The following is a 105,059-nucleotide window of genomic DNA, read 5'->3' as shown; positions in this document are numbered from 1 at the left end:
TGGTATTATTGGGTTTGTGGTTATTCTCATTATACCAGATTTGGTGGTTTCCTTGTTGTATTTAACCATACTTTCAAAGACTTTCAAGGTTTCAACCTACCCGACAGGGTGGGAAAGTTGAGTTAATAATTATAATTTGCTACTCTAACCTGATAACCATATAATTTTATCTTATCTATTCAACCGGTATCCCGCCCCCCATACTGTCTCTAAGATTTTTGGGTTTTTACTGTCATCCTCAATTTTTTCACGAATACGATTAATATGCACCATAACCGTCGCGCTATCCCCAACATAATCATATCCCCATATTTTTTCAAACAATTGTTCTTTCGAGAAAACAATATTAGGATTTTCAGCCATAAATTTTAATAATTCAAATTCTCGGTTAGGAAAGCGAATTTCTTGCTCACCCTTATAGACCTTCCATCCATGCAGAAGAACCCGAATATTACCTATTTGTATCTCATCGCCCTTCTCACCCGATTCTATCTGATTGGCTTCTGTTAATCGACTATACTGTCTTATATTTGCATTTACTCTTGCTACAAGCTCAGCGGGATCAAAAGGTTTAGTAATATAATCATCTGCACCAAGTCCCAGACCACGAATTTTATCAACAGATTCCGTCCTTGCCGTTACCATGAGAATTGGAATATTAATTTCACCTCTTATCTCTTTGCATATCTCATAACCATTCTTTCCGGGAAGCATAAGATCCAGCAGTAATAAGTCAAACTTTTCCACATGCAGAAGTGGAAGTACTTTATCGCCATCACTTACAATGAATGTTTCAAACCCACTAGCTTCCAGATAAGCCTGTTCTATCATACTGATATCATCATCGTCTTCGACAATCAGAATTCTATATTTGGCATTCATCTAAATCACCATATTCAGCGAAAATTGGTAGTCTTATTCGAATAGTAAGACCGTTGCTGTTTTCTGCATCTACTGAGCCTCCCATAGCATCCACTAGATATTTTACAATATAAAGACCTAGTCCATTCCCTTCTTTTATATTCCTTGACTCATCACCTTGGAAAAATTGTTCAAAAATATGGGAAATCTTATCTTCTGAAACTCCACAGCCATTATCAGATATCTCAAGTACTACATATGAATGTTCTTCAAAAATATTAATGGTAATTTCAAGCTTATCTGTTTCTGCATATTTTTTACTGTTTTCCAGTATATTGTCAAGTATTCGTTTCATTTGTTCTCGGTCAACATTTGAAAACAAACCTTTTTTTACATCTTTAATTTTAATTTTTATAGATTCATTCTCTATCAATAATTCGTATCTTTTCACATAATCTTCCAGATACTCACTCCACTCTATCTTTTCAAAAAACAGTGGCATATTACCTGTTTCAAGTTTTGAGAAATAAAATAACCTTTCCAAAAGCCGATCCATTTCTATCGTTCGTCTATAAGCTGTATCAAGAAATTTTTCTCTTAATTCAGGTGTTGTCGCAACCCCATCCTTGAGACCTTTTATTGTTCCTCTGATTGCCGTTAATGGAGTCCTTAAGTCATGAGAAATTCCCGCCACCATTTCAACTCTCACCTTTTCATAAGACTCCTTTTCCGCATTAGCTTCCGTTATATGTTCCTGCATTTCATTAAATGCGTCACAGACATATTCAAATTCAAGATCTCCCTTGTATTTAACAGGTTCAGAAAAATTTCCTTCTTTCATTCTTTTTGCTCCTTTTGACAATGCATCTAAAGGATTTGTGATATGTTCTATAAGTCTCTTAGTAAAAATCTGACTAATTATGAGTAAGGCACCTATGCAAAATATACCATCAATCAGCAATAGTATAAGTATAGTAGTCAAACTATTTTTTTGAAACAGGAATTTATGATATTCTCCTGCAATTGCAAACACTTTCATTTTCTCATTCATATTATTTTGTGTTAGCACAGTCATATAGTCTTGTACATAAATATGCACCTTTTCATCTGTTTCCAAATAATCTCCAATTTCATTTATAAGCTCACTCACAGGAAAATCAGTATTTGAGTAAATCACTTCACTATCTATTTCAACGCAAAGAGAAAATCCATACCTGTTCAGTTTTGTTGCAAGATTGTTTATCGCCTCTTCTGTTGGGGATGGATTCCAATCTGTCAGGATATTTCTTATTTGTTCGGTATTATCTGCTAACTCAGACGAACCAATCATGCTGTTTTTATAAGTGCTCTCATATAAATTTACTACAAACATATTAACGAAAAGAAATAGACTTAAAGTTACAAGTACCATTCTGGTATTAGAAATAAAAATTCTGCGTTTCACCGTCTGCTTTTCCTTATTCATCGTCCTCCTCCTCGTTTTTATTTTATCGGTTTGTTTCTGAAAATCTGTAGAGTTTTAATCTAAGGCCAATACAATTTTTTGGGGTTGGATAAAACTCCTGATTCACACGTATAGGAATTCGGTGAAGCTTGAAATACCGGCATTTGACCCCGATGTCATCTTTTTTATCTCCTCAAGGGTTATTCAAAAATGTAGCAGCTTTAAAAAGCTGAAGTCCTTTATTTATCAGGGTTCTACCCGTTCCAGTAATGAAACCGTTTCTGTATGCGGTGAGATGACATAATTGATGTCGATTGAATTTTATCATATAGGGTGAGTTGATGAAATTGCTATCAACTGAAAAAACTTAGGGGTGAGTTGACACATTAGATGTTTTTTGTATTTTCTCACTTTATCCACGTGGGTTGAGATTAGTCATCTGCTGCCCGATTTTGAGATTTTTCAAATTCACCCTTGAGTGTGTAGTTTTTTGATTTTTGCTACACTCACAAGGGTTCAGTAGGCAGGGGATATAAAAGGGTCTAAACTACCGTTTTAATGGGTATAATCCAAAATAGTAATTGAATCACCTAATTTCTTTACTATTGCCTCTTTCATTTGTTCCGCATGAGGACATTTAAATCCAATCGGATTGCCCCTTGTTATGCAAGACGCTAAAACGATTGTATCAGCACCCCTTTTAACCATTTCAGCTGCTCTTGTCACTGCTTTCTTACCGGGACAGCCGCCGCAAGTATTAAGACCAATAATTTCAATTTCACCTTCCACGCCTTCAAATGCACATTTCTTTTCTCTCATTACTTTGAAATCTGTTGTCGCAGGGCACATATCCTCTGTCTGCATACACCTTATTAATCCAACCTTCATAAAAATCCGCCTCCTAATTTTTTTCTTTGATCTCGGTATTCTGTATTATTACTTATTCCTTTTTAAAATTTCAAATTCATTTTTCACAAATTTAATCAAACCTTCATCTCGCATATTACAAAGTTCACGTGACAATGCACTCCTATCTACACAAAGATAATTTGCAAGACCTTCTCGGTTATACGGTATTGAAATTTTTTTTAAATGGGTCATTTGTATCTGAGTATTGAAAAAAGTTAATAATTTTTCCCTTGTTGTACGTTTTGATAGAATCTCAATTTTTTGACTAAGGGTAATATTCTTTTTTGAAATCAATGAAAGCATATTCTCTATTAAACTTGAATGAAAAATACAGGCTTTATGGCAAGTTTTAATTATTCGCTTACAATCAATAAAAAGTATTTCACAATCTTCAATGGCTTGCACCGTTACAGGGCATTCAAAAATATCCGCACAAGCAAATGCTTCTGCAAAAATGTCATTAACGCCCAAGTGAGCAAGAATATTAACATTACCTTCCATATCTTCTTTTATAACTTGAATACTGCCTGATAGGACTATTCCAACAAAGTTAACATGGTCACCTTGAAGTAATATAACATCCTTTTTCTTATAAGAATCCACCTTTGAAGACAGGCATTTTATAATGCTTTCCAAATCATTTTCGTCAAAATCTTTGAACAAAGCATTTTTTTGTAGTTGCTTAAGATATTTCTTCATAAATTACCTCTTTTGTTGCAAATGCAACCGCCATCTTTTTTTCATTATAATATACTAATACTATAAAAAACAAGGAGGAATTCTAAATGTTACGACAAATTATAAAAATAGATGAAGACAAATGCACTGGTTGCGGATTATGCGTTACAGCCTGTCACGAAGGTGCTATCGGCATGGTCAACGGAAAAGCAAAGCTTCTTCGTGATGATTATTGTGATGGATTAGGTAACTGCTTACCTGTTTGTCCAACCGATGCTATTAGTTTTGAAGAAAGAGAAGCAGCTGCATTTGATGAAGATGCCGTAAAGAAAATTTCGGAAAGCAATCAACCACAAAACTTAGCCTGTGGCTGTCCGGGTACTCAATCCAAAACTCTCGAACGTAATGCTCTTTGCGAAGCCAAAGCGGATGCTCATATGCCAATCCAAACTCAATTAAACCAATGGCCGGTACAAATCAAACTTGTTCCACCAAACGCACCTTATTTCAACAACTCTCACTTATTAATTGCAGCAGACTGTACCGCATATGCATACGGCAATTTTCACAGTGAATTCATGAAAAACAAAATAACCCTAATTGGCTGCCCAAAACTTGATGAAGGCGATTATAGTGAAAAGTTTACTGCAATTCTTAAACTGAATAACATAAAATCCTTAACTGTTGTTAGAATGGAAGTCCCTTGCTGTGGGGGTATTGAAAATGCAGTTAAGACAGCACTTCAATACAGTGGGAAGCTTATACCTTGGCATATTATTACAATATCAACAGATGGCAGGATTCTTGAAGTATAATTCATTTTAATAAATCACTATGCTACACCCGCAAAGTTAGATTCATCCTATCAACTTGCGGGTTTTTTTATTAATTTATGAGAAATACATCAGTTTTAGTAAGCTTAACCCCGCATTCGTTCTAAAATAATGATCTCTTATTTTACAAACTGCTTCCTGCGACATTTCATCTTCAAATATATTTATTAAGAAATCTGCTTCAACAAGAATTTGAAAATCTATATCGTCAATTGCATTATATGTATGATGATGTCCAACAAGATAGCTAACTCTTGAGATAATCAAATCACTAAAACCAAGCCTTTTAAGTAAATCTTCTGCAATTGCGGGTCCTTCAATCTGTTGGTACTTTCCTGAACTCGAATTGTATTTCTGTTCGCTGACTTTAATTCCGATATCATGGACAATAGCTGCAATTTCCAAAAATTCCTGTTTTTCACTACCTATCTGTTCCATCTCTCCAATAGTTTTTGCAAAACTATATACTTTCATAAAATGATTGATTCTTTTAACATCACCTGCATAATAATTAATCATTTCATTTATAATAGCATTTTTTTCATCCAAGCTATATCCCTCCCTTTAAACAACAACTCCTGACAACGGCTATTGATTGTCAGGAGTTGCATTCCATATTGTTATATCTTTTTTATTTTAAGCCATAAACAATTTTATATCATCATCAACGGTTCCAATACCTGCAATTCCAAAGGTTTCAACAAGAACCTTTGCTACATTTGGTGATAAGAATGCCGGTAAAGTTGGTCCTAAATGAATGTTTTTAACACCCAAATAAAGCAGAGCTAAAAGTACAATAACAGCTTTCTGTTCATACCATGCGATGTTATAAGCGATTGGAAGCTTATTTACATCATCCAGACCGAACACCTCTTTGAGTTTCAGTGCTATCACTGCAAGAGAATATGAATCATTACATTGTCCTGCATCCAGCACTCTTGGAATGCCACCAATATCACCGAGCTGTAGTTTGTTATATCTGTATTTTGCACATCCGGCAGTAAGTATAACAGCGTCTGTTGGAAGTTTCTCTGCAAAATCTGTATAGTAATCTCTCGACTTCATTCTGCCATCACAACCTGCCATGACAAAAAATTTCTTAATTGCACCAGATTTTACAGCATCAATTACTTTATCTGCCAAAGCAAGTACTTGTGCATGTGCAAAGCCTCCAACGATGTTGCCTGTTTCAATTTCTGTAGGAACTTTACATTTTTTCGCCATTTCAATAATCGCAGAAAAATCCTTTTTGCCTTCTTTATCTGCTTCAATATGAATACAACCCGGATAACCTGATGCACCTGAAGTAAATATTCTGCCTCTGACCGCTTCGCTCCTTGGAGGTACAATACAGTTGGTTGTAAAGAGAATTGGCCCATTAAAAGATTCAAATTCCTCAATCTGTTTCCACCATGCGTTGCCATAGTTTCCTACGAAGTTCTCATACTTTTTAAAGAACGGATAATAATGTGCAGGAAGCATTTCGCTATGAGTATATACATCAACACCTGTTCCCTTTGTTTGCTCTAAAAGCTGTTCAAGGTCTGTGAGATCATGCCCTGAAATCAATATACCAGGGTTTTTACCAACACCAATATTAACACTCGTAATTTCAGGATTTCCATATTTGGATGTATTTGCTTCATCAAGAAGAGCCATAGTTGTTACACCAAATTCTCCGGTTTTAAGAGTTAATGCAACCAGTTCGTCGGCTGATAATTTATCATTGATAGTTCCCGCCATTGCTTCATATATAAATGCGTAAATGTCAGGATTTTCTTTCCCAAGGTTCAAAGCGTGATGGGCATATGCAGCCATCCCCTTTAAACCATACGTTATAAGTTCTCTTAAGGATCTGACATCTTCATTCTCTGTAGCAAGTACTCCGATTTTTGAAGCCTTTTCAAGCATCGAAGCCTTATCGGACACTTCAAAATTAGCAGCATCTTCTAATTCTATACCTGAAACATTCTTTTTTAACTCATTTCTTAAACCAAGCATTTTTTGAATCTGTTTTTCAATAGCTGATTCATCAAAATTTGCATTAGTAATAGTAATAAAAAGACTCTTTATTACTTCATGATTTACCTCTTTTAGTTCCTTATCTTGAAGTTTTCCTTTCACTACAACTTCCGAAATCCCTTTTACTGAATAGATCAACAAATCCTGAAGTTTTGCCACTTCCTCATTCTTACCACAGACACCCTTGATCTGACAACCCGTACCCTTTGCCGCTTCCTGACATTGATAACAAAACATGCTCATAATAAACCTCCTCTAATTTTTTGGTGCAGGTGCTTTAACAACAATCAGTTCCAAAACCTGCTCATTGTGATTTTTTACATTCATTTTGGTGTTGAAAGGAATTTTAAGAATTGTCCCAGCTTCATATTGATGAATTTCCTGTTCATTTAAGCCAATAGACAAGACACCTTTCAAGACAGTCATGTAAACATTTGAATTCGAAAAATGTTCAGGCAACCCTTCATCTTTATTAAGAATCATATGATTAAAATGAAGATTATCATCCTGAATAACTTTTTCAATAGTTTTTTCGTTACCCGTATTCATCTTAAAAACCTGTTCAATCATTTTTTAATTTCCTTTCTTTTGTATTTTTCTATTTTATTATACGCTATAGGCAAAACTTTATCTGTTGCATTTGCAACAATTTTAAATATTATTTTCAGATAGTCAGAATTTTAAAACCCCATACTTTTAGAATTTACTTTTTCCTATACACAATTGCCGATTTCGGGCAAACTACTGCACAGTTTATACACTGATAGCAATAAGCAGTATTGATAATTGCTTTTTTGCTTACTTTAGATACTTCTATTGCTTTAGAAGGACACGCATTTTCACATAATTTACAGCCAACACATTTATCGGAAATAACCATTTTAGAAAATAGTGCATGTTTACCAAATAATTTCTGAAGTAATCCAAATGGACAAATTTTATTATGAAAAATATCCGGTTTAAATCTCAATGTCATTACTACAGAAATGATTAGTAAGATGGGCAATATTGGTATATTTATAAAAAATATTCTTTTAAATAATATCACTGATAGTATGCTGGCAATCAAAACTACAAACGAAATTTTTTCTGAATTGAGCCATTTAGGAACATTAACACTTTGTATCTTCAACTTCTTTGAAAGCCACTCAGTGGGTTCCATTAGCGTATTCATAGGACAAATATACCCACAGTATATTCTACCAAAAAACACTGAAAATACTATGCTTACAACAAATAAACCTAGCCAAACCATCATATTCCCTGTAAAAATGAGAAAAGTAAACAGTAATAAAAAAAGTACCCTTATACTAAAAACTAACAGCTTCATAGCAAACCCTCCATAATTAAACTATTGATATAAATACATTATAGCATTATAATTTAATTTAAGGTGTTACCAAGGTAACACTATTAAGAAGGAGATGTTTATTATAGTTAAATACTGGGATTCAATTAATGAGTCGACTTTATTAAGCACACTGCCAACTGAAGAAATTCAAAAATTATTAGAAAATGGACAATTCAGAATTGTTTGTTACAAAAAAGACAGTATCATACATTTTGATGGAGAGGTTTGTTCGAAGCTTGAAATTATCCTCTCTGGTAAAATTGTTATTGAACGTATAGATGAATCTGGTAACACTCTAACTATTTCAGACTTTTATTCTGATGATATTCTTGGTGGAAATTTGATTTTTTCAACCAATCCCCGTTACCCAATGACAGCTATATCAAAGCTCCCTTCCGTTATACTGGAAATTAACAAAGAATTGCTTTTTAGTCTTTTCAGTACAAATCCGCTTTTTTTAAGCACGTTTCTTGAATTTATTTCCGATCATGCTTCCATCCTTAGCGATAAGATTAAACATTATATAAATAGAACCATTAGAGAAAGCATTATCAACTATCTGAAGTATGAGCAAAAAAAACAGAAGGCTTGTAAAATAATACTTCCTACGTCCAAAAAATCATTAGCTGAAAAAATCGGAGTTCAACGAACTTCTTTATCAAGAGAACTCCAAAAAATGAAAAATGAAAAATTAATTGATTTTGACTTTAAATCCATAACTATTCTTAATTTATAATTTTGTTGCCCAAAAAGAAAAAGCCGCAAACAGCGATGTTCAACATACCATTGCCTGCGGCTCATATCCTACATATTTACTTACTGGTTTTGCCTTCACCCTTTGACCACTTTTGAATATAAACTTATATTAACTTATATCTTAACCTCTATATCCACACCCGACTTAAATGAAACCTGAATCTTATCGTCAAAAACAGTTATCTGCTCTATCAGCTGCCTTGTGAGTTTATCATCATATTCAGAGATTATTCCGCTTTGAATATCCAGAAACTCTTTCATCTCACTTATTCGCTGGCGTTTGGTTTGCCTCTGTGCATTATGCTCCTGTGTTTCTTGTTTTATTGACCTTAGTCTGTGAATTTCTGCAGCTAGGTTGTCATAGTCAGATTTTGAACTTGCCAGCCGCATGATCTCATCTTGAAGTGTACCAAGCTTTTCATCAATGGCATCTGTATCCATATCAAATTCTGTTCCCAGCACTGTTTCAATGTTCTTAGACAATATGGTAATAAAACCTTCTCGCCCAGCAATTATCTGATTTATTGCTATCGTCACTCCTGTTTGCAAAACTTCCTCTGTTATTGTCTGCGACAGGCAGTCACTGCCTTTTTCCTCAAGCCTATTAACGCATCTCCAAACAACGGATTTCTTTCCTCTGTTGTTCCAATGAACCCTGCGATATATCTCCCCGCATTCTCCGCAAAAGACAATGCTTGATAATGCATATCGTGAGCTATAAATCCGTTTACCGCCACTCTTAGAGTTGTAGATATTTACTCGTCTCTTAATTTCCTCTTGCACCTGCATATGTAAATCCCTTGGAATGATTGCTTCGTGGCTGTTTTCTACATAATACTGAGGTACAATTTCGTTATTGATAACCCGCTTCTTTTCAAGAAAATCAATGGTATAAGTCTTTTGAAGCAAGGCATCTCCGACATACTTCTCATTTTGAAGCATTTTTTTAACTGTTTCTGGTCGCCACTTTGGAAGTCCCGCTCCTGTTAAAATGCCATCAGCTTCAAGACCTTTACAAATATCAAAGAGGCTTGCACCTTCTAAATATTCTCGGTAAATGCGTTTTACAATTTCCGCTCCTTGCGGATCGATAATAAGTTGTTTCTTGTCATCCTTGGTATAGCCTAAAAAGCGATTATGGTTTATCTGCATTTCACCTTTTTGGAAGCGATATTGAAAACCCATCTTAACATTTTGACTGGTGGAGCGGCTTTCTTCTTGTGCAATTGAAGCCATAATGGTAAGCATCAGCTCACCTTTACTGTCAGTGGATATTATATTTTCTTTTTCAAAAAATACTGGAATATTCTTATCTCTTAACTGCCTTGTATAATTCAAACAGTCGAGAGTATTTCTTGCAAACCGACTCACTGACTTTGTAATGATGTAATCAATTTTACCAGCCATGCAATCGTCGATGAGCCGATGGAAATCTAGCCGCTTCTTGGTGTTAGTTGCTGATATGGCTTCATCTGCGTATATACCTGCAAACTCCCACTCATCATTTTTTTGTATAAAATCAGTGTAATGACTAACCTGAGCTGCGTAGCTTGTTAATTGTTCTTCGTCATCAGTGGAAACCCTGCAGTATGCGGCAACTCTCAGCTTGGTTACCGCTGTTCTAGTAGAATTATTACTTCCAGTTCTACGTGTTGCTGGTATTACGGATACATTTTTAACTGCCATTTGCTTTCAACTCCTCTCTCATTATTTTGCTATTTAAAAATTCAAAGGTGGCAGTGTTATCGGTTGCCACCTTAATGCATTTTATTATTCTTCTCATAAAGTTACCGTCAAAGACTGTAGGTTTATCCTTCATGGCGGTGAGCAGTTTATCTGTCATATAATCAAAATCATCAACCTTTGAAATAGAATACACGTATTCTGCTTGCTCGAATGGATCTGAAAAAAGTTGCTTTATTGCGACTGTGTCTAGCTTTGGTTTTACTGCAATTTCATCAAGATCAATCTTACCCAGCACCCGCATAAAAGCCGCTTCAATTAAATCCTCTTTTATCATTGCACTTTTGCAGGTAAGCCTGTTTTTCACAAGATATCTGCTGCACTTCCAGCGTTCATTACCCTTATCTGCGTATCTCCTAAACTCACTACCGCAATCGTCACAAAACACAATGCCCCAAAAAGGCGATATTTTAGTTTTATCCAAGGCGAAGTAATTTTTATTTCTTCCCAAATGTTCAGCCCGGCGTTTTCGCTCCGATTGAGCCTCGTCCCAAATTTCTTTATCAATTATAGCAGGGTAGAAGGTATCACCCATATATCTCTTATCCTCAATCATTCTGCCCAGTGAAACGTGCTTACGTGGTATCCCAGCAATATCCGCTATTCTTTGAAGCGATGTACCAGATAAATATTCTTGGAATAATACCTTTACATTTTCAGCTTTTTCACCATCTATTACTGCCACGCCGCTTGCTATCAAATATCCATATGGAGTATGTGCCATAACCCTCACCTCGCTATCCTTTCTCTTAAACAAAGTCCATTTTTTAGTTTAAATTCAACCTCTATGGAAGATATCACAAGAATTCCACTTACAAATCGAATGAACAACTCATCATCAAAGCCTTCAATAATGCCACCGTCTTTGTTAAGATATTTGTAAAGCTCCTCAGTTTCAGTAACCCTTGTTTTCTCGCCTTCAACACCGCCATTAAGAATTGCCTTCTTATCTTTGAGGCGTAAAAGCTCAGCTTTAAGGCTGTTTTGCTTTTCATAAAAGCGAGCAGGTTCAATAATATTCTTAGTGTAAAGTCCTACAATTGATTGTCCCTGCTCTGATATTTCATCTATTTGCCTGTTAATTTCTACTATGTCTGCATATTTGCCGCCGCTATCAATTTGTTTTAAAGCCTGCAATAATGGCTTCAATATTAGATTTCGGTTTGAATAAAGCTTGTTCATCATCACAACAAATGCTGACTGTATATTTTCATCTCGGATAAACAGCATTGAACAGTCTTGCCCATTGGTACTAATGTGGTTGTTGCAGCACCAAGCGATATATTGTCCAGCCTTATTTGGCAAATGAACTCGTCTCTTAAAAGTACTGCCACATTCATTGCAAAGTATCATTCCAGAAAAAGAGTATCGATTTTGATATTTTGTACTTTTCTTTTTTATGCCCTTTTCATGACCTCGTTGCTTTAAAATGCTTGTTGCCGCTTTGAAATCCTCTTTTGATATAATTGCCACATGATTATCCTGAAGATAAAATTTATCTTCTTCACCCTTATTAGCATGCCTAATAAAATTATCATCTGTATATGTCTTTTGGTGAAGCACGTCACCAATATATTTTTCATTTTCAAGTATTCCTCGAATGGATGTAGCAGACCATTTCTTGCCACGCTGTGGTTTAATTCCATCAGCATCAAGATGCATCGCTACGGCTCGTGTTCCAAACCCTGAAAGCACCTCGGCAAATATGCTTTTAACTATCTTTGCCTGTTCTTCATTAGGAATAATTGTTTCCCCATTGAAGTCATAGCCATAGGGTGGAACTGCCAGCTTATAAGTCCCATTTTTAAAGCGTTTCTGTATGCTCCATTTATTATTTTGCGAAATAGAGATTGATTCCTCCGCTGCAAGTGAACTTAGAATCGTTAATATCAACTCGCTGTCAGTGGTTTTAGTATTGATGTTTTCTTTTTCGAAGAGTATATATACTGAGATATCCGTTAGCCTTCTTACTATTTCCAAACAGTCAGTTGTATTTCTTGCAAAGCGGCTGATAGACTTTGTTATAATAAAATCTATCTTTTTACTTTCACAATCTGATAGCAATCGAAGAAGCTCGGTGCGATTTTCTTTTTTTGTACCACTTATTCCCTCATCTGCATAAACACCAACAAACTCCCATTCCGGATTAGAATTGATAAAGTCTGTATAATGTTCTACTTGGACATTAAAGCTTTGCATTTGCTCTGTGCTATCTGTTGAGACTCGGGCATATGCCGCAGTACGTATTTTTTTAGTTTTGTACAATGAAGTATCTAGCCCTACTGGATTGATTGTTGTTATTTTACGCATTATTTTCACCTCCATTCGTGGGTTACATGATAGCTCTAAGTGTGCTAATTAGCAAGGTATTCAAGCCATAATCCCTGCTAAGTATGGCGAAAAAGATATCCGATTTAGTGCATCAATTTTCTGAAATTCATCCGCAGTAATTAAGCCTTTATCCAGCATCTTTTGAATGAGCTTTAATGATAAACTATAGTGTCATATACTGGTGGCTGAACAATAATGCCCAAGGCATATAAAAACATTGTTTCAAAGCTTAGGTTATGAGCGACCTTTGTAATCTTGTCATTCATAAATACTGTTTGGGAAAGCCAATTCGTGATTTCTTCAATGTTCTTAGCATTATCACCTACCCTATGATTTAGAGGTACATAAACCGCAGTTCCCTCAGCTACTGAAAATGAAACACCTGCAATTACTGATTTATGTGCATCCAGTGCAGCAAATTTCTCATCTCTATATTTATCAATCGGGGCAGTTTCGAAGTCAAAAGCTATGACCTTAGCATCGCCGATATATTCCTGTAATTCATTAAGCTCTGTTACGCATCTATAATCCATGTTTCTCTCCTGTCAGCCTATTAGCAGGGGAGCAGGAACAATTCCCACTCCACCGCTTACGGCGTGTTTTTATTTAAGTGGTTCTACAATCTCACCAGTTTCCGCATCAACAAACGGCAAATCATCTGCTGCTTCAACGGCATGTTCCATTTCAAAGCCGATGTTTTTGCTGTATAACTTAACCTGTTCAGACAGCTTGTTAATCAAAGTGAATTCATCTGGTGTCAACACTCTATCCACAGAAAACTGTGCTTGTGAATATGCAATACCACCATTATTCGTAGCCTTCTTGAGACTAAACTTTGTAACCACGCTGTTTGATTTCTTGCCCTTGGAGAGCAGTCGCTTGATAAAACGTGTAAATTCTTTCAGAGAGCCTGTTGGTATTGAAATAAGTAATGGGAAAATCTCGCCTTCACGCAAGACATAAATTCTTCGTCTATTCTTGCAAGCTTTACTGCCATTTTCACCGCTTCCAAATTTATTGAAATAACAGGCACTACAACTTCCCCCGGGATTGCCTTCACCATTCAATCCATCAAAGCTTCCGCAATCAGGCGGCTGGTTTCCACCTGTATATTTACTTTGATAATATGCGTGCAATGGATGATGAAACAAAATAACTGCTGAAAATTCTTTGACTGTATCTGGCTCGTTTGGATTTTCACCGGGCACTTCATAAACCGTTGAGCCTGCACTTGGAATTTTAATGCGTTCAAATCCACCCTCAAGACCGTCTAGTTCTTCTGCCATGGCATCGTTCATATTGAAATCTGCAAGATTCATAAAACCTGTTTTTATTGTTAATGCTGTATCATTCTTTGACATGTAATTATCCTCCGCAATTTAATATTTTTTTTAATCTATATCAATGCATCTCTGCCCTTATTTCCTAGCTCATTGTTTCTTCGTATCTTTGTATCAGAGAAGCCTATTTTGCTTTTCTGACCCCGACCGTAGTTTTTTCATAGATGTTAACTAAACCATCTAACCAATCGGGTAATAAGTCTGCGTTATCTGACATTTGCTCTTTCACGAAAGCCGATAATGAATTTGCATTTACGGTTTCATACACCAACACACCAAAGCCATTATTTTTGAGTGTGTCATAAAGTACTGCTTTCTTTTCTGCATTAGCTGAAGCTCTTGTAGCATTTGTTAAATAGAACATCGTGCCACTTCTCGTAAAACTCTGTGTCTCTGTTTCTGCCATAAGTTCAGATAATGCATAGTCGGTTTCATCGATTTTTGCATTGATGTCCTTAACGTCTTGTTCTGCCTGTTTCTTAGCTTCCTTAAGCTCTTTTAGCGTGTCAGCCAATTCAAACATTTTATTACTCATCACTTTCACCTCCTCCCGCTGTAAATGGATTGGTTCCATTTTTATAATCATCAACGAGTGTCCTCGCTAAATCCGCTTTGTTTTGTAGTGCCTTCAAGACTTTTTCATCCACAGTTCCTTTTGCGGTAAGATAAATGTAAGTGCAGTTCTCCTTTTGCCCGACTCGATGTATCCTAGCCTTTGTCTGTTCAAAATTACTCATAGAGTAGTCCAGCGAATAGAAAACCATTGTACTTGCTGCTGTTAGTGTAATTCCAAGTCCTGCTGTAGCAATTTGTCCTACAAAAACTTGAACCTCTGGGTCATTTTGAAACTGTGATACCTGTACGTCTCGTTCCTTCACACCACCCATGATCAAGGAATACTTTACTTTTTTACTCTCAATCAATTTACAGATAGCTTTTATTTCTGCTATAAACCTTGCAATAACAACCAGCTTCTTATTTTCGTTTAATGCTTCATCGATGATATCTTCAAGAGCACTAAGTTTTGATGTGCTTATTCGTTGAGGTGCATTGCCCTCATCGTCACCAATAAATCCACCAGTCAGCTGGGATAACCTAAGAAGCCTTGTAAGTACATTTGTTACAGTAACTTCGCCTTTTGAAAGCTCTGCAAAACTGTCTTTGACTAAATCCTTGTAGACCTTAGCGGCATTGGTTTCCAGCTCAACATATCTAATAATGTCGGTGGTGGCTGGCAAGTCTAAGCACTCCGCTTTTGTGATTCGATATGCAATGCTGTGAAGTCTTTCTGTCAGCTCCCTCTCCATGCTTTTCTTTAAGATCGGAGTGTGGCTGCCATAACCCGTCATATCAAAGTATTTATTTCTAAATATGTAGAAGCTCTGACCAAAAACTGTAGGATTTAAAAACTTATATTGGCTGAATACGTCAATGGCTTTATTTGTAATTACCGTTCCTGTAAGAAGCATCTTGTATCTTGCCGCTGCTCCCAGTTTATGTAGTGACTTTGATTGCTTCGTGTTGTGAGTCTTGATTTTATGCCCTTCGTCTGCCACGATAATATCTGCATTGAACTTGAGTAGCTCATCTTCCAGCCTCCATGCTGATTCATAGTTTACGATCACCACTTGAAGAGGTGTTCCAGTCATATGCCTGAGCGTATCTGCTTTTTTATTTCCTGTACCAGATAGAACCGCTACTGTATAATTAAAATCAGCAAATTTTAAAAGCTCTTCCTGCCATACGCCTACAATAGAAAGTGGTGCGATGATCAATACTCGTTTTATCTTGCCAGCATTATATAGAGCACCGATGACAGATATAGTAGTGATTGTCTTGCCTGTCCCCATTTCCATCAGCAAAGCAACACCAATGGATATTAACTTCATTTGAGGTATTAACCCAAACAAACTACATACAAAGTAAAACGCTTCTATTTGGTGTTTATAGGGAACAGCTTTGATTGGCATTGCATTTTCTTTCTTCAATTTTCCTCACCTCCATTCATTATTGAAATATTATTTTATTTATTTGCCTACAGGCAACACTTGATGCAAAAAAAAGAGCTTATCTATTGGTTCATTCGGAAATACTCTGATAAGATTTCCTGCAAGTTTTGTACCTCCTTTCCTGCGACCATTAAAAAGGCGATTCACTTCCGCTCTTGACATCCCAAGTTCATTTGCAAATTCTGTCTGAGACCATCCTTGCTTGAACACTAGATCTTGAATATATTTCATGTTTGGCACCATACTTTTCACCTCCTGTCATCGTTTGCCTCTGGGTTACATTTTTATTATAGTGTTCCCCATTAGTGTTGTCAATTCGTTTTTGCAAATAATTATTATATTGTTGACAGTAGGTTACACCTATGTTATACTTTTCTCAAAAGGAGGTGTGCATAATGCCTACAAATATTGGTAGCTATATCGCACAATTGCGTGCTGAAAAGAAGATCTCTCAACGAGAGCTTTCTGATAGAAGCGGCATTAGCAATACTGAGATTTCCCGTATTGAAGCAGGGAAGAGAAATAACCCCACACCGGCTACTCTTCGTGCCTTATCAGAAGCTTTAAACATTGAATACAGTGACCTAATGAAAGTTGCAGGTTATATTGAGGAAATTCATGAAACGGACAAATTTTATGAATTAGTATTCAAAGATGAAAATGGTGAAATTGTGGATATTAAGCGTGGAGTAAAAGATATGTTCCGTAAAGACGAGGATTGGGCAAATGTTGCTTATCGTGTGTCTCGTGAATTAACAGATGAGGATAGGTCAATACTGAAGGACATGGCACTGTCGTTTCTTAAAAACAAGAAAAAACAGTAATCACCGTCCCTACTAAAGAGGAGAGTGCTACTGTCATGAAATACTTTGATGAACGATATTTGACCATAAACAAGCTATCAGAAAACAGCAAGCATCTAATACGGATTCGGCTTGCTGAATTCTTACATACTTACAATATAAAAGAATATCCAATTAACTGTGTTGAATTACTTGATACAATAATAAATAGCAACAAGCTTAATCTCGAAAAAATGGAAAATGATCAGCTTTCACATAATGTTGATGCTGCAGCCGAGTATTATGGTGAAGAATATGGTTACTGTATTGTCCTTAATACCCGCAAAAGAGGTTCATTCCGTTATTCAAGTTATCGACGTTTCAATTTTACCATTGCTCACGAAATAGCCCATATTATTTTAGGTCATTTGCTTATACCACGCCGACTCAAATCTAAAAAGCACCTTGATCATGACGATTTAGAAGCTGACGAATTTGCAGGTCGTCTACTAGTTCCAGAACGCTTATTAATAAAAAGCAATTTTATTTCTCGTGAAGCGGTCGCAGCTGAATTTTTAGTTTCAGACCAAGCCCTGTTTAAAAGAGTGAATAATCTTAAAAGGCTTGATTTATTTAGTTCTATTCCTGTTGCAACTTGTAAGCAGTGTGGCAATACAGATATTTCACCAATTGCTGAATTCTGTATAATCTGCGGCAACGAATTAACATCTTCTAACGTAAAAGGTGTTAAACAAATTGAATATACAGTTCCAATGGAGCTTGATCATAATTCAAGAATTATTATTTGCCCAATATGTAAAAACGAGGAAATGAGCACCACAGCCAGCTTTTGCCGTATTTGTGGAACTTCACTTTTCAATGAATGCAATGGAGATAAGTATCAAACTAATTGCTACCACAAGAACCCTTCCAACGCACGTTATTGCGAAATTTGTGGCAAGCAAACAATCTACTCAAAAGAGAACTTCCTTCTCTCTTGGCAAGAAGAACGGAGCGAATATATTGTGAACTCAACTCACAGATAGGATGATGAAATATGATTTATAATGATGGTTTTCAGATGAATAAAAATGACCAAGTCGTAATTTGCCCTAAGTGCAAAAACGAGGAGTTTAGCTCCAAATCAGAATTTTGCAGAATCTGCGGTACACGTGTATACAACAAATGCGAGGGAGATTGGGATGATAGAGATCAGTATTTAATTCAGCACAATTGTCCCGGGAACGCTCGCTTCTGTGAAAGTTGCGGCAAACCTACATATTTCCTTACTGAAAATTACTTGAAGCCATGGGATCAAGTGCAGTTCATAGACAACGACGAAAATTTTTATGCTACAGATGAGGTTGCCGCTACAAATAATGAATTTGAAATATCGAATTCAGCTCCTGATGATGAGGATTTACCATTTTAGGCAAAATAAAAGCAGGGGGATAGGAAGCTGCACGCTTCATAAACCCTGCTTTTATTTTAAATATATACAAATGACTGCGGTGCAAAGCTGATGCCAAAATCCATAAGTTTTAGTGGTTCTTTATATTTTTTCACTTTACCGAGCCGATAGGCGACAGCTTTTTCTTTATTCTCAAAATACACATCAAAGAAATGCTTTGTAATTCCCGAAAATTCAGCAGTAAGTTCCCAAACTTCATCGGGGGTATCTACTATTATTTCCAAAACTTCAACTTCACCAACCACACGCATTACAGGGGAGGTGGAATATATAACAATCTTATCCACATTAGATTTACACTTGATTTTTCTAAACTCAAACTGCTTATTGCCATTCAAAATATTTTCTACATGTTCTGGATTAATCGATAATAACATTTTGCACATCTACATCACCCATTTCTAATAGTTTAATGAACTGTTCTTTTGTGTAATCCAAATTATAAGGATGAACATCAAATAATCCCTGCTCTTTTAAGTTTTTGTGAATTATATTATGACCTTTACCCAAAAAGCCATTATACACTAATTCAAGCATCACGACATTATTTTGACCGTTATATGTACTAGTTAATTCCTCCGCTGTAAAAACAGTTTTGTTGCCCGCATTCTTAACAAAATCAGCAAGGCTCATAGCTGCTCTTCCATTGTTTTTTATTACATCCATTTTGGTTATTGTACAATATGATGTAACTGCCGATCTGTAGGTTTTTCCTGAGTCACCTTCGAATATCCGATAAATACCGACTGGTTCCCCAACTTCATAGTGCATAGCTGTATAAGGTGAACCTATGTAAACCTTTGTAACCCCATTGCCAGCTGTTTCCTCCTCAATCTCACGCTTTCTGATTTTTAACTCAGAATAAGGGAACAGTCTATCATGAAATCTCTCAAATATCGGCAGTAACCCTGCTTTGCTAAAGTTTGCTCGAATAAATGGGAATGCTTTATAAGGGTCACTATAATCAATTTTGCTACGACTTTTTAAATATATGCATTCTCCACGACTATTCATACCAACACATTTAAACCCAAATCGCTCAAAAAGACTGATTAATTCAGAATGTTTTTCAAAGACAGTAACATAAATGTCCTCGGCTTTATCATCACGCCATTTCCAAAGAGTAACACCCAATGCACCCTCTCCAAGTCGCATACCTCTGAACCGTTCAGCCAATCGTAATGTTCCAATTTTAACTCGAGGTATGGGAGGTAAGGTTTTGTCCATTAGCTGAATATCTTCGTTTTCTCTTTTAAGATAGACAAACGCACCCACACCTTGTTCATCGTTGAAAACGAGAGCATACTCTCCTGCATCGCTTTTTTTCTTAAACCAAACTGGAAATTCCTCATAATCCGCTTTTAGTGCATCAAAAAAAGCGTCTTCAAGGTTTACCTCTGAAAATTTTCGCCATTCAAACTTACCAGCCATTATGCTACCTCCATTCAAAATCACTTATTTTCAAGCACCGCAATAAACTGTTGCCAATCCTTCACGCTTGCCTTATTCTTGGCTTTTCTTATAGCCACCCTCACAATATCAGTTGACATTACATACCCTGCTATATCTGGAGGTACACATCCTTTGTTTTGTCCTGCCAAATCATAGTATAACGGAAGATCATCATCTGATAATTTCAAAACAGCCACCAACTTTGTTAATAGTTCTCCACCAGTAGGTGGATATCTTCGGTTTTTTTCGATATCACAAATATAGACAGTAGTAACACCCAACGCCTCCGCAACTTGTTTTTGCGTGATGCCTTGGGTTTTTCTTTTGCCATAAACATATGCACCAAATGTAATATCTTGACTACTCATTTATATAACCTCTTAACTTAATTGCTTATTAGCATATTAGCTAATATTATTATAGTGTAAATCGAAATTTTCGTCAATGACTTTCTCCGAAATATGGACATATAGGGACATATCAAATAGCCAGTCCATAGAACTGACTATTTGATATGAGCATTTATATCTTGAAGTTTTTAGAATATTTTACAATCGGAGAGACACCGCTTCTCTCTACAAATTCCCCAATAAGGTTTTCATATTCAATTCCTGCTTTTTCAACAAATGATTTAGGCTGAACGCTTGCGATAGGTAAAAGTATCTCTAAAGAATAGTCGCCGCTTTCATACCCATTGCCTTTATCAGTAAATTTTGCGGATTTAAATTTTCCATTTTCAATTTTAACTTTATCCTGAGCAAATAGCCTTTTATTCTTGTTAATAGATATCATCAACTCCGCATCATCAAACAAATTCGTACTAGCTTGGATAATAACTTTTTTATCATCATCTACAATTATGTTTAAATCAAAATCTACCTTTAATCCATTTTCATTTATCGGTATAGTAGGATTGAATTTATATATCTTTTCTTTCTTAACGTATTTTATTGTTGCCATATCAGAATCAGTAACATTTATTTTGTTTTTCCAGTTTAATTTTTGCTCTTCAATTAATTTTATACTTTTTGTCATATCAGACATTAAATATCTGAACAAGTAAAAGTCTTTATTTTCAAGGCTTTCATTACGAGTAGAAATACTAGCTATTTCATCAAATGTGCTTATTAGTGACTGAAACAACTCCAAATACTCATCAAATAAGGGGTTTCTGGATCTACCTAAATCTTGCATATGAAAATATCTTTCTCTGATTTTTTTTGTACCATTACAAATTTCTGAAACAAAAGAGCTTATATCGTTTTGCAAATAGTAATTATTGAGAATATCAAACTCCTCTTTTATAGAAAAGTAAAAATTTAAATTACATACAAATAAATATTTGTCGTCTTCAAATGCATCTGAAAGCATTTCCTGTGTAGCTTGAAAATTCTCATTAAAATCCCATGATATATTCTTACTCTCTTTTTCTTTTAACTCAATCGGCTTATGAACTGCACTATCACTTACCCAAAGAGCTCTTAAAATCCAATTAGACATCACAAGATACTCATCATTTAATGCAACATAAATCCAAATGACAGAACATGCTCTCATCTTCTTTTCAATTACATCATAAACGGCTTTCTTAATCATTTCTATTTCGTATTTCCCATCAAGTACGATAGATATAGACAATCTTTTATCAGATCTTGTAGAGATGTCTTTAACATCATGAATTTTATACATGACTTTACAATCAACCTTCCTTTCAGGACCTACTGCGAATTTTTGTTTAATATGTTCAGCATATGTAGGTAATTCAGGGTAAACTGTCCTAGATGATATCCCTAAGGAGTCCAATTCATCTCTTATACTCTTTTTGTATTCATATGGGATTAGTATGGTTTCAGTTGCTTGATTTCGGTCTATGGCATTAATAGAATTAATTATTTTTCCTCCACTCACCGTATTACCACATATCAAAAAAGTGCCTTGTTGTATAAGTAATCTATCATTGTCATTTGCAAAAATATTATTTGGTTTAATTATATAATTTCCTCTACATATATCTAAAAACTCAGATTCTTCTATTTTTGAATCAAATTTCTTATAATACTTACTACACAATTCGCTTATATTAGATTTTTCATTAAAAGCTAATAATGATAAAGCATGAATTTCTATGTCATTATAATGATATAATTTACCATCAACAAACACATAAACTATACCATCTGACTTTTCCGCATCATCCTCAACTGCAAAATACAGAGCACAAAGTTCAGAAATCGTTAGATCTACCAATCTAGTAGGTAGTCCATAGTGCTGCATTTTTGCCAAATACTCTATTGGTAGTTCATTATTAGCAAAATCGCTTTGCCTTTCTGCAATTACCTCACTAATAATTGTACTTTCATTATTTAGAAAACCCTCATCTCTTGCAAGACTACAGGAAATATCCCAATTTTTATTCTTTTGTCCTCTAAATAATATATTTTTATAACTTTTATAACGGGTTAATATTTCTTTGTATTTTGATACACTGTTTGCTTGACTCATATCGCACCTCCTTACTCCGCATCCCCATTATCAGTCCACATCTCACACTGTGAAATAACAACATCCACAGCTTCTTCTTGACCCTCTGGAGGATACTTGTATTTTTTAAGTAACCGCTTTACCATTGACCTCATATTCGCTCTTGCTTGCTCTTTTTTCTGCCAGTCAACAGTCCTGCTCTTCGAGAGCATTTGAGTTAGTTCCTTTGTTATCTGCACCAATGCTTCATTTGAAAAGAAGTCCTTGATTGCCGATGGCTTTAGAAGTGCATCGTAGAAGGCTTTTTCCTCCACAGACAGACCCATTTCATCTCCTGCTTTATGGTCTTTGGCTATATCTGCCGCCATTTTTAACAGTTCATCAATAACCTCTGCATTCGTGAGTTGACCGTTTCTATATGAGTTCATCAACCGTCCCATTTTTTCAGAAAACAGCTCTGATTTTACTAAGTTTGTCCTCTTATAAACAGATATTTGTTCTTGAATTAGTTTCTTGAGCAGCTCTGCTGCAAGGTTCTTTTGTTGCATCTTAGCGATATCTTCCAAGAACGCTGCATCAAAAAGCGAAAATTCAGTTTTAACATCGGAAAACAGATTAATAACCCCATCACTCTTGATGCTCTGCTTTAATAGCTCATTGATCCGATCGTTGATTTCTTTAAGTGACAGTTTCTTACCTGTAACAATCCTTGTAATAGCTGTTCGCACAGCTTCAAAAAATGCTGCTTCAAATCTCTGTGTTTTATCAAGTAAGCTTCGACATAGCGATGCAGATTGTTTGAGATATAGAGCTTCTTTAATAAACAAGTTTTTCTCTTGTTCATCTGCAATTATGAAGTTTATTCCTCCTACAATTGCTTTTGCTCTGTCTAAGTCGCTTCCATTTTCAAATTTTGAAATATCAAAAGAATGGAATAGATCCTTACAGACTGTAAGTTTCTCAATAAACTTTGGTAATGCCGCCTTTGATATATCAGTATCACCATAATTTTTTCTATCACGCAAAGTGAATTCTTTCATTGCCTGTTTGAGTGCAGATGCTATGCCAACATAGTCAACAACCAAGCCACCCTCTTTATCACCAAATACACGATTAACCCTTGCAATTGCCTGCATCAGATTATGTCCTGCCATCGGTTTATATATATACATTGTGGCAAGTGACGGTACATCAAATCCTGTTAGCCACATATCAACCACGATTGCAATTTTCATTTCATCATTGTCATTCTTGAACTTTCGTGCAAGCTCTGACCGATAGCCCTTTCCACCCACAATATCTTTCCATTCTTCGGGATCGTTGTTGTCGCTGGTCATAACAACTTTTATCTTTTCTGACCACTCTGGTCGAAGCCGTAAAATCTCAGCATATATCTTCATTGCAATAGGGCGAGAATATGCAACAATCATTGCTTTCCCAGTCAGCAAATCCTGCCTGTCCTCGTAGTGAGTTACGATATCATTGCAAAGTGATTTTATTGTCGCTTCTGCCCCCAAAATTGAGTCCATTGTCGAAAGCTCTTTTTTACTCTTTTCAACGACATATTCCTCTGCCTGCTCTGCAACACGCTCATACTCTGCATCAACACTTTTTAGAACCTCTTCATTAAGTCCAAGATTTATAACTCTACTTTCATAATAAACTGGACGGGTTGCTCCATCCTCCACTGATTGTGTCATATCGTAAACATCTATGTATTCACCAAAAACCTCTCTTGTTGAGCGGTCTTTAACTGATATTGGCGTACCTGTAAAACCTATGAATGTTGCCTTTGGTAAACTTTCTCTCACAAGGCGTGCAAAACCGAGACTAACCTTTCCGGTCTTTGAATCAATTTTTTCATCCAATGCATATTGACTTCTGTGTGCTTCATCTGCCATTAAGATTATATTTCTTCGGTTTGAGAGTGGTTCAGCTGATTCCTCAAACTTTTGCATTGTGGTAAATATAATTCCATTAGCTACTCTTCCAGCAAGAAGTTTTTTAAGATCAGCTCTATTTTCTGCTTGTTCGGGCACTTGCCTCAAATAATCTTTACACTTTGCAAACTGTCCATACAACTGGTCGTCTAAATCATTTCTATCGGTCAAAACTACAACCGTCGGACTATTAAGAGCTGCTTGTAAAAGCTTTGTATAAAAAACCATTGAAAGCGACTTTCCGCTACCTTGTGTATGCCAGAAAATACCACCCTTGCCATCAGTTTCTGTAGCAGTTTTGGTACGTTCTATTGCCTTTTTTACAGCAAAATATTGATGATACCCAGCTAGAATTTTATTATCATCAGAGAAAAGAATGAAATTTTTTATAATATCAAGCAAGCGTTTTTTTACAAACATCCCCTCAAACAAAACATCAAACATTGCATACTTTGTTTCTTCATAATCACCACTTGTGGTTTTCCATTCCATAAAACGATCTTCAGCAGAGGTAATAGTTCCAACCTTTGAAGTTGCAAGATCGCTCATTACACAAAAAATATTGTATGAAAAAATACATGGAATGTCCTTCATATAGTTCCGTAATTGACGATATGCCGCCGATACATCTGTTTGCTCACGAGAGCAGGATTTAAGCTCAATCACAACGAGTGGGAGCCCATTAATAAAAACCACGACGTCTGGTCGTTTTTCTTCGTTTTCCACTACCGTCCATTGGTTTATAACACAGTAACTGTTGCGGTCAGTATTGTCATAGTCGATGAGTTTCACTCTGTCATACTTTGTTTCACCGTTATAAACCGTACTAACCTCAATACCATTTTGTAAATAGTCCATGAAAACGCTATTCTTCTGCAAAAGTTGTACGCTCTCAAAGTTTTTGAGCTTATATATTGCTTCGTTAATAGCATCCTGCGAGAGCTTGGGGTTTATATCGCTTAAGGAGGATAGCAGCAATTCTTCATATAATGGCGAGCGATAATCACGTATTATATTGGGTCCATATAAATAATCATAGCCCAAATTATCACGCATTAATTCAATTATAGCATTCTCAAAGTCTTGTTCTGTGTATGGCATATCACACACCCTCCTCAACCGGCAAAAGGATTTCGCCCGAAATAAGTTTTGGTAGCAGAATATCTCGAATGTTTATAAGTATTTCTATCTCTTTTGTTAGCTCCTTTTGAGCAAAATAGGTAACTTCAAAAATCTGATTGAACTTATCTATAACACTCTTTGGTGGGTACACTGTTTTTATTAATGCAAAATCACAATAATTCATTGCTTGCCTTACAGAACCTGAAGCCCTTTTTATGACTTCACTTTTAAAATTATCTGTCTTAATAAACAATTTAAAAAACCAATGGTAATCCTCTTCAGCTTTAAAAACAACATACACTGGACTGACACAACCATCAAAATTGTATTCATTCATTCCAATTGAACCGATGTTGACCCTCGCTGGATTATAGGCAAATTCCTTATTCCTAACTATTATGTATTTTGATAAGTCTTTACTGAAAACTTGCTTCGTAAAGTATTCTTCTGAAAGCTTTAAATTGCCTGTGTTGACTGCAGATAAAACTCGAAAATCATTAGTTCTCGTTTTATCCCTCATATTAATCGTTACATTTCCAAGCTCAACAGCTTGCCAACCTAAAGGTATCAAACCAAGTTCACTATCCACCATTTTTCCGCCACTGGATTTATAGGGCTGATCATCTTCATTCTGAAATTCAAAATCAACAAACCAATGCTTAAAAATAGCCTGAGTCATTTCATCAAGTATCTTGTTTGTTCGTTTATTCTGCTCTATCAAATCGTCAATACAGGTTAAAGTTGCCGCAATAGCCCTCTGCTCATGGATAGGTGGAATAAAAAGTTTGTAATTAAACAAAACATCATTTTGAACCCTTTGCCTCCCAGAAGTACCTGTCATAGATTGAATTGCTTTGTTTTTGATCTGATTAGATATGGATAGGTAATATACAAAGTCATTTATAGTTTTTCCAACCTTTTCTCTCATAACAATAAATTCAGTTGACCCAAAACCAACTTCACCATCATCTAAAATATCTACTTGGGCAATCTTCCCATTTTCAAGGCATGGTGTTATTCTTGCCATAAGAGTATCACCATTTCTAAACTTGCTACCACCATTGAATACAGTTTCCTCGTAATCGTAAATTTTTCTAGTACATGGACTTATTTTTTCCATAGAAACTTTTTTCATCATAGTATCTTTAACTATTTTTTCTGATGGATTAAACTCAATTACATCAGAAAGCATTTCCTCTTTCCACTCACTAAAACTCATATCCAATCGCCCCCAGCCTTGACCTTATCTGTTGTTCCAACTCCAGCCTTTTTTTAAACACTTCTGATAACTCACCAGTAAGTCGTGCCATCTTTTCTTCAAATGGATCACCATCGTCTTCCAGTTCCTCGATGCCAACATATCTTCCTGGTGTCAAGATATAATCATGTTTTGCTATATAAGCTGTTTCAATTACAGAACAAAAACCTTTTACGTCTTCACAATTACCTTTTTCAAAAGCAGAAAAAGTATCAGCTATTTTTTGTATATCCTTATCGGTAAGTTCTCTGAGTGTACGTGTAGCCATTGTTCCTAAATGTCTAGCATCAATAATAAGCGTTTTCCCTTTTTGCTTTTTATTCTTGTTTAAGAACCAAAGAGAGACCGGAATTCCAGTTGTATAAAATAATTGAGGAGGTAATGCCACAACACCTTCAACTAAATCGGCTATAATAATGTTTTTTCTTATTTCTCCCTCGCCACCGTTTTGAGATGATAATGATCCATTTGCAAGCACAAGCCCAATCTTACCGTTCGGTGCCAAGTGATGTATCATGTGTTGCATCCAAGCAAAGTTGGCATTTCCAGCTGGCGGCAGACCATATTTCCAACGCACGTCATCTCGTAGCTTATCCAGTCCCCAATCCGAAAGATTAAAAGGAGGATTTGCAAGTATGTAATCAGATCTGAGAGTTGGATTGCAATCATCAAGGAACGTATCAGCATTATACCTTCCTAAGTCTGCCTCTATCCCACGAATAGCAAGGTTCATCATACACATTTTCCATGTAGTGGCATTACTATCTTGTCCATATATTGATATGTTGTTTATATTTCCTTGGTGGTTTTCTATAAACTTCGCTGACTGCACAAACATGCCGCCGCTGCCGCAGCAAGGGTCTATGTTCTTACCGTCTTTGATACAATAAGAAAGAGCCTTCCCCGACAGCAGCGTGCCGAAAAAGGCTTGAAATAAAGGGCTTCCGAGGTTCCGCACCTTTTCGATGCGAGCTTCGGGAGCCCTTTTTTATTTATTTGGTTTGTAGTGCCGGCAGCCTATTTTGTATTTACTTACCCTGCAAAATTGGCAGCCGAAGAATAATTAAAAAGTGTGGCAAAATTAAAATGTTCTTCGTTTCACTCTGACGTTCTGCTCACCGTTTATTACGTGCGACTTTATATGTATTTTCGAGATATTTTTCCGGCTCCGGCATCGGGTGACCTTTATGCTTGATGTCTGCACGTTCCTCTTTTTGATAAACAGCAATGATATGCTGCCATTCCTTTGGGTACATTTCTTTGAACTTGGTCTTAAATTCTTGAATATCATCCGGATTACTCATTGCTGCAAAAACTGAGGCGACTTTTTCTTCTTTTTTCACTATTACTGCTGGCATATGAAATCCTCCTCGTTTTATTTTAATGCTACTGTTATTTCTCCACCGAAATTGTTGATCACAAAATGATCATCTGTAATAAGCTGCTCCTTATTCACTCGGTATTCAAAAGGAAACAGAACGCCTATGTTCGTAAGGTCGGGAAGAGTATAGTAGCTATTTCCGCCCACTTTTATTGCTACTAACAGCATATAATTAACGATCTGTTCGTTACTTATCGGATACTTTTGTATGTGGTATTTTCCGGGCTTTTCGCAAGAAAGCACGCCCATGTCCTTCATGGTCATGATGATCTTGTCCGTGGAATGGAACAGCGTTGTTCTTTCACCCCACTCATCAAACAGCTTTTGTTTGAGCTGCGCTAATGTGATCTCCTCCTGAAAATCAGAAATACGGCCGATTAATTTGCATACATCCGCAAACACCGGGTATGTGATAAGAATCATACACCAGTGAATTGGTAATGCGTAATCAGGATATGCGCGGATTAAAGAAAGCCCCAGTTCTCGGATATCGTTTGTTTCATCATCCTTGTAGAACCACAAATGCATGAGAATTTCGCGGGTCTTTCTTATATTGATGGCGCTACCTATTTCAAAGCCCAAATACTCGTTCAGAGCACTTTTATATTCCGTTTCTTCCAAATTATCATAGAGTAAAGCCACAGCTTTGTTTAGCCATTGCATTTTAATATTACGTGAAAGTCCTACAGTTTTAGCCATTGTTTTCGTCCGCCTTTATCTTGATAAATGGTACGATGACCTCATCAACGGTTATACCGCCGTGGCTCATCACTTCTTCACCCTTTGCATCAAATGAGCGGCCTACGTCACAAATCAGATAGTCAAATTCTTTGCTCAAATAATACTTCGGATATTCAATTAGTTCGTATTGGTCGGCAAGTGTTTGTTTATCCGCAAAATCACGCAGCACGATCATTCGTCTGCTTTTTGTCTCAACTTCCACACCTGTCTTCATCAATTTTCCCATGCCGGTACACGGAGTGTTTCCATGATCCGCAGAAATATAAACATCAAAGCCTTTACTCAGAAGACGCTTCGTCAAATTCAAAAGCTGGGCTTGCTTTGAAAGAACGGAGATGTCATTGAGCATGCCTATGCGTCCTTGCTTTTGCCCATGCACCATATCATCTACGTCATTTATGATGACCGCTGCACACTTTACCGATGCAGCAAAGTCCGCTTCATAACCGCGCTCATATCCGATTTGTGCCTCAGTAAATCCGAGCTTTTGAGCGCAATCAAGAAATTCTGTTTTCTCCTTGCTTTGCTTCCACGGCGCCAACAGCTGTACCGGATATTTGCCAGAGAGAAGACATTGACGTGAAATAGATGTCGTAGTAGGGATCATTGCAAAGGCGTCTGACTTTTCGTAGTGTATGCCTGTGAATCCTTCCGCAATAATGTGCCAGTCGAATTCCGACATACCATCCATAACAATTATTGCAAACTTGTCGCTATTCCCGTGCATGTATTCCATCGCCCGACTTACGAGTACCGGTCCATCTTTGTTGATTGCCGTGGAAAGCTTTCCGAAACTGGCAAGTACAAACTGCTTGAATGCTTCCTGTGCCTGTCCGGATGAGATTGGTATGTCGTACTTAACCGACATTACATCCATTGCTGATTTTAGATTAGCCACTCGGAACCAGTCCTGATAGGTCTTTGCAGAGCAGACTGATTCAGCAAGTTGATTCTGACATTCCTGAAGATATGCAGCTATATTATCGTGGCTGTATACTTTGTTCTTTAAAAACTGCTGCGTCATTGGATACATTTTCAAATCAGCATAGTTGCGCTGATAGGCCATGCACAACAAATCGAGATTGATATTCCCGGCGTCCCGAATAGCTGATGAATTCAAGTCGGGAAATAGGTTAGAGATCGAAACTTCAAAGCACCGAAAGCGCCTGTGAATATCATACGGGATATAGACGTCTGGTTTTACAATCAGCGCGCACTTTTCGTCACTGCTGTTAATCGCATCATCATGTTCTATGCGGAAGGCCAGATCGTCAGCGAAATGGATTATTTGAAAACCGTGTGCTGAAAAATTGGCGCAGTAATCCGTGACGCTTTGAAGATCATCAGCGTCGATCAATAGAATTTTATTCGAATAAGCTGCAGATGATTTTTCATACACATAGTCCGCGAACATTGCTAAGCCTCCAGTTTCACAAGCACGACCAGACGGAAATCAGGATACACCTGTTGGCCATTTTTGTAGTTTTCTTCAATTGTGTCTCTTTCCCGCTGCAGTCTTGCGATGCGGGATTTCCTTATGTTCTCAATGCCGATTTGCTGCGCCGCTTCTGTACGCAGTTTGAGAGCGTACATGTATTTCTCATAGCTCTCCTTGTTTTTCAGGAGTTGTTTGTCTTTCAAATCGATGAAAGCGTCAAAGGCAAAGTCCATGCTCATTTTTTCGAGCTTTGCGTATTCCTCCGAAGTAATATTTGGCACATTTCTTACCGACAAACGAGTTGCTTCGTCGAGAAATACGTCCATGATCTTTTTGCCGGCCATCGGGCGCAGTACAAAGTTCTCATTCACAAATATCGGAATGATTCGCTGATCGCTATCCTTGTCAGTCAGTGAAAGTTCCCACAGCATGAAAAAGCCGACTTCGTTTGGGAAATTCTTAATACCTACGGACAGGAGCGGGGAAAGCCGGTCCTGCACAATATCTGTGCTCAGATGCTGAGTCACCCTCGTATCATTAATGCCCACCCGGTCGATCAATGTCATTTCTTTGCCTTGCCAGATATCATAATAGGCAAGTAGCTTCTTCAATGCAGACTCGACATCAAAATCCGATTCCTGCCCGACAAGCTTCGTCAGGTCTTTCTCTTCGCGGATCACGTTTTTATATTTTTGGGCATTGGCGACCTGCTGCTTCATTTCCGACTCAACCGGATAAAGCGCTTCAGTAATCTTCGACGGATGGCTGATCGAACGCATGTAGACATCTGTGAAATCGCACTCGGCCACTTCGCTGTCCAGTACATCGGAATACTTGTCTACACCCATTTCCTTCAAAATGACCGATAGTTTTTCTTCAAGGACCTGCCTTACTCTGTTTTCGACGGTGTCCTCGATAATGAAATTGTAGATATGTACGTCGCGCTTCTGCCCGATACGATCAGCACGGCCGCACCGCTGCTCAATCTTCATCGGATTCCAGGGAAGATCGTAGTTGATGATGATATTGCTGAACTGAAGGTTCAAACCTTCGCCGCCTGCGTCAGTCGAAATGAAAATGTTGGCGCGGTCGCGGAAGTCCTGCAGCGCAATATTGCGCTCATCAATACTCATGCTGCCATTAAGAGCTGACACAGTATATCCGCGTCCGATCAGGATTTTCTGCAGATATTTCTGCGTGGCAACGAACTCTGTGAAAACGATGATTTTCTGGTTGGCGTCCTCGCTTAAAATGCTGTCGATGGTATCCAGCAGAGTTTCAACTTTAACATCCGGGTGCTGGAATTCGGCCTGCTTAGCGACAGATATAATCTGCTGCAGTTCGGCTATTTCCTCATCGTTGTCCAGAGAAATCGCTTCAAGTGCTTCCTCAACGCCGTCCTCGATGTTGAGCTCATCAAGGTCTTCTTCAGTCAGGCTGCCGATCTTTGTGGCCTGATCCTGCAGCACTTTCAAACGCCGTTCGAGGCTTTGCCGGACAGCCGCCGTACTGCTTGTGACCATGCGCTGCATAATGATGAGCAGGAAGATAAGGCACATGTTCTTTTTCCGGTTTCGCAGTGCCTTGTTATAGGTTTTGGAAACATAAGCGGTCACCATTTTATACAGCTCGCGCTGCATTGTGTGGCGCTCATCCCAATTCAAAGTTACCAGATTCGTGATGCGGTTTTTGAAGAGTTTATTTCCGTTATTGTCGATGGCTTCACGCTTTTCCGTGCGAATCAAGTATGGAGCTACCTGATCCCTTACGATGGACTTGGCATTAGGGAATGCCTGCTCATCCAGCAGCCGGACAAGCCGCAGAAACGGCTCTGTCTTGCCATTGTGCGGCGTAGCCGAAAGCAGCAGCAAATAGGGACTCGCCTGCGAAAGCAGACATCCCAATTTATAACGTGCCACCTCGCTGGTGGACCCGGCAACACGATGAGCTTCGTCGATGACGATCATGTCCCAGCCGCTGTTGATGATGGAATAAATCCGCTCCTCGTTATATTTCTCGACACGTTCATCCGTCCAGCCGGCGTGCTTCTCGATTGGCTTGATAGAGTCCATCGGAGATATGACCTGATCGTACTGCCCGTAAACATCCTCGCTGTCTGTCAGGCGTCGAATGGTGTCGAAATCTGACGGCAGAATGATGTTGAACTTCTCATGGAACTTGTCCTGCATTTCTGCCGCCCACTGGGTCACCAGACCGGTAGGACAGACGACGAGAACACGTCGCACGAGGCCGCGTGCTTTCAGTTCCTTGATCACCATTCCGGCTTCGATGGTTTTTCCGAGGCCGACTTCATCGGCGAGTATATAGCGGATCGTATTATGCTCCATCGCCCGGTTGAGCACATGGAGCTGGTGCGGAAGCGGAATAACGCCGCTGGCCAATGAGGACAGCAGCCCGCCGGCTGTCTCATTTTTGATCTTGCAGAGAAGCGTCACATACCGGAGATAGTTTTCGTCGTAGGTATTGGTGCCGCTGTCAGTATTCAGTTGATCTTCGGTTGCCTTGTAGACCTTGCCGGTCGCCGGATTGAAGACGCGGTAGGATATGTAGCCCCACGCTTCGATTCGGTCCAAGACCTGAACACTGGCACCTGCTGCCTTGTCGAAAACAAAATCTCCGGTTTTCAGCATACCTCTTCCTCCATTTATAAATTACACACGACCCAAGCTGATATCGTAGTACATGAGCAGATTTTGATCTTCCTGAATCGTTTCTTCCGGCAGGCGATCTGCCACCGAAACGATGGTCGCATAGTCCTTGTCCTTCCAGAGCTTTGCGAAACCTGCGCGGATGGCCTCAGAGCGGAATACTTTGAGCTTACCCTTGGTGGACAAATAATCCTGGAATTCTTTGAGCAAGTTCTTCTCGCGCAGACGGGCGATGTCGCCGCTCTTAGTGAGGTCGGGAATGTACCATTTGCCATCATCGTCCTTGAGGAAGTTTTCTTCGAGGATGACTAATAATTCCGGCATTTTCTCGCGCTTGTCAACGGCCTTACATTCCTGCATGAACTTTGGCATCAAGTCTGCATAGGTCTGCGGGCCATCGCCACTGCGTTCGTCCAGCTGTTGATATAGCCATCCGATAGCGGATTTTTCATCGGATACAAACAGTGAAAATTGAATGTTTTGGATATCGCAGGTTGACCGAGCTAAATCGAACTCGTTAACTTGGTCAGGCAGGAAATACATATTGTCACGCTTTAAGAAGCGCTCATCAAGACCTTTGTAAAAATCAGTTGCATCAAGAGGAATTGCTATTCCTTGCATAATATGGTACGCCACCATACGATCCCACAAGAGGAATGCCTGCCGCTCAGACAAAACTTCAATTTCCCCTCCTCGTTTTACAGCTATTGGTAGATTGTCAAGATGATGTCGAACGAACGACCATGCGGTATCTTCGCTTCCGGCGTGACTAATAAAATCTCTTCTAAAACTGTCTTTTGGCTTATATACGGAAATGACTAAATCTTGCTTAACAGCGCTTGATGTTGTTACTTGTTTAAAACTACCTTGCTGTTTATCAAGTGTTCTGACATCGGCAATTATAAAGCCAGCCCTCAACAGAGATTCTTGAATCGCATTCCACACACTGTTTTTTGAGTTATGAAATTCAACCGTCATCCACCGGTCTGGCTTTAAAATTCTAAAGAACTCGCTAAAGCAGTCCGTCATTAATTGCTGATATTCAACCAATCCCTTTTTTTGAACGTCATTCATGATGGCTTCTTGCCGTGTGTCTGTTTTGACTTTTAGCCATGTCTCCCATATAAAACTCAGCTCGGAATAGTTCAGATTAGCGCCGAATGGAGGATCAGTAAAAATATAGTCAATTGAGTCTTCTGGAATATTACTTAAGGAAGTTGAAGATGCTGTGTTACACATTGCACCTTCAAAACCTGTAGTCATTCCATACACTTTAGCAAAATCATCCACTTTTCCTTTGAAAACTTTAATAACATCTGCTTCAGCAACAAGAGATGCAACATAGAGTGTTCCGTTTAATGGACCATTGCCCCGGTTCCCCATATTATAACGAACGAGCTTTGACGTTAGCGTTGGATTCATTGATTGAAATGCTATGCGTACTGGACTGTTGCCGATGAGATGGCTTAAGCAAGCCAGCACATACAGGTTCCTTTTTGTATAAAAATCATGTACTCTGGTAAAGTTGTGCGAAGATATTGGCTGTTGAGTATTACAGCCATCAGGCAATTTATCCGTTGGATACCAGTACGGTATAGTTAACCCATTTATCTTCTCAATCAAGTCAAAATCGTATTTATCTGGCTTCTTAGTGTATTTCTTTCCCGCATAAACATAGTTAATTAGGACAGGCGTTTGTTTGGCATGAGTTACCACAGATTTATCAATATCCGAAACAGATAGTTCTTGGGCTCTCGCACAGTCCTGTTTCTTTAGCTTTGCGGTGCATTTGGGACAAACAAAAGTGTCTCTAATTTTTCCTTCTTTTTCATCATAAGCAACATTGTAAAAAACAAACTCTTCTCCGCAATTAGGACAAACAAACACGTCAGACCATACCACATAGTTAATTCTACCGAACAAATCATTTTCTCGTAAAAAAGTCTGTCCTGTTGGTGTGTGTTTCGTTTTGTACATCCAGCCACATTCTTTTTCACAATTAGCCATTGCTTTTTCGGCGGACAAAATAAAGTCAGTAACATTGCGATTATGGTTATACCCATAAGTAATATACTGCGCAGCAGGTGAAAGATCACTTAGTATAGCTTTTCTTTTTCCAAATATTACGTCTCTCCCAAAAGCAGCAACGGATGATTCGTTCCCGCACATCTGGGCTGCTATACCAGTCATGCCGCTACCTGCAAAACCGTCAAAAACAATATCGCCAGGCTTAGTGTAGTGGAGGATGTACCTCATGATTGCCTTATATGGTACTTTGGTGTGGTAAGTATGAGCAGTGTAAATTGCGTCAGACTTGCCTTCACTTACATCCGCTGCGAACGGTTCCTTATGATATTTATCCGTTTTTTCATTGTAAGGTGTTCCATTTTCCTTAATAAACTCCTCAATGAAGGGATTTGGGCAAGCCGTATAGAACGGCGCATCGGAGAGCGCAATAATGTCCTCATCGCTGCCAATAGGAAAGCCTTCAATATTGCGGACATTATCAATATCCGCTTTAGTAAGTTTCCTGCGTTCCATTGCTTATTCCTCGCTTTCTCTTCTTTTGACAACAATTCGGAGTGTCGCCGCATCCTTGCCAGCAGTATAGGAAGATATGATCTCGCTCAATTTCGATTTAAATGTCGATTCGTCCAGCGGCGGGAGCTCGTCCAGCTTTTGTACAAGATCTTCAACAACAATAACCACCGGCTCATAGTTCTTCAGAAGCGCAGCGATGCTCTTGACGAAGAAATCGTCCACGCGCTTCGGAAACGATCTGCTTGAAATGAATTCATCAACGACCTTGGCCTGTGCGTCAGAGAGATATTCTTTCTGGTTCAGTACCAACGGATCGGAAATGGTATCCAGCAAAACTTTCGTCCACTCGGCCACCAGCGCGTCGATGCGGTTTTCAATGTTATCGAGCTGTCCGTAGGTGTTCTTTGTCTTGTCTTCCAGACTGAATCTGCAATGCGGGCAAATCGAGCTGCTCTTCAGTTCAGTCGGCGTCAGATCATAGCAGACCTTGAGCGATGCCAAATCCTGCTCGATCTCCGCCAACTTTGCAGAGGACAGAATTTCGATGGTACGCAGCTTCCGCAAGTTTGACAGAGCGATACTCTCCTGAATCTTGCCGCGACGCTTTGCATCCTCGATGCCAAGGCGCTTCTTTTTGTGCTCGTCAAAGTAAATGGTGATGTATTTTTCTTTGATCTTTTCCAGTTCGGCACAGACCTTTTGCGCTGCGGCCTCGCCGGTGGTTCCATTCATGATGCTGTCGCGTGTTTCGCGGAACGACGCTTTTGCATTTTCGATCTCGGATTTCAGAGAAGCACCAAGGTCAATGAACTCAATGTCCGCGATGTACTTTACGACATCTCCACAGTCGCGCTTGAAGGCCATATACTCCGGAACGATCTGCAGGATGGCGATCTTCTTGCCCAGTCCTTCAACCTGATCGGAAGTGAGGCTGAAGTTGTTCAGCTTGGCCGGTGTATTGAAACGAGCGCCGTAATTGCTGAATTCATCCTTCACCGCCGTGCAAGCAGATCGCATGAGCTGAATCTGCTGCTGATTGGCAAGCGGCTCGCCCCACAGGTCAAAACCTTCGGTGAGTTTCCGCTCAAGCAGAACCGCATTATTGCAAAGCTCCTGCGCTCTCTTGCAAAGATCAGTGACTCCTTTTTCACGGTCATTTGGGTTATCCAGCAGCGCCGGGTTCAGCTGAATGATGTCAAAGAGCTTTTTCAATTCAGCCATGGAAATCTGCGCGGGCTTTGAGAGATATTTGAATTCATACAAGTCAGTCGCGGAGATCTTCGGCACCTTGTCCAGAGTAGATGCAGTAATGGTTTCGCCGTTCTTCAACGTAATTACGGCGTAGCCTGCATATACCATCGAAAGGAAAATGACCGGCGTAAAAATGTGCCAGATACGGAACTTCTTATCGATTTGCCAATAAAGTCCCTGCGGCTCGAACAGATCAGAGAAGTTGAGAACGCCTTGCTGCGGAAGTGCCTTTATCAAATCAATATAGTAAGCGGCATATTTGGAACCTTCCGGGCGTATTTTCTCGCCGTCCAGCACGCCGAAGCTCTGCAGCATAAGCGCAGACTGCTGGGTCTTTCTGCCCGCAAAATGGTCGAAAGCGACACGTGCATTGTCAGCCATATTTTTGCGCGTAATTTTTGTCTTCATAGCCGGGAATTCCGGATAGATGCGGTCAAAATAGCCGTCAAGGCAGAGCGACGCCGCAAGGTCCATCGTATCGTTGAATGTGTAATCCCGGTTGTAGCGGCCTTTCAGGATTTCAATCAGCTGATGCCGCTCTTTGTCATAAACAACATCAAAGCAGGTATTCTTATTTTCGCTAAGGAACTTCACAAGGCCCTTGCGCAGTGTGCCTGCCTTCGTCAGATAAGATTCCTTGTCCTTGCCCTCACTGATGCCTGCCAGACTATTTGCTGCGGCATAAAGCGACAGCATTTCATAGAACTCATCATTGGACTTGAAGTAGAAGTAGACCTCATCTTCCTTGTCATTTCTGACTGCGCCTGCGTTGCCATATGGCGGCATAATGTGAATATAGAAGTCACGCTCCGGCTGAGCTGTGCTGCGCTCGCCGGGCAGGCCCATAAAGAGATAGCCTTCGCGGAAAATGTTGTGGCTGTCCCAATTCAGATCATGCTCATAGATTTCAAAGCCGGGAACATATTGCTTTTGTTCCCACTCAAGGCAACTGTAAACGACCTGATAGAAGAAGCGATTCAGTTCTCCCTCGGCCAGCAAAGATGCCTTCTGCTTTATCTTTTCGTCATAATCGACGATCTTATCTACATCAATATAGTACTGACCGTTTCCTTCGTTGAAGATAATAAACTGTCCAGAAACCGTCTTCATGATTTCACGCAGGGTAGCTTTGACTGCTCCAAGCAAGAAGTCGGCGTCCTGTTCCGGCATGGTAAGGTACAGGCACAGGTCGTCCTTCAAATTTTCCGCAGTCAGGCCGAACTGTACGTCAAGGCCATTCGTAGTAAGGCGGTGAACGCTCAGAGCGTAGATGATCTGAATTGCCATTGGCTTATACGCAGGCTTCTGGAAGGACCGATTGATGATGTCTTCCAGCTGCTGGCTCGCCGTTACTACACGGCTGATTGTTACATCGCTGCGCAGAAGTCCATTTGACTTGATTACGGGCCAGTAATCATCAAAGGAGATGACGCCGGGTGCGTCTTCCGGCACATTGGTATTAAAAATGTCCTTGATTGTCAAAGAAATGTTCTTAAGAATATGGCGGTTCTCAATCAGATATATGCGATTGAAAACGTCGATGTAGGACGGATGGATCGGGAACAGGTCCACAAATTCATCCATTCTGGAGGACATTCCGGCATAAAGGTTACTGAATTTCTCCAGATGCGCACGAATGAGGGCCTTTTGCTCTGGCGTCTTTTTCAGAATTCGTTCCGAGACAACGTAGGATGTGGCCTCTTTGCTGATGATGATTTGCGTAAAACGATCCTTGACATGCATCAGCGTGTCTGATACGAAGCTGAAACGTGGGTTATCAAATACCTTTTCCTGCACACCGAATATCACACGCAGATTTGACTTTGAGCACATTTCGCCCAATGCGCGGAAGAATTCCAGATCAAGTACGATATCCCGCTCATTACGGGACGTCAAGTATGACAAGAACTCATCTACGACAATGAGATAGCCCTTATCCGGATACTTTGCTGAAAAAGCCATCATCATGTCCTTGATCAGCTTCTTGTTATCGCGGACAGTCGAAAAATCCGGGACCTCAAAATCAATGCCACGGCTATCAAAATCGTCCTGAATAAAGCCGAATAGGATTTCACGCAGTGACATGGTAACCCCACCGATTTCAATACGGAGCACCTCAAATTTGCCGGCAATCGGTTCCATGCTTTTTGCAAACTTCTTGTTCTGCAAGTACTGAAGGTTATCAGCGTTATTGGCAACCGCTGAAATCACAGACATTAAGTGAGATTTACCGGTTCCGTAGTTACCAACGACGAGAACGCCCTTATTGTCAATGACCTCGTCCATTTGCAGCTGATCGATAACTGTGGCTTTCAAGCTATCGGCCATAGCATCGGACATAACATAGGTCTTTACATATTCGCGGGCCTTATTTTCATCACTGGCGGTCGTGAGCTGAATGACATCTTCAATCGGATTAAAACTAATTAGTTCAGAATATTTCATGCTTTTTCTCCTCTCGGCTATACGATGCAAGTAATATCGTAATCGCCTATGTTGTACACCTTATAATCTGGAAAGCCATCTTCTGCATAAAACAGTTTTCCGTCTTCCAGCCTACCGGGCCAAAGGACACTGAACGTTTTTTGCTTGCATACAGTGACAAAGATCTTCAAGACGTCCACCTGATAATCAGGATTGAACAGAACATCAAAGTCTTTTATGACAGCCCCATCAGGCAACCCTAAAATCACTTGGTTAAAGCAGCGTTCCATCTGCACCGTCCGGCGGTTTCGCCGCACCTTTATCAATTCTTCAGCAAGCATCTTGTTTATGGAAACAGATTTTTCTACCATCTCATTGCTGGACACGCAGAATATGATCGGTTTCAACATTCCCGCCTGCTTTTCTGGCAGATAATCACGTGCCCGAATAATTACTCCCATTCTGCGCCTCCTTAAATAATCTCACAACGCGTGTCCCATTTTCTGGACTTTTACTTGTCGTCTGGGACGATTTCCATAATATCTCCAACATCACAATTCAATGCTGCGCAAATCTTGAGTAGAATTTCGGTGTTTACATTTCCACCGTTTCCAAGCTTTGCAACAGACGTCGCGCTAATACCACTCATTTCACGCAGGCTTTTTTTGTTGATACCTTTATCAATCATAAGTTTCCAAAGCTTGTTATAACTGAATTTCATGGGTTCGCCTCCTGCTTTGCTGTTGCTCACAAATTCATTTAACATCATTTAAAAAACCATACCTACCTGGTTCGCGTCCTTTTACAAATTTTGTTACTGTCGCGCCGGATTTTTCATACGGCAAATGGGGAATGTGATCCAAGTTTTCAATCACTATCAATTGTCCCTCATCCTGATGATTAATAAAGTACTGGAAAAGAGCTGTTCGCATACTTTCTGGTGCTGTTTCATCGATGCCCTCGTCGAAGCCATGTAGCGGGGTATCAATAATAAACATTCTTGGGTCGAACTTCGCGTATTTATAAAGATACTTTCTGAACATTAAGATTACGACTGAGTTCAAATATGCTCTATAGCCTTTTCCATTACTATTTTCCTTGCTTTCGCCATTGACTTCAATATCAAAAATACTCATATCGAAACGAGCGCTCGTAAGATTTTCGTAATTGCATTCACGGAGGATTTGCATGGCGTACTCAGTCATCACGCTTTGAAAGTCATCGTCAAAATACTCTCTGGGGTGATATTCGATCTCATTTTCATCTTCATCAGTAGAGTAGGTGTTGATATCAACAGCGAAATCCTGTGCAAAAGACGACACCAATTTTATTTCGTTAGAAATTTGTATATAAGCCTTATAAGATGCAATAGATTCGCTCAACTGGCTCGCCTTGGGTTGCAATTCCTCTTTTATTAATGCTTCAATATTATCGCGTTTCTGCCGAAGCTCCTTTAGTTTCTCTTCAATTTCTGACTTTTCAGTCAGAACATCCTGCTCAGAACTAATAAGTCCTTCCAGTTGTGCCGCAATTCTCTTTAGTTCTGCTTTAGAAGCATCTATATATGATTTTCTTCCGCGAGGTGCAATCTTACCATCGCAGAAAGGACAATTGGCAGGCTTGGGTACGTTGCTAAGCTCGTTTTCCCCATCTGCGATAAATGAAAGCCGCTTGATATCTGCCGAATACTGCCCCTTAAGTTGTTTAAACCTTGAAAGCAAAATATCACATTCAGCTTCGCGTTCTTCTGTCTCCATGATTGTACTTAATAATGTTTTACTCTCATTTAGAGCGGAGGAAATACCTTCCTCGGCAGTTTCCAAAGATTGCACCAACTCGGCGATCTTTTGCTCAACGTCAATTCCATCAAACAGTTCCAATTGTTTGCTAAGCAGCTCACGACGTTTTGTCGCTTCTTGTATCTTGCCGTTTGCATACTCCGTGATTGCCTTTTTTCGTGCTTGACGTATTTCCTTTTTTGCTTTTGCATCTGTTTCAGAAAAGTCGCGCCCGGTCAACAGATAAAGCAGCGCAGATAAAAAATATGTATTCTCATAATATCTGTGTTGAGGCACAATTATCGATTCTGAATCTCCGACCCGGTCCTCGTCCAAATAGAAGAGCCGGAGGAGACTCTTCCAAGTGAGCCTTTTCTTTTCAAACCGTGAATTAATAACTACCTGCGGCTCAGGATCGCAATTGATGCCCATGAGCGTCAGCCAAATGGTGTTCAAGACAGGATGCTTCTGATTCTTCTTGGGTTCAAGATCATATGTATCGCTGCTGATGCCATCTATTTCACTTGTGACCATGGCCTGATTTTTACCAACGGTTCTATCTATAACGAGTTCTTTCCCATCGTAAGTTGAAACAGTCATGCACACCCGGTTAAACCCGGATGATTCTTTAAATGGATTCTTCGTTGACCCGCCGAATGCAAAATCTATGCACTTTGCAACGCAGGTCTTACCCGTATTGGAATGGCCCTCAATAATGTTTAACTTGGGGCAGAATTCGATTGTAGAGTCGCTTTTGGTAGAGCTCTTTGCTACGATTTTTTTAATATAGAATCCTTTTGCCATAGCGCTACCTCCTTAGCGATTGAGTTGACTCATGCGTAATTAAAGTCAACAGATCTACATCACTTTTGGTTTTTGTGCTTCTCACTGTAATTGCCGCAAGTTTACTATATTCTTTTGCATACTCGCTATTTAAGCTGCTGCAAAATTTTCTTCCAGATGGACTGAGCGAATATTGAAACCCCAACTCGTCTCTGCGAACAGCCATCAAGCCGTCAATAACCATGCTCTTTAGAGCTTTATTAACGAGTTCCCGGCGTGTAGCAAATTCGCTGAATCCGAAATCATTCTCGCCATTGATTGACTGTTGAGATAAATGGAATGCACTACTGTATACAGTTATAAAATCCAAGGCCGCCGCGCGATCCGCTGTTATGGCATTACCGCACGCAGAAAGCAGTAATACCATCCTGAGCGAAATCTCAAAAGGTGTATTAAAGACTTCATTCATCGGTATTTACCCAGGACTTAATGCGCCCATCATTCACCAAAACATGGCAAATGCCCTTTCTAACCATATTCCTGATCAAATTTGTAGTGCGTGCTAATGTAGACGCGCTAAGCGGCATGGTCAGCATTTTATCAATTACTGCTTGAAGGCGTTTATAGCCGTTCTCATAATCCTGGAGATATGTATTTTCAACGCCGTCATATGCCTCTTTTTTTAAATTGTTGAATTGATCTTCTCCATCTGAATATACTTCGCGCACAGACCGCTGCAGACTTTCAGCAGCAAAATATGCCTCACGTTGTGAAACAAAATCCTTATGGTAGCGATTCGGCAATTTATCAATATCATCCGGTGTAATTATCATTGACAATGCATCAGCGTAAGCATCACATAAAGCATTGATATATGGCAACTCATATGGTGCGAACTCCTCTTCTGGCGTGAGCTGGATCGGGAGTTCTATTTTTTCGTCCGCGATATGAATAACTCCATCCTCGACATAGACAGAAGTCAAAGGAGCCTCTGCCAGACGCTGACCATATCTATCAACATGAGGAATGTCGCTGAAAGAAATATAATTTCTGCCGGTGGCCATTGCTTCAATTAGTCTGTAGAAAATTTCGGCGCATACCTCATCAACAGTTTCTGCCGTTGATGTAATTTCATGTTTTTTTAGAGCCCCCACCAGGTTCTCCCTGGCTTCCATGTCTACGCTTATAAATTCATCTACAAATTTTGTTTTGGAAAAAAGACTTAGCAGGCGACGGGCATCATTGACTGCAATCTTTCTGTTACTCTCGCCGTTGTATATCTTGCTTAACAGGTTCGGCGATTTTCCTGACATCGGATTATAATTATCGGCTTCTTCTGCAGCCTCCTCGGATTCGCTTGATGGCTCCCGAATGATTAGGTTGGTGATATACAAGACATAGTCTTGCTGAGTAACGCCGCATCCAATATATGAATGCATCAGCTTTAAAAACTCACTGAATGTCATTACCGCGCCTCCTCTATTTGTACATCAATTGTACATTCATGTCCACGAACGTCAAGTTCGTGGACATTCTGTTTTTGTACAATACAAGTGTAAAAGAAGCCGTAGGAGAGCCACCAAGGTGCTTGTTACGAGCCGCTTTTATACATTATACCACCAGATTTCGCAAAGAACAACATTATTTTGTGAACGCGAAATGAGTTTCTTCAAAGCACACGATATTTTGCGAAATCGATGTGGCCACCGCCTCAAAGTACATCCGCCGATCACGGATGGTTCAGTGCGATGAGGTGGACAACCGAATAACAGACAGCTGACTACTGAACAGAAAGCTGCAGGCCGAAACGGAGTAATCCGTTAGGACTGCGGACGGCATACCATTGCCATTTTCATGTCAGTTCTGCAGATTCCTCCGTTTCGAGACAACGAAAAACGGAGGAATTTTTAATGACAAACCAAGCAAATCAGAGCCAAACCCGTATCTACAAGATCTACCTGCCCCACGAAAAGCAGTGGGTTGAAGTCACCGAGACGCAATACTACGCCTACTACCGCGACATTTGGGCTATAAGAAAACACGCCCAAAAGCATCGCCAGTGCATCTGCCCTAAATCTAAGCTATGGATATGCGACGGCGACTGCGCCATGTGCGAATACCACGCCGCCGGTAACACAGTATCGCTCGACGCTCCAATGGAAAACGCAGACGGCGAGGAATTCTCTCTATTGGATACCCTTGAGGACCCGACCAATAGTTTTGCCGATGTCCTTATGGACAGGCTGTTGCTCGAACAACTTCTCAATGAACTGGAGGAGCGCGATCCTGAAGGAAAACGCATATGCGAGCTCATTATGGAAGGTCAGTCAGAACGAGAAGCGGCTGTTACTTTGAATATGGCACGCTCAACCTTTAAACGCCACTGGACTGCTATCAAGGCAGAGCTTGCACGGCAGATAAAAGAATAATTAGTTTTTCATTCGCTCCGAGCCAATTTCAGCTTGGAGCGAATTTTTTATAAGAAATGCGGACCACTTGGCTTCTTTTTTTCCAGTGGGTAGTGAGGACAGGGAAAACGATAAGTCCCCAGATTGGAGGAAGCCCGAATGAACGACAAGAGACAAACGACCGACACCGACGAGGAACTGATCGACACTTTGCTTGCGATCAGCGTCGTGTCCAAGCGGCTGGCGAGAAATCTATCTATCCTCGCAGCCCAGAGTAAATCCACGGAAGGAGGAAAAACAGATGAGCAAAATGAGCGAAATGGCTGTGACCATCGAAGAACTGCGCAAGTGTGCTGCTGCTATCAGCGACTCGGCTAATTGGCTGGCAGAGCAGTTCAGCGGCGATGAGCCGGTGCCGGAAGCTGCGCCTGCCGAGCCGGTGCTTACGCTGGAAGCGGTCAGGGCCGTTCTCGCGGAAAAATCCCGTGCGGGTTTCACCGCTCAGATTCGCTCTCTGCTACAGAAGTACGGTGCCGACAGGCTGTCGGGTGTCGACACGGCAAACTACAAGGCACTGCTTGCAGATGTGGAGGGCTTGACCGATGCCACCTAAAGGACACGCGATTCTCTCCGCTTCCAGCTCCGACCGCTGGCTGCACTGCCCTCCGTCCGCTCGGCTCTGCGAAAGCTACGACGATAAGGTCAGCGACTACGCCGCTGAAGGCACTGATGCTCATGCGCTTTGCGAGTATAAACTCCGTAAGGCGCTGGGGCTCCCTGCTGAGGACCCGACCGAAAAGCTGACCTGGTTCAACGAGGAAATGAGTGACTGCGCCACGGGCTACGTCGCTTATGTGCTCGAACAGGTTGAGGCCGCCAAGCAGGTCTGCGCCGATCCCGTGGTGCTCATTGAACAGCGGGTGGACTTCTCCCGCTGGGTGGAGTCCGGCTTCGGTACAGCAGACTGCATCATCATCGCGGACGGCACCTTGCAGATCATCGACTACAAGCACGGTCTGGGCGTACTCGTGAGCGCGGAGGAAAACCCGCAGATGCAGTGTTATGCGCTTGGTGCTATGGAACTGTTCGACGGTATCTATGACATTGACTCGGTGCGCATGACCATCTATCAACCACGCCGGGACAATGTCAGCACCTATGAAATATCAAAGGACGCGCTTTACCGCTGGGCGGACGAAGTGCTCAAGCCCACCGCTGACCTCGCATTCGCCGGTGACGGTAATTTTCTCTGCGGCGAGTGGTGCGGCTTTTGTAAGGCGAAGCACGACTGCCGCGCCAGAGCCGGCGCAAATCTGGAGCTCGCCCGGTATGACTTCAAGCTGCCGCCGCTGCTGACGGACGAAGAAGTCGAGGATATCCTTGCCCGCGCTGACGACCTTGTTTCATGGGCGGCGGATATCAAGGAATACGCCTTGCAGCAGGCGATCAGCGGCAAGGAGTGGCACGGCTGGAAGCTTGTCGAAGGTCGCTCCAACCGCAGATACACAAACGAAGCAGCGGTCGCCGGTACAGTTACCGACGCAGGCTTTGATCCCTATGAGCACAAGGTGCTGGGCGTCACCGCCATGCAGAAGCTGCTCGGCAAATCCCGCTTTGATGAACTTCTCGCGGCTTACATCGAAAAGCCGCAGGGCAAACCCACGCTCGTGCCGGAGAGAGATAAGCGTCCGGCGATGAACGCAGCCAAAAATGATTTTATGGAGGAAAACGATTATGAATAACAACGCAAACAGCGTCAACAACCCGATGAAGGTTATCACCGGCCCCAGCACCCGCTGGTCATATGCCAACGTCTGGGAAGCCAAGAGCATCAACGGCGGCACGCCGAAGTTCTCGGTAAGCCTCATCATCCCGAAGTCCGATACCAAGACGGTCGCCAAGATCAAGGCTGCTATCGAGGCGGCTTACCACGATGGCGAATCCAAGCTCAAGGGCAATGGCAAAACCGTACCCGCGATGTCGGCGCTCAAACTGCCCCTTCGTGACGGAGACACTGAACGCCCCGACGATGAGGCTTACGCCAATGCTTACTTCATCAACGCCAATACTGCTACCGCTCCCGGCATCGTGGACGCGGACCGCAACCCCATTCTGACCCACTCCGAGGTATACTCCGGCGTGTACGGCCGGGCAAGCATCAATTTTTATGCCTTCAACAGCAACGGCAATCGTGGTATTGCCTGTGGCCTCAACAACCTGCAGAAAATCCGCGATGGTGAGCCTCTCGGCGGCAAGGCCAGCGCCGAATCCGATTTTGAAACCGATGACGATGACGATTTTCTGAACTGAGAAAGGACGGGTGAAAAGCTATGACAACCTTAGAAACTATCCTGCTGACAGTGCTTATCGCTTGCTGGCTTTGCTTCAGCATTGTATTTCTGATCAACACGATTCAGAGCGCGGTGTATGACCGCAGGCGTGAAAAGCGTGAAAAGGAACAGGCCGCTCGTGACCTTGAGTATCACGAAAAGCGCATGAATGATTTCAAGTAAAGCACCTGGGACAGGCGGCAGAGAGGCTCTTTGCCGCCTTGTTCCTGTAAAGGACGGTTGATTATGAAAACACTCAGTATAGATATTGAAACCTATAGCAGTACACCACTTGCAAAATGCGGGGTCTATAAATACGCCGAAGCGCCGGACTTTGAGATTCTCCTGTTCGGCTACTCCGTGGACGGCGACCCCGTTCAAGTCGTCGCTCTTGCCTGCGGTGAAAAAATACCACCTGCTGTGATAGAGGCGCTCACGGATGAAACGGTGACTAAGTGGGCCTTTAATGCAAACTTTGAACGGGTCTGCCTGTCTCGTTTTCTTGGACTCCCCACTGGCGAATATATCAATCCTTCCTCGTGGCGCTGCTCAATGGTGTGGGCAGCAGCGATGGGCCTACCACTTTCGTTGGAAGGTGTCGGCTTGGTGCTCAAGCTGGATAAACAAAAGCTCACTGAGGGCAGAGACCTTATTAAATTCTTCTGCCAGCCCTGTGCTCCAACAAAAGTAAACGGACAGCGCACCCGCAACTACCCGTATCACGCACCGGACAAGTGGTCGCTCTTCAAGAAATATAACGCTCGCGATGTGGAAGCGGAACTGTCCATTCAGGCAAAGCTCGCAAAATATCCGTTGCCAGACAGCATTTGGGATGAATATCACCTCGACCAAGAAATCAACGACCGTGGTGTGGCGCTGGATATGGCGTTGGTAGAAGAAGCTATCGAGATGGATGGCCGCTCCCACGCCGAGCTCACCACCGCCATGAAACGCCTGACCGAACTGGAAAATCCCAACTCAGTACAGCAGATGAAGCAATGGCTTTCGGACAATGGCTTGGAGACTGCCACGCTGGGCAAAAAGGTGGTCGCGGAGCTTCTGAAAACCGCGCCGCCCGGACTCTCAGAGGTTCTTTCCCTCCGTCAGCAGCTTGCCAAATCGTCGGTGCGGAAGTATCAGGCAATGGAGAACGCAGTCTGCGCCGATGGTCGTGCCCGTGGAATGTTTCAGTTTTATGGAGCGAACCGCACCGGGCGTTGGGCAGGTAGGCTCATACAGATGCAAAACCTGCCGCAGAACCATCTGGAGGATTTAGCTGAAGCCCGTGCCCTTGTTCGCTGCGGCGACTTTGATGCGCTCCAGATGCTCTATGAAGATGTGCCGGACACACTTTCCCAGCTCATCCGCACAGCGTTTGTGCCGAGAAGCGGCGTCAAGTTCATCGTTTCCGACTTCAGTGCCATTGAAGCTCGCGTGATCGCGTGGCTTGCCGGTGAGCAGTGGCGGCAGGATGTGTTCGCCACAGGCGGCGACATCTACTGCGCCAGCGCCAGCCAGATGTTCAAGGTACCGGTCGAAAAGCACGGTGTAAACGGTCATCTGCGTCAGAAAGGCAAGATCGCGGAATTGGCGCTCGGCTACGGCGGCTCAGTCGGGGCGCTCAAGGCGATGGGCGCTCTCGACATGGGGCTTACTGAAGATGAGCTTCCTACACTGGTTGCCGCTTGGCGACAATCGAACCCCCACATTGTGCAGTTCTGGTGGGATGTGGACAAAGCAGCTATGGAGGCAGTCAGGAATAAGAATACCAACTCAACACACGGGATTACCTTCTCCTGTCAGAGCGGACTGCTGTTCATTACGCTTCCGTCGGGCAGAAAGCTCGCCTATGTGAAGCCGCGCATCGGAGAAAACAAGTTCGGCGGAAGCTGCATCACTTACGAAGGTGTTGGCGGCACAAAAAAGTGGGAGCGGCTTGACTCCTACGGACCTAAGCTCGTGGAAAACATCGTTCAGGCGACTGCCCGCGATATTCTCTGCTACGCCATGCAGACACTTCGCTGCTGTTCCATCGTCATGCACATCCACGACGAGCTTGTCATCGAAGCCGATCCGCGTATGTCGCTCACCGCTGTCTGTGAGCAGATGGGCAGGACACCGTCATGGGCAAAAGGGCTGTTGCTCCGCGCTGACGGTTACGAGTGTGATTTTTATAAAAAAGATTAAAAAGTGTGGACCACTTCGGGCTTTTTATTCCAGTGGGTGGTAGAGACGGACAAGAAGCCCGTCGTGAAAGGAGTGTTCCTAATGAGTATAGACAAATACAACAGTGAGGGCTATTACGACCCTACCGCCTTTGAAGCCATGACGATTATCGAAAACGAAGAAAGAGCTCTGCGGGCTTTCCGACCTATCGTGTACATCTGCTCCCCGTTTTCTGGAGACGTGGACGGTAATGTCGCGGCGGCGCAGCGCTACAGCCGGTTTGCTGTGGATAAGGGCTACATACCTGTCGCGCCGCACCTGCTGTTTCCGCAGTTTCTCGACGATGATAATCCCGCCGAGCGCCAGCTTGGGCTGTTCTTCGGAAACGCGCTGATGAGCAAATGCTCAGAGGTGTGGGTGTTCGGCAGCACTATCTCAGCCGGTATGGAGGCTGAAATCAAAAGGGCCAGGTGGAAGAACTACCGCTTGCGCTACTTTACTGAAAACTGCGAGGAGGTGCAGGAATAATGTCTAACACATGGCAATTCAAGGCAGGCAATCCGGAATATGAGCGATATATCCATAGCGCTGAATGGCGGCAAATTGCAAACCAGCGTCTTGAACTGGATAACCATATCTGCCCTGTTTGCGGCGGCGAAGCAACCGATGTACACCATCTGACCTATGAGCGTTTTGGTCACGAGTCAATGGACGATCTGGTCAGCCTCTGCAGAAAGTGTCATTACAAAGCCGAGAGCTTTTATGACCCGGCAATTACGCCTTGGGCGATGGACGAGATTAAGCCAAACGGCAACAACTTTATGGCGGCCATGCGCGTGGACGCCATGAAAATAGCACCTATGGTTTTCGATTATCTGAAAGCTGTGCGAGGTTTTGATTTTGACTCGTTAATGCTTCTCCGCCAACCTGACGATGCAGAAGGAAAGAAATACTGGTGCGTTTTACAGAGAGCCGTAAATGCCCTTTGCAGAAAGCGATACTCCCGAAGTTGCGTGGAGGACAGGCGAACAATGATGCTCGAAACCATTACTAATCATATTGAGGTCATCTGTCTTGCCGAAATTGAACATTGTGTCCGGAATGCCGTGCAGAAATCACTCCATGAGATTGTAGTGACGGACTATGCCATTTTCGGTAGGTGGGATGCCGTTGGCGCAGAGCTCGGCATTGCAAAAGGAACAGCGCAGAAGCTGCGAAAAGATGACGGTACCAGCTTCGGACCATCACTACGCGAAACAGTGCTGTATTACTGCGGGTTAGACGCGGCGGCGGGTATTCGGCCTGTTAATGGTTTCACCTGCCTGAATGATACGGATTACGACAGGCTGAATGCATTGGCTGACTATATGGCTGATGTGTCCGGCGATGGTGCCTTTAAGGGCGAATACACAAAGGAGGAGAAATATGCGTGAATTGAAGATTGCGCTCGGCAACTCCCGTCAAGCGAAGTTCTGGTCAAATAAGACTATGTCCTTCGATGACATATGCGACCGGCTGAAAACGCCGATACGCACAACTGAAACAGCGGAAGAATATGCCAAGCTTTCAAAGCCCAAGCGCGACGAGATCAAGGACAAGGGCGGCTTCGTCGGTGGGCACCTACGGGACAACCTTCGTAAAGTTGGGAATGTCTCCTGCCGTTCATTATGGACACCCGACATTGATAATGCTACGCCGGAGTTCATTGCGGAGCTGGAGAAAAAACTGACCTTCAAGTGCGCGGTGTATTCCACGCACAGCCACACGCCGGAAGCGCCCCGCCTCCGCATTGTTGCTCCATTTTCACGGGATATTTCCGCAGACGAGTTTGTGGCGTTGTCGCGCTATATGGCAGCGGAGCTCGGCATCGATATGTTTGATGAGTGCTCCTTTATACCGAACCAGCTCATGTACTGGCCGACCTGCCCGTCAAACGGCGAATACATCAGTGATTTCTTTGACGGTGAGCTGCTCGACCCGGATGCAATTTTCGCGGCGCACCCGAACTGGCAGGATTGCTCTTTGCTACCTACCACCTCACGGGAAAGCAAGGTCAATAAGCCAAGTCAGAAACCGCAGGAGGACCCGCTCACAAAGTCCGGCGTTGTAGGCGCTTTCTGCCGTACTTACTCCATCACGGCGGCAATCGACAAGTTCCTCTCCGACATTTATGCTCCGTCGGTTATGGAAGGCCGCTATGACTATATCTCCGGTGAAAGCACTGCCGGTGTTGTGATCTACGACGACAAGTTCGCGTACAGCCACCACGCGACAGACCCTGCCTGTGGGAAGCTGCTCAATGCTTTTGACCTCGTGCGCATACACAAATTCGATGGTGACGATGAGAAAAAATCCTTCGCAGCCATGACGGATTTTGCTATAAAGGACGTTGCTGTAAAGTCGCAGCTCGCGGCAGAGCGCATGGAGCAAGCAAGCGCCGATTTCTCAGATGCCGATTGGCAAAAAGTGCTGGAGCTCGACAAGCAGGGACACGTCAAGGATACGCTCGATAATCTGGTAATTATCCTGCGCCATGATGAAGCTCTGCAGCACATCGCCTTCAACTGCCATCGTGACGGTATTGATGCCAAAGGCGGCTTACCGTGGGATCAGCTCAAGGATGGCTGGAATGACTCTGACAACGCCGCGCTCAAAGTATATCTGTCAAACAATTATGGCGTCTATTCACCTACCAAGACGAAGGATGCTGTGTTGGCAGTCGCCGCTGAAAAGGCATATCACCCCATTAAGGAGTATCTGGAGGAACTGCCCGCTTGGGATGGCATTCCCCGTGTGGAGACGCTATTCATTGATTACTTTGGCGCAGCGGACACTACTTACACAAGAGCAGTCAGTCGCAAATCTATGGTGGCGGCAGTCGCTCGAATCTATCACCCTGGCACCAAGTTCGACAGCGTTCCTATATTGAACGGGCCTCAGGGCATCGGCAAATCGACCTTCTTTGCAAAGCTGGCTGGCGAGTGGTTTTCGGACAGCTTGACTCTTACGGATATGCGCGACAAGGCAGGACCCGAAAAACTGCAGGGCTATTGGATACTGGAGCTTGGTGAGCTGGCCGGAATGCGTAAGGCCGATGTGGAAACTGTAAAGTCCTTCATCTCTCGTGTGGACGATAAGTATCGCGCCAGCTACGGCGTGAGCGTTGAGAGCCATCCGAGGCAGTGCATCATCGTCGGCTCTACCAATGCTGAGTCCGGTTTTCTGCGAGACATCACCGGCAATCGCCGCTTCTGGCCTATTCCGGTCAGCGGGAATTCTCGTAAAAAGGCATGGCAGATTACAAAAGACGAAGTCGCTCAGATCTGGGCTGAAACACTGGTGCTTTATCGCCGTGGCGAAAAGCTCTACCTTGAAGGCGAGGACGCGGTTTTGGCAGTCACGGAACAGGCAGACGCAATGGAGGCAGATGAGCGCGAAGGCTTGGTGCGTGGGTACCTTGATACCTTGCTGCCGGAGAACTGGGATGAGCTCGACCTTTACGAGCGTCGTAATTTCCTGAGCGGTGCCGGTATCGGCGACATCGGCAAAAAAGGTACGGTGCGGCGTGAGCTGGTATGCAATCTCGAAATCTGGTGTGAGTGCTTCGGCAAAGACGCGGCCGCTCTCAAGAAAGCCGACTCCTATGAGCTGGGTGCAATTATGCAGAAGCTGGAGTCGTGGGAGAAGTATCAGGGAACAAAGCAAGGAACAAGCGTCTTTGCTATCTACGGAAAACAGAGAGCTTATTCCAGAAAGTAACAGAACAACAAGGATTGTTCCCACTCTTGTTCCAGAGCTTGTTACGGGAATAAGCCTTGTAAAATCAGAGGCTTTGAGAAATGCGGAACAAGAGAACAAGATTTTACCTATCGGCAATAATCATAAAAAACAAGGTAGTAATAGAGCGTATATACGAGTATGCGCGCGTGTATAGGAATTATTGTTCTTCTTGTTCCGCTTGTTCCAGAGGGAGTTCACATGAGAGAGAAACAGATTGAGCAAAAGCTCGTGAAAGCGACAAAAAACATGGGAGGCATCGCCCCAAAGTTCGTGTCTCCCGGTCTTGACGGAATGCCCGACCGCATTGTTCTTTTGCCCGGCGGTCATATAGGGTTTGTGGAAGTTAAGGCTATGGGATGTAATCCGCGACCGTTACAGCTTGCAAGGCATGGACTGCTTCGGCGCTTGGGCTTCAAAGTGTATGTGCTGGACGATGAGCGGCAGATTGGAGGAATTCTTGATGAAATACGAACCACATAACTATCAGACCTTCGCGATTAACTACATTGAGGAGCACCCCATCGCCGCCGTTCTGCTGGATATGGGACTTGGAAAAACGAGCATCACGCTGACTGCGCTAAACGACCTTTTGTTCGACAGCTTCGAGGTGCATCGCGTTCTGGTCATCGCCCCGCTGCGTGTAGCGCGGGACACATGGCCTGCTGAAGCGGATAAGTGGGATCATCTGCAGAGCCTCATCTGCTCCGTAGCTGTCGGCACCGAAACGGAACGCCGTGCGGCACTTATGAAGCCCGCCGACATCTACATCATCAACCGCGAGAACGTCCAGTGGCTGATCGAGGACAGCAAGCTGCCGTTCACCTTCGATACCGTTGTGGTAGACGAGCTGTCCTCCTTCAAAAATTACCAAGCAAAGCGCTTCCGGGCATTGATGAAGGTGCGCCCCACGGTCAAGCGCATCATCGGGCTGACGGGAACGCCCAGCAGCAACGGTCTCATGGATTTATGGGCGGAGTTCCGGCTGCTGGACATGGGCGCTCGGCTCGGACGGTTTATAAGCCATTATCGCCTTGATTATTTCCAGCCGGACAAGCGCAACGGGCAGGTTATCTTCAGCTACAAGCCTCTGCCCGGTGCGGAGCAGCGAATATATGACAAAATCGCGGACATCGCCATTTCCATGAAGTCCATTGACCTTCTGAAAATGCCGGAGCTCATCAGCAACGAATACACCGTGAACCTCTCCGACGAGGAACGCCAGCGGTACGACGGTTTGAAACAAGACCTCGTGCTGCAGCTCCCCGACGGCGAGATCACCGCCGCAAATGCCGCCGCTCTCACCGGGAAGCTGTGCCAGATGGCAAACGGCGCAATATATACCGACGACGGCGGCACCATCACCATCCATGAACAAAAGCTGGACGCACTGGAGGACATCATCGAAGCGGCAGGCGGCAAGCCACTTCTTGTGGCCTATTGGTTTAAGCATGACCTTGCCCGGATCACCGAGCGGCTGCGCAGGCTCCATATCCCGTTCTCCAAGCTGGACAGCGCCGACAGCATCCGCAGGTGGAACAACGGTGAACTGCCCGTGGCACTAATCCACCCCGCCTCCGCCGGTCACGGGCTGAACCTTCAAAGCGGCGGCTCCTGCATCGTCTGGTTTGGGCTGACCTGGTCACTGGAATTATATCAGCAGACCAACGCCCGCCTGTGGCGACAAGGCCAAAATTCAGAAACGGTTGTGGTGCAGCACATTGTGGCCAAGAGCACCATCGACGAGCGGATTTTGCGGGTACTGTCGAAAAAGGATAGCACACAGGCCGCTTTAATAGAGGCGGTAAAGGCCGAAGTCTCAGTAAACTGAGACAGCACATCTGAGAAAATCTATGACAATCCGTGCCAATCCGAGAGAAATAAAAATCGGAGGTACAGATATTATGAACAACCCCTATGAAAACCTTGCAAACGCCATTGTGCTGCAGGCCGTGAAGGATTACCGGCTTCACGACGACGAGCGTGAGCTTGCCAGCATTGAGCGTTTTTTCCGTTCCGGCTGGTTCGGCGTGTTGACCGGCCTTGACCCGGAGCTGCTGATCTCCAAGCTGAGAAAGGAGAAGGTGTGCTATGACTACTAAGACCTACCTTTCACAGGCGCGTTACCTTGATATGCGTATCAAATCAAAGCTCCAGCAGATCGATTCACTGAACGAGCTGGCAACAACCTGTACGTCAGTGCTGACCGGTATGCCCCGCAATCCCAGCGGTTCAACCTCCCGCATGGCAGACGCCATTTGTAAAATTGTTGACCTGCAGAACGAAATCAACCGTGACATCGATAAGCTGGTTGACCTCAAGAAAGAAATCATGGGCGTCATCAAAGCGGTATCCAACCCGGAACACCAGACCCTTTTGGAGAAGCGTTATCTCTGTTTCCTGTCTTGGGAGAAAATTGCTGTGGACATGGGTTATGACCTGCGATACACACATAAGCTCCACAACTGGGCGCTGGAGGAATGTAGCATTCCCGCTTCTTCGAAAGTGGACACGAAAAGACACTGAAAGACACCTGCCACTTATGATAGTATTATAATCAGGAAAGCAGAATGAAGATGAGCCTTGTGGGAGCAATCCCGCAGGGCTTTCTTTATGCCCCGAAGGAGGTGAACCGAATGCCATACAAACCAAAGCGTCGCTGCGCATACCCCGGCTGCGGTCGGCTTGCTGTACGCGAGCAATACTGTGCCGAGCATCAGAAGGTCATGGACAAACGCTACAACCAGTACGAGCGTGACCCTGCGTCAAACAAACGGTACGGCCGTAGCTGGAAACGAATCCGTGACCGTTACATCAAGGCACATCCTCTCTGCGAGGAATGCCAAAAGCAAGGAAAGCTGACACCCGCCGAGGAGGTGCACCACATTCTCCCGCTTTCCAAAGGCGGCAACAGCAATGCTGAGAACCTCATGGCTCTTTGCAAAGCCTGTCACTCTCGTATCACTGCGGAGTCAGGTGACCGCTGGCACGATCGGTGAGGTCTGTATCACATTTTGATACAGACCAAAACATAATCACGTTGATTAAAAATATATTCACTGGTTTTTTGCCCCGGTGGGGGTATCAAAATCTCTAAAGCAAAAAAATTTGGACAGCGGCGTGGGGCTTCGTGTTAAAAAACGCGCAATCAAACGGTGGAATAGCCCCATCGCGCAAGGAGTGTGATGAATATGGCGAAAGACGGCACCTGCAGAGGCGGTGCTCGCATCGGTGCAGGCGCAAAAAAGAAGCCGCTCGCCGATAAAATATCAGCCGGCAATCCCGGCGGCAGGAAATTGACGGTGATGGAATTTCAGGATACAGCAGACCTCAAGGGACTTGAAATGCCAGAGCCAAATAAAATGCTCGAAGCCGTGCAGAAGGACGGCAAGACGCTCGTCGCCGCGGACATTTATAAAAACACATGGCACTGGCTGAATGAGCGTGGCTGTGCGGCGCTTGTTTCCCCACAGCTTTTGGAACGCTACGCCATGAGCGTGGCCCGGTGGATTCAATGCGAGGAAGCGGTTACCGAATATGGCTTTCTGGCCAAACACCCCACAACGGGTAATGCCATTCAAAGTCCCTACGTGGCGATGGGCCAGAACTACATGAATCAGACGAACCGTCTGTGGATGGAAATCTTCCAGATCGTCAAGGAGAACTGCACCGGCGAGTATGGCGGAGCTAATCCGCAGGATGATGTTATGGAGCGGCTGCTTACCGCTCGGAAAGGCGGTTGATAGCTATGCTGATAGAAAAGATTCAGACTGATCGGCTCGTTCCAGCCGATTATAATCCTCGCAAAGACCTGAAACCAGGTGATCCGGAATATGAAAAGCTGAAACGCTCGCTTGAAGAATTCGGCTATGTCGAACCTGTTATATGGAATAAAACCACCTCCCATGTCGTTGGCGGCCATCAGAGATTAAAGGTGTTGCTCGATATGGGTGTCACCGAGGTCGACTGCGTCGTTGTCGAGATGGACGCTGAAAAGGAAAAGGCGCTCAATATCGCACTGAATAAAATCTCTGGCGAGTGGGACAAGGACAAACTGGCTCTGCTCATTGCAGATTTGCAGGGCGCTGACTTTGATGTGTCGCTCACGGGCTTCGACCCCGGAGAAATTGACGACCTGTTCAAGGACTCGCTCAAGGATGGTATCCACGACGATGATTTTGATGTGGATGCCGAGCTCAAGGAACCGACCGTTACCAAGCTGGGCGATGTTTGGCGACTAGGCCCGCACAGGCTCGTCTGCGGTGACTCTACCCGTACAGAAACCTACGATCTCCTGATGGCTGGCAAGAAAGCCAATCTTGTAGTGACTGACCCGCCGTACAATGTCAACTACGAAGGCAGCGCCGGAAAAATCAAAAACGACAACATGACGAACGATAAGTTCTATCAGTTCTTGTTGGATGCGTTCACCTGTATAGAAGCGGTCATGGCGGACGACGCCAGCATATACATTTTTCACTCCGACACCGAGGGGCTGAACTTTCGCAGAGCCTTTTCGGATGCCGGTTTTTATTTGTCCGGTTGCTGCATCTGGAAGAAGCAGTCGCTGGTGTTGGGTCGCTCTCCATACCAGTGGCAGCATGAACCGTGCCTTTTCGGTTGGAAGAAAAACGGCAAGCACCAATGGTACACCGGCCGCAAGGAAACGACGATATGGGAGTTCGATAAGCCAAAGAAAAACGGCGACCACCCGACCATGAAGCCGGTGCCGCTTATCGCGTATCCCATTATGAACAGCAGTATGAGCAACACCATCGTGCTGGACCCCTTCGGCGGCTCCGGCAGTACGCTCATCGCCTGTGAACAATCGGATCGCATCTGCTATACCATCGAGCTTGACGAAAAGTTCTGCGACGTTATCTTCAAACGGTATATCGAGCAGGTCGGCTCCGATGCAGGGGTTTCGGTCATACGCGACGGTTTGACCTATAAGTATGCCGAAATAGCTACAATACACAATTCCGAGGCCACATAATTCTACAGGATTCTACGCCTGTATCACTTGCTATTTCCGGCCTCCAGAGTGATATATGTACTACGCCAAAAACAAGGAGGTCAACATCATGACAATTAACTACAACGTAACCGGCGATGACCGCAAAAAGCTGGTCCAGGCAATCGCAGAAATCCTCGAATGTAAGCCCAAGTACCTTGGAGTTCCTTCCTGTGCATATCAGGTGGACTACTTCACCATCAGCAAGACCGGAGAGCTTGTCTTTGACGACAGCGCCGACAGTGACGAGATTGAGCGGCTCATCGAGGCACTTTGCGAGAAGGGCTTCGAAGCCGAATTCACAACTGAGGAAACCGGACTCACCATTTCCATGCCGAAGGACGGTTTCACCGACTCCGCCATAGAGAATCTGCGGCGACTGGTTGGAAGCAAAAGCTCCCTCATAAAGAAAGCCCTCGGAGCGCATTCGCTTTCCATCACGGTGGAGGACGACAAGATCTCCTTCCCGTGGTTTGAACATTACCCTACACCGGAGGAAATCAGTGCCTACGCCAAGTTCATCGGCCGCCTCTGCTTGATGGCCAAAACGCTCAAGCGTGTCACTGCGCAGGATAAAGATGTCGATAATGACAAGTACGCCTTCCGCTGCTTTCTCCTTCGGCTGGGCTTTATTGGCGACGAGTACAAAGCCGAGCGAAAGCTTCTGCTCCGCAACCTTACCGGCAGCGCGGCTTTCAAGAGCGGTCAGAAGAAAGGCTTCTCGCAGGAAGACCTCGACCGTGCCAAAGCCGACCCCGACACTCGCGCTGAAATCAATGCCATCCTGAATGGAGAGGAGGAAACGCCATGCGAATGATAACTAACGAGGCCCTCCTCAACCTTCGCCGACGCTATCCTGCCGGCACCCGTGTCGAGCTTCTGCATATGGACGATGTACAGGCTCCTCCGGTTGGAACGCTGGGTACTGTATATGGCGTCGACGACACCGGCTCCCTCATGGTCAATTGGGATAACGGCAGCGGGCTGAACGTAATCTACGGTATCGACCAAGTCAGGAAGGTGGCCGACCTTGACTGAGAAAATCAAGCAACAGATACTCGCCGTCCGCGACACCGGACTCACAAATATGTTTGATACCTACGTGGTGCAGCGCATCGCAAATGACATGGGGTATTTCGAACTGGTCATCTTCATTGAGGAATACCGACGCGAGTATGCACACTTTATCCTTACGGGAGAAGCATAAGATACACACAAATCCTCTGATATATTTGTGTACTATATATCGCGAGAAGCACTTGCTATTACAGGGTTTTAGAGTGATATATGTACATGCAAAAACGAAGGAGGAATACCCCATGACAGAAAAACAGTTAAAGCAAGCCAAGAGCCAGCTACCGCAGGGCGAGAGATTCGACAGGTGTTACAGCGCCTTCGAGGGTGGGATCAGGTTGATTTCCAAGAAGGCAGACGGCACCGAGACGCGCTACAAGGTCCACTTCGATGCCGACGACAACGCCATTATCGAAAAGTTTTAAGGAGGACGGGGTCATGTGGAAAGAAGGAAGTCTGAAAGTTCACGACAGCGTTTTTCATTATTGGATGAAACAGTACGACGAAGGTTCGCAATTCGGTATCGACGGCGGCAGAATCAGCAAACTGATGCTCAAGCGCGATGGCGAAGTCGTGTGCAACTATGACAGAGGCTGGGATGTGGAACCCACCGACCCTGATACGGAGCTTGCCCTTGAGCTTTTGCTTCACAGCGAAAATCACTAACTCTGCATTATAAAATATAGCCGAGATTCCGCCCTGCATGGGGCTGTATCTCGTACAGATAGATTTTGACGGACTGCCGACGGCGGTCTATTTTTATGCCCGGAAGGAGGCGGTCAATATCCGAAAGCTGAAGAAATACAGATCGACACGGTTTAAGGCGACAGATTCGGTTTATGACAAGGCCGCCGCCGACTACGCAGTAGCTTTTGTCGAAGCGCTCTGCCACACCAAAGGCACCTGGGCCGGAAAGCCCTTCGAGCTGATCGATTGGCAGGAACAGATTATCCGTGATATCTTTGGAACCCTAAAACCCAACGGCTACCGCCAGTTCAACACCGCCTATGTGGAAATTCCGAAAAAAATGGGCAAGTCTGAGCTTGCAGCCGCTGTAGCACTGCTTCTCACCTGCGGGGATAACGAAGAACGCGCCGAGGTCTATGGCTGTGCCGCAGACCGAAATCAAGCGTCCATTGTTTTCAACGTGGCAGCAGATATGGTTCGAATGTGTCCGGCACTCTCAAAGCGTGTCAAAATACTAGACGCAACCAAGCGGCTCATCTATCAGCCGACCGGGAGCATCTATCAGGTCCTCTCCGCCGATGTCGGCAACAAACACGGTTTTAACACCCACGGTGTTGTATTTGATGAGCTGCATACGCAGCCGAACAGAAAACTATATGACGTTATGACCAAGGGCAGCGGCGATGCGAGAATGCAGCCGCTGTATTTTTTAATCACCACTGCCGGGGATAACCAGAACAGCATCTGCTGGGAGGTCCATCAGAAGGCGCTGGATATTATTGATGGCAGAAAGCACGATCCTACCTTCTACCCGGTAATTTACGGCGCGGCGCAGGAAGACGACTGGACAGACCCCAAGGTGTGGAAAAAAGCCAATCCCTCGCTGGGCATCACAGTAGGCATGGACAAAGTCAAAGCGGCTTTTGAATCGGCAAGGCAGAATCCCGCTGAGGAAAACAGCTTCCGGCAGCTCCGACTGAACCAATGGGTAAAACAGGCGGTGCGCTGGATGCCGATGGACAAATGGGATGCCTGCGCATTCCCCGTGGACGAAAAATCGCTCGAAGGGCGCGTCTGCTACGGTGGTCTTGACCTCTCGTCCTCTACCGATATCACAGCGTTCGTACTGGTATTCCCTCCGGCAGATGAGGCAGATAAATACGCCATACTGCCGTACTTCTGGATACCGGAGGACAATATTGACCTGCGTGTCCGGCGCGATCATGTGAATTATGATGTCTGGAAAAAGCAAGGATTCCTGCAAACTACCGAGGGCAACGTGGTGCATTACGGCTACATCGAGCAGTTCATTGAATCCCTCGGCGAAAAATACAACATTCGTGAAATCGCGTTCGACCGCTGGGGCGCAGTGCAAATGACACAGAATCTTGAAACGCTCGGCTTTTCGGTCGTGCCGTTCGGGCAGGGCTTTAAGGATATGAGCCCTCCGACCAAAGAACTGATGAAGCTGACGCTGGAAGAAAAGCTCGCCCACGGTGGCCACCCGGTGCTCCGCTGGATGATGGACAACATCTATATCCGCACCGACCCGGCTGGAAATATCAAAGCAGATAAGGAAAAATCCACAGAGAAAATCGACGGCGCAGTCGCCACTATTATGGCGCTCGACCGGGCGATTCGGTGCGGAAACGATACGGGCGAAAGCGTGTATGACACACGCGGACTGCTCGTTTTTTAATTGGAGGTAACGGCCTATGAACATCTTTCAAGGAATTTTTAAAGCCCGTGATAAGCCTAAGAACTTAGGCAGCACCAGCTTTTTATGGGGCGGCTCGTCCTCCGGCAAGGTCGTCAATGAAAGAACGGCCATGCAGATGACTGCGGTTTACTCTTGCGTCCGTATATTATCCGAAGCAATCGCTGGTCTGCCATTGTTTGTATATAAATACGGCGACGACGGCAGCAAGGACAAATATCTCGACCACCCGCTGTGGCGTGTGCTGCACGACGAACCAAACCCGGAAATGACGTCGTTTGTTTTCAGAGAAACGATGATGAACCATCTGCTGCTGACGGGCAACGCCTACGCGCAGATTATCCGAAACGCTCGCGGCGACGTTGTGGCGCTGTATCCCCTGATGCCCGACCGCATGACTGTTGACCGGGATTCGCAGGGGCGGCTGTATTATCGCTACAGAAAAAATAGCGATGACGCGCCGGAGGTCAGCAGGAACAAGCCGAGCGACGTTATTCTCGCGCCAAGCGATGTGCTGCACATTCTCGGTTTGGGCTTTGACGGACTGGTCGGCTACTCGCCGATTGCAATGGCGAAAAACGCCGTAGGGCTTGCTATCGCTGCCGAGGAATACGGCGCTAAATTCTTTGCCAACGGCGCTGCACCAAGCGGCGTGTTGGAGCATCCCGGCACCATAAAGGACCCGGAGCGGATAAGACAAAGCTGGCAGTCCACCTTCGGTGGCAGCGTCAACAGCAACAAAATCGCCGTACTTGAGGAAGGGCTTAAGTATACGCCTATCGCCATTTCTCCCGAACAGGCGCAGTTCCTTGAGACACGGAAATTTCAGATCAATGAGATAGCTCGAATTTTTAGGGTCCCGCCCCATATGTTGGCGGATCTCGAGAAGTCGAGCTTTTCTAATATTGAGCAGCAGTCGCTGGAGTTCGTGAAATACACGCTTGATCCGTGGGTCGTTCGCTGGGAACAGGCGATGAACAAATCGCTTCTGCTCGAAAGCGAAAAGCGTGATGTGTTCACAAAATTCAATGTGGACGGATTGCTTCGTGGCGACTATGCCAGCCGCATGACAGGTTACGCGACAGCGCGGCAGAACGGCTGGATGAGCGCAAACGATATCAGACAGCTTGAAAATCTCGACCGGATACCGACGGAGCTCGGCGGCGACCTTTACCTTATCAATGGTGCGATGACCAAATTGCAGGACGCCGGCGCATTCGCAAACACAACTATAACAGAAACGGAGGAAACCTCAGATGGACAAAACAAATCGGGCGCAAAGCCCAGGCAAAGTTCCCGTCAGGGCACGTGACAAAACACATTTCTGGAACTGGGAAAACGATGATGAATTGGGCGTCCGTACTCTTTACCTCGACGGCACCATTGCGGACGAAAGCTGGTGGGACGATGAAATCACACCCAGGATGTTCAAGGATGAGTTGTTTTCCGGCAGCGGAGATATCGTGGTATGGATCAACTCTCCCGGTGGGGACTGCGTGGCGGCCTCACAGATTTACACCATGCTCATGGACTACACAGGCAATGTCACAGTAAAAATTGACGGCTTGGCAGCAAGCGCGGCTTCGGTCATCGCAATGGCGGGTACACAGGTGCTTATGGCTCCAACAGCACTGCTGATGATTCATAATCCGATGTCAATTGCTATTGGCGATACCGAGGAAATGCAGAAGGCCATCGCCATGCTGGACGAGGTCAAGGAAAGCATCATCAACGCCTATGAAATCAAGACCGGGCAGTCAAGGGCGAAAATATCTCATCTCATGGACGGTGAAACCTGGATGAACGCGAACAAAGCAATCGAGCTGGGCTTTGCCGACGGCATCTTGGAGGACTCCAAGCGCATTCATACCGAAGATGTGGTCTTTGCGTTTTCCCGCAGGGCGGTCACCAATTCGCTTATGAACAAACTCATCTCTAAATCGGCTCCGAAGCCGGAGCACGCACTTGACAAGCAAGTGCCGAAGCAGGATGCGCCGGCAGGCGTTTCCATCGAAGCGGCTATGCAGAAACTGCAAGCCCGTAAATACATTTAACGGAGGTATTTGATAATGAAAAAGGTACTCGAAATGCGTGAAAAACGCGCAAAGGCATGGGACGCGGCAAAGGCGTTTCTGGACACCCGCACCAAGGACGGCGTCCTCTCTCCCGAAGACAACGCGACCTATGACAAGATGCTCGCGGATGTGGACGCAATGGCGCATCAGATTGCCATTGAGGAAGACCGCGTGGCAAGAGACGCCGCTATGGCTCAGCCGACCAGCTCTCCCATTACGGCAAAACCCAACGCACAGAACGGAAAGCCCGTCAGCCCCAGAGCGACCGCCGAATACCGCGAGGACTTCTTGAACCTCGTGCGCGGTAAGCGACCGATTCACAACGTTATGGAGGAAGGCACTCCTTCTACCGGTGGCTATATCGTTCCGATTGAATTTGACAGCACCCTTGTGCAGGCGCTTGCCCGTGAGAATGTAATTCGTTCTCTGGCCAAGGTTATCACCACCGCCGCACCGCACCGAATTAACGTAGCACTCACCGATGTATCCGCCGACTGGGTGGCGGAAAGCGGTACGTTTACGCCCAGCACTCCTACCTTCAATCAGCTCTCCCTTGACGCTTATACGCTCCGCGCGGCGGCGCTGGTTTCAGAGGAGTTGCTTCAGGATTCCATGTTTGATCTCGAAGCCTACCTCATCGACAATTTCGCCCGCGCTTTTGCGGCGAAGGAAGAGCAGGCTTTCTGTGTCGGTAACGGCAGCGGTCAGCCCACTGGCATTTTCACCGCGAATGGCGGCGATGTCGGCGTGACCACCGCAACTGCGGCGGATATTAAGGCTGATGAAATCATCGACCTGACCTATTCCCTGAAGGATGGCTACAAGAAAAACGCCGTGTTTGTTTTGAGCAGCGCTACCCTCGCGGGCATCCGCAAACTGAAGGACGGCAACGGCGCATATATGTGGCAGCCGTCGTTGCAGGCAGGTCAGCCTGACCGTCTGCTCGGTTTCCCGGTATATGTCTCCCAGTATGCTCCGACTATCGCGGCAGGTGCATATACCGTTGCTTTCGGTGATTTCCAGAACTACTGGATTGCCGACCGCAGCGGCAGAACCGTGCGCCGTGCGGACGAACTGCATATCGCAAACCTGCAAACCGGATTCTACGCTTTCCAGCGTGTGGACGGTAAAACCGTACTGCCAGAAGGCATCAAGCTGCTCAAGCAGCACGCTTAAGGAGGACTGACCTATGAGTGACTATAACGCAAAAAACTACACCGAGCAGGGCGGAGAAAAAACCGTCATCGGCGGTACACTCGAAATTCTGGAGGGAGCCTCGGTGACGGGGCTTACCTCCACCGCCGCGCCCGCTTCTGAAACAGCTCTCGGTGGTGTGAAAGCCGCTGCAAAGGAAGAGACCGACACTGTGCCCGTCAAAATTGGTGAAGACGCAATCCTCTATGTACCAACATATCCGATCGTGCCGGAGATACCTGTGGCTGCAAATCAGGCGGATAGTACCGCTACTGATGTCACTGCTCTTGTCACTGATTTTAACGCCCTTCTCGCCAAGCTGAAAGCGGCGGGTCTGATGGCGGCGGACGAAGAATAATTGAAAGGAGGCGGACGGCATGAAAGCTGATAACCTTCTCCCCAAAGTCAAAGCGCACCTCATTTTGTCACACGACGAGGACGACGGTCTGCTTCTGAGCTATATCTCAGCCGCTGTCTCCTATGCCGAGAGCTACCAGCATGTTGCCAGGGGCTATTACGAAGAAAACCTCATGCCTGCTACCACAGAGCAAGCCGTGATTATGCTGTCGTCCTTCTTTTACGAAAGTCGGGACGGCAGCACAGCCGGCTTCTTTGGTGATAGCGTGCAGGCGGGTCAGCAGGTGTGGGACACAGTCAATATGCTTCTTCGGCTTGACCGGGATTGGAAGGTGTAATTATGTCCTTTGGCAAGATGAACACTCAGATTGACATCATATCCACCGCCCCAGTAAAGGATGCGGACGGCTTTGTTACAAATGGCGACCATATTGTCGCTTCCGTTCGCGCATACAAAGAGGACCGCCACGGAAACGAGCGGTGGGCAAACATGGCGGCGTTCAGCGAAGCGACGGCTCTCTTCCGTTTTCGGAAGATTCCCAGCGTAGAGATAACAACCTCTCTGTTTATCGTCTGCGGTGATGAGCAATATCGAATTATCAGCGTTGAGGATGTTCGCGGGCGCGGAATGTACATTGAGGTGCTTGCGGAAAAACAGGAAGGGGCGGTGAGGTAATGGGAAAAGTCCAAATTAAGATGCCGGAGGAATTCCTTTTGAAGGTTTCCCGGCTGGCTGACCAGACAGACGTAATAATCCCCAAGGTGTTGGAAGCTGGTGGCGAGGTTGTATTATCCAAAGTGAAGTCGAACCTGTCAAGTGTGGTTGGCAGCAATACAAAGGAAAGAAGCCGCTCCACAGGCGAATTGGAACGCTCCCTCGGACTCTCTCCCGCCAAGCAGAACCGGAACGGTAACTGGGATGTTAAAATTGGTTTTGCCGAGCCGCGCTCTGACGGTGCCGGAAGGTCCGGTGCCAACTCCAACGCCAAAATTGCCAACATTCTCGAATACGGCAAATCCGGCCAGCCGCCGAAACCTTTTTTGAAGCCTGCGAGGACTCAGAGCAAAAGCACCTGCATTGAAACCATGAAGTCAAAGCTTCAGGAGGAGGTTGACGGCATATGAGCATTTTAACAGAATTAAACACATTGCTTTCGCCTGTTCTTCCTGTGGGGACAGGCGTTTTTTCCGGCGTTCCTCCCGACGAATACCTTGTATTCACACCCATGACGGACGAATTTGCACTGTTTGGAAATAATACACCGCTCTTCGATATCTCCGAAGTGCGAATTTCGCTGTTTTCCAAAGGCAACTACCTCCAGAGGAAAAAGCAGATAACAGCGCTGCTTCTGGGAGCAGAATTTACGATAACTGACCGCCGGTATATCGGCCATGAGGACGATACCGGCTACCACCACTACGCCATTGATGTGGAAAAATCATACGAAACGGAGGAATAAATTATGGCGACAATCGGTCTTGATAAACTGTATTATTCAAAAATAACCGAGGATTCCAACGGCGAGGAAACCTACTCTACGCCTTTGGTGCTTGCCAAAGCCATCACCGCCGAGCTCTCGGTGGAACTGGTTGAGGCAATATTATACGCTGACGACGGTGCCGCCGAAGTGGTGAAAGACTTCAACAGCGGTACGCTCACACTCGGCGTTGACGACATCGGTCCCACGGCAGCGGCAGATCTGACCGGCGCGTCCACCGATGATAACGGCGTACTGATCTCCGCCAGTGAAAATGTGGGAACTCCTGTCGCGGTTGGCTTCCGCGCGAAGAAAGCAAACGGTACCTACCGTTATTTCTGGCTTTACCGCATAAAATTCGGCCTGCCCGCGACCAATCTGCAGACCAAGGCAGACTCCATCACTTTCTCCACGCCGACTATCGAAGGGACGGTCATGCGCCGTAATAAATTGGATGCTTTTGGCAAACATCCGTGGAAAGCGGAGGTTACCGAAGGCGACGCCGGAGTTGCTTCCGCCACAATTACCGGTTGGTTTACCGAGGTTTATGAACCGGTCTATACACCGGAACCGTAAGGAGGATGCAGAATGGATAACGTCATTTTAACAACTGCCGCTGAAAGAAGCGCTGCTATCAATATCGGCGGCAAGGAATATGAACTGGTGCTGACCACCCGCGCAACCAAGGCAATTGCGGGGCGGTACGGTGGGTTGGAGAACCTCGGCGAGAAGTTGATGAAATCAGAAAATTTTGAGATGGCGCTGGATGAGATCGTGTGGCTTTTGACCCTGCTCGCTAACCAGTCCGTTTTAATTCACAACCTCAAAAACAAAGATACTCCGCAGGAGCTTCTGACAGAGGATGAGGTAGAACTTCTCACCTCACCGCTTGATTTGGCGGCCTATAAAAATGCAATTACAGAGGCAATGTTCAAGGGTACCAAGCGTAACGTGGAAAGCGAGGACGAAACCTCCTTAAAAAACGCGCAAGTCGAGTAAACGGACTGTGTCAGCAAACTGACGCGGAAACCTTTACTCGACTTCTTTATTATGGAACGGTGCAGATGGGTATGGGATCGGAGGAATTCTGGCTCATGCCCATCGGCTTGTTTCTGGACCTGTGGGCCTGCCACAAACAGTTTCTCGGCATGGAAAAGCCGAAGAAAACCCGGACGATTGACGATATCATTCCACCCGGAATCTAAGGAGGTGAGCACAAATGGCGGACAATTTTGGCTTAAAAATTGGCGTCGAGGGCGAGCGCGAATTTAAAAAGGCTCTTTCGGATATTAACCAGAGCTTCAAGGTTCTCGGTTCGGAAATGCAGCTGGTCACCAGCCAATTTGACAAAAACGACAAATCCGTGCAGTCGCTCACCTCACGCAATGAAGTCCTAAATAAGGAAATCGACGCGCAGAAAAGCAAGATTGAAACCCTGCGTGCCGCCCTGCAGAACGCCTCCGAATCCTTCGGTGAGAACGACCGCCGCACCCAAAATTGGCAGATTCAGCTGAATAAGGCGCAGGCGGAGCTTAACGGCATGGAGCGTGAGCTGGCACAGTCGACGGACGCTGCCGACAACCTTGGCGGCGAACTGAAGGATACCGCCGACGAAGCGGAGAAATCTGGTCCGAAATTTGAAAAGCTGGGCGGTGTACTCAAAGGCATCGGCGTAACAATAGGTGCTGTGGCTGTTGCGGCTGGTGCGGCGGCAATCAAGCTGGGCAAAGAGGTCGTGCAGCAGTTTGGAGAGCTGGAACAGAATCTCGGAGGCTCGGAAGCGGTCTTCGGCGCATATGCCACATCAATTCAAAAAACAGGCGAGGAAGCGTATAAAAATCTCGGTGTATCCCAGTCAGAATATCTGGCTACGGCCAACAAAATGGGTGCTCTGTTTCAGGGTTCCGGCATCGCACAGCAAAAAAGTCTGGAGCTGACCGAAAAGGCCATGCAACGCGCTGCAGATATGGCGTCGGTCATGGGCATTGATATGTCCACAGCCATGGAAGCTGTCACGGGTGCGGCGAAGGGCAACTTCACCATGATGGACAATTTGGGTGTGGCTATGAACGCGACCAGCATTCAGGCGTATGCCGCCTCCAAGGGTCTGGATTTCGTATGGAACAGCGCGAGCAATGCCGAAAAAGCCGAAGTCGCTATGCAGATGTTTTTTGAAAACACCGAGCAGTACGCCGGCAACTTTGCAAGGGAATCCACGCAAACCATCAGCGGCTCTATCGGATTGCTGCAGGCAGCCCTATCTTCGTTTACGGCTGGACTTGGCAACGCAGATGCGGATATGACGAATCTGACGCAGAATCTTGTGGACGCGTTCCAAGCTGTGGTAAAGAATGTCGTGCCGGTGCTTGAAAACATCGTTGCGGCACTCCCGCAGGCAACGGGGGCAATCCTGCAGGCGGTTGGTGACCTTCTCCCTTTGCTACTTGAAACGGTGACGAACATCTTCACGCAGGTGCTGAACACGCTCCTGTCGCTCCTGCCCGAACTCATCCCTGCAGCCGTGAACGCTGTGATGACGATAGTCGGCGCACTGATTGATAGCCTTCCACTCCTCGTCGATGCGGCGGTGCAATTGGTAACAGCTCTGGTCGGTGGCATCGGCTCAGCTTTACCAAAACTTATCCCAGCGGCAGTAAGCGCGGTCTCAACTATCGTTCAAGGCTTGGCGGATAACCTTCCCATGATTCTGGATGCGGCGCTGCAGCTCATTCTTGGGCTTGCCCAGGGTCTGCTGGATGCGATTCCGCAGTTAATCGCCGCTCTGCCCGCGATTATTACTACCATAGTTTCCTTTATCATCGCGGCAATACCACAGATTATCGACGCGGGCATTCAGCTGTTGACCTCGCTGGTTGAGGCGCTGCCTGTAATTATCGAGGCAATTGTGGAAGCCATACCACAAATCATCGATGGGATTATTACGGCAGTTATTGGTTCTATCCCACTCATTATCGATGCGGGGATGCGACTCCTCATATCGCTGATTAAAAACCTACCCCTTATCATTACAACGGTGGTCAAGGCTATCCCGCAGATTGTAGGCGGTTTGGTGAACGCAATCGTCGGGAACATCGACAAGATCATCCTTGCGGGCGTTCAGCTGCTTGTTGCTTTGATTGCGAACCTGCCGAAAATCATCGTTGAGGTGGTCAAGGCGGTTCCGCAGATTATCACGGGACTGGTTAGAGCGTTCGCCAGCTATATTGGGCAGATGGCTCAAGTTGGCGGCAACCTCATCAAGGGGTTATGGCAGGGTATCTCGGACGCCGGCGCATGGCTGTGGAACAAAATCAGCGGCTTTTTCGGTGGGATTGTAAACCGCATCAAGGACTTTTTCGGCATCCACTCTCCCTCCACTCTTTTTGCCGGGCTTGGCAAAAACATGGGTGAAGGCATCGGCGTGGGCTTTGAGGATGCTATGTCCGCCGTTTCACGGGATATGCAGAACGCCATCCCCACACACTTCGATTTCAGTACCGGCGGCATGTCCGGGCAAGGCGGATCTGTTCCCGGCACGAACATTACGCAGAACATCTCCGTAGTGACGCCGAAAGCACTGTCCGAAAAGGAACTGGCGAGAGAATTCAAGAACCTCTCGCGCAAGCTGGCACTGGAGTATTAAAGGAGGGACGGCTATGGAACTAACCTATATCAATGCAAACGGCAAAAGCATCACGCTCAAACAAGGCCGCCCGTATTTTCTTAAAAAAATAGACGGTGCTGGCGATATTCGTCAGACCGTTAACACGTTCAAGGCACCGGATCAGGACGGCGCTTTTTACATCTCCTCAACACTGGATATGCGCAATATCACGCTGGAAGGCACCGTCATTGCGGAAACACCTGATGAAGCCTACGCACGAAGGCACACCTTTCTTCAAATATTTAGCCCCAAGGTGAACGGGACGCTCCTGTACCGGGAGCGGCAAATTGCCTGTGTCGTAGAGGAAGCGGGCTTTACAGTTTCCACCCGGCAGCGGATACCCGGCTTTTTTGTCAGTTTGCTCTGCCCGTCTCCCTTCTTTGAGACACAGGATGAAGTTCGCGAGGAACTGGCATCATGGATACCGATGTTCGAATTTGAACTGGGTATACCGGAAAGCGGTATGGAATTCGGAATGCGCCAGCCCAGCCAGATTATCACGGTTGACAACATCGGCGACGTTTCATGCGGGTGTGAAATTGTGTTCCGGGCGCTGGGTACTGTGACAAATCCGGAACTGCTGAATATGGACACGGGTGAATACATCCGGCTCCTCACGACAATGAGCATCGGGGATGAACTCCGGGTATACACGCATTTTGCCGGAAAGCGCGTGGTCAGCGTTGACGGCTCGACAGTAACAAACGCATTCTATCTATTGGATACCGGGTCGGCGTTTTTCCAGCTTGCCGCCGGGGTGAATACTTTGCGTTATGACGCTTCAGTCAATATGGAACTGCTGGAGGTCAGCATTTATTATCGGCCACAGTTTCTGGGGGTGTAAGGATGGAACTGTATATCTATAATTCAGACCGGGAGCTTACAGGCATTGTGGAATCCTTTGAATATCTGCGCTGGACGAGGCGTTATTCCCAGTGCGGTTCCTTCGAACTGCGGGCCATAGCGACACCGGAAAATACCACACTCCTGCAAGAAGGTAACTTTATCTGGAAGAACGACGATGAGGAAGCCGGAATCATTGAACATCTGGAAATGGTTCAGGCAGAGCAGGAAATTATCACGGCAAGCGGCCGTTTTGCAACCTCTTTCCTATCTCGACGTATCGTCTGGCAAACGGAGGTACTGTCCGGTGACCTTTCTGCCTGTGTGGAGCAGCTTTTAAATAACAACCTCATCAGTCCTACTGATACGGCGCGGCAAATCGACGGCATAGTCTTCTCGTCCCCGAACCTGGGCGTACCCGTCAGCACACAAATATCGTACCGAGGCCTGATGGATGTAATAACAGAACTTTGCGGCGCTTCAGAGATCGGGATTAAGACCGTATTCACTCCTGCAACACACCTCTTTACCGTAACACTATATAAAGGCATCGACTCCCAGGCGGTGTTCTCCAAGGAATACGAAAATCTGACGGAACAGAGCTATACGGAGAGTGCGGCGGATTACGCCAACACCGCTCTCATCGGCGGCGAGGGTGAAGGCGAAAGCCGCACGTTTGTCGCTATTACAAGCGGCTCCGGAGAGACCCGGCGAGAAATTTTCGTGGATGCCAAGGACCTGCAGGCGGCAGATTTCGGTACAGGTTACACCGACGCGCTGATCTTCCGGGGACAGAGCAAGCTGAGCGAGCAAGGAATCCGTTATTCATTCGACACATCGGTAAACCCTCACGGCAACTTGACCTACAAGACAGATTTTGACCTTGGGCAGACCGTTAAAGTCATTTCCAAGGCGTGGGGCGTATCCATGACGACGCGCATCGCCGAAATTGAAGAAACTTACGACGCGGACGGTCTGAGTATCAGCGTTGTATTTGGCAAGGCCGAGTTAACAATAGCGCAGAAGATCCGTTCCGACATGAGCGAGGTCAAAACGGCTCTGTTGGCTCCGACAGGGATAACTGAAGTAACGGAGTCACTGGAGGCTGTGGAGGGAACACTTGGAAATTTATCGGATGTAGACCCGGAAATTCAGGGAGAAACATTTACAGCTACCGTAAACAACTTGTTCGGAAAGCTGCCCGCGCTTGAAATAACCGTGGGCGCAGGCACGATATCGGTCGGGCAATATGCCCTGCATCATATGGAACCGGGAGACTCGCTGTATTTCACTTCATGGAGCGGCAATAAATTCAGCGACCAGCCGAGTGACGACGGTCATGTCTTTCTGGTAAAGCACAATGGTGACAATACGGGGAGCGGATACCAGCGAGCAATGGGCTTCTTTATATCCCGCAATACTATGACTTTTTATGTGATTTCCCTTTTCGTTTACAACAATACGTCCGGCGAAGCGAACTGGCTGAATATCAACAATGAGCCTATTACTACGACACGGATTGCAACCGGAGCGGTCACCGGAGTAAAGATCGCGGACCGCACCATTACCGCTGTCAAAATTGCGTCTGCGCTGATCGATTACTCCTCAACAGAACAAAACACCGGGCGACTATGGATAGACGGGAAGACCATTTACAGAAAAGAAATCAATCTCGGCTCTCTTCCAAATGCGGTGCCGGGAAGCGTAGCGCACGGTATATCCAATCTCAGCACGGTTGTCAGCTTATCGGGCTTCGCTACTAACGGGACGGTGTTCCTGCCGTTACCGCTTGCACGATACAACAACTTTGCTTCCCAGATTGGTCTCTACGCGGATACCACAAATATTATCGTTGAACCTGGAAATGACCGGACCGCATATACGGGCTACGTAATAATTGAATATACAAAAACCAGCTAAGTAAGGAGGAAACAGCGCATGGAGAAAAGCGGATTTTTTAACTCATCGGATGGAGACAGAGTCTATGACGCGACGGATTTCGCGGCATATTTCGGAAACCTTGTGTCGAACGGCGTATTCTACGCATCGGCGACAAACCTGCAGGCAACGCCCGGAAACGGGCTGGCGGTGAGCGTGGCGGCTGGCAGCGCTTGGATTAACGGATATCGGTATGAAAATACAGACGACCTAAACCTGCCGCTCACCACGGCAAACGGAAGCAATCCCCGAATTGACCGGATTGTGGTTCGCTTAAGCCAGGTCAGCCGGAATATTCAGCTTGCCGTTGTAGATGGCACTCCCGCCGCGACACCGTCGGCTCCGGCGCTGACGAGAACCAGCGACGTCTATGAACTGGGGATCGCCGACGTGCTGATACCGGCTGCCGCCACGTCGATAGCCACAAATAACATTACCGACACCCGGCTGAATACCAGCCTTTGCGGGCTGGTCAATTCTCTTGTGACAGCAGTCTATGAATGAGGAGGTGAACGACGATGGCAGATATTTACGGCGTAACGCTACAGGCAGGTTCAAGCCCAACCGTCTATTACACCATTACCTATTCTAAGAGCCGACCGAACAATAGCCAGATGACCTATAACTTCACTATATCCGCAGCGCTGGGTTCGTCAGGTTCTTACATTCACAGCGGCTACGCCCTGCTCTGTACCATGACCGTAAACGGCTCATCTGCACAAGTACGCATCAAGGCGGCGGACGGCGACGACTGGGACGGTACCACTCCGAGGCTCAGATATGTTTCGGTAACCTGTGCTTCCACTACGGGAAACACCGCACAGGGCGTGCGCTTTCAGGTGGTGTCGGACGGACGGCTTCCTCTATCCTCCGGCGTAATTGATAACTCAAGCTACACCGTGCTAAGCTCAGCTCTTCTGACCACGGCTTGCGGAGCACCGACCTCCTGCTCGGTCAGTCCGATACTTGCGGAAGGAACCGTGACCCTTTCTTGGAGCGGAGCTTCCGGAGGCATAAACAACACGATTTCCAGTTATGAAATCCAGTACAGCGATTCCACTGACAATCTCACATGGGGAGCTTGGACTGCACTGACGACAGTGACTACCACAGCCACAAGTGGCAGTGTATCAGTTGATCCTCCCTCGACACGGGGGAATTACCGCAGATTCCAGGTGCGGACGCGAGGTACGGCAGGAGCAAGTTATTACTCCGGCTGGAAAGTATCCACGAACTCCGTCCGCAGAAATACGGCACCGAGTCCGGCGACGTCAGCCGTTGCTTCTCCCGCTGAATACAGCAATGAGACGATAACGCTAACTTGGAGCGGAGCCTCCGGCGGCACCAGCCCGGTAAAGGGCTACCAGATCGCCAGCCGCACATCATTGGACAACAGCACCTGGAGCGCGTGGAATGTGTTGGTCATTCTGACCCTGTCCGCCAGCGGTGGCAGCTACAACCCGGCTGTATCAAGCACACCGGGGACCTATACGCAGTTCGGCATCTGGACAATCGACACCTTTGATGTCTATTCCGTTGAGAAAATCAGCAACAGCATCTACTGCGACGTCACAGCTTGCGGAGCGCCGACCGTCTGCTCGGTAAGCGCGGCATTAGCTGAAGGAAACGTTACCCTCTCGTGGAGCGGTGCAGCCAATGGCGCGGGCAATGCCATCACGTCCTATGAAATACAATACAGCGACTCTCCCGACAACAGCAGCTGGGGCGATTGGACGGCGCTGACTACGGTGAGCACCTCGGCGACAAATGGTATCTTGAGCGTAAGCCCTCCGGCCACGAGGGGCAATTACCGCCGGTTTCGGATACGGACGCGCGGTGCCGCCGGTGAAAGTTTCTATTCGGACTGGATGGTGTCCAGCAATACTGTTCGCAAAAATACACTTCCAACGCCGCCGACATCCTTTACCGCCGCTCCCGCAATTTATGAAGGCGTCATTGTAACGCTTACATGGAGCGGAGCAGCACCCGGAACCAGCGCCATCAAGCAGTACGTCATCCAGCGGTCAACTTCCACGGATGGAACGAACTGGTCGGCATACGAAGCTCTTACAATTGTTGTTTCAAGCTCCACCTCGGGGACGTATACGGCGAACGCTTCCCAAATAGCTGGAACGTATACCCGCTACCGGATCAGCGTAACCGATACCTTAGACGCGGTTTCCGCTTATGTAATCAGCGGGACGGTAAAGAAAAACAGTCCTCCGTCTGCTCCGGTAATCGTCTGCCCGCCGTCCGGTGGTTCCAGCTGCAATACTACACCGCGTTTTATGATTACAACAGGCGTCGAACCGGACGGCCAGTCGCAAATTGTGGAAGTAAAAATCGATACGGGCGCTTGGATGAACAGTGTGGACAATCCCGAGCGGTTTTCCACGAGCGGATACCTTGGAAACGGCGTTAAAACAGTCTATCAGGCGGAAACACTGGCGGCGGGAAGTCATTCCATTACCATTCGCTGCCTTGACAGCGATATCGAGTCGGCAAGTCCGGAGGTTGTCCGCACTTTTACAATACTGACGACACCATTTGAGACAATTACCGCGAATGAAACCCATGTGAAAGCGGCTCATATTCAGACACTCCGAACCGCTGTAAACACGGTACGAAGCTATTACGGACTGTATCCCGCAACTTGGAGTGAGGACATTTCCGCTGGAAAGACTACGGTCAAAAACTGGCCGTTCCACATCACGGAGCTTCGAAAAGCCATCGAGCCTGTCATTACGGCGGTTAACGGTTTCGATTCCTCATCGGCTTTTGATATCCCGCCCATAACGTGGCTGCCCATCGGAGCAGGACGTCCAAAAGCGGATGTGATGCAGCAGATTCAGAATTTGATTTTTATAATTTAACTCAGTATGAATGATGCGCCTTTGCGGATGCGGGGCGCATTTTTCATATGCAAAACAAAAAGGAGGACTCCCAATGAAAGAAGTATGGAACTGGATTCAAATATTGGTGGCAGCGGCCGGCGGCTTCTTCGGCTGGTTTTTCGGCGGCTTTGACGGCTTTTTGTACGCGCTGCTTGTGTTCGTAGTTGTGGACTACATCACCGGTGTCATGTGCGCCATCTCGGATAAAAAGCTGTCAAGCGAGGTCGGCTTCAAGGGCATCTGCAAAAAGGTGCTGATTTTTGTAATGGTTGGCGTCGCGCACATTATGGACATCTATCTCATCGGCAACGGCGAGGTTCTGCGTACCGCCGTCATCTTTTTCTACTGCTCCAACGAAGGCGTGTCCATGCTGGAAAATGCGGCACACCTGGGGCTGCCCATTCCCGAAAAACTCAAAGCGGCTCTGGAACAGCTTCACGGACGGAGCGACGATTCGTCAAGGCCGGGTGACGGAGCATGATTGATTTAACAAAAGCTGCGACAGTGTTCATCGGTCGGCAGGGTGAGAACCATTTTCGCAATCTGGAGTTTGATGTCTCCAGCCTGCTTGGTGACGAATATCCCGGCGAGACGTTGACCGCCATTTACAAACGGCCGGACGGCGTCGCTTATCCCGTAGTTACAAGCTATGCGGACGGCGTGCTGACCTGGTCGCCCGGTTTGACGGAAACCGAAATTGTAGGCGTGGGGCAGCTGGAAATCAGAGTTACCCATGAGGACGTTGTCGGGAAAAGCGTGCGGGTACTCACCATTGTGGAGGAGGCTCTTGCGGATGGAATTGTCGAACCGCCGGAGCCGCCCGCACAGGAATGGCTGAATCAGGTGCTGACAGCTCTCGCCGCAATTGATGTGAATGACACCTACGCGCTGCTCAATCTCACGTACAACCTGTTAAATGATAACTACACCTTGCTTGGTATTACGCATGACCAGATGGAAAGCATGCGTGACACGCTGTATACCCGCACCGGAATTATCCTCAATCATCTGCACCCAGTGGAAACGGCCTCAGCACCGGACATGGCAAGCCGCAGAGCATCCATCACCTTTACCGGAATTTCGGCGGGGAGCAATATGGTGATTGATAGCGTAACCTATTTGTTTGTTGCGGTGCTGGGCAGTCCGGCAGCAAATACAGTGCAGGTACTGATTCAGAGCAATCTCAGCGACACGGTCAAAAAGCTTGCCGAAGCCATACGGGGCGTTCAGGATGCGGTAAACATTGCATATGGAAGTGGAACAAATCCGCACCCCACCTGTACAGGCTACTGGACAAAGCAGCGGTTTTCCATTGGGGACATTTCCGTTGCTCCCGGAGAAAGCCTGTTCCTGCTGGAAAAAGCAGAAGACGTCAATACTGCCATGACGCTGACCTCCACTGCCGCATCAACCATCAACGCTTTCATTCGGATGCCGCACCTGCGGTATGTCTTGTCGGGTAATGCTCTCGGCTCGGGTGGCACCAACAGCCTCAGAGGGCCTATGCATACCATTCTGCCCATTGGCAGCATTGTAATCGGCGGTCAGGACGATCCGCTTATCCCGGTGCCCTACGACTGCCATCTGGTCACCATATGCCGCCAATCGGATACCACCGAAAAGGAGCTGGACTTCTATATCTCAAACGACGAGCAGACCTTTACCCGGATTTCGAGAAGTACGCCACTCGGCGCGGATAGTTCCACAGAGGCCCAGCACGCTCAAATCGCTATGCGACAAAGCAGAGTGCCTGCCGGCTACGGGCTATACGCTCGCATTGGAAGCAACGGCACATCGACGACCGCTTACTGTGATCTGAAGTTTACCTACCATCTGTACCCGGCCGCGCTTGCGGCTTACATTTAAACTGTGAGGTGCTTTTTATGAATCTGCATAAACTCATTCTGACAAACAACGCCTGCTACAAGGCGGGCCGCACCATTACGCCGAAGGGTATCATAGTGCATTCCACCGGGGCGAACAATCCCAATCTGAAACGCTATGTCGGCCCGGATGACGGACTGCTTGGCAAAAACCAGTACAACAATCACTGGAACCAGAATACGCCGGACGGCCGTCAGGTCTGCGTCCACGGTTTTATCGGTAAGCTGGCAGACGGCTCCATTGCAACGTACCAGACCTTACCGTGGAATATGCGCGGCTGGCACTGCGGCAGCGGTGCAAAAGGCTCTGGTAATGATACGCATATCGGCTTCGAAATCTGCGAGGACGGTCTGACCGATGCCTCGTATTTTTCTGCCGTTTACAAGGAAGCTGTGGAGCTCTGCGTCTATCTCTGCAAGCAGTATGGACTGACGGAAAAGGACATCATCTGTCACAGTGAGGGGTACAAGCTGGGCATCGCCAGCAATCACGGCGACGTCATGCACTGGTTCCCAAAGTTTGGCAAGAGCATGGACACCTTCCGCGCCGAGGTCAAATCTGGATTGGCGGCAGCGGAAACGACCGCTGAATCTGACACGCCGAAGAAATATTACCGTGTGCAGGTCGGCGCGTATTCCGTAAAGGCAAACGCCGACGCCATGCTCAGTAAGGTCAAGGCGGCTGGTTTCTCTGACGCCTTTGTCAAGTACAGCGAATAATCACATATAGCGCAGTAATGCCTACTGGAGATCTTCTCTCTGGTAGGCATTATTTTTTTTGCCTTTTCACGGACCACTTAAGCGATTTTTTTCCAGTGGATAGTGAGGATAAGGTTCCTCAGACTGGAGGAAAAGCCAATGACAAACGAACAAAGAGTGCGCATAACTGAGTTGCGACAGTCTGGTTGCGGTTATGCGACCATCGCTAAAGTGGTCGGTCTAACAAAAGACAATGTAAAGGCTTACTGTCGAGCACATAACCTTGGAGGCATAAAGGCTGAAAGTAATGCCCGCATCTCACCAGAACAAGATTTCTGCCTGTGCTGCGGAAAGCCGCTGCAACAGGCTTCCGGCAGAAAAAAGATAAAGTTCTGTTCTGCCGATTGCCGCCAGCAATGGTGGAACGCCCACCCGGAGCAGGTTAGACGGAAGGCCATTTATAGCTTTACCTGTGCTCACTGCGGAAAAACCTTCACGGCCTACGGAAATGCCGGACGGAAGTATTGCTCCCATGCCTGCTATATCTCGGACCGTTTCAATGATGGTGAGCCAGTATGAGCGAGGAACAATTCGAGGCCGAGAAAGACTATCAGATCTCTATCCATCTGGCAAAAACGCTCCGTCAAAAGGGCCTTCTGAGTGATGAGGAATACGCCATAATTGATACAAAACTGCAGGAGAAATATCGGCCACTATTCGGCACATTATTATCCGAAAATGACTTGCTATAAAGCCGTTTTAGAGTGATGTATATGTACTGGAAAGGAGTGATTTCTCTTGAAAACAGTAACGAAAATCGAGCCCGCTGTACCACAGATGCCGGAGCGCAAGAAAGTCGCTGCCTACGCCAGAGTTTCGATGGAAACCGAGCGACTGCAGCATTCACTCTCGGCACAGATCAGCTATTACAGCGAGCTGATACAAAAACACCCCGGTTGGCAATACGCCGGCGTGTACGCAGATAATGGAATCAGCGGAACCACGGCCAGCAAGCGCGATGAGTTTAGGCGCATGGTAGAGGATTGCGAAGCGGGAAAAATCGATATCATCCTTACAAAGTCGATCTCCCGTTTTGCCAGAAATACGGTGGACCTCTTGAAAACCGTCCGCCATCTAAAGAACCTTGGCATTTCCGTCCGTTTTGAGAAGGAACATATTGATTCGCTCTCCGAGGACGGTGAGCTTATGCTTTCACTGCTCGCGTCCTTTGCACAGGAAGAAAGCCGCAGCATTTCGGACAATGTCAAATGGGGTACCATCAAGCGCTTTCAGCAGGGCATTCCCAACGGCCAGATGCGGGTATTCGGCTACGAGTGGGTTGACGGCAAGCTCACCATTATTCCGGAGGAAGCGAAAACCGTCCGGTATATGTACCGGGAATACATGAAAGGCGCATCGCGGATCGAGATAGGCCGGGCGCTCAATGAACAAGGCATCTTCACCCGCCAAGGAAAAGAATGGGTGGATTCCAACGTCAAGGTCGTCCTCACCAATGTCACCTATACTGGGAACATGCTGTTCCAGAAGGAATATGTCTCAGACCCGATTGCCAAGCAGCGCAAGAAGAACCGTGGCGAGCTTCCACAGTATTTTGTTGAGAACACGCATGAAGCCATTATTCCAATGGAAGAATTTCAAGCCGTACAGGCGGAGTTCAAGCGCAGGCGCGACCTTGGACCATTCGGAAACAAATCCCTGCACCTGACGGCGTTTTCCACAAAGGTCACCTGCGGCATCTGTGGCAAGCATTATCGCCGGAGCGGAAAGCGGAATACGGCCGGCGAGGTTTACTACATCTGGACCTGCCAGACAAAAAGCCAGAAAGGTGTTGGTGCCTGCGGCTCCAAGAACATCCCGGAAAAGATGCTCCAGAACGTGGCCGCCAAGGTGATGGGGCTCGCTGATTTTGACGAGTGTGCCTTTACTGAGCAGGTCGAAGAAATCCTTGTTGTTTCCGAGGATACGCTTTGCTTCCGGTTTTACGATGGACGCGAGGTCACAACCACATGGGAATCCACTGCCAAGACGGACTGGTGGACGCCGGAGCGCAGACACCTCTGGGGTGAGCGCCACAAGCGAAAGGATACTAACCCGAATAAGTCCACCTACTACGAATTCACAGGCTTCATCAAGTGCGGCAGCTGCGGTGCAAATTACCGCTGCCAATCCGGTGTCCGCAAGGATGGCACCCGCACACGCTCCTGGTACTGCACCGGGCCGAAAGACACGTGCCGTAATACAGCGATTCGGGACGAGACCATGAAAGCTCTGGTTATTGAGGCGCTTGAACTGCCAGCTTTCGATGAGGCGGTGATGGACGCCCAGATCGAGTACGCCAGCATCCTTGACGGTACCGTAACCTTTCATTTTCGGGATGGGCACAAAGTATCCAAAAACTATGAGGATAAACGGCGCGGAGCTAAATGGTCTGAAGAACGCCGGGTGAAGGTAAGCCAATCGATGAAGAATAGCTGGACCGATGAGCGCCGGGCAGCCATGAGCGAGAGAATGCGCCAGATGAGAGGTGAAAAGAAATGGCCAAAATAGTAACTACCATTCCGGCAACGTTGACACGTTTTACGGCGACACCACTGAACGAGCAGAAAAAGCGACGCACAGCCGCTTACGCTCGTGTCTCCACCGACAGCGACGAGCAGTTCACCAGCTACGAGGCGCAGATCGACTATTACACCAACTATATCAAGAGCCGCGACGATTGGGAGTTCGTCGGCGTTTATACCGATGAGGGCATAACAGGCACGAACACTAAAAAGCGAGAAGGCTTCAAAAGCATGGTCACCGACGCCCTTGACGGTAAGATTGACCTTATCGTCACCAAGTCGGTCAGCCGCTTTGCCCGCAACACGGTCGACAGTCTGACTACCGTCCGCAAGCTCAAGGAAAAAGGCGTAGAGATCTACTTTGAAAAGGAAAACATCTGGACGCTGGACTCCAAGGGCGAGTTGCTGATTACCATCATGAGCTCCCTCGCGCAGGAAGAATCCCGCTCAATCTCCGAGAACTGCGTCTGGGGTCAACGGAAGCGTTTCGCGGATGGAAAGGTCACTGTTCCATTTGGCCATTTTCTCGGCTACGACCGAGGGCCAGATGGAAACCTCGTGCTGAACAAAGCCGAAGCCGCCATTGTAAAGCGCATCTTCAGCATGTTCCTACAAGGCATGACGCCCTTCGGCATTGCCTCCCAACTCACCGCTGATGGCATTCTGACGCCGGGCCACAAGGAAAAGTGGAACGCCGGGACTGTCCGTCACATGCTTGAAAACGAGAAGTACAAAGGTGATGCTCTCCTGCAGAAAAGCTATACCGTGGATTTCCTCACAAAAAAGAAGAAGCGGAACGATGGCGAAATCCCACAGTATTATGTGGAAGGAAACCACGAAGCCATCATCGCGCCTTGCGTTTTTGAGGTGGTCCAGCGTGAACTTGAGCGACGGGGCAAAGGCCGAAATCGGCACAGCGGCGTTCACCTTTTCTCCGGAAAAATTAAGTGCGGTCAGTGCGGAAGTTGGTATGGTTCGAAGGTCTGGCACTCCAACAGCAAATACCGACAGGTCATCTGGCAATGCAATCACAAATTCGATAACGATGAGCGCTGCTCCACACCACATCTTACCGACGATGAGATCAAAGCCTACTTCATGTCGGCAGTCAATAAGCTCCTACCAGAAAAGGGCCGCCTCATCAAAGCCTTCGATGCCATTAAATCGACCGTTTTAGACACCCGCGACCTCGACGCTGAGAAAACAGCGCTGGAACAGGAAATGGTGGTCGTTTCCGAAATGATGCAGCAGAGCATCTACGAAAATGCCCGCGTTGCACTTGACCAGACCGAATACCAGAAACGCTACGACGGCCTGACGGAGCGCTTCGGGAAAGCAAAGGCCCGTCTTGAGGAAGTAACCGCCGTTATAAGCGATAAAGCCACCCGGCAAGCGACAATCGAGGACTTCCTCCGGGAATTGCAGTTACTGGATGGGATGATTACCGAATTTGACCCGATGCTCTGGGTCAGCCTTGTGGATTTCGCCACGGTCTACAGCAAGGACGATGTGCGGGTAACTTTTAAGGATGGGACCGAGATACAACCATAGGGCCAGTAGTATTTTACCAAATAACGTCGTGGTACTTCCCATTAATCGTCTTTCAACTCGCAGCACAAAATAGAATATTGTCATTGTTAAAGATGTTCCAGCAATGTAGCAGCAAATTAAAATGGGCTCAAGAATGAGCTGTCATAAAATTTTATAATCAAACCGTTGATTTTATGACACGCCTGGCATATAATAATAACAAGAAAGGAGATTGAATAACATGATGAATAATAAAGCCATTGGAGAGAATCTCCGGGTACTAAGGGATGGCGCTGGGTATAACCAACTAAGCATCGCCACCTTTTTGGGGGTAGACCAAAGCCTAATTAGTAAAATTGAAAAAGGAGAACGCAGCATATCTACAGACATGCTGGATAAACTTGCGTCACTTTTTGGTATTACAACATCAGATATTGTGAATGATGTTGTCGTAGCAAGACCGCTGTCTTGCGCTTTCAGATGCAACGAATTGTCTTCCAACGATATGGAGGCTATTAGCGCTATTAATAAAATTGCGCTTAACTCTGAATTCATGAACAGCCTACTGGAGGGGAATAAAGCGTGATTGATAAAGCGGATTTGATGACTAAAGCAATTCAGCTTAGAAAAGAATTAGGTGAAGACAGCAATTCCCCCGTAGACATTTTTTCTCTGGTGCTAAACATCGAGAGACTCACACTGGTTTATTATCCTATGGGGGACAATTTAAGTGGTATGTGCATCAAGGGAAAGAGCGGAGACTGCGTGATTGCAATTAATTCTGCGATGTCCCTTGGCCGCCAGCGCTTTTCTTTGGCACATGAGTTTTATCATCTGCGCTATGATGACAATATGTTATCTGTTTGCGGAAAGAAAATCGGTGATGGAAAGGATATCGAAAAAGAAGCCGACATGTTCGCTTCCTATTTTCTGATACCTGCCGCTGAATTGGAATGCAAATCCGCGCAACTAGCCGCTAAACACGAAGATGGGAAACTCTCGCTGGATGATATAATCAGGCTTGAGCAGTATTTTGGTGCAAGCCATCAGGCGATGGTAATTCGCCTGAAAGAAAGCACCTATATGAACCGAGCTCGGGTTGAAGATTACCTAATGAGTAGTGTCCGCAATAGAGCTGAAATGATGGGATATAGTTCGGAACTGTATCGGCCGCTTCCTGCAGAAAAACAGTATAAAACTTACGGCCACTACATTAATCAAGCAGACCAATTGTTGAAAAAGGATTTGATATCTAACGGGAAATATGAAGAACTCCTCATGACTGCATTCCGTCCCGATTTAGTTTATGGCGAAGAAGAGGATGGTGATGTCGTTGACTGAGCCTCTTTTCTTCGATACCGACTGCCTGTCGGCATTTCTCTGGGTTGATAATGAAAGCATCCTTGCAAAACTCTATCCTGGAAGAATTATTATTCCGCGTCAAGTTTACAATGAGCTTTCCCATCCGGGACTCAATCATATAAAGGGATTGAAGGCGCAAGTTGATACGCTTGTTATGAGCGGCCAAGCAACTGTGGAATCAATTATCATTGATTCAGCAGCGTATAGTCTTTATTACAAGCTGACGCAAAATCCTGATCCAGGCCATAGGATAATTGGCGACGGCGAAGCTGCAGCAATCTCAATGGCAAAAGAGCGTGAAGGAATACTGGCTAGTAATAATCTAAAAGACATCTCGGACTATGTTCGAGAATATGGTCTGACACACGTTACAACCGGAGCTATCATGAAAGAAGCAATGGCTGCAGGCTTGATAGACGAAGCGCAAGGAAATGCAATTTGGCAAAACATGTTAAATAGAAAGCGACGGCTCGGTTATCAAAGTTTTTCAGATTATCTCAAGGACAACCCCTGAAGGAGGTGTTACAAATGGCAAGAGATGAACATCATGTAGTACATAATCCGAACGGCGGATGGGATGTAAAACGTAATGACTCTCAGCGTGTAAGCGTTCACACAGAAACCAAAGCAGATGCCGTGAAGATGGGTAGACAGATTAGTCACAATCAAGGAACTGAGTTCATAGTTCATGGTATTGACGGAAAAATTCAGAATTCGGACAGTCACGGTAAAGACCCATGCCCGCCCAAAGATACGAAATAAAATCCATTATAGCTCTGCAGGTGCCGGATGGAATGGTCACAGATTTTGATCCGATGCTCTGGGTTAGCCTTGTGGATTTCGCCACGGTCTTCAGCAAGGGCGGTGTCGGATCACATTAAGGACGGCACCGAAATACCGGGCATGAAGCTTTTAAAGTAAAAGACGCCTCTCAACCATTACGGCTGGGAGGCGCCTTTGAGTTATGCGGCAGTTTCAAATATTCTCTTTTGCGTCTTGAGGTACCGCTGGAGGTTGAGAATTGCATTATTCTTTTCCTGATCAGCGCTGCGTTCTTCATCGGTCAATTCTACGGAATTGTCTTTTGCCAGCTTTATCGTATATTCGTATATACGGTTAACGAGGACACCCAATTCCTCCGTTGAAAGCTGGATACTAATTTTCTTATAATCCTTGTGTTTTTTCAATTCTTCCAATGAGCGCATCAGCGCATTGATTTCGTCCACATCGAGTTTTCCCTCTCGAAGCGCATTTATGTACGCCTTCAGGGAAGCCCTGAATTCTGCAACAACCGCAGGTTCATGTGTCTTAATTTTGTAGTAGATTCCGGTCCCTAAAGCAACCGCTCCTGCACCGGCGCCAACAATAATGAGTACTTTCTTATTATTCTTGGCAAAATGTAACGCTTTTGCACCAAGGCCCTGGACCTGTTCTGCTGCAGGCAAATCAATTGGCTTCAGATGCTTTACGATTTGACCCTTTTGCGGTCCCACAGCATAGCGAACAACGCCGCCGATTCGTCTATACTCTCCGGTCAGAATCCTTGTCATGATATCTGTTGGAATATCAAACGCTTCTTGGACTATCGCCATGACGTTTCCCCCTTCAAATTTAGTCTCTATAATAGAACATGTAATTTTTGCGTACCTTTTCTCCCTGATTGCCCATTCCCATTTTTTCAGTTAAGTCAAGAAGGTGAGCTACTCATAATCAACTATCTGCTTCTGCGTCAGTGCCATCCGTATTTCCTCCATATATAAAAACAACCGGGCAGCCCCGGCTTCACTTAGCTTACCCTGCATATGCCCAACTTACCCCGCAAGCGACAAACTGTCAATTGAATAATTAAATTGTATTAATCTCTGCATGATTATATCATAAACCCTGCCGTTATATGGCTTAAGCACTTCAACCAATGTTTTAACAACACATGCTGGCGTATAAAACTCACCTGCTAATTTGCCTTCTTGTTCTGCGAATTTTGAAAGACAATACTCATAAGCACGACCTAAAATGTCTTTTGTATCACCATGCTCAAGCATTGAAATGTTTGTGAACAAGTCGACCACATCACCAAGACGTCGTTTGTCAATCTCAGGACGGGCAAAGTTTTTAGGTAGTACACCTTTAAGTCTTTTATTCTCTCGTTCTATTGATTGCATTGCTTCATCAATTATCTTGCCTATATCAGGAGTGTGTGCGTCAGCTGCAATTGATGACCACCTTGCTGAAGGCGGAACATAGAATACTCCTTTTGCAGCATACTCGTCCATATCCTCTTCAAAGCCCTCTCCCTCAGTCACAAGTTCGTTATACCTTGCCTCGAATTTATCCGATATATATTTCAAGAATATAAGACCTAAGACTATCTGCTTATATTCAGACGCATCCATATTGCCACGCAGTATACATGCTGCATCCCATATTTGTTTTTCAAATCCTACATTTGCAGTATTTTGCTCTGCCATAAATTCATCCTCCAACTCAACTTTATATTTTCGACCACTCATTAATCTCTTTTACCGCATCTTCAATACGACTTTCACTCTTTATACTAGCAAAAGGAACACATAGCAATTCTGCTACTCCCTTTGCATAGGAAAGCTCTTCATTTTGAAACTTTTCAAATGTTACCTCGCTATGCTTAATTCCATCTCGTGTATTAAGCCTTTCCACAACTTTTGAGACATCGTCATATATAACCATAATTGCATTTATTGGTAACTGCTTGAATGTATCCAGCGGCACACGTTCCACCTCGCCCACTGAATTCAATAGGCAAAAATGTCCATCAAGTAGATATTCCTTATCTGATATTTTTCCAACCGCATCCAATAAGTAGTTTTGGTTGCCACCAATATCAGCTATTAACTTATCCGACTTAAACTGCTCCTGCTTTAATTCTGTAATGAGCTTACTTGCAGAATACGCCTTCAATCCTGTTTGTTCAGTTATCTGTTCGCAGAAATATGATTTACCTACACCATGAATGCCTCCAATAATTATCAAGTCCAAACCCTCCAAAATGATTATTATTTCATTATATATCATCGCTTGTCCTAAAAAATGGACTGTTAATTATTCTGCAGCTCCACCTTTATTAACCCACTCGTCAATTTCACTAATCTTGAACTTCCACAGCTTGCCGATTTTTTTTGCAGGCATATTCTTATTTAAAATCCATTTTAAAGCAGTGTCTCTCTTAATGCCTAAATGCTCACATATTTCATTCATTGAAAACCAACGTTCAATATCGTTATCCGACAAATCAATTACCCCCATTCAGACACAAATATTTCCATCGTTTTAATAATATCAGAACACCCTAAACAATTCAATCATTTTAACGATTTATGATTGTTTTTGTGGATTTATAAATAATTATACTTTCATCATCCTATTAAATCAAATGTGAAAGAGTCCATAAATCCAGTAGATATGTTTCCCTGTACGACGACACCCTCAAAACTGTAACTTTTCTTCTAAAAATCAAGTAGACATGTTTCCTCCGACGACACCGAGCCTTAAAACCCTAACTCTATCCCATAGACCTGTTTCCACGCACATACAAAACATCCACAAACAAGCAATTGCCACCGTTCAAATCACTTTTCCAAGTAACTCCCAACGGTGGCAAAACTCTCAAAAGTGCCTATATATCAAGGTTCTCAGTCTCTATTTAGAAGTTACATTTGTGAGCAACACCACACACTCCACATGCCTTGGGGCGATGATTCGGATAATTATTTATCCGAAAATCTTTTTTTAATCTTTGTTCATGCAATAATACCAATTACCAATCAAAACATGTTATTCTGCTAATCTTTTAAAATTATCAGCTATAATTTCTTTCATATTTTCATTCTGTAATAGATGCTCTAGATTTTCATATATCTTGTATAGTAGGTTATAGGTGAACTTCCTGTCATTAATTTTACTGAAAGGCCCATCGCTTTCAACTAACATTCTATTCAAAGGTAAATTAGAAATAATTTTTTTCCCTTTAATGGAGCTAATCATATTATTATTAATTGAAAAATAACATCCCAATTGCAAAAACTGCTCTAAGCAAAACTGATCTCCGCTATACCAATGCAATATAACCTTTTTGTTTTTATGGGTGGTTAGGATTTCTACTAATTCTATTTCAGCTTTTTTACAGTGTACTGTCATTATCTTGTTTTCTGCATGCTCACAAATAAAATTGAAAATTTCAATTTGCTGCTTTTTTTCATTAATATATCTACTCGAAAAATCCAATCCTACTTCCCCGACATATTTTGTTCGATCTAAATTACTTAAAAAGGATTGCTGATTAAATTTCACTTCATTAATTAGTTGTGGATTATAACCAATAGCAAATTTAACATATTTCGTAGTTGGATATAAATCCATGCACGATTCAAATACCTCTGGCTGATTAGTAACACAAAGTGTGTATTGTTGTATTTCATTAATTTTCTTATAGACATTTGGATGGTCGGAATAGTGGTCTAAATGAAAATGAGTGTCAATCAGTTTTCCCATTTTCAACCTCTATTCCAACATAGTTTAATAATTCCAAGTCATTTTTTTGAGCTTGTGATATTATCATATTTTTAAGTTCTTCCATCGATTTAATATATACTTGATTGAATTGCTTAATGTCGTCTATGCTTAAGCCACCCAGTTTGATCATTTCCTTCATAAAAAAGTCGTTATTACTATTTTGTAAATATCTACGTAGTGCTACCAGTATCGCCTTTAAATCTTTAGCTCTACCGGAGTCTGAACTGTAGTATTTCTTTATGAATGCAGTACTGAGTTTATAATTGCTATTATAAGAATCTAGATAACTATCGGTACAGTATCCCACTTTATGAAGAGAGGCTCTGCGTATCAAACAAGGGAAACAGTAACCACAGTTGATTGGTACTGGAGCACCATCAATTCTTCCTTGAGTTGGGTGAGAACATGAAATAGTCCTTCCTGCACCTTCCAAAAAGGGTTTTGTATCCTTAATTTCTTCTACAATTTCTCCTTTAGTTTTATATGCGTAGAAATTCTCTATCTTATGTGGTATCCCAAGCCCATGTAATACATCATTCAATAGGTGTACTAAAAAAATATGGGTGGTTCTAGTGCTACAGCTACCTAATCTGCTCTGTGTCAACGGTATATTCAATCCAATAAATCCGTTTTCAGGAATATACATAGGAACATTGTTTCCTATTAATGACGCCGTTGCAATAGCTCCAGCTATAAAAAGTAACGATCTGCTACGACTAGTATTTTCAGTGAATCTACTTTTAAAATCATCATCAATATTATCAGGTACTTTAGGATTAGTGGAAAACACAATAATATCTGAATTTACATTATTATATGTTTGTTTTACTAATTGATAAAGTTCCAATATACGATTGTTCAATTGATTGTATTCCATACAACCAACAAAACAAATATTTTTACCATCTTGTAATAATTTAATGGCTCCTGAAAACGAGTCGAGTCCACCTGAAAATAAGCAGACACCATCAAACTTGGCATTTATCAGATGATATTTTTTTCTATATTCAAGATCTCGATATCGTTCTTCTGTTTCCCTAAAAGTAAGCGTCCAGATATCACCGCTCAGAAAATTTAGAGCTTTTTCCAATTTTCCTTTTACTGATAGCCATCGATGAAGATTTAAGACGGGAACGCATAGTTCTAATTTTCGTGTCCAGTTATCTTTAGTCTCAGACCCTGTGATACTACTACTTCGAGGGACCCTTTTATCTGTAGCATAAACACTTGCGGCAAACACCAAAAAATCTTCATATATTGATTCAACATTTTGTTTGGAAAATCGTCTCCATATTTCTTCAAAGTTTGTCTTAAGGTTGGACTTAGGGTTTTCATCTAACATATTAAAGACTAACGCATTTGAGAAATCACTTGAAGGAACAGAATAAGTCGTCTTATTAATCCATATCTTCATTATAATCCCCCTCAATTAGTCTTAGAGAATTGAAGCAATCTTTACAGATGGATTGAATATAATCTTGTCCTTCTTTACTCAAATAATCAATCTCTAACGCATTATTTATTTCAATATCTGTCACTATTCTATTTTCAATAATGGAACTTACATCATCGATAATTCGATCATAGTCACTAGCCATTTTCTGATTTGATAATATTTTTTCTGAAAAACACACTTCAAAACTTTTAATTGCAAAATCGATAATAAAAGTTATTAAAAAAACTTCACTTGTTATATTAGCAAAATCATCAAAGGTATTAATCTCTAATCCTTCAAGTGTTTCTGATAAGCTATTTCTAATTATTTGTCCATCTATTGATGAAAAATCTCTTGCAAAATAGTCAATGATCCCTTTGTAAAGTTCTACACCTTTTTTATCCAGAAGACTATCAAGCCCCAACTTTGTAGCTGTTTCCTGTAATCCATGGGTGGCGATCGAATGTAAGAAATTTATTACCCCACCGGCAACTGCACTCACATTACTATTAGACAGATGTGTTCCTGTATATGCCTCAGCAAATTTAGATATTGCTTTTTTAGCATTATCGCTACTATATGTACCACTCGACATTCTGGTTACCGCGCCCTTAGCTTGTTTCCATTCAGAATTCTTAGGTGGAATATATCCTTTAGAAGTTCCCATAAAATTCACCTCACGGTTTTCTTTGTGTTGAATTAGATGCAGCAGCATTATCCTGTTGACAAATAATTTCCATTAAGTCAGGATTAATATTTTTTTCTTGTAAGGTTTTAATAACATCTTGAAACTCATCGGGTTCTTTTCGGTACATTCCATTTAATATGGTAGCTGTTACAATTGTTAAATCTTTATTTTTAATTTTTTTAACCAAATCCTTAATATCTGCTCTATATTCTGGATAATGGAAATATATACTCTGCATTTTTTCAAGCATTTTAATGTCATCTCTGGATCGTTCAAGTAAAGCATCAAGTATTTTTGTAAATCTAATATGAGAGTTATCTTTTAGCTCTTTAATGTTCTTATTAAATAGTGCCAATTTCTTTGCTCTTAGAATTTCAGTAAATATTTTCATTTCCTCTTTGGAAAGAGAGTCTGACACACTAAAATTAATACTTAGAGATTCTCTAGTTAAATAGAAATATCGTGACAAATCTTTCTCATAAAGATTTTGAGGATCAGATTTCAACCATCTCAAAACCCTTTCGTCGCCCCATTTCCTAAATTCCTCTGGTAATTCTTCGTCACGTATAACAATCTCGGTCAACTGTTTCAATTCACTGATATTCTCTTGTGATTTATTGGCTAAAGACCATCTGTATAAATCTTTAAATAACTTTTCATCAATATACTCTAGTGACATTAGTTTCGCCAAAATTGAATAATTGAATTCTGGGTCTTTCTTATAGTATATCTTTGCTAAACTCTTCCTAATTAAAAAAGTATTCAAAAATCGTTTAGCTTGTCTCGGATTCCCTTTCAAAGTACAAGCCATCACATCGCTTGCTATTGATATTGTTTGAAACATATTTATAAAGCCTATTAAATCGTTACTTCTAAACTGATTTTCAGTAAAAGTTCCTAATGCTTTTTTTAAATATTCAAGATCTACTTTTGCACCACTTAAAAACAGATTATCTTTACTCAGTTTGTCAAGGAATCTATTTAGCACATCCTCTATCATGAATAGCTCACAGATTAATAACAATAAATAGTTTTTCAAATCTAACTCTGATAATTCTGGAATGTATATTGGCAACTGAATGATTTTTTCAATATAGTTATCAGAGAATCTGATTGTATCTTCATTTATTTTAGGGTACTTCTTTTCAACAGCATATTTTATTACTTGCGTATCAACTGCAATAATATAAGTTGTTTTCGGAACTGATAAAAATAACTTTATAGCCTCTAAGGTTTCAATTACTCTTTCAGGTGTGCATCTATCTAAATCATCAATCATAACTACCAAGTTGCCAATTTTTGATTTATCAAGTAAATCCTGAAATTCTTTTCGAAATAGCCTAATGTTTTCTACCATTGTATCTTTTGTATCTTTTGGATCTTGCTCTTTTTCTTTCCATACCTTTTTTAAATCTTCCAATATAACAGCTCTTTTTTCTTCAGTCATATATTGCGCTGCAGTTATTGCCGCCACTGCTGGATTCATCGCACCCATGAGGAATGGTGTACCGTGTTTAAGAACAGTAGCTCCAAGTCTTATAAAGTCGATTCTTTTAACTAAAGATTTAATGTCCTCTTTTAATCCTTCAAAAGCAGGCTGATTATCTTCTAGCGTTCTGAGCAAGCTTTCCATAATCGCACTCTTGGCGTCATCATATCCTTCAAACATCCATGAATTTAGGGAGATACAAACGATTTTCTTTTTGCTGGGGTCTAGTTTGTTAATTTTATTTTCAACCAGTTTTAACAATGTGGATTTACCAACACCCCAACTGCCAAATAATCCTACAGTCAGTGGATTCATTCTATCATTGGCTGTTATATTTGTGACCAGTTCTGCAAAAGGGTTATATGCTAATAAATCAATTTTAGATTCTCTATCAATCCACATACAGTTATCTCCTTTTTATAGTGCTTATATTTTTGTAACAAACTACATGTTATTAACTTTGCATGATAGACATAATTATATCATAGATTCTGGTAAAACTTGTTGAAAGTCTTTTACTTGACTAATTTTTCAGAATGCCATTAGTGCTTTCTTCGGCGAGCTATACCCTCATATGTATCAAAGTAAATCTAGTCATTCCTACTCTGTGGAGTATGCACATACCTGAAGTTCTTTCCCTTATTCTGCTTCCGATTCAGGGGATGGTGCGATTGTTTTTTATGGCTGTATCCGCTATTTCATGAAGCCCGACCATCCTGGTGCTTTTCTCTCACTTCCACAGCCTGTTCCATTTCGAGGCCGGATTTAAAAGTGATGACAATCTTTCCTTTGGATAGGATCTTGACGCTTTGTATCAGCCGTCTGACCAGATCGTTATCGAATTCAGTCATGGCACAGTTCATATCACCGAGAAATTTTTTCATTTCGTTGACCCTGTGGCGGGATGTATCGCAGAGGGCCTGTTGCTCCGTATACTCATTTTTCTCCTTGAGTATTTGCTTGCGCTCTGCAGCGATTTTTTCATATGCCTCATCAAAGTCTATATTGTTGACTCTGCTTTTTACATTTTTCTCTACCAAAGCCAGCATTTCTGTTTTCAGTTCATCCAGCCGTTTGTCCATAGCCAGGATATCAATGACCTTGGCATGCTTGCCCATGATCATTTGGAGATTGAAAGCGAGGGTGCCCATAAAATCTTCTTTGTCGCCAATCAGCAGGTTGATGGCCTTCATAATGGCACCTTGCAAGAGCGGCTCATCGATGGTTGGTGAATGCTTGCAGTATTTTTTCCCGTACTCCTGCCTGTTGTAGCAGCGCCATACGATTCTTTTTTCCGTGTAGTTCGTCCAGGTTGCCCGTCTATATGGTTTGCCGCATTCTCCGCACAGGACGAGGTCTGAGAGGGCATATTTCGAGCTGTATTTTCCATTGTCTGTTTTGGCACGTTTATCCGTGGATTTTCTGATGTTGGCCCGACGAGCCCTTTCTTCCTGCACGCGATTCCATAATTCCTTGGAGATGATCCCTTCGTGGCTTCCTTCTACATAGTATTGGGGCACAATTCCTCTGTTTTTGACTCTTGTCTTATTAATAAAATCTGTGGTAAAGCTTTTTTGCAGCAGGGCATCTCCCATATATTTTTCATTGGAAATCATACCTGATATGGTGCTGGTATACCATTTGTCCTTGCCTGTAGCTGTTTTAAGGCTATTTTCCTCCAGGTGATTCTTGATCTTCGCAAAGCTGCAACCTTCTAAGTAAAGCCTGAATATCAATCTTACTGTTTCAGCTTCTTCCGGTACGATGACAAGCTCCCCTTCAGGGTTTTTAGTGTAGCCCAGGAATTGCGTGTGGTTCAGGTATACCTGCCCTCTTTCGAACCGGCGGACAACACCCCATCTTGTATTGGTGCTTAAAGATCGGCTTTCTTCCTGTGCCAGACTGCCCAGGATGGTAATTAGAAGCTCGCCAGCACCATCTAGAGTGTTGATGTTTTCTTTCTCAAAAAATACGGCGATGTTCTTCTCTTTAAGCTGTCGGATGTAGGTAATGCAGTCTACGGTATTGCGGGCAAATCGGCTGACGGATTTGGTCAGCACCATGTCGATCTTACCTGCCAGGCAATCTTCTATCATTCGGTTAAACTCTGTTCGCTTTTTAGTGTTGGTTCCGCTGATGCCTTCGTCCGCATAGATGCCTGCGAACTTCCATTTTGGATTTGACTGTATTTCTCTTGTATAATGCTCGACCTGCATTTGATAGCTGGACTGCTGTTCTTCCAGTTCTGTACTGACACGGCAGTATGACGCTACTCTCAATTTCTTTTCCTTTGCCTTTTCCTTAAAATCATAAATCGGATCGGCAGGGATCACCGATACTGTTCTTGCCGCTCTTGCCATGATCGATTCCTCCTTTTCCACGTAATGTGTAGGTAGTATTTAGCGTTACGCCATTGATCAGCTCGAATCGTAGCTGGCCAGTCTTTTCTACCGTAATGCTCTTGATGGTAGCCTTGAACAAATCCTCATCAAATGCTGTGATGGGCTTGCGAGTTTGAAATATTGCTTGCAGCTTCCTAGTCTGGTACTCAAAGTCATCTATCTTTGAGAGCCGATATTGCTCTGCAGCTTTTTTGAATAATAGCTCTGCCAGTTCCACTGAGTTCGAGTCACTTTCATGTAATGCTCTGGTGATTTTCAGGGTAAGTTTTTTTAATTCCGTACTCTCCTGTATTGCCTCGACTGTGGGGTGAGTCTCTATCACATCCGGTTTTTTAAGCACCCGGTTGAAGATCTCTATAAAGGCAGCTTCCAGCTGATGGTCATCTACCACGCCGCTTTTGCAGCAGACCCTGTTGTCAACAATGTAGCGCTTGCATTTCCAGTTGCATTTTTTATTTCTATCATGGTGCTCGGTGTAGCGCCGGAACACGCTTCCACATTCGCCGCAGACTACCTTGCCACTGAAAGGGTAAGTGCTGGTGATGCCGTTGGCATAGTAATTGGTATTTCTGTTCAGTTGAGCATTCTTTTCTTCTCTGCATACTTTTACGTTATTAAATACTTCCTCTGTAACTATGGCAGGGTAGAAATCATTGCCGATATATTTGCAGTTGCTTAAGATTTTCCCGATGGAGCCGTGATTCCAGGTGGGTTTTCCGTTGGCATTCGGAATTCCCTGTTGAGTCAGGTCTTTGGCCATCTGCAGAAGGGATACTCCTGCGATATAATCGTTGAACATTTTTTGGACCAGGTCTGCCTTTTTAGGTAGAATAGTTACGGTTCCGTTGATGATTTTATAGCCGAAGGGCATATGCCTTTGCGCCATTTAGCTCACTTCCTCTCCAATCATCTCTGTAAGCTCCAGTCCGTTTATTAGATGAAAGGAAAGTGTTACTTTTGAGTTCACGAATATCTTTTCTACTATTAAAGAGAAGATTGTTTCATCGAATCTCTCCGTCAGGTCCTCCTGGTTCTTGAGTATGGCAATCAGCTCATCGGTCCTGGTGATTCGCTCGTCAAAATCGGTATAATCAAGGAGAGCACCGCGCTGTGCTTTTAATTCCGCAAGTTCTTTTACGATGAGACTGTTTTGCTCTATAAAAAGAACAGAGTCAAGATATCCTTTCGACCTCAGTCTACTCAGTACATGACTCTGTTCCGTTAGTTCCGATATTCTGCTGTTAAGTTTTTTTATCTGAGATTCATATCCTTGACTGTAATGGAGCTTTTTCAAATCCTCTGCTAAGGGGATTAGTATTGGATCGCAGTTGCTTTTCAGCTTATTGTAAAGAATGATGAATGCTGCTTTGATGTAATCCTCTTTGATGGCTGTCATACTGCACGCTGTTCGCTTGTGGATATGCTTGCTGCAGCACCACTGTTCCGTATGGTAGGGCATCCCTTTGAATAGTTTCTGTCTTTTAAAAGTGGTTCCACATTCACCGCATATAATTTTACCAGTAAACGGGTATCGGTTATTGTACTTTCCGGTATCGGCAACCATCATTTTTTCTGTTCTTCGCCAGTCCATGATTTCCCTGACAAGCTGGGCTTCTTCTCTTGAAATGATGGGTTCATGGCTGTCCTGTATAAAATACTTTTGTTTTTGACCTTTATTCTTTTTCCTGATAAAAGGCACCGTATCGGTGGTAAAGGTCTTTTGCATCAGCATATCGCCGACATATTTTTCATTGGTCAAGATTTCCCCAACTACATTTTCTCCCCACGCTTCTGCACCTTTTCTTGTAGGAACACCTTCCTGTGTCAGCTCCCTGGCGATGATATATGAGCCTTTACCGTTTAAGTAGTCATGGTATATCCTGCGGACGATAACGGCTTCCGCTTCATCGATGATGATTTTACCCTCGGCACCCTTGGTGTATCCATAGGGAAGGCAAGAGGGATTCCATTCCCCTGTTTCGAATTTTTTCTGTATCGCCCATCTGTTGTTTTTGGAGATGGAGATGGATTCTTCCTGAGCGACGGAGCCAAGTATGGTGAGGATCAACTCGCTATCCACCGTCATGGTGTTGATATTTTCCTTTTCGAAATAGATGGCAATTCCAAGCTCTTTCAGCTTTCTGACAGCTTCAATGCAGTCCTTGGTATTCCTCGCAAATCTGGAGATGGATTTGGTGATAACCATATCCACCTTTTTGGCTTCACAGTCTTTCATCAGCCTCAGAAACTCGTCACGCTTTTCTTTGCTGGTGCCGCTGATACCCTCATCAGCGTAGATGCCCGCAAACGTCCAAGTGTCGTTGACTTCGATCAGATCGGTGTAGTACTCTACCTGTGTCGAAAAGGACTGTTGCTGCTCATCGTGATCTGAGCTGACACGGCAGTATGCGCATACACGTAGTTTGAGGATCTTTTTTTTCTCTGTTTTTGGGCTGATTGGGTTGATCATGGTTACCTTGGGCATACGCATCCTCCTCTCTTTTTTTCAGAACCTGATGTCCTGTTAGCAACACACAATACTACACAAAAACCACTATATCAAGTGTTTTTACATATATACCTCTACTAATTGTGGGGCGTACAAACGCTGATTTATTTGGTCCACTTCCTTAAATTCTGAAAGAGTAATGAGACCCTTTTTAAGCATGGATTTCAGCAGGGAAAGCGCCATTTTATATTTAACTTCATTGGCTACTTGAGCTTGTGACATTGCTTTATCCTCCTTTACATCTGCATTGTGTCTATAATATGGTCAATCGCTTCATTTGGGGCTGTGATTTTAATGGTGCCCTCCGTGACAGAGACTGCCTCCACACTCCATCGGTTAAGCTGCGCAATGTATGCCAGGGTCGGAAGTATATCTCGCCCAAGGCAAGAAACATTTTTAATTAAAACGGCATCCATTTGTCCGGAAGCGGCTGCTGCAGAAACCTCTTTTATCCCTTCCCGGTCAATGAACCGCCCGCTTTCGGTATCATGAGATTCTCCCACTACCATATAACCAAGGCTTTTTGCATGGTGTAACAGTTCATTTCTTTGGGCTTCCATCAATTCAGGATCGCCGTTAGCTACCCGGCAGTAAATCCAGACTCTTTTCTCATCTCCCATAATCTCGTGCCTCCTTAAATTTGGGGCTTTAATATCACAAGGATGCAGCGGACTTTGAGTTCCGCTGCACAGTTTCTGATATCAAAGAGGTCACGCTTATTCTTCATTTTCAGCCTGTGCTTTATTTGACACTACTTCCCAAGCACCGGGGCAACAGCTCAAACTACCTGTAGTTAGCAGGTATCACAGGAATTCTACCTCCCCGAGAACCTCCGGGCTGCACTCTGGGACTTAACCTCGACTATGCAGGAGTATCATTGTAGGCTGTTCAGGTCCTGGCGAAGCAATCCACCACAGATTGTTTTATGGTCAAACATGTCTCGCTCATAGCCTTTGATGCGATCGGTTTTACGGGCAATTTGTCCGCAGGCTGTTCTGGCGTGTTTACCAAGGTCGCTTTCCGTTTTAGCAGCTGAACAGTTAACGTATTTGAGCTGTCGGGTATGGACGGCTTGCGCCAACATTTTTCAAAGAGCAGTGAGGGATAAAAAAAGCCCCTCACTTCTATAGGGAAAAAAGTGAGGGGTTGAGCGGATTTACTTTTCTATAATTTTTTTTAATTTCTGCAGTGCTTTGCGTTTTCTATCGTTGATTGTTTTTTGTGGTATTCCTTTTTCTGCCGATAATTGACGCTCACTCTTACATTTGAAAAACAGTTCATTAATCAGCATCTGATCGCTTTCTTCTAAAAGAGTAAGACACCGCAACATCTTGGCAATCATTTCTTTCAATATGATACTGTCCTCTATGGACTCCTGGGCAGATACAATCAAATATTCCACTTGAATACCCTTTTCATGGCAGGCTTCAAAGGATATATTGTTTGTTACTGCCAGTTCATCAAGATACTTTTCCCTATCTCTGCAGTGGTAGTAAGCCATATAAACTTCTTTACTCACAGCAATCCGTTTCTTTTGAACGAATAACGTGTATTTACGCTGGTTTTCTTCCATGAGCTTGTCCTCCATTTTTAGATTTTTTAATCTGAAAAATGAAGAACAAGCGGAGGAGAACGGCACCCGATTGAATTTCCTAAGAAGGCATAAAGGCCAAGCTTATGGTCGTTTTTCCCCAAAAATTTTCTTATTTTCTCATAGGCACTATGCTTGTTGCAGTTGATGTTTCTGCTCTTGACACCGAGCTTGTCCACTGTATAATTTATGTCCAACCAGAAAGACATAAGGATAATGCCGCACTTGACCTCGTTCCAGGTATTTAATATCTGGAATAAAAGTCCGTTCCTGACACTGACATTGAATTTTGGGTTCTTCAGCTGTTTGTATATAAAATCTAGTTCTTGTTCCGGTCCATAAAAGCATAGCTTTCCACGGTTTCGCTGGTTAAACTGTGAAAATAAGATTTCATCTTTTAACTGGTATCGGTTGCCCTTTAACCAGTTTCTTAATTTATTTTTAAAGATTTTTTTGGAGAAAGAAGAATGTTTAATACATACCAGAAGTCGAAAATAGGATTTTTTTGTCAATGACAAAACCGCAATTTGTTTGTTACAAATTGCGGTTTTACGGTCTGTTTGAGGCATATTGAATTGTGGAAATGTTGAGAGTTGCGTAACATTCTCAGAGGGTAGAACGTAATTTGGATCGGTGAAGCCACCCTCGGCATGGATATCCTTACACCACTGTACTTCAGCTATTTTAACCTTTTAATTTTTAATAAAGTTACATTTTTCATTTGTCAGCACCTCTCCTACTTAAAATGAAAAACAAAAATCTTAATAATGACATCATCCATATTTCGGTAATATTTTGTCGAAATGCGACCGTATCCATGTTGTTCTCACGTTTCAATTATTCCTTAAATGAAGCGAGGGCTCGGTTGCTATATGCCGTATATGTAATTTTTGCACACAAGGTCGGCATCTTGCCTCCGGCTTCCTTCTGAGTCCTCATCACCTCTTACCTTTACCTAACAACTGGTGCTAGCAACCATCGTAGTGGACTTTCAGCACTAAAGTCACGAATGCCATGCTCAAAAGACAAAAAAACCTGCCGCTAAGAGGGCAGGTTTAGACACGTAGTCTCTGCGGTAGCCAGGCTATCATAGTGCTGGTAAGCACCTTAGACCCTATGGCTTTGCGTCCCTATCTTTTGACAGGTTTGCCCTTAGCGCTGATAATTCAATTGTTATTTATAACAACACAACAATTATTTGTGTTGAGTGAAACACCGAAGGAATCTTTGATCCATAATCTATAAGGTCCTACTGAATTGTGTCTAAATTGGTCGAGATAGAATGCAGGCGCGCGCATCTTTTTTCAAGACCACGTTTCCTGACGCCTCCCTGCGATCCCGGACAGTCGGATTTTCCGATTCCGGTTCTAACCCCAGGTTTATCCCTTGAGCCTTCTCAAGTAACCCTAGGTTTAAATGTTGGCACCATATTCGCCCATTGGTTATTTGGTTAACTCAAGGGTTATCCTTCATTAAAGAGATACGTTATCAGTTACTGTGTACTGCGTTTCTCTGAGGCCCCCAAGTGTTCAGAGGTCCTTTGCTTCAACAAGGTGCTACCTTTTATCGCTCTTATGACCTCATGCGCCAGTCCTAAATCCTCCCATCCTCCTTCGGTTGTACTTTATAAGGCGGGTCTTTGATGGTTGTTGCCATTCCATCTGGAAATAGGACTTTCCCGTCGATATCTCTGTGAACCCTTCTATTGATGTCAGAACCCATACCCCGGCTGCCTTTGTGATGCATTTACCGTTTCTTCCCACAAAGCTTCGGCCTTCCCCAATTCGGGAATGGGTCAGCGCTAATCAGCATTCCCTTCAACAGATTCTGAAGGGGAACTATATCGGGGCTGCAGTAATTCGTTAATCCTTCTGACCTCAATATTTGCTTGCCACACCGTCTGTTCCGACACTCTATTCTCTGGGTTATATGGGCAGCCGCGGCTTTTTCGTCCGGGCACACCGCAGTTTGTTACCTCCCTACATTTCGGATATGCTAATCACCCGAACCGGCTAATTGGTGATAGGAGACTTTCACTCCATAAGATTTTCAGCCTTGACGGCTGCTCCTGTGGGGATGTACCCCTGCACAATTGAGAAATTGTGATCGAGCATAATCTCTCATAAGGATCACCTCTATTTGTATTTGGGGTATTTATCATTCCGGTAACCTTGGTCTATAATGCAGCAACATCAGCATCTAATAAGAGAAAATTATCTTTTGCCGATGATAGGAATCATATGACAACCTGGACTTAAACAATAACCCAATTTATAACCTGCTGGGTTCATCCTTGCCCTCTGATTCTCCCGGTTTTTGATCCCCGCTTGATTTAAAGCTGCAATTCCACAGCGTCTACTGTGAGACCCTCAGAAACTCTCCTTTAATATAATAGCTTCCTGGGACGCCCCTTCAAAAAAATTCGCACTACAGTTCAAAGGATACCTTTCGTCTAAGAGTATTTGGTTGGGCCCCACTATTTGAACGGGCACTACTGTACAAATATACTCAATTAAATTAGTTGTACCGCATGGACCCGTATCCGTTCGATTACATCACATATTTCCGGTTTGATACTTCCGTCCGAACCTCCTGTACTCAACTCAAATAGATATCTTTCGGGTCCAATTCTCCAATGGTCAACTCAATTAATTCCACCAGCGCTCACCTCATCTTGTAGGGCTCTGAGAATTTGTCATTGTGACTTATTTGCTAATCTTTATCACCGCATCTTTAGGTAAGGCTAAACCACAAGCTACTTCAACACCTTTAATAATCGCCGTAGGAACAGGACAAGCCGCATGTTTACAGTATTTCCTGGCCATTTGAAATACCGGTGAATCTCCAACTTTTGCGAAACACTCCATGAATGCTTTGACTTCTTTAAGTTCATGTTCCAATGGTTTCAGGTTTGGGCATTCGGTCTGAAATTCAATCTGGGCATCCCGCATGTTTTTGGATTCGACTTTCACACTAGTATTAAAACCACAAATTCCTGAAAAAACTTTAACCTCGGCCATTTTATCCACTCCTCGTATAATAATATTTGTTCCTGTACTTGCTGCATTGGGAGAGCTTTGTCTTAAATGTTGAGATAAGCATTCTGATGAATGAGTGAAACATAACTGGACTGGTAGAAGCAATATTAATTCCACCTCTTGGATCAGTCTTTTACAATTATACTTACATAAACGCACATAAATAGAGTTTTCTTTCAAATTTTCATCTCTTCATTAGAATTAATCATTACTAATATGGCATCTAGTACCAATACCATGGATAGTTTCGATTCGGTGATAGGTTATTGACGAATATGCCCACCAAAACCAATAACAGGCTACCTGCAATAATTGGATTTAATATGTAGATCGGGTTAGCCGCATTGAGAATAGCAAACATAGCTGTGGCTCCACCCGGGGGGTGCGTCGTTTTCGTTAACAACATGACCAAGACGGCTAAAGATGTCCCTGAAGTCACCGACCACCAGTGAATTCCCCAAATCTGATAAGTTGTTACCCCGACAATTGCGGACAAGGCGTGACCTAGTATAACGTTGCGCGGTTGCGACAGGGGAGCATCCGGTGCCCCCAAATACCAGAACAGCGGAGGCCCCTAACGGCGTAGCCAACATGGGAATCTCATACTCAAGTGATAATTAAGGCAATTAGGATATCCATAGGGATCAGCGATACAAGCGGTATGGTTCTTTTATGTCCTTTAAATTTAGCAAGATATTTGAGGACTGCCCCTTTTTCTTTGCTCTGATACATTAACTCTTTCAAGTTATCTCCTTCTTTTCTCTCCTTGATTTAAAATAGCAGTATCATTACGAAATTGAGTTAGGATAAATGAATAAGACTTTACTTCATTTACCATATAACTTACAGGAGTTATGCAGTTGATGTGAATATATGGGCAATTCATAACTCCAAAAAAAAATCTAAAAATATCTCGTGAATCTCCAAAAAAGACTTGACTTTTTCGGAAGGCCCCCATAATCGCGAAGGATGGCATTTTGTCATTACTTTGGCGATACGGGTGATATCATTGACAATACTTTGTAAACCGTCTTTCGCGAAAAAAGACCATGGTCAAGGTGCTGGAATTCCGGTACTCAAAACAATCTGGGATTTGTTTGATCTGTCTCTCCTATTTTTCCAATCCGGAATACGCAATCATTCTGGGACTCCTGCGTGGCTTCTGGCTTTTGCCTACATCTGCGGCCTAATTAATCATGTAGATTCGGCAAATCAAAATGCTAAGTTTTCAACCAAGGTACCCTTTTTACGACAACTACTTTCTGGCGAGATCATCTCCCAAAGTGCCTTTAGCCGGTTTCTATCCAAGCCTTTTCAATGGCTCTGGTTCTCTTTAGGCAGGCTTGCTAGATTACAGGAAAACTCAGATAGCAGACTGACCGATGGAGATATCATTTTAGATGATACCAAAGTTGAGCATCCTCACGGGAAAAAGATCCCCTTTCTTTGTTGGCTCTTTGACAGTTCGGATAAACGCCATGTATGGTGCATTAATCTTGTGTCGACCCTATCTGTCTTAAAGAATGGCCTTGAATATCCCATGCTGTGGCGCTTTTGGGGCAAAGCCAGTCAGGAGAATGAAAAACAAACCAAACTTGATCTTGCTAAACAAATGCTCTTAGAGGTGCGTCAGGTGAACAATGCCAGACTGTGGATTGCCATGGATCGCTGGTTTCTTTGCAAGAAGTTCCTAAAATGGCTTATGGATGAGAGGTTTGACTGGGTTACCAAAGCAAAACGTAATACGGTGTTATTCAGCAAAATCTACGACCCCGTGCTAGGAAAGGAACATTACGTCAAACTTAATCCGAAGCAATTACTTCGTGAAGTTTATCCCCGGATTAGGGTTCTTGGCAAAGGCTCCGTCCTCAGTATTCCGGACATTTATATCAAAATTCCCTTTGAGACCTTGACCCGAAAGGGAAAACCCATCACTAGGCAACGTTTTTTACCCATAGCCGCCATTGCCGCCACTTATGAGAAGCAGGCTACCGAGGGCAGCGTGATTCTTCTGGAGGAGGAATATCCAGCGACCTTCAAGGATGCGTATCTCCTGATAAGTAACAGAGTCGATGCACCAGAAGAAGCTGCGACTGCCAATGCTAGGAGGTGGAGAATCGAAGTTTTTTACCGTATGGCTAAACAGAATCTTGGATTAACCTCATGTTATGCTCGCGCATGACAAACGCGGTGTTTCGGCAACCTATATTGCTCGCGAATTGGAACTAACTTATTCCACAGCCTGGCTGCTTCTGCAAATAATACGAAAAGCTATGGGAGATCGGGATGCTAACTATCGATTGGCCGGATTAGTTGAACTGGACGATGCCTTCTTTGGGACACCTACTGAAGGAGGTAAGCGTGGCCGCGGCACGGGACAAACACCTGTGCTCGTTGGTGTATCGCTTGATAAACAAGGATTACCGTTATACGTCAAAATGCAGGTAATTCGGAATAGAAAGATAACAACCCTAAAGTGGTAATAATCTGCTTGAAAAGTATTCAACATAGATAAGGACTGTACCAATATTTATTCGGCATTAAATAGATGCCTTCCCTTAAAGAATTATGCTTGTCATTTTGTCTGAGCGTGGAATAAATGATTAAACAAAAGAGGAGAAATAGTGCAGGTAATAATTGCCAGCAAAATAACTGCCCCATTTATTTCATTACTTACAAGCCCTAATCTTACTCCAATAGAACTAGCTGCTATGATTAAGCTTATTCGAGAAGATAGCAGGGCTCCCCCGGCAAGCGTCTCTCTCCATGAAAAATTAAGCTTAAATATTAATGATGGAACAATTTTCACCAGATACGCCGTAATTAACAATGCTGGTAATAAATATATTGATTTTGGATTACGTAATACTGTTTGGACTTCAAAATTTGCACCTACTCGAATAAAGAATATAGAAATAAAAAATCCATATCCAATAGCATCTAATTTATTATAGATTTGCGACGTCCCTCTTTCGTTCAAAGATGAAACTATTACACCCGCTAGAAATGCGCCTAAAATCATTTCCACACCTAAAATTTGGGCTAATGAAATAAAGGCCAAAATTAAAACAAATGCGATCCTAACCTTTATTTGAGAAGTTCCGTCTGCTAATTCGTCTATGATTTTCATCTTCATTATCTTATGTCCAATCTTATAAAAAATATAAAAGGCAAAAAATATGAACGAAATTAATAACATATGCAAGCTGTTATTTGATGAATACCATGAGACAAACAAAGTGATTAAGAACATTGTAGCAAAGTCTGCCACAAGAGCAGAAAATAAAATGGTCTGCCCATATTCAGTTCCTAACAACTTTTTTTCTTTTAAAGTTGGAACAACAACACCTAAGGAAGTTGTACTTAAAATAAGAGTCATAATGACTTTATTTGATACCACTCCAAACAGCCCCATAACATAAACAAGACAAAATCCCAGCATTAAGGTACCTAAGAATAACAACGATGATAGAACCAATGGTGTTCGATACCATTGGTTCTGACAATTGACTTTTTTAATAGAAAGAAATTTTAAGTCTATCTCTAACCCAGACAGAAACATCAAAAAAGCAAAACCAAAATCAGCCAAAAAATCTAACGATATATTACCATGAATCAAATTCAGTCCACTTTTTCCAATTATTATACCAGCTATTATTTCTCCTACTACTATCGGTACAGCCAAAATTTTTATTTTTTTTACTACTAAAGGGACAATTGTCGCAGTAAGAACTATTAATAATAAAGAAGAATAGGAAGTTACTTCATTTGTCATATAAAGTCCCATTCCTTTCGCTGTGCTCAAGGCACAAAAATTTAATGAAAGTTCCCCCTGTGGTATAATTTAATAGGATAAGCAGATACACTACAGAGCACGGGGAGGTGAGTGGTGTAGGGT

General features: G+C 44.2%; 107 protein-coding genes, 3 pseudogenes and 1 riboswitch. Of the genes and pseudogenes, 57 read left to right on the top strand and 53 right to left on the bottom strand.

Annotation, left to right across the window (positions count from 1 at the left end; genetic code table 11):
• Window positions 1-171: 171 nt before the first annotated feature.
• The 4 genes from OKX56_RS02465 to OKX56_RS02450 all read right to left on the bottom strand — a co-directional run bounded on the left by OKX56_RS02465 (window position 172) and on the right by OKX56_RS02450 (window position 3,913).
• Window positions 172-882: a response regulator gene (locus OKX56_RS02465; RefSeq protein ID WP_068884124.1), complete on the bottom strand. Its 711-nt coding sequence runs from the start codon at window positions 880-882 to the stop codon at window positions 172-174.
• On the bottom strand, window positions 866-2,326 hold the full coding sequence (locus OKX56_RS02460; protein ID WP_287895548.1) for a HAMP domain-containing sensor histidine kinase: 1,461 nt from the start codon (window positions 2,324-2,326) through the stop codon (window positions 866-868). Before OKX56_RS02460 ends, OKX56_RS02465 begins: the two co-directional genes overlap by 17 nt.
• 534 nt (window positions 2,327-2,860) lie before the next feature.
• Window positions 2,861-3,193: a CGGC domain-containing protein gene (locus OKX56_RS02455; RefSeq protein WP_287895546.1), complete on the bottom strand. Its 333-nt coding sequence runs from the start codon at window positions 3,191-3,193 to the stop codon at window positions 2,861-2,863.
• Window positions 3,194-3,241: 48 nt separating this feature from the next.
• Window positions 3,242-3,913 carry a Crp/Fnr family transcriptional regulator gene (locus tag OKX56_RS02450; RefSeq protein WP_287895544.1) on the bottom strand — a complete coding sequence of 224 codons (672 nt, stop codon included), beginning with the start codon at window positions 3,911-3,913 and terminating at the stop codon, window positions 3,242-3,244.
• Between the two features lie 86 nt (window positions 3,914-3,999).
• Between OKX56_RS02450 and OKX56_RS02445 the strand changes: the two genes are divergently transcribed.
• Window positions 4,000-4,707: an ATP-binding protein gene (locus OKX56_RS02445; RefSeq protein ID WP_287895543.1), complete on the top strand. Its 708-nt coding sequence runs from the start codon at window positions 4,000-4,002 to the stop codon at window positions 4,705-4,707.
• Between the two features lie 75 nt (window positions 4,708-4,782).
• On the opposite strand, the gene OKX56_RS02440 is transcribed toward OKX56_RS02445, so the two are convergent.
• From OKX56_RS02440 to OKX56_RS02425, 4 genes are all read right to left on the bottom strand, one after another.
• Window positions 4,783-5,244, bottom strand: a complete 462-nt coding sequence (locus OKX56_RS02440) for an HD domain-containing protein (RefSeq protein ID WP_502850634.1) — start codon at window positions 5,242-5,244, stop codon at window positions 4,783-4,785.
• Between the two features lie 117 nt (window positions 5,245-5,361).
• Window positions 5,362-6,990 (bottom strand): hydroxylamine reductase, encoded by a 1,629-nt coding sequence (gene hcp / locus OKX56_RS02435; protein ID WP_287895539.1) that lies wholly within the window; start codon window positions 6,988-6,990, stop codon window positions 5,362-5,364.
• A 12-nt stretch (window positions 6,991-7,002) separates the two neighbouring features.
• A complete protein-coding gene (locus OKX56_RS02430; RefSeq protein ID WP_287895537.1) occupies window positions 7,003-7,317 on the bottom strand; it encodes a cupin domain-containing protein in 315 nt (104 codons plus the stop codon).
• A 133-nt stretch (window positions 7,318-7,450) separates the two neighbouring features.
• Window positions 7,451-8,077, bottom strand: coding sequence for a 4Fe-4S binding protein (locus OKX56_RS02425; protein WP_287895535.1), 627 nt, complete (start codon window positions 8,075-8,077; stop codon window positions 7,451-7,453).
• Window positions 8,078-8,171: 94 nt separating this feature from the next.
• Between OKX56_RS02425 and OKX56_RS02420 the strand changes: the two genes are divergently transcribed.
• Window positions 8,172-8,834 carry a Crp/Fnr family transcriptional regulator gene (locus OKX56_RS02420; protein ID WP_287895533.1) on the top strand — a complete coding sequence of 221 codons (663 nt, stop codon included), beginning with the start codon at window positions 8,172-8,174 and terminating at the stop codon, window positions 8,832-8,834.
• Between the two features lie 134 nt (window positions 8,835-8,968).
• Here the strand turns inward: OKX56_RS02420 and OKX56_RS02415 are convergent, their stop codons facing one another.
• The 9 genes from OKX56_RS02415 to OKX56_RS02380 form a co-directional block, all read right to left on the bottom strand.
• Complete coding sequence (locus tag OKX56_RS02415; RefSeq protein ID WP_287895531.1) at window positions 8,969-10,540, bottom strand: recombinase family protein; 1,572 nt, start codon at window positions 10,538-10,540, stop codon at window positions 8,969-8,971.
• Complete coding sequence (locus tag OKX56_RS02410; RefSeq protein ID WP_287895529.1) at window positions 10,530-11,321, bottom strand: recombinase family protein; 792 nt, start codon at window positions 11,319-11,321, stop codon at window positions 10,530-10,532. The genes OKX56_RS02415 and OKX56_RS02410 overlap by 11 nt, the downstream gene beginning before the upstream one ends.
• Window positions 11,322-11,326: 5 nt before the next feature.
• Window positions 11,327-12,907, bottom strand: a complete 1,581-nt coding sequence (locus tag OKX56_RS02405) for a recombinase family protein (protein WP_287895527.1) — start codon at window positions 12,905-12,907, stop codon at window positions 11,327-11,329.
• Window positions 12,908-12,967: 60 nt separating this feature from the next.
• Window positions 12,968-13,066: an SHOCT domain-containing protein gene (locus OKX56_RS14900; RefSeq protein ID WP_353737756.1), complete on the bottom strand. Its 99-nt coding sequence runs from the start codon at window positions 13,064-13,066 to the stop codon at window positions 12,968-12,970.
• Between the two features lie 14 nt (window positions 13,067-13,080).
• A complete protein-coding gene (locus OKX56_RS02400) occupies window positions 13,081-13,461 on the bottom strand; it encodes a 3'-5' exonuclease family protein (protein WP_287895525.1) in 381 nt (126 codons plus the stop codon).
• 69 nt (window positions 13,462-13,530) lie between these two features.
• Complete coding sequence (locus tag OKX56_RS02395; protein ID WP_287895523.1) at window positions 13,531-14,289, bottom strand: hypothetical protein; 759 nt, start codon at window positions 14,287-14,289, stop codon at window positions 13,531-13,533.
• 103 nt (window positions 14,290-14,392) lie between these two features.
• Entirely contained in the window at window positions 14,393-14,803 is a 411-nt protein-coding gene (locus tag OKX56_RS02390) for a gp33 family protein (protein ID WP_287895521.1), read from the bottom strand.
• Window positions 14,796-16,256, bottom strand: coding sequence for a DEAD/DEAH box helicase (locus OKX56_RS02385; protein ID WP_353737755.1), 1,461 nt, complete (start codon window positions 16,254-16,256; stop codon window positions 14,796-14,798). Before OKX56_RS02385 ends, OKX56_RS02390 begins: the two co-directional genes overlap by 8 nt.
• Before the next feature lie 39 nt (window positions 16,257-16,295).
• Window positions 16,296-16,520 (bottom strand): helix-turn-helix transcriptional regulator, encoded by a 225-nt coding sequence (locus OKX56_RS02380; protein WP_287895519.1) that lies wholly within the window; start codon window positions 16,518-16,520, stop codon window positions 16,296-16,298.
• A 152-nt stretch (window positions 16,521-16,672) separates the two neighbouring features.
• Here OKX56_RS02380 and OKX56_RS02375 point away from each other — a divergent pair, with 152 nt between their 5' ends.
• The 3 genes from OKX56_RS02375 to OKX56_RS02365 are packed head-to-tail and all read left to right on the top strand — an operon-like array spanning window position 16,673 to window position 18,491.
• Entirely contained in the window at window positions 16,673-17,101 is a 429-nt protein-coding gene (locus OKX56_RS02375; protein WP_287895517.1) for a helix-turn-helix domain-containing protein, read from the top strand.
• A 35-nt stretch (window positions 17,102-17,136) separates the two neighbouring features.
• Window positions 17,137-18,105, top strand: a complete 969-nt coding sequence (locus OKX56_RS02370; RefSeq protein ID WP_287895515.1) for an ImmA/IrrE family metallo-endopeptidase — start codon at window positions 17,137-17,139, stop codon at window positions 18,103-18,105.
• 11 nt (window positions 18,106-18,116) lie between these two features.
• Window positions 18,117-18,491, top strand: coding sequence for a hypothetical protein (locus tag OKX56_RS02365; RefSeq protein ID WP_287895514.1), 375 nt, complete (start codon window positions 18,117-18,119; stop codon window positions 18,489-18,491).
• 56 nt (window positions 18,492-18,547) lie between these two features.
• Here the strand turns inward: OKX56_RS02365 and OKX56_RS02360 are convergent, their stop codons facing one another.
• The 18 genes and pseudogenes from OKX56_RS02360 to OKX56_RS02275 form a co-directional block, all read right to left on the bottom strand.
• Window positions 18,548-18,907 carry an ASCH domain-containing protein gene (locus OKX56_RS02360; protein WP_287895513.1) on the bottom strand — a complete coding sequence of 120 codons (360 nt, stop codon included), beginning with the start codon at window positions 18,905-18,907 and terminating at the stop codon, window positions 18,548-18,550.
• Complete coding sequence (locus tag OKX56_RS02355; protein WP_287895512.1) at window positions 18,891-19,961, bottom strand: GNAT family N-acetyltransferase; 1,071 nt, start codon at window positions 19,959-19,961, stop codon at window positions 18,891-18,893. The genes OKX56_RS02360 and OKX56_RS02355 overlap by 17 nt, the downstream gene beginning before the upstream one ends.
• A gap of 20 nt (window positions 19,962-19,981) precedes the next feature.
• Entirely contained in the window at window positions 19,982-20,350 is a 369-nt protein-coding gene (locus OKX56_RS02350) for a helix-turn-helix domain-containing protein (protein ID WP_287895511.1), read from the bottom strand.
• 154 nt (window positions 20,351-20,504) lie between these two features.
• Window positions 20,505-22,484 carry an FRG domain-containing protein gene (locus OKX56_RS02345; RefSeq protein ID WP_287895510.1) on the bottom strand — a complete coding sequence of 660 codons (1,980 nt, stop codon included), beginning with the start codon at window positions 22,482-22,484 and terminating at the stop codon, window positions 20,505-20,507.
• An 11-nt stretch (window positions 22,485-22,495) separates the two neighbouring features.
• Complete coding sequence (locus OKX56_RS02340) at window positions 22,496-25,504, bottom strand: type I restriction endonuclease subunit R (protein WP_287895508.1); 3,009 nt, start codon at window positions 25,502-25,504, stop codon at window positions 22,496-22,498.
• Between the two features lies 1 nt (window position 25,505).
• Entirely contained in the window at window positions 25,506-26,744 is a 1,239-nt protein-coding gene (locus tag OKX56_RS02335; protein ID WP_287895507.1) for a restriction endonuclease subunit S, read from the bottom strand.
• Window positions 26,734-27,657, bottom strand: a pseudogene (locus OKX56_RS02330) (N-6 DNA methylase); the annotation flags it as partial. The gene OKX56_RS02335 and the pseudogene OKX56_RS02330, both read right to left, overlap by 11 nt.
• A gap of 241 nt (window positions 27,658-27,898) precedes the next feature.
• Window positions 27,899-28,141: a hypothetical protein gene (locus tag OKX56_RS02325; RefSeq protein WP_287895506.1), complete on the bottom strand. Its 243-nt coding sequence runs from the start codon at window positions 28,139-28,141 to the stop codon at window positions 27,899-27,901.
• Between the two features lie 17 nt (window positions 28,142-28,158).
• The gene (locus OKX56_RS02320; protein ID WP_287895505.1) at window positions 28,159-28,863 is read right to left on the bottom strand and encodes a hypothetical protein; all 705 of its coding nucleotides are present in this window, start codon (window positions 28,861-28,863) and stop codon (window positions 28,159-28,161) included.
• Window positions 28,856-30,319, bottom strand: a complete 1,464-nt coding sequence (locus OKX56_RS02315) for a PglZ domain-containing protein (RefSeq protein WP_287895504.1) — start codon at window positions 30,317-30,319, stop codon at window positions 28,856-28,858. Before OKX56_RS02315 ends, OKX56_RS02320 begins: the two co-directional genes overlap by 8 nt.
• A gap of 2 nt (window positions 30,320-30,321) precedes the next feature.
• On the bottom strand, window positions 30,322-32,994 hold the full coding sequence (locus OKX56_RS02310) for a DEAD/DEAH box helicase (protein ID WP_287895503.1): 2,673 nt from the start codon (window positions 32,992-32,994) through the stop codon (window positions 30,322-30,324).
• A 21-nt stretch (window positions 32,995-33,015) separates the two neighbouring features.
• Complete coding sequence (locus OKX56_RS02305) at window positions 33,016-35,553, bottom strand: DNA methyltransferase (protein ID WP_287895502.1); 2,538 nt, start codon at window positions 35,551-35,553, stop codon at window positions 33,016-33,018.
• A gap of 3 nt (window positions 35,554-35,556) precedes the next feature.
• The gene (locus OKX56_RS02300; protein ID WP_287895501.1) at window positions 35,557-39,249 is read right to left on the bottom strand and encodes a DUF6079 family protein; all 3,693 of its coding nucleotides are present in this window, start codon (window positions 39,247-39,249) and stop codon (window positions 35,557-35,559) included.
• A 17-nt stretch (window positions 39,250-39,266) separates the two neighbouring features.
• Window positions 39,267-39,689, bottom strand: coding sequence for a BREX-3 system P-loop-containing protein BrxF (gene brxF, locus OKX56_RS02295; RefSeq protein WP_287895500.1), 423 nt, complete (start codon window positions 39,687-39,689; stop codon window positions 39,267-39,269).
• 50 nt (window positions 39,690-39,739) lie between these two features.
• The gene (locus tag OKX56_RS02290) at window positions 39,740-39,949 is read right to left on the bottom strand and encodes a helix-turn-helix domain-containing protein (protein ID WP_276802578.1); all 210 of its coding nucleotides are present in this window, start codon (window positions 39,947-39,949) and stop codon (window positions 39,740-39,742) included.
• 34 nt (window positions 39,950-39,983) lie between these two features.
• On the bottom strand, window positions 39,984-41,810 hold the full coding sequence (locus OKX56_RS02285) for an AAA family ATPase (protein ID WP_287895498.1): 1,827 nt from the start codon (window positions 41,808-41,810) through the stop codon (window positions 39,984-39,986).
• 4 nt (window positions 41,811-41,814) lie between these two features.
• On the bottom strand, window positions 41,815-42,258 hold the full coding sequence (locus OKX56_RS02280) for an ABC-three component system middle component 2 (RefSeq protein WP_287895497.1): 444 nt from the start codon (window positions 42,256-42,258) through the stop codon (window positions 41,815-41,817).
• The gene (locus tag OKX56_RS02275; protein WP_287895496.1) at window positions 42,251-43,255 is read right to left on the bottom strand and encodes an ABC-three component system protein; all 1,005 of its coding nucleotides are present in this window, start codon (window positions 43,253-43,255) and stop codon (window positions 42,251-42,253) included. Before OKX56_RS02275 ends, OKX56_RS02280 begins: the two co-directional genes overlap by 8 nt.
• Window positions 43,256-43,699: 444 nt before the next feature.
• On the opposite strand from OKX56_RS02275, the gene OKX56_RS02270 reads away from it, so the two are divergent.
• The 50 genes from OKX56_RS02270 (at window position 43,700) to OKX56_RS02025 (ending at window position 84,223) form a co-directional block, all read left to right on the top strand.
• Window positions 43,700-44,218, top strand: a complete 519-nt coding sequence (locus tag OKX56_RS02270; RefSeq protein WP_287895494.1) for an ECF-type sigma factor — start codon at window positions 43,700-43,702, stop codon at window positions 44,216-44,218.
• A gap of 138 nt (window positions 44,219-44,356) precedes the next feature.
• Window positions 44,357-44,575, top strand: a complete 219-nt coding sequence (locus tag OKX56_RS02265) for a hypothetical protein (protein ID WP_287895493.1) — start codon at window positions 44,357-44,359, stop codon at window positions 44,573-44,575.
• Window positions 44,499-44,810, top strand: coding sequence for a DNA ligase (locus OKX56_RS02260; RefSeq protein WP_287895491.1), 312 nt, complete (start codon window positions 44,499-44,501; stop codon window positions 44,808-44,810). Before OKX56_RS02265 ends, OKX56_RS02260 begins: the two co-directional genes overlap by 77 nt.
• Entirely contained in the window at window positions 44,800-45,939 is a 1,140-nt protein-coding gene (locus OKX56_RS02255) for a DUF2800 domain-containing protein (RefSeq protein WP_287895490.1), read from the top strand. Before OKX56_RS02260 ends, OKX56_RS02255 begins: the two co-directional genes overlap by 11 nt.
• Entirely contained in the window at window positions 45,932-46,507 is a 576-nt protein-coding gene (locus OKX56_RS02250; RefSeq protein ID WP_287895489.1) for a DUF2815 family protein, read from the top strand. The genes OKX56_RS02255 and OKX56_RS02250 overlap by 8 nt, the downstream gene beginning before the upstream one ends.
• A 20-nt stretch (window positions 46,508-46,527) precedes the next feature.
• Window positions 46,528-46,710, top strand: coding sequence for a hypothetical protein (locus tag OKX56_RS02245; RefSeq protein ID WP_287895488.1), 183 nt, complete (start codon window positions 46,528-46,530; stop codon window positions 46,708-46,710).
• A gap of 63 nt (window positions 46,711-46,773) precedes the next feature.
• Complete coding sequence (locus OKX56_RS02240; RefSeq protein WP_287895487.1) at window positions 46,774-48,714, top strand: DNA polymerase; 1,941 nt, start codon at window positions 46,774-46,776, stop codon at window positions 48,712-48,714.
• 81 nt (window positions 48,715-48,795) lie between these two features.
• Window positions 48,796-49,221 (top strand): DUF7768 domain-containing protein, encoded by a 426-nt coding sequence (locus OKX56_RS02235; RefSeq protein ID WP_287895486.1) that lies wholly within the window; start codon window positions 48,796-48,798, stop codon window positions 49,219-49,221.
• On the top strand, window positions 49,221-50,126 hold the full coding sequence (locus tag OKX56_RS02230) for an HNH endonuclease (protein WP_287895485.1): 906 nt from the start codon (window positions 49,221-49,223) through the stop codon (window positions 50,124-50,126). The genes OKX56_RS02235 and OKX56_RS02230 overlap by 1 nt, the downstream gene beginning before the upstream one ends.
• Window position 50,127: 1 nt before the next feature.
• The gene (locus OKX56_RS02225; RefSeq protein ID WP_287895554.1) at window positions 50,128-52,452 is read left to right on the top strand and encodes a virulence-associated E family protein; all 2,325 of its coding nucleotides are present in this window, start codon (window positions 50,128-50,130) and stop codon (window positions 52,450-52,452) included.
• A gap of 219 nt (window positions 52,453-52,671) precedes the next feature.
• Window positions 52,672-52,953 carry a PDDEXK family nuclease gene (locus OKX56_RS02220; RefSeq protein ID WP_287895484.1) on the top strand — a complete coding sequence of 94 codons (282 nt, stop codon included), beginning with the start codon at window positions 52,672-52,674 and terminating at the stop codon, window positions 52,951-52,953.
• Window positions 52,934-54,301 (top strand): SNF2-related protein, encoded by a 1,368-nt coding sequence (locus tag OKX56_RS02215; RefSeq protein WP_287895482.1) that lies wholly within the window; start codon window positions 52,934-52,936, stop codon window positions 54,299-54,301. The genes OKX56_RS02220 and OKX56_RS02215 overlap by 20 nt, the downstream gene beginning before the upstream one ends.
• Before the next feature lie 22 nt (window positions 54,302-54,323).
• Window positions 54,324-54,572 (top strand): hypothetical protein, encoded by a 249-nt coding sequence (locus OKX56_RS02210; RefSeq protein ID WP_353737754.1) that lies wholly within the window; start codon window positions 54,324-54,326, stop codon window positions 54,570-54,572.
• Window positions 54,562-54,996: a hypothetical protein gene (locus OKX56_RS02205; protein WP_287895481.1), complete on the top strand. Its 435-nt coding sequence runs from the start codon at window positions 54,562-54,564 to the stop codon at window positions 54,994-54,996. The genes OKX56_RS02210 and OKX56_RS02205 overlap by 11 nt, the downstream gene beginning before the upstream one ends.
• A gap of 110 nt (window positions 54,997-55,106) precedes the next feature.
• Window positions 55,107-55,469 (top strand): HNH endonuclease, encoded by a 363-nt coding sequence (locus OKX56_RS02200; RefSeq protein WP_287895480.1) that lies wholly within the window; start codon window positions 55,107-55,109, stop codon window positions 55,467-55,469.
• A 192-nt stretch (window positions 55,470-55,661) separates the two neighbouring features.
• Window positions 55,662-56,213 carry a P27 family phage terminase small subunit gene (locus OKX56_RS02195; RefSeq protein ID WP_287895478.1) on the top strand — a complete coding sequence of 184 codons (552 nt, stop codon included), beginning with the start codon at window positions 55,662-55,664 and terminating at the stop codon, window positions 56,211-56,213.
• Window positions 56,214-56,218: 5 nt separating this feature from the next.
• On the top strand, window positions 56,219-57,466 hold the full coding sequence (locus OKX56_RS02190; RefSeq protein ID WP_287895477.1) for a site-specific DNA-methyltransferase: 1,248 nt from the start codon (window positions 56,219-56,221) through the stop codon (window positions 57,464-57,466).
• Between the two features lie 88 nt (window positions 57,467-57,554).
• The gene (locus tag OKX56_RS02185) at window positions 57,555-58,301 is read left to right on the top strand and encodes a virulence protein (protein WP_287895475.1); all 747 of its coding nucleotides are present in this window, start codon (window positions 57,555-57,557) and stop codon (window positions 58,299-58,301) included.
• Complete coding sequence (locus OKX56_RS02180; RefSeq protein ID WP_287895473.1) at window positions 58,292-58,522, top strand: DUF4314 domain-containing protein; 231 nt, start codon at window positions 58,292-58,294, stop codon at window positions 58,520-58,522. The genes OKX56_RS02185 and OKX56_RS02180 overlap by 10 nt, the downstream gene beginning before the upstream one ends.
• Window positions 58,515-58,691 (top strand): DUF5049 domain-containing protein, encoded by a 177-nt coding sequence (locus tag OKX56_RS02175; RefSeq protein WP_287895472.1) that lies wholly within the window; start codon window positions 58,515-58,517, stop codon window positions 58,689-58,691. Before OKX56_RS02180 ends, OKX56_RS02175 begins: the two co-directional genes overlap by 8 nt.
• A gap of 112 nt (window positions 58,692-58,803) precedes the next feature.
• Window positions 58,804-58,983 (top strand): hypothetical protein, encoded by a 180-nt coding sequence (locus tag OKX56_RS02170; protein ID WP_287895471.1) that lies wholly within the window; start codon window positions 58,804-58,806, stop codon window positions 58,981-58,983.
• Window positions 58,949-59,224 (top strand): DUF7678 domain-containing protein, encoded by a 276-nt coding sequence (locus OKX56_RS02165; protein ID WP_353737752.1) that lies wholly within the window; start codon window positions 58,949-58,951, stop codon window positions 59,222-59,224. The genes OKX56_RS02170 and OKX56_RS02165 overlap by 35 nt, the downstream gene beginning before the upstream one ends.
• A gap of 118 nt (window positions 59,225-59,342) precedes the next feature.
• On the top strand, window positions 59,343-60,944 hold the full coding sequence (locus OKX56_RS02160; RefSeq protein ID WP_287895549.1) for a terminase large subunit: 1,602 nt from the start codon (window positions 59,343-59,345) through the stop codon (window positions 60,942-60,944).
• A gap of 16 nt (window positions 60,945-60,960) precedes the next feature.
• Window positions 60,961-62,274, top strand: a complete 1,314-nt coding sequence (locus OKX56_RS02155) for a phage portal protein (RefSeq protein WP_287895470.1) — start codon at window positions 60,961-60,963, stop codon at window positions 62,272-62,274.
• Complete coding sequence (locus OKX56_RS02150; RefSeq protein WP_287895469.1) at window positions 62,219-63,016, top strand: head maturation protease, ClpP-related; 798 nt, start codon at window positions 62,219-62,221, stop codon at window positions 63,014-63,016. Before OKX56_RS02155 ends, OKX56_RS02150 begins: the two co-directional genes overlap by 56 nt.
• A gap of 15 nt (window positions 63,017-63,031) precedes the next feature.
• Window positions 63,032-64,213 (top strand): phage major capsid protein, encoded by a 1,182-nt coding sequence (locus OKX56_RS02145; RefSeq protein WP_287895468.1) that lies wholly within the window; start codon window positions 63,032-63,034, stop codon window positions 64,211-64,213.
• 13 nt (window positions 64,214-64,226) lie between these two features.
• A complete protein-coding gene (locus OKX56_RS14895; protein WP_353737751.1) occupies window positions 64,227-64,589 on the top strand; it encodes a head fiber protein in 363 nt (120 codons plus the stop codon).
• 19 nt (window positions 64,590-64,608) lie between these two features.
• Window positions 64,609-64,926: a head-tail connector protein gene (locus tag OKX56_RS02135; protein WP_287895466.1), complete on the top strand. Its 318-nt coding sequence runs from the start codon at window positions 64,609-64,611 to the stop codon at window positions 64,924-64,926.
• Between the two features lie 2 nt (window positions 64,927-64,928).
• Entirely contained in the window at window positions 64,929-65,264 is a 336-nt protein-coding gene (locus tag OKX56_RS02130; RefSeq protein ID WP_287895465.1) for a head-tail adaptor protein, read from the top strand.
• Window positions 65,264-65,713 carry an HK97-gp10 family putative phage morphogenesis protein gene (locus OKX56_RS02125; RefSeq protein WP_287895464.1) on the top strand — a complete coding sequence of 150 codons (450 nt, stop codon included), beginning with the start codon at window positions 65,264-65,266 and terminating at the stop codon, window positions 65,711-65,713. Before OKX56_RS02130 ends, OKX56_RS02125 begins: the two co-directional genes overlap by 1 nt.
• Complete coding sequence (locus tag OKX56_RS02120; protein WP_287895463.1) at window positions 65,710-66,048, top strand: hypothetical protein; 339 nt, start codon at window positions 65,710-65,712, stop codon at window positions 66,046-66,048. Before OKX56_RS02125 ends, OKX56_RS02120 begins: the two co-directional genes overlap by 4 nt.
• Window positions 66,049-66,051: 3 nt before the next feature.
• Entirely contained in the window at window positions 66,052-66,642 is a 591-nt protein-coding gene (locus OKX56_RS02115) for a major tail protein (RefSeq protein WP_287895462.1), read from the top strand.
• Window positions 66,643-66,654: 12 nt separating this feature from the next.
• A complete protein-coding gene (locus OKX56_RS02110; protein WP_287895461.1) occupies window positions 66,655-67,065 on the top strand; it encodes a hypothetical protein in 411 nt (136 codons plus the stop codon).
• Window positions 67,066-67,130: 65 nt separating this feature from the next.
• Window positions 67,131-67,271 (top strand): hypothetical protein, encoded by a 141-nt coding sequence (locus tag OKX56_RS02105; RefSeq protein WP_230397517.1) that lies wholly within the window; start codon window positions 67,131-67,133, stop codon window positions 67,269-67,271.
• Between the two features lie 14 nt (window positions 67,272-67,285).
• On the top strand, window positions 67,286-69,709 hold the full coding sequence (locus OKX56_RS02100; protein ID WP_287895460.1) for a phage tail protein: 2,424 nt from the start codon (window positions 67,286-67,288) through the stop codon (window positions 69,707-69,709).
• Between the two features lie 13 nt (window positions 69,710-69,722).
• Window positions 69,723-70,574, top strand: a complete 852-nt coding sequence (locus OKX56_RS02095; protein WP_287895459.1) for a phage tail family protein — start codon at window positions 69,723-69,725, stop codon at window positions 70,572-70,574.
• Between the two features lie 2 nt (window positions 70,575-70,576).
• The gene (locus OKX56_RS02090; protein WP_287895458.1) at window positions 70,577-72,493 is read left to right on the top strand and encodes a siphovirus ReqiPepy6 Gp37-like family protein; all 1,917 of its coding nucleotides are present in this window, start codon (window positions 70,577-70,579) and stop codon (window positions 72,491-72,493) included.
• A gap of 18 nt (window positions 72,494-72,511) precedes the next feature.
• Window positions 72,512-73,015, top strand: coding sequence for a hypothetical protein (locus tag OKX56_RS02085; RefSeq protein ID WP_230397521.1), 504 nt, complete (start codon window positions 72,512-72,514; stop codon window positions 73,013-73,015).
• Between the two features lie 14 nt (window positions 73,016-73,029).
• The gene (locus tag OKX56_RS02080) at window positions 73,030-75,384 is read left to right on the top strand and encodes a fibronectin type III domain-containing protein (RefSeq protein ID WP_287895457.1); all 2,355 of its coding nucleotides are present in this window, start codon (window positions 73,030-73,032) and stop codon (window positions 75,382-75,384) included.
• Between the two features lie 73 nt (window positions 75,385-75,457).
• Entirely contained in the window at window positions 75,458-75,886 is a 429-nt protein-coding gene (locus OKX56_RS02075) for a phage holin family protein (protein WP_287895456.1), read from the top strand.
• A gap of 23 nt (window positions 75,887-75,909) precedes the next feature.
• Window positions 75,910-77,271: a hypothetical protein gene (locus OKX56_RS02070; RefSeq protein ID WP_287895455.1), complete on the top strand. Its 1,362-nt coding sequence runs from the start codon at window positions 75,910-75,912 to the stop codon at window positions 77,269-77,271.
• A gap of 17 nt (window positions 77,272-77,288) precedes the next feature.
• Window positions 77,289-78,008: an N-acetylmuramoyl-L-alanine amidase gene (locus OKX56_RS02065; protein ID WP_287895454.1), complete on the top strand. Its 720-nt coding sequence runs from the start codon at window positions 77,289-77,291 to the stop codon at window positions 78,006-78,008.
• A 138-nt stretch (window positions 78,009-78,146) separates the two neighbouring features.
• Window positions 78,147-78,566 (top strand): RNA polymerase subunit sigma-70, encoded by a 420-nt coding sequence (locus OKX56_RS02060; protein ID WP_287895453.1) that lies wholly within the window; start codon window positions 78,147-78,149, stop codon window positions 78,564-78,566.
• Window positions 78,563-78,739, top strand: coding sequence for an SHOCT domain-containing protein (locus OKX56_RS02055; RefSeq protein ID WP_287895452.1), 177 nt, complete (start codon window positions 78,563-78,565; stop codon window positions 78,737-78,739). The genes OKX56_RS02060 and OKX56_RS02055 overlap by 4 nt, the downstream gene beginning before the upstream one ends.
• Before the next feature lie 46 nt (window positions 78,740-78,785).
• A complete protein-coding gene (locus OKX56_RS02050) occupies window positions 78,786-80,555 on the top strand; it encodes a recombinase family protein (protein ID WP_287895451.1) in 1,770 nt (589 codons plus the stop codon).
• Window positions 80,543-82,120 carry a recombinase family protein gene (locus OKX56_RS02045; protein WP_287895450.1) on the top strand — a complete coding sequence of 526 codons (1,578 nt, stop codon included), beginning with the start codon at window positions 80,543-80,545 and terminating at the stop codon, window positions 82,118-82,120. Before OKX56_RS02050 ends, OKX56_RS02045 begins: the two co-directional genes overlap by 13 nt.
• A gap of 220 nt (window positions 82,121-82,340) precedes the next feature.
• Entirely contained in the window at window positions 82,341-82,685 is a 345-nt protein-coding gene (locus OKX56_RS02040) for a helix-turn-helix domain-containing protein (protein WP_287895449.1), read from the top strand.
• A complete protein-coding gene (locus tag OKX56_RS02035) occupies window positions 82,682-83,440 on the top strand; it encodes an ImmA/IrrE family metallo-endopeptidase (protein WP_287895448.1) in 759 nt (252 codons plus the stop codon). The genes OKX56_RS02040 and OKX56_RS02035 overlap by 4 nt, the downstream gene beginning before the upstream one ends.
• A complete protein-coding gene (locus tag OKX56_RS02030; RefSeq protein ID WP_287895447.1) occupies window positions 83,427-83,975 on the top strand; it encodes a PIN domain-containing protein in 549 nt (182 codons plus the stop codon). Before OKX56_RS02035 ends, OKX56_RS02030 begins: the two co-directional genes overlap by 14 nt.
• Window positions 83,976-83,989: 14 nt before the next feature.
• The gene (locus tag OKX56_RS02025; RefSeq protein WP_287895446.1) at window positions 83,990-84,223 is read left to right on the top strand and encodes a DUF2188 domain-containing protein; all 234 of its coding nucleotides are present in this window, start codon (window positions 83,990-83,992) and stop codon (window positions 84,221-84,223) included.
• A gap of 200 nt (window positions 84,224-84,423) precedes the next feature.
• Here OKX56_RS02025 and OKX56_RS02020 read toward each other — a convergent pair whose 3' ends face one another.
• The 17 genes and pseudogenes from OKX56_RS02020 to OKX56_RS01940 form a co-directional block, all read right to left on the bottom strand.
• A complete protein-coding gene (locus OKX56_RS02020) occupies window positions 84,424-85,053 on the bottom strand; it encodes a hypothetical protein (RefSeq protein ID WP_287895445.1) in 630 nt (209 codons plus the stop codon).
• A 282-nt stretch (window positions 85,054-85,335) separates the two neighbouring features.
• Window positions 85,336-85,929 (bottom strand): annotated as a pseudogene (locus tag OKX56_RS02015) (type I restriction-modification system subunit M N-terminal domain-containing protein); the annotation flags it as partial.
• A gap of 22 nt (window positions 85,930-85,951) precedes the next feature.
• Window positions 85,952-86,470 (bottom strand): AAA family ATPase, encoded by a 519-nt coding sequence (locus OKX56_RS02010; protein WP_287895444.1) that lies wholly within the window; start codon window positions 86,468-86,470, stop codon window positions 85,952-85,954.
• Window positions 86,471-86,539: 69 nt separating this feature from the next.
• Window positions 86,540-86,728, bottom strand: coding sequence for a helix-turn-helix domain-containing protein (locus tag OKX56_RS02005; RefSeq protein WP_353737750.1), 189 nt, complete (start codon window positions 86,726-86,728; stop codon window positions 86,540-86,542).
• 543 nt (window positions 86,729-87,271) lie between these two features.
• Window positions 87,272-87,988: a TatD family hydrolase gene (locus OKX56_RS02000; protein WP_287895442.1), complete on the bottom strand. Its 717-nt coding sequence runs from the start codon at window positions 87,986-87,988 to the stop codon at window positions 87,272-87,274.
• Window positions 87,972-89,423 (bottom strand): Qat anti-phage system QueC-like protein QatC, encoded by a 1,452-nt coding sequence (qatC, locus tag OKX56_RS01995; RefSeq protein WP_287895441.1) that lies wholly within the window; start codon window positions 89,421-89,423, stop codon window positions 87,972-87,974. The genes OKX56_RS02000 and qatC overlap by 17 nt, the downstream gene beginning before the upstream one ends.
• Complete coding sequence (locus OKX56_RS01990) at window positions 89,407-90,111, bottom strand: Qat anti-phage system associated protein QatB (protein WP_021315318.1); 705 nt, start codon at window positions 90,109-90,111, stop codon at window positions 89,407-89,409. Before OKX56_RS01990 ends, qatC begins: the two co-directional genes overlap by 17 nt.
• A gap of 10 nt (window positions 90,112-90,121) precedes the next feature.
• Window positions 90,122-92,023, bottom strand: a complete 1,902-nt coding sequence (locus OKX56_RS01985) for a KAP family P-loop NTPase fold protein (protein WP_287895440.1) — start codon at window positions 92,021-92,023, stop codon at window positions 90,122-90,124.
• 296 nt (window positions 92,024-92,319) lie between these two features.
• Window positions 92,320-93,981: a recombinase family protein gene (locus OKX56_RS01980; protein WP_287895438.1), complete on the bottom strand. Its 1,662-nt coding sequence runs from the start codon at window positions 93,979-93,981 to the stop codon at window positions 92,320-92,322.
• Complete coding sequence (locus tag OKX56_RS01975; RefSeq protein WP_287895437.1) at window positions 93,929-94,909, bottom strand: recombinase family protein; 981 nt, start codon at window positions 94,907-94,909, stop codon at window positions 93,929-93,931. The genes OKX56_RS01980 and OKX56_RS01975 overlap by 53 nt, the downstream gene beginning before the upstream one ends.
• Window positions 94,910-96,508, bottom strand: coding sequence for a recombinase family protein (locus tag OKX56_RS01970; RefSeq protein WP_287895436.1), 1,599 nt, complete (start codon window positions 96,506-96,508; stop codon window positions 94,910-94,912).
• 84 nt (window positions 96,509-96,592) lie between these two features.
• Window positions 96,593-96,754, bottom strand: a complete 162-nt coding sequence (locus OKX56_RS01965) for an SHOCT domain-containing protein (protein WP_287895435.1) — start codon at window positions 96,752-96,754, stop codon at window positions 96,593-96,595.
• 14 nt (window positions 96,755-96,768) lie between these two features.
• On the bottom strand, window positions 96,769-97,152 hold the full coding sequence (locus OKX56_RS01960) for a recombinase family protein (protein ID WP_287895434.1): 384 nt from the start codon (window positions 97,150-97,152) through the stop codon (window positions 96,769-96,771).
• A gap of 536 nt (window positions 97,153-97,688) precedes the next feature.
• Window positions 97,689-98,105 carry a sigma-70 RNA polymerase sigma factor region 4 domain-containing protein gene (locus tag OKX56_RS01955; protein ID WP_287895433.1) on the bottom strand — a complete coding sequence of 139 codons (417 nt, stop codon included), beginning with the start codon at window positions 98,103-98,105 and terminating at the stop codon, window positions 97,689-97,691.
• Between the two features lie 1,089 nt (window positions 98,106-99,194).
• Window positions 99,195-99,284: riboswitch (cyclic di-GMP riboswitch) on the bottom strand.
• Between the two features lie 1,544 nt (window positions 99,285-100,828).
• A complete protein-coding gene (locus tag OKX56_RS01950; protein WP_021315253.1) occupies window positions 100,829-101,143 on the bottom strand; it encodes a DUF6951 family protein in 315 nt (104 codons plus the stop codon).
• 241 nt (window positions 101,144-101,384) lie between these two features.
• Window positions 101,385-101,657 (bottom strand): HPP family protein, encoded by a 273-nt coding sequence (locus tag OKX56_RS01945; RefSeq protein WP_242831439.1) that lies wholly within the window; start codon window positions 101,655-101,657, stop codon window positions 101,385-101,387.
• 110 nt (window positions 101,658-101,767) lie between these two features.
• Entirely contained in the window at window positions 101,768-101,905 is a 138-nt protein-coding gene (locus OKX56_RS01940; RefSeq protein ID WP_021315240.1) for a hypothetical protein, read from the bottom strand.
• Window positions 101,906-102,161: 256 nt separating this feature from the next.
• Here OKX56_RS01940 and OKX56_RS15020 point away from each other — a divergent pair, with 256 nt between their 5' ends.
• Together OKX56_RS15020 and OKX56_RS01930 are read left to right on the top strand one after the other, a co-directional pair.
• The gene (locus OKX56_RS15020) at window positions 102,162-103,343 is read left to right on the top strand and encodes a transposase (RefSeq protein ID WP_242831440.1); all 1,182 of its coding nucleotides are present in this window, start codon (window positions 102,162-102,164) and stop codon (window positions 103,341-103,343) included.
• A pseudogene (locus tag OKX56_RS01930) lies at window positions 103,330-103,635 on the top strand (IS1595 family transposase); the annotation flags it as partial. The gene OKX56_RS15020 and the pseudogene OKX56_RS01930, both read left to right, overlap by 14 nt.
• Before the next feature lie 101 nt (window positions 103,636-103,736).
• Here the strand turns inward: OKX56_RS01930 and OKX56_RS01925 are convergent.
• Window positions 103,737-104,936, bottom strand: a complete 1,200-nt coding sequence (locus tag OKX56_RS01925; protein WP_021315239.1) for a cation:proton antiporter — start codon at window positions 104,934-104,936, stop codon at window positions 103,737-103,739.
• Window positions 104,937-105,059: the final 123 nt, after the last annotated feature.

This window comes from Dehalobacter sp. (assembly GCF_030063005.1).
Classification (GTDB): Bacteria; Bacillota; Desulfitobacteriia; order Desulfitobacteriales; family Syntrophobotulaceae; genus Dehalobacter; species Dehalobacter restrictus.
Note: the sequence above shows the minus strand (reverse complement) of the source record. Positions and strands in the feature narration are given on the sequence as shown.

What these genes read in the sequence shown, in the direction of transcription:
- OKX56_RS02465 (WP_068884124.1), bottom strand. Translation starts at nt 882, where the DNA reads ATGAATGCCAAATATAGAATTCTGATTGTCGAAGACGATGATGATATC.
- OKX56_RS02460 (WP_287895548.1), bottom strand. Translation starts at nt 2,326, where the DNA reads ATGAATAAGGAAAAGCAGACGGTGAAACGCAGAATTTTTATTTCTAAT.
- OKX56_RS02455 (WP_287895546.1), bottom strand. Translation starts at nt 3,193, where the DNA reads ATGAAGGTTGGATTAATAAGGTGTATGCAGACAGAGGATATGTGCCCT.
- OKX56_RS02450 (WP_287895544.1), bottom strand. Translation starts at nt 3,913, where the DNA reads ATGAAGAAATATCTTAAGCAACTACAAAAAAATGCTTTGTTCAAAGAT.
- OKX56_RS02445 (WP_287895543.1), top strand. Translation starts at nt 4,000, where the DNA reads ATGTTACGACAAATTATAAAAATAGATGAAGACAAATGCACTGGTTGC.
- OKX56_RS02440 (WP_502850634.1), bottom strand. Translation starts at nt 5,244, where the DNA reads ATGATTAATTATTATGCAGGTGATGTTAAAAGAATCAATCATTTTATG.
- hcp (WP_287895539.1), bottom strand. Translation starts at nt 6,990, where the DNA reads ATGAGCATGTTTTGTTATCAATGTCAGGAAGCGGCAAAGGGTACGGGT.
- OKX56_RS02430 (WP_287895537.1), bottom strand. Translation starts at nt 7,317, where the DNA reads ATGATTGAACAGGTTTTTAAGATGAATACGGGTAACGAAAAAACTATT.
- OKX56_RS02425 (WP_287895535.1), bottom strand. Translation starts at nt 8,077, where the DNA reads ATGAAGCTGTTAGTTTTTAGTATAAGGGTACTTTTTTTATTACTGTTT.
- OKX56_RS02420 (WP_287895533.1), top strand. Translation starts at nt 8,172, where the DNA reads ATGTTTATTATAGTTAAATACTGGGATTCAATTAATGAGTCGACTTTA.
- OKX56_RS02415 (WP_287895531.1), bottom strand. Translation starts at nt 10,540, where the DNA reads ATGGCAGTTAAAAATGTATCCGTAATACCAGCAACACGTAGAACTGGA.
- OKX56_RS02410 (WP_287895529.1), bottom strand. Translation starts at nt 11,321, where the DNA reads ATGGCACATACTCCATATGGATATTTGATAGCAAGCGGCGTGGCAGTA.
- OKX56_RS02405 (WP_287895527.1), bottom strand. Translation starts at nt 12,907, where the DNA reads ATGCGTAAAATAACAACAATCAATCCAGTAGGGCTAGATACTTCATTG.
- OKX56_RS14900 (WP_353737756.1), bottom strand. Translation starts at nt 13,066, where the DNA reads ATGCTGGATAAAGGCTTAATTACTGCGGATGAATTTCAGAAAATTGAT.
- OKX56_RS02400 (WP_287895525.1), bottom strand. Translation starts at nt 13,461, where the DNA reads ATGGATTATAGATGCGTAACAGAGCTTAATGAATTACAGGAATATATC.
- OKX56_RS02395 (WP_287895523.1), bottom strand. Translation starts at nt 14,289, where the DNA reads ATGTCAAAGAATGATACAGCATTAACAATAAAAACAGGTTTTATGAAT.
- OKX56_RS02390 (WP_287895521.1), bottom strand. Translation starts at nt 14,803, where the DNA reads ATGAGTAATAAAATGTTTGAATTGGCTGACACGCTAAAAGAGCTTAAG.
- OKX56_RS02380 (WP_287895519.1), bottom strand. Translation starts at nt 16,520, where the DNA reads ATGGTGCCAAACATGAAATATATTCAAGATCTAGTGTTCAAGCAAGGA.
- OKX56_RS02375 (WP_287895517.1), top strand. Translation starts at nt 16,673, where the DNA reads ATGCCTACAAATATTGGTAGCTATATCGCACAATTGCGTGCTGAAAAG.
- OKX56_RS02370 (WP_287895515.1), top strand. Translation starts at nt 17,137, where the DNA reads ATGAAATACTTTGATGAACGATATTTGACCATAAACAAGCTATCAGAA.
- OKX56_RS02365 (WP_287895514.1), top strand. Translation starts at nt 18,117, where the DNA reads ATGATTTATAATGATGGTTTTCAGATGAATAAAAATGACCAAGTCGTA.
- OKX56_RS02360 (WP_287895513.1), bottom strand. Translation starts at nt 18,907, where the DNA reads ATGTTATTATCGATTAATCCAGAACATGTAGAAAATATTTTGAATGGC.
- OKX56_RS02355 (WP_287895512.1), bottom strand. Translation starts at nt 19,961, where the DNA reads ATGGCTGGTAAGTTTGAATGGCGAAAATTTTCAGAGGTAAACCTTGAA.
- OKX56_RS02350 (WP_287895511.1), bottom strand. Translation starts at nt 20,350, where the DNA reads ATGAGTAGTCAAGATATTACATTTGGTGCATATGTTTATGGCAAAAGA.
- OKX56_RS02345 (WP_287895510.1), bottom strand. Translation starts at nt 22,484, where the DNA reads ATGAGTCAAGCAAACAGTGTATCAAAATACAAAGAAATATTAACCCGT.
- OKX56_RS02340 (WP_287895508.1), bottom strand. Translation starts at nt 25,504, where the DNA reads ATGCCATACACAGAACAAGACTTTGAGAATGCTATAATTGAATTAATG.
- OKX56_RS02335 (WP_287895507.1), bottom strand. Translation starts at nt 26,744, where the DNA reads ATGAGTTTTAGTGAGTGGAAAGAGGAAATGCTTTCTGATGTAATTGAG.
- OKX56_RS02325 (WP_287895506.1), bottom strand. Translation starts at nt 28,141, where the DNA reads ATGCCAGCAGTAATAGTGAAAAAAGAAGAAAAAGTCGCCTCAGTTTTT.
- OKX56_RS02320 (WP_287895505.1), bottom strand. Translation starts at nt 28,863, where the DNA reads ATGGCTAAAACTGTAGGACTTTCACGTAATATTAAAATGCAATGGCTA.
- OKX56_RS02315 (WP_287895504.1), bottom strand. Translation starts at nt 30,319, where the DNA reads ATGTTCGCGGACTATGTGTATGAAAAATCATCTGCAGCTTATTCGAAT.
- OKX56_RS02310 (WP_287895503.1), bottom strand. Translation starts at nt 32,994, where the DNA reads ATGCTGAAAACCGGAGATTTTGTTTTCGACAAGGCAGCAGGTGCCAGT.
- OKX56_RS02305 (WP_287895502.1), bottom strand. Translation starts at nt 35,553, where the DNA reads ATGGAACGCAGGAAACTTACTAAAGCGGATATTGATAATGTCCGCAAT.
- OKX56_RS02300 (WP_287895501.1), bottom strand. Translation starts at nt 39,249, where the DNA reads ATGAAATATTCTGAACTAATTAGTTTTAATCCGATTGAAGATGTCATT.
- brxF (WP_287895500.1), bottom strand. Translation starts at nt 39,689, where the DNA reads ATGGGAGTAATTATTCGGGCACGTGATTATCTGCCAGAAAAGCAGGCG.
- OKX56_RS02290 (WP_276802578.1), bottom strand. Translation starts at nt 39,949, where the DNA reads ATGAAATTCAGTTATAACAAGCTTTGGAAACTTATGATTGATAAAGGT.
- OKX56_RS02285 (WP_287895498.1), bottom strand. Translation starts at nt 41,810, where the DNA reads ATGGCAAAAGGATTCTATATTAAAAAAATCGTAGCAAAGAGCTCTACC.
- OKX56_RS02280 (WP_287895497.1), bottom strand. Translation starts at nt 42,258, where the DNA reads ATGAATGAAGTCTTTAATACACCTTTTGAGATTTCGCTCAGGATGGTA.
- OKX56_RS02275 (WP_287895496.1), bottom strand. Translation starts at nt 43,255, where the DNA reads ATGACATTCAGTGAGTTTTTAAAGCTGATGCATTCATATATTGGATGC.
- OKX56_RS02270 (WP_287895494.1), top strand. Translation starts at nt 43,700, where the DNA reads ATGACAAACCAAGCAAATCAGAGCCAAACCCGTATCTACAAGATCTAC.
- OKX56_RS02265 (WP_287895493.1), top strand. Translation starts at nt 44,357, where the DNA reads ATGAACGACAAGAGACAAACGACCGACACCGACGAGGAACTGATCGAC.
- OKX56_RS02260 (WP_287895491.1), top strand. Translation starts at nt 44,499, where the DNA reads ATGAGCAAAATGAGCGAAATGGCTGTGACCATCGAAGAACTGCGCAAG.
- OKX56_RS02255 (WP_287895490.1), top strand. Translation starts at nt 44,800, where the DNA reads ATGCCACCTAAAGGACACGCGATTCTCTCCGCTTCCAGCTCCGACCGC.
- OKX56_RS02250 (WP_287895489.1), top strand. Translation starts at nt 45,932, where the DNA reads ATGAATAACAACGCAAACAGCGTCAACAACCCGATGAAGGTTATCACC.
- OKX56_RS02245 (WP_287895488.1), top strand. Translation starts at nt 46,528, where the DNA reads ATGACAACCTTAGAAACTATCCTGCTGACAGTGCTTATCGCTTGCTGG.
- OKX56_RS02240 (WP_287895487.1), top strand. Translation starts at nt 46,774, where the DNA reads ATGAAAACACTCAGTATAGATATTGAAACCTATAGCAGTACACCACTT.
- OKX56_RS02235 (WP_287895486.1), top strand. Translation starts at nt 48,796, where the DNA reads ATGAGTATAGACAAATACAACAGTGAGGGCTATTACGACCCTACCGCC.
- OKX56_RS02230 (WP_287895485.1), top strand. Translation starts at nt 49,221, where the DNA reads ATGTCTAACACATGGCAATTCAAGGCAGGCAATCCGGAATATGAGCGA.
- OKX56_RS02220 (WP_287895484.1), top strand. Translation starts at nt 52,672, where the DNA reads ATGAGAGAGAAACAGATTGAGCAAAAGCTCGTGAAAGCGACAAAAAAC.
- OKX56_RS02215 (WP_287895482.1), top strand. Translation starts at nt 52,934, where the DNA reads ATGAAATACGAACCACATAACTATCAGACCTTCGCGATTAACTACATT.
- OKX56_RS02210 (WP_353737754.1), top strand. Translation starts at nt 54,324, where the DNA reads ATGACAATCCGTGCCAATCCGAGAGAAATAAAAATCGGAGGTACAGAT.
- OKX56_RS02205 (WP_287895481.1), top strand. Translation starts at nt 54,562, where the DNA reads ATGACTACTAAGACCTACCTTTCACAGGCGCGTTACCTTGATATGCGT.
- OKX56_RS02200 (WP_287895480.1), top strand. Translation starts at nt 55,107, where the DNA reads ATGCCATACAAACCAAAGCGTCGCTGCGCATACCCCGGCTGCGGTCGG.
- OKX56_RS02195 (WP_287895478.1), top strand. Translation starts at nt 55,662, where the DNA reads ATGGCGAAAGACGGCACCTGCAGAGGCGGTGCTCGCATCGGTGCAGGC.
- OKX56_RS02190 (WP_287895477.1), top strand. Translation starts at nt 56,219, where the DNA reads ATGCTGATAGAAAAGATTCAGACTGATCGGCTCGTTCCAGCCGATTAT.
- OKX56_RS02185 (WP_287895475.1), top strand. Translation starts at nt 57,555, where the DNA reads ATGACAATTAACTACAACGTAACCGGCGATGACCGCAAAAAGCTGGTC.
- OKX56_RS02180 (WP_287895473.1), top strand. Translation starts at nt 58,292, where the DNA reads ATGCGAATGATAACTAACGAGGCCCTCCTCAACCTTCGCCGACGCTAT.
- OKX56_RS02170 (WP_287895471.1), top strand. Translation starts at nt 58,804, where the DNA reads ATGACAGAAAAACAGTTAAAGCAAGCCAAGAGCCAGCTACCGCAGGGC.
- OKX56_RS02165 (WP_353737752.1), top strand. Translation starts at nt 58,949, where the DNA reads ATGCCGACGACAACGCCATTATCGAAAAGTTTTAAGGAGGACGGGGTC.
- OKX56_RS02155 (WP_287895470.1), top strand. Translation starts at nt 60,961, where the DNA reads ATGAACATCTTTCAAGGAATTTTTAAAGCCCGTGATAAGCCTAAGAAC.
- OKX56_RS02150 (WP_287895469.1), top strand. Translation starts at nt 62,219, where the DNA reads ATGGACAAAACAAATCGGGCGCAAAGCCCAGGCAAAGTTCCCGTCAGG.
- OKX56_RS02145 (WP_287895468.1), top strand. Translation starts at nt 63,032, where the DNA reads ATGAAAAAGGTACTCGAAATGCGTGAAAAACGCGCAAAGGCATGGGAC.
- OKX56_RS14895 (WP_353737751.1), top strand. Translation starts at nt 64,227, where the DNA reads ATGAGTGACTATAACGCAAAAAACTACACCGAGCAGGGCGGAGAAAAA.
- OKX56_RS02135 (WP_287895466.1), top strand. Translation starts at nt 64,609, where the DNA reads ATGAAAGCTGATAACCTTCTCCCCAAAGTCAAAGCGCACCTCATTTTG.
- OKX56_RS02130 (WP_287895465.1), top strand. Translation starts at nt 64,929, where the DNA reads ATGTCCTTTGGCAAGATGAACACTCAGATTGACATCATATCCACCGCC.
- OKX56_RS02125 (WP_287895464.1), top strand. Translation starts at nt 65,264, where the DNA reads ATGGGAAAAGTCCAAATTAAGATGCCGGAGGAATTCCTTTTGAAGGTT.
- OKX56_RS02120 (WP_287895463.1), top strand. Translation starts at nt 65,710, where the DNA reads ATGAGCATTTTAACAGAATTAAACACATTGCTTTCGCCTGTTCTTCCT.
- OKX56_RS02115 (WP_287895462.1), top strand. Translation starts at nt 66,052, where the DNA reads ATGGCGACAATCGGTCTTGATAAACTGTATTATTCAAAAATAACCGAG.
- OKX56_RS02110 (WP_287895461.1), top strand. Translation starts at nt 66,655, where the DNA reads ATGGATAACGTCATTTTAACAACTGCCGCTGAAAGAAGCGCTGCTATC.
- OKX56_RS02105 (WP_230397517.1), top strand. Translation starts at nt 67,131, where the DNA reads ATGGGTATGGGATCGGAGGAATTCTGGCTCATGCCCATCGGCTTGTTT.
- OKX56_RS02100 (WP_287895460.1), top strand. Translation starts at nt 67,286, where the DNA reads ATGGCGGACAATTTTGGCTTAAAAATTGGCGTCGAGGGCGAGCGCGAA.
- OKX56_RS02095 (WP_287895459.1), top strand. Translation starts at nt 69,723, where the DNA reads ATGGAACTAACCTATATCAATGCAAACGGCAAAAGCATCACGCTCAAA.
- OKX56_RS02090 (WP_287895458.1), top strand. Translation starts at nt 70,577, where the DNA reads ATGGAACTGTATATCTATAATTCAGACCGGGAGCTTACAGGCATTGTG.
- OKX56_RS02085 (WP_230397521.1), top strand. Translation starts at nt 72,512, where the DNA reads ATGGAGAAAAGCGGATTTTTTAACTCATCGGATGGAGACAGAGTCTAT.
- OKX56_RS02080 (WP_287895457.1), top strand. Translation starts at nt 73,030, where the DNA reads ATGGCAGATATTTACGGCGTAACGCTACAGGCAGGTTCAAGCCCAACC.
- OKX56_RS02075 (WP_287895456.1), top strand. Translation starts at nt 75,458, where the DNA reads ATGAAAGAAGTATGGAACTGGATTCAAATATTGGTGGCAGCGGCCGGC.
- OKX56_RS02065 (WP_287895454.1), top strand. Translation starts at nt 77,289, where the DNA reads ATGAATCTGCATAAACTCATTCTGACAAACAACGCCTGCTACAAGGCG.
- OKX56_RS02060 (WP_287895453.1), top strand. Translation starts at nt 78,147, where the DNA reads ATGACAAACGAACAAAGAGTGCGCATAACTGAGTTGCGACAGTCTGGT.
- OKX56_RS02055 (WP_287895452.1), top strand. Translation starts at nt 78,563, where the DNA reads ATGAGCGAGGAACAATTCGAGGCCGAGAAAGACTATCAGATCTCTATC.
- OKX56_RS02045 (WP_287895450.1), top strand. Translation starts at nt 80,543, where the DNA reads ATGGCCAAAATAGTAACTACCATTCCGGCAACGTTGACACGTTTTACG.
- OKX56_RS02040 (WP_287895449.1), top strand. Translation starts at nt 82,341, where the DNA reads ATGATGAATAATAAAGCCATTGGAGAGAATCTCCGGGTACTAAGGGAT.
- OKX56_RS02030 (WP_287895447.1), top strand. Translation starts at nt 83,427, where the DNA reads ATGTCGTTGACTGAGCCTCTTTTCTTCGATACCGACTGCCTGTCGGCA.
- OKX56_RS02025 (WP_287895446.1), top strand. Translation starts at nt 83,990, where the DNA reads ATGGCAAGAGATGAACATCATGTAGTACATAATCCGAACGGCGGATGG.
- OKX56_RS02020 (WP_287895445.1), bottom strand. Translation starts at nt 85,053, where the DNA reads ATGGCGATAGTCCAAGAAGCGTTTGATATTCCAACAGATATCATGACA.
- OKX56_RS02000 (WP_287895442.1), bottom strand. Translation starts at nt 87,988, where the DNA reads ATGGGAAAACTGATTGACACTCATTTTCATTTAGACCACTATTCCGAC.
- qatC (WP_287895441.1), bottom strand. Translation starts at nt 89,423, where the DNA reads ATGAAGATATGGATTAATAAGACGACTTATTCTGTTCCTTCAAGTGAT.
- OKX56_RS01990 (WP_021315318.1), bottom strand. Translation starts at nt 90,111, where the DNA reads ATGGGAACTTCTAAAGGATATATTCCACCTAAGAATTCTGAATGGAAA.
- OKX56_RS01985 (WP_287895440.1), bottom strand. Translation starts at nt 92,023, where the DNA reads ATGTGGATTGATAGAGAATCTAAAATTGATTTATTAGCATATAACCCT.
- OKX56_RS01980 (WP_287895438.1), bottom strand. Translation starts at nt 93,981, where the DNA reads ATGGCAAGAGCGGCAAGAACAGTATCGGTGATCCCTGCCGATCCGATT.
- OKX56_RS01975 (WP_287895437.1), bottom strand. Translation starts at nt 94,909, where the DNA reads ATGGCGCAAAGGCATATGCCCTTCGGCTATAAAATCATCAACGGAACC.
- OKX56_RS01970 (WP_287895436.1), bottom strand. Translation starts at nt 96,508, where the DNA reads ATGCCCAAGGTAACCATGATCAACCCAATCAGCCCAAAAACAGAGAAA.
- OKX56_RS01965 (WP_287895435.1), bottom strand. Translation starts at nt 96,754, where the DNA reads ATGTCACAAGCTCAAGTAGCCAATGAAGTTAAATATAAAATGGCGCTT.
- OKX56_RS01960 (WP_287895434.1), bottom strand. Translation starts at nt 97,152, where the DNA reads ATGGGAGATGAGAAAAGAGTCTGGATTTACTGCCGGGTAGCTAACGGC.
- OKX56_RS01955 (WP_287895433.1), bottom strand. Translation starts at nt 98,105, where the DNA reads ATGGAAGAAAACCAGCGTAAATACACGTTATTCGTTCAAAAGAAACGG.
- OKX56_RS01950 (WP_021315253.1), bottom strand. Translation starts at nt 101,143, where the DNA reads ATGGCCGAGGTTAAAGTTTTTTCAGGAATTTGTGGTTTTAATACTAGT.
- OKX56_RS01925 (WP_021315239.1), bottom strand. Translation starts at nt 104,936, where the DNA reads ATGACAAATGAAGTAACTTCCTATTCTTCTTTATTATTAATAGTTCTT.